This is a genomic window from Derxia lacustris (assembly GCF_002105195.1).
Classification (GTDB): domain Bacteria; phylum Pseudomonadota; class Gammaproteobacteria; order Burkholderiales; family Burkholderiaceae_E; genus Derxia; species Derxia lacustris.
In genome coordinates this window covers 337,090-426,194 of record NZ_MUHU01000001.1, presented here as the reverse complement: position 1 = coordinate 426,194, position 89,105 = coordinate 337,090, and the positions used below count along the sequence as shown (strand labels likewise).

The following is an 89,105-nucleotide window of genomic DNA, read 5'->3' as shown; positions in this document are numbered from 1 at the left end:
CCGCCGAGATGCCCAGCATGTATCCCGACGGCGAGTACGACCTGGCCGGCTTCGCGGTCGGCGCGGTCGAGAAGAGCAAGATCATCGACGGCAAGAGCATCGTGCCGGGCGACGTGGTGCTCGGCCTGCTGTCGAGCGGGCCGCATTCCAATGGCTATTCGCTGGTGCGCAAGATCATCGAGCGCGCCGCGCCCGACCTGGACGCCGATTTCCACGGCCAGCCGCTCGGCCACGCACTCATGGCGCCGACGCGCATCTATGTGAAGTCGGTGCTCGCCGCGCTCGCAGCCCACGGCGCGGCGATCAAGGGCCTGGCCCACATCACCGGCGGCGGCCTGACCGAGAACGTGCCGCGCGTGCTGCCCGACACCACGCGCGCCGCGCTCGACAAGGCATCGTGGTCGCGTCCGCCGGTGTTCGACTGGCTGCAAGCCAATGGCAACGTCGCCGACGACGAGATGCATCGCGTGTTCAATTGCGGCATCGGCATGGTCATCGTGGTGGCGCCGGCCGATGCGGCCGCCGTCAGTGCGACGCTCGCGGCCGGTGGCGAAACCGTGTTCACCATCGGACGGATCGAGCCTGCTGTGGCCGGCGTCGCGCCGACGACCGTAATCTGAGCGCCAGTTTTATCGCCCGTTCGGGTGAATTTGCCGGTCTGCGACCGGCAGCGCACCGGCGCAATGCCGGTGCTCGGCAAGCCTCCCGGCCTGCCCGAAGCCCGGATGAAGACAATTTTCTCCGGGTGTTCTGGATCAGTTAGTCATCCGTGGGATGCCGCTGCGCAGCATGAGTTCCGTGGCAGCGACCTGCGTCGCTGCCGATCCCAACGGAGCGGCGTGTGGACAAGCGGGCAACCTCGAAGCAGACGACGGAAGGCGCAAACGCGCAGCCGTCACTCGTTTCGCAGCTGATTCGCGACGGTCTCGCGCAGCTGCCGGCCCGCATCCGCCGCCAAGCTGTCGATGCGCAGCACATCCGGCATTCCGCGCAACCACGTGAGCTGGCGCTTGGCCAGCTGGCGGGTCGCCGCGATGCCGCGTGCGCGCAGTTCAGCCAGATCGAAGTCGCCATCGAGGTAGGCCCAGGCCTGCCGGTAGCCAACAGCGCGGATCGCGGGCAGGTCGGGATGCAGTTCGGGCCGGTCGCGCAGCGCGCGCACCTCGTCCACGAAGCCGGCCTCGAGCATGACGTCGAAGCGCTCGGCGATGCGCCGGTGCAGCACCGCGCGATCCGAGGGTTCGAGCGCAATGCGCAGCACCCGGCCCAGGCCGGCGTCGCGCTGCGTTTCGCGTTCGCGGCGCGCCTGCTCGAACCAGTCGGTAAGCGTGCGTCCGCTGATGCGATGCACTTCGAGCGCGCGCTGGATGCGCTGGGCGTCGTTGGGTTGCAGCCGGGCGGCCGTGGCCGGATCGATGCGGGCCAGTTCGCAGTGCAGTGCCGGCCAGCCGAGTGCCGAGGCCTTGGCGTCGAGCTCGGCGCGGATCTCGGCATCGGCTTCGGGCAGCGCATCGATGCCATCGAGCAGCGCCTTGAAGTACAGCATCGTCCCGCCCACCAGCAGCGGCAGCCTGCCGCGCGCGCGGATCGCCTCGATGGCGGCTCGCGCATCGGCCGCGAATCGCGCCGCCGAGTAGGGCTGGTCGGGTTCGCAGATATCGATCAGGTGGTGCGGCAGCCGCGCGAGCTCCTCGCGATCGGGCTTGGCCGTGCCGATGTCCATGCCCCGGTAAACGAGCGCGGAGTCGACCGAGACGATCTCGGCGCCCGTGACGCCGGCCACGCCACCCCCGGCCAGCCAGTCCGCCAGATCGAGTGCGGCGGCGGTCTTGCCCGACGCAGTCGGGCCCATGAGGGCGATGAGCGGTCGGTTTTGTGGGTTTGGGCGGTTCATCAGGTTTTCGGAAGGCGCGCGGATTGTATCGACCGCAAGGTCCGACGTGCCGAACCCCTGGCTCACCAGGGTCATCACTGACACATCAAGGGAGATGCACATGGAAACCGGCAACAACCCCACCACCGCCTTCGTCTCGCAAGCGCTCCGGATGCTGAGCGCGAGCACGGTTCCGTCCGCTTCGCTGCCCGGCGGCGAGCGCGGTCGCGGCATCAGTCTGGGCCGGGTGGTCGAGGGTGGCGTGCCGCGCACGCATTGCTCGATCGTCGCCGACGAGCGCTTCTCGGCCCAGGCTGCCGAGCTGGCGGCCCGCCTTGCCGGCGAGCTTTCGCTGCGCACCGAGCTGCACAGCGGCAGCTTCGGCTCGGCGCCGGGCCAGGTGGTGGTGCTGTTCGTCGATGCCGACGATATCGCCACGCTGGGTGCGCTCATCACCGGCCGCCGGCTGGCCAGCCCCAACACCAGCGTGCTGGCAGTGGCCGATGGCCTGACCCGCGCCCAGGTGGCCGAGCTGTTCTCGGCCGGCGTCGGCGATTTCATCTCGGCGCGTGCCAGCGCCGCCGAATACGTGGCCCGCATCGACATCGTGACCGGCCGCACCGAGCGCGCCATGAACGGCGCCGCGCCGAGCTTCGCCTCGCTGTTCGGCAATGCCAATGGCGGCGAAGGTCGCGGCGAATCGCTGCGGCAGATCAAGACGCGCATCGTCTCGGCCTTCGAGCGCGGCTATATCGAGAGCCTGCTGCTGCGCTGCAACGGCAACATCTCGGCCGCCGCCCGCATCGCGCGCAAGAACCGCCGCGCCTTCTTCGAGCTGATGCGCAAGCACCAGATCAAGCCGGATCAGTTCCGCGCCGAGGACGAGTGAAGCCCGGGCCATGACGCTGGCTGATGCCGGCGTCATCGGCCGCGCAGGAACAGCCGGTCGAGATCGGCGAGGCTGAGTTGCACCCAGGTCGGGCGGCCGTGATTGCATTCATCGGCACGCTCGGTGGCTTCCATGTCGCGCAGCAGCGCGTTCATTTCCTCGACGGTGAGCTTGCGGTTGGCGCGCACCGCGCCGTGGCAGGCCATCGTGGCCAGCAGCTCGTTCTGGCGCTCGGCCAGCAGGCGCGAGCCGCCGGTCTCGGCCAGCTCGCGCAGCACCGCGCGGGCCAGCGCGGCGGCATCGGCCTCGCGCAGCAGCGCCGGCACCGAACGCACCGCCAGCGTGGTCGGCGACACTTGATCGAGCTCGAAACCCAGCTGCTCCAGCAGCGCGCGCGCTTCGAGCGCGGTGCCGATTTCCACTTCGCTGGCAAAGAAGGTTGCAGGAATCAGCAGCCGCTGCACCGGCAGCGCGGCGTTGGCGAGCGACCGCTTGAGACGCTCGTAGACTGCGCGCTCATGGGCCGCATGCATGTCGACGAGCACCAGTCCGGCGGCGTTCTGTGCCAGCACATACACGCCATGCAACTGGGCCAGCGCCTGGCCGAGCGGCTGTGCCTCGGTCGCTGCGGCGGCGGTCACGCGATAGGGCGCGGGCGGCTCGGCAGCCTGCGCTTGCATGAGCGGCGCGGCGGCCGGGCCGGCATCGGTCGGCGCGCGACCGAAACCGACCGGATCGAGCTGGCCCGAGGGCGCGGCGCGCCACGGTCGGTTGCCGGCGGGCCAGCTGGCGGCAGCGTCGGTCTCGGCGCGGTCGAGCACCGACGGTCGCGCCGGCAGCCGGGCCGCGAGCGCTTGCAGGTCGAGCGGCGCCTGCACCGGCGGCGGCGCCGGGCGCGGACTGACGGCGGGCGGTGCGGGCGGTGCAGTCGCCGCCGCAGGCGCGCCGCTTACCGCTTCACCCAGCACCGTCCCCGACGCCAGCGCGCCGGCCGGTCGCGCCAGCGCGCGTTGCACCGCATGAAACACGAACTGATGCACCGCGCGCCCGTCGCGAAACCGCACCTCGGTCTTGGCCGGATGCACGTTCACATCCACCAGTCGCGGATCGAGCGTGAGCGCCAGCACATAGGCCGGCTGGCGGTCGCCGTGCAGCACGTCGGCATAGGCGGCGCGCACCGCATGCGCCAGCAGCCGGTCGCGCACGAAGCGCCCGTTCACATAGAAGTACTGCGTATCGGCCCGCGCCCGCGCGGCCACCGGCAGGCCGATGGCGCCCGCCAGCGCGATGTCGCCGGCCGTCTCTTCCAGATCTACCACGCTGCGCGCGAATTCCTCGCCCAGCACCGCCACCAGCCGCGCCTGCCGGCTCGCGCCCGCCAGATTGAGCGTGGTGCGGCTGCCATGCAACAGCGTGAATTCCACGTCCGGCCGGGCCAGCGCAATGCGCCGCAGCACCTCGGCGCAATGGCCGTACTCGGTCTGCTCGCTCTTCAAAAACTTGCGCCGCGCCGGGGTGGAGAAATAGAGGTCGGTCACATCCACCGTGGTGCCGGTCGCGCCCAGGCCGGCGCTCGCGGCCGGGCCGACTTCGAGCGGGCCGTGATGGTTGTGGACCTGCAAGGCATGCGGCGCGTCGGTGGCGCGGGTGGTGAGCGCCAGATTGGCGACCGACGCGATCGACGCCAGCGCCTCGCCGCGGAAACCCAGCGATGCGACCGATTCCAGCTCGCTCAGGCTGGCGATCTTGGACGTGGCATGGCGGGTCAGCGCCAGCGCGAGATCGTCGGGCGCAATGCCGCGACCGTCGTCGCTGACGCGCACCCGCCGCACGCCGCCTTCTTCCAGCCGCACCGCGACGCGGGTCGCGCCGGCGTCGAGCGCGTTCTCGACCAGCTCCTTCACCACCGATGCCGGCCGCTCGACCACCTCGCCGGCGGCGATCTGCGAGATGAGCGCATCGGGCAGCGGCAGGATGCGGCGCGCCGGCGCGGCACCGCCGGGCGTGGCCGCCCGCTCCGAACCCTCGGCAGCGGCGGAAAAAACGGGAAACGGCAGCTTCTTCATCGCCCGATTATAGAAATCGGCGGCTGGCCGGCCGACGTCATGGCCGCTCGGTAAACTCGCCGCTCCCTTCCTGACTCCTCCAAGACCGACGTGGACCTACTCCTGCAAGCCTTCGATTTCCTCGTCCATCTCGACAAGCACATCGCCGATTTCTGGGCGGTGTACGGCGTCTGGCTCTATGTGCTGGTGTTCCTGATCGTGTTCGCGGAAACCGGCCTGGTGGTCACGCCCTGGCTGCCGGGCGATTCCTTCCTGTTCGTGCTGGGCGCGCTGGCCGGCATCGGCGGCGGGCCGGACGTGATGCTGCTGCTGGTGCTGCTGTTCATCGCGGCGGTGCTGGGCAACACCAGCAACTACTGGATCGGCCGCTGGATCGGACCGAAGCTGTTCAACAGCGGCCGCTCGCGCATCCTGTCGAAAGAGACGCTGGCCAAGACCCATGCCTTCTATGACAAGTACGGCTCGTTCACGCTGATCGTGTCGCGCTTCGTGCCGCTGGTGCGCACCTTTGCGCCCTTCGTGGCCGGGCTGGGGGCGATGCCGCACGGCCGCTTCCAGCTCTACTCGGTGACGGGCGGCGCGCTGTGGGTCGGGCTGTTTGTGGGGGCGGGCTATCTGTTCGGCCAGATTCCGGTCATCAAGAACAACCTGCCGCTGGTGATGCTGGCGGTCATCGTGCTGTCGCTCGCGCCGCTGGCGCTGCAGATGCTGCGCAGCAAGCTGGCCGGCCCGCGCGGCTGAGCAGCCTGCGCCGCCGGCCCGGCTCAAGCGCCCGCGCGGCGCGGCCGATCACTGCGCCACTGCGCGCATCTTGCTGGCGACGATGTCGGCGCCGACGCGGCGGCCGATCACCAGTCCGTCCTCCACGCCGGCGCGGAAGTTGAAGCCGAGCAGCACCTGGGCATCGGCGGCTTCGCGCGCGGCGGCGGCAAAGTCGGCAAAGCTGCGCGTGCCGCTGGCCGAAGTGCTGGTCGCGGCAAAGCTGCGCGCGCCGGCCGCGAACACGCTGTCGAGCACGGCCTGGGCGGCGCCGGCGGCGGTCACGTCGGTGGCCGGATAGCCCGGCGAGGCCGGCGTGCGGTGGTCGCTGTCGGAGTAGCCGAGCGGCTGCCAGCTGGTGTCGGCCGTGCCGCCGGCCAGATTGGCGTAGCGCACGGCGGTTTCGGGCCGCCACAGGTTGAACTGGTATTGCGCGGCATAGGACACGATCAGGCTGTCGGCGATGGCCACGTTGACCAGCGCATGCAGCCGGATGCGCGCCGCGCCGTCGAGGCCGGCATTGGTGGCGGCGATGGCCGCGATGCGGTTCCACATCGTCGGCGAGTTCTCGAACCAGAACCGCGCCTTGGCATCGTCGCCACTGGCGCGCAGCGTGGCGCAGCCCGAGGGCGCGGCCAGCGTGCTGCCGATGCAGCGCACTTCGGCCAGGTCGGTGGCGTAGGCGGTGCCGCCGAAATCGCTGCCGAAGCTGCCGCCATAGGGCGCGCTGAGCTGGCTCACATAGCCGGCCGCCGAGGTGATGGCGAACGGCGCCACCTTGCCCCAGCCCGGCACGGCCAGCTGAGTGGCGCCGCTGGTGAGCGCATAGACGCCGGCGCCGGCGGGCACGCTGTCGGGCTGCACATAGCCGGCCGGCAGGGTGTTGTCGGCGCTGGCACCGTCGCTGCCGCGCGAGGCCAGCACCGCCTGCGCGACCGCCTCGCCCAGCGCGATGCCCTTGCTCTTGGCGCTGCCGTCGGCAATCGCGGCCAGCAGCGCGGTGAAGGCCGGTTCATAGATGCCGGACTGCTCGGGCAGCGTGGCGCGGAACACCGCGCGCATCGCGGCCGCCACGGCGGCATTCGGCTCGGCATCGGGCTGCGACAGGCCGCTGTACACCAGCGGCTCATAGCTGCGCTTGATGCCGTTGAGCGTGTCGTGCGCGGCCACATAGGCGATGGCGTAGTCGCGCGACAGGCAGGCCGAGCACACGTCGAAGGCCAGGCTGGCGGCATAGGCGCTGGCCACCTGCACCGCGATGTCGTCGATCTGGCGCGCGACCGAGGCCGAGAACGGCGTGCTGGTCGTGCCGCTGGAGCTGCTGCCGCCGCTGCCGCAGGCAATCAGTGCGGCGGGGAGGAGCGCGGCGAGCAGGCGGGTCGTGAGTTTGTTCGGTGTCATCGCGGAAGGCTGGAGCGGGTTGGCCGGAGCCTGTGCGGTCCGGCAAGCCCGGGCAGTCTTTCACGCGGCGCGCTGCGGGTTTGTGCCGAGCAGGGGCAAAAAAAACGGGCATTCCTTCGAATGCCCGCGATCTGCCTGCGACGCCGGAGCGCGCGGCGTCAGAGCTTGGTGAGGAAGGTCTTGTAGACCATGTCGCCGATGTTGTTGCCCTGGTTCAGGCCGTCGGTGACCGCCTGCGCGAAGTGGTAGCCGATGTAGATGCGCGACAGTCCGTTCTCGACCGCCGCACCGGTGAAGCTGGTGTAGCTGCGCGTCTTGCCCGGCAGCGTGGTGCTGGTGGCGGTGAAGCTCACCGTGTTGCTGCCGATCACGCCGACCAGCACCGCTGCCGCCGCCGCGCCGCAGGCGGTGTGCACCGAGGCGTAGTCGGGCCAGGGCGGCGTGGTGTGCAGCGGCGTCCACTTGCTGTCGGCGGCAGTGGCCGGATTGCCGTCGTCGGCGGCGGCGCGGATCGCGCTGATCGGGCGCCAGAACTGGTAGGTGTACTTCACGTAGAGCGAGGCGACGCTCGCATCCGACATCGCCATTTCCAGCAGCGCATACAGCCGCGCCTTGTCCCAGTCGGTCATGGTGCGGGCATTGGCCACGCCGATGGCCAGCCGCAGCCAGGTGGTGGACGAGTTCTCCCACCAGAAGTTGGCGAAGTCCTTCTCGTCGGAGCTGCGGCAGACCGTGGGGTGGCTGTCGTCGCCGCAATCCTTGGCCGCGCCTTTGGCCTTCACCTCGGCGAAGTCGGTGGCGTAGTCGGCGGTCAGCACGGCGCTGGCATTGTCGGCGGCGCCATAGGGCCTGGGCAGCGCATAGCTGGCCACGCTGCCCATGGCGAACGGCTTCACGTCGCCCCAGCCCACCGCGAAGGCGGTCTGGTTGCTGACGCCGCTTTCGGCGAAGTCGGGCGTGACCTGGTAGGTGCCGACGCTGGCCGGCGTGGCGTACTGCTTGCTCAGTGCCGCCGCCATGCCGTCGGTGGAGCGCAGGCCGAGGATGGCGGTCGCCGCCAGCTGGCCGACGCTGACTCCGAGCGCGCGCGCATTGCTGTCGGACACGCTCGCCAGTTCGCTGTCGTAGCGCGTCTTGAGCTGGGCGCGCTTGGCCGTGAGCGTCGCGGAGCCGGTCTTCCAGCCGCTGCCGTTGGTGCCGTAGGTGACCTGGAGCTGGTTGTCGAGCACCGCGTACATCGCCGCGGCCACGGCGGCATCGGGATTGGCGCTGGCCTGGTTGAGGCTGGTGGTGAGCGCATAGCGCGCATAGCGCGCCGAGATGGCGTTGAGCGCGTCATGCGCGGCGATGAAGGCCATCGCGAAGGCGCGCGCCTCGACCGGACCGGCGATCTCGAGCTCGGACATCAGATCGATGACGAAGGACGACCAGCGCGTGACGGCCTGGGTCTCGACCGTGGTCGAGCCGGAGGACGAGCTGTTGTTCGAAACCCCGCCGCCGCCGCCGCAGGCCTGGAGGGAGAGCGCTGCGGCAGCCGACGCGAGCATGCGGCGTCGCGAGATGAACCGGTTCATGTGGTCAAAGCCTGTGAGTTCTGTGGGAGAGCAGGACCGGCAGGCTTGAACGGGGTACGACGACGCGCCTGCGGATCGGTGACAAGTCTGAGCGAGGCGGGCGTTCGCGTCGCTTACGCGCTGTTACCCGCCGACAAGCGGCACTCGACCAGCCGGGCCCAGTAGGTGGCGCCGAGCGGGATGAGTTCGTCGTTGAAGTCGTAGCTCGGGTTGTGCAGCGTGCAGGGGCCCAGACCGTGGCCGCTGTCGCGGTGATCGCCCTCGCCGTTGCCGATGAACACATAGCAGCCGGGCTTTTCCATCAGGTAGTACGAGAAGTCTTCCGCGCCCATCGTCGGCTCGCGGTCGCGGATGACGCCGGCCGCGCCGACGATCTCGGTCATGACGCCGGCGCAGAACTCGGTCTCGGCCGGGTGATTGACCGTGGCCGGATAGTTGCGCAGGAACTTCATGCTCGCGCTTGCATTGAAGGCCGGCGGCAGGCCATCGACCAGCCGCTGCATCGCCGTCTCGATGCGGTCGAGCTCGGGCGTGCCGAAGGTGCGCACGGTGCCGCGCAGCATGGCTTCGTTGGGAATCACGTTGTAGGCGTCGCCGGCGTGGATCTGGGTGATCGACAGCACCGACGGCTCCAGCGGATTGCGCTCGCGCGCGATCACGCCCTGCAGCGCCTGCGCGAGATGGACCGCGACCATCACCGTGTCCACACCCAGATGCGGCATCGCCGCATGCGCGCCCTTGCCCTCGATGCGGATGGTGAATTCGTTGCTGCTGGCCATCATCGGCCCCGGCCGCAGCGCGAAGCTGCCGACCGGCACGCCGGGCCAGTTGTGCATGCCGAACACCGCCTCGCAGTCGAAGCGCTCGAACAGGCCGTCGTCGATCATGGCCTTGGCGCCGGCGCCGCCTTCCTCGGCCGGCTGGAAGATGAAATGCACGCGGCCGTCGAACTGTCTGCTTTCGCTCAGGTACCTGGCGGCGGCCAGCAGCATGGCGGTGTGGCCGTCGTGGCCGCAGGCGTGCATCTTTCCGTCGTGGGTCGAGCGGTGCGGGAAGTGGTTGTGCTCCTGCAGCGGCAGCGCGTCGAGGTCGGCGCGCAGCGCGATGGCGCGCTGCGACGTGCCGGCCGCGAGCGTGGCAACCACGCCGGTGCCGCCGATGCCGCGCGTGACGGCGAGACCCCAGCTTTCGAGCAGCTCGGCCACCAGCGTGGCGGTGCGATGCTCTTCGTAGGCCAGCTCGGGATGGGCGTGAATGTCGCGCCGCACCGCGCACAATTGCGGTGCGATCTCGACGATGCGCGGCAGGATTCGCAGGTCTTTGGCATGCATGACGCAGGTTCCGGGCAGCGGGCGGATTGCCGGCCGGGGCGCGAAGCTTGCTCTGGCCGTCGCGGCGGATCCGCACTCGATTGATGACCCTTGGGAGTATGCATGGCGCCTGCCAGCCGATGGACGATGAAACTCGCGCTGTTCATCTGCGCGTTCGCATTCGCGCTCTTGCCGGCGCGGGCCCAGGACTTTCGCGTGGCGATGAGTTCGCCCGCCAATTCGATGGACCCGCACTGGCACAACGTGTTCGGCAACATCAACGTCAGCGAGCACATCTTCGAGGCGCTGGTAAAGCTCGACGCCGACTCGCGCGTGGTGCCCGGGCTGGCCGAAAAATGGCGCCTCGTCGATGCCAATACCTGGGAGTTCACGCTGCGCGACGGCGTGCATTTCCACGACGGCGCGCCGCTCACGGTGGAGGACGTGTTCTTCTCGCTCGACCGGCCGGCCAGCATCGTCAACTCGCCGGGCAGCTTCGCCATCTACACGCGCCAGATCACCGGCAAGGACAAGGTCGATGCGCGCACCTTCCGGCTGCGCACTTCCAGTCCCTATCCGCTCATGCTCAACGATCTGACCAGCATCTACATCGTCGAGAAGAAGGCGGTGCAGGCCGCGTCGCCCGAGGAATTCGGTAGCGGGCTCAAGGCCGTGATCGGCACCGGGCCCTACCGCTTCGTGCGCTTCGCGCGCGACGACCGCGTGGAGCTGGGCCGCAATCCGCTCTACTGGGGCACGCGGCCGCCCTACCAGAACGTGACGCTGCGCTTCATCGCCAACGGCGCGGCGCGGCTGGCGGCGCTCATGTCCAACGACGTGCAGGCGATCGAGAACGTGCCGACGCCCGACCTCGACCGCGTGCGCAGCGATCCGAGCCTGAGCTTCTTCAGCAAGGTGTCGCACCGCGTCATCTACTTCAATCTCGACCAGCGCGAGACCACGCCCTTCGTCACCGCCAAGGACGGCAAGCCGCTGCCCGCCAATCCGCTGCGCGACCTGCGCGTGCGGCAGGCGCTCAACCTCGCGATCAACCGGCAGGCCATCGCCGACCGCGTGATGTCGGGCCTGGCGCTGCCCACGATGAATCTGGTGCCGGCGACGCTGTTCGGCCACAACCCCAAGCTCGCGGTGCCCAAGCCCGACGCTGAGCGCGCGAAGAAGCTGCTCGCCGAAGCCGGCTATCCCGACGGCTTTGCCATGACGCTGCACGGCCCCAACAACCGCTACATCAACGACGCCCAGATCGTGCAGGCGGTGGCCGGCATGTTCCAGCGCATCGGCATCGACACCAAGGTCGAGACCATGCCGCTCGCCACCTATTTCCCGCGCGGCAACAAGCTTGAATTCAGCATGCCGCTGGTGGGCTGGGGCGCGCAGACCGGCGAGGCTTCGTCGCCGCTGCGCGCCATCATCGCCAGCCGCGACGAGTCGCGCGGCATGGGCACGGTCAACTGGGGCTCGTACTCGAATGCGCAGTTCGACGCGGTACTGGCCGAAGCGCTGCGCACGGTCGACGACACCAAGCGCTCGGCACTGCTGCAACAGGCCACGCAGATCGCCATCGACGATCTCGCGCTGCTGCCGCTGCATCACCAGCTCACGACCTGGGCCGCGCGCAAGGGCATCGACTACCTGCCGCGCACCGATGAGCGTACCTACGCCTTCGGCTTCCGCCCGGCGCAATAAGCGATGACCGCCTTTCTGCTGCGGCGCGCGCTGCAAAGCGTGATCGTGCTGCTCGCGATGTCGATGCTGGTGTTTGCCGGCGTCTATCTCGTGGGCAATCCGGTCGACATCCTCATCAGCCCCGACGCGACCCAGGCCGAGCGCGCGCGCACCGTGGCCGCGCTCGGGCTCGACCAGCCGGTGTGGGTGCAGTACGTGCGCTTTCTGCTCGATGCGCTGCACGGCAATCTGGGCCGCAGCTTCGTGCATGCGCAGCCGGCGGTCGGGCTCATTCTTGAGCGGCTGCCGGCCACGCTTGAGCTTGCCGTGGCGGCGATGCTGATTGCCGTCGGCCTCGGCATTCCGCTCGGACTGTGGGCCGGGCTGCGGCCGCATTCGCTTGCCGGTCGCGCCATCGTCACCGGCTCGATCCTCGGCTTTTCGCTGCCCACGTTCTGGGTCGGGCTGATGATGATCATGCTGTTCTCGGTGCAGCTCGGCTGGCTGCCCAGCAACGGCCGCGGCGCCACCGTCGATGCATTCGGAATACCGCTTTCGATCTTCTCGCTCGACGGCTGGAAGCATCTGGCGCTGCCGGCCTTCAACCTTGCGCTGTTCAAGCTGGCGCTGGTGGTGCGGCTGACGCGCGCCGGCGCGCTGGAGGCGCTGTCGCAGGACTATGTGCGCTTTGCGCGCGCCAAGGGGTTGAGCCCGGCGCGCATCGTGGGCGTGCATGTGCTCAAGAACATTCTCGTGCCCATCGTCACCGTCATCGGGCTGGAGTTCGGCGGGCTGATCGCCTTCTCCATCGTGACCGAGACGGTGTTTGCCTGGCCCGGCATGGGCAAGCTCATCATCGATTCGATCAACCTGCTCGACCGGCCGGTGATCGTGGCCTATCTGCTCATCGTGGTGACCATGTTCGTGCTCATCAATCTGGCGGTCGATCTGCTGTATTCGTGGCTCGATCCGCGCGTGCGCCTCGGCGGAGACGGCGCATGAAGCTCTGGCGTGCCTTCGCGCAATCGAAGCTCGCGGTGCTGGCCGCGCTGCTGCTGCTGGCGCTGGCGCTCGGCGCGGTGTTCGCGCCCTGGCTCGCGGCGCAGAACCCGTATGCGCTCGACCAGCTCGACATCATGGATGCCCGCCTCGCGCCCGGCGAAGAAGCAGCGGACGGGCATCTGCGCTACCGCCTCGGCACCGACGAGCAGGGCCGCGACATGGCGTCGGCCATGCTCTACGGCCTGCGCATCTCGCTCGGCGTGGGGCTGGTGGCGACGGTCATTGCGCTGGCGCTCGGCGGCACGGTCGGCATGGTGGCGGGCTATGCCGGCGGGCGCATCGAGGCGCTGCTGATGCGGCTGGTGGACATCCAGCTTTCCTTCCCGGCGATCCTGATCGCGCTGGTGCTGATCGCCATCCTTCGCCCCGGCGTGTCGAACGTGGTGATCGCGCTGGTGGCGGTGCAATGGGCCTATTACGCACGCACCGCGCGCTCGGCGGCGCTGGTCGAGCGCGGCAAGGAATACGTGGAAGCGGCGCGGGTGCTGGGGCTGTCGCCGACGCGCATCCTGCTGCGCCATCTGCTGCCCAACTGTCTGCCGCCGGTCATCGTGGTCGCAGCCTTGCAGGTGGCGAGCGCCATCGCGCTTGAGGCGACGCTGTCCTTCCTCGGCCTCGGCGTGCCCATCACCGAGCCCTCGCTCGGCATGCTCATCGCCAACGGCCAGCAATACCTGCTGTCGGGCAAGTACTGGATTTCGGTCTATCCGGGCCTGCTGCTGCTGCTCACCATCGTGGCGATCAATCTCGTGGCCGACCGGCTGCGCGAGGTGCTCGATCCGCGCGGAGGGCTGGTCGAATGAGCGCGCCGACCTTGCGGGTCGAGAACCTGTCGACCCAGTTCATCACGCGCGCCGGCGTTGCAAACGCGGTCAACGAGGTCAGCTTCGAGATCGGTCGAGGCGAGGTGCTGGGGCTGGTCGGCGAGTCGGGCTCGGGCAAGTCGATGACCGGCTATTCGCTGCTCGGCATGGTCGATGCGCCCGGCAGGATCGCGGGCGGCCGCGTGCTGTTCACCGGCCGCGACGGCATCACGACCGACCTGCGCACGCTGCGCGAGCCCGAGCTGCGTCGGCTGCGCGGCGACCGCATCGCGATGATTTTCCAGGACCCGATGATGACGCTGAACCCGGTGCTCAGCATCGAGACCCAGATGGTCGAGACGCTGCGCGCGCATCGCCGCATCACCCGTGCCGACGCCCGCGCGCGCAGCCGCGACATGCTGGCGCGCGTCGGCATTCCGGCGCCGGATGAACGCCTCGCGGCCTATCCGCATCAGTTCTCGGGCGGCATGCGCCAGCGGGTGGCGATCGCCATTGCGCTGCTCAACCAGCCCGATCTGGTCATTGCCGACGAGCCGACCACCGCGCTCGACGTGACGCTGCAAGGCCAGATCCTGGCGCTGATGCAGGGCCTGTGCGCCGAGACCGGGCTGTCGCTGCTGTGGATCACGCACGACCTGTCGGTGGTGGCGGGGCTGGCCGACCGGGTGGCGGTGATGTATGCCGGTCGGCTGGTGGAGCAGGGGCCGGTGGCGGCGGTCATCGACGATCCGCGCCATCCGTACACGGCCGGGCTGATCGCGAGCGCGCCGTCGCGCAACCGGCGCGGCCAGCCGTTGGCGCAGATCGCGGGCGCGACGCCGGCGCTGCTGAAGCTGCCTTCCGGATGCAGCTTTCATCCGCGCTGCGCGCAGGCGCAGGACGATTGCCGCAATGCCGAACCCGGGCCGACCGTGGCCAGCGCCGCCGCCGGCCGGCGCGAATGGCGCTGCTTCCATCCGGTGGGGGAGGGCGCATGACGCCGCATGACGCCAACGCGCCCCTCTTCGAGCTGCGCGACGTCAGCAAGCGCTTCACACGCAAGCCCGACTTCGCCGCCCGTCTCGCGCAACGCCTGGGCGCGACCGGCCCGGCGCCGGTGGTGCATGCGGTCGACCATGTCTCGCTCGCCATCGCGCGCGGCGAGGTGCTCGGTCTGGTCGGCGAATCGGGCTGCGGCAAGAGCACGCTCGCGCGCATGGCGCTCGGCTTGCACACGCTCAGCGGCGGCCAGCGCTTCTGGCAGGGCGACGACCTCGCCACGCTCGCCGCCACCTTGCCGGCGGCCGACTTCCGCCGCCGCATGCTCGCCATGCAGATGATCTTCCAGGACCCCTATGCCAGCCTCAATCCGCGCCTGCGGGTGCGCGATCTGATCGGCGAGGCGCCGGTCGTGCATGGCCTGGTCGCGCGCGCCGATCGCGACGACTACGTCGCCGCGCTGCTGCGCCAGGTCGGCCTCGATCCGGCCGTGATGCGGCGCTTTCCGCATGAGTTCTCGGGCGGCCAGCGCGCCCGCCTGGGCATTGCGCGCGCGCTCGCGGTCAAGCCCGAATTCCTCGTCTGCGACGAAGCGGTCGCCGCGCTCGACGTGTCGATCCAGGCCCAGGTCATCAACCTGTTCATGGAGCTGCGCGCCACGCTCGGCCTGACCTATCTGTTCATCAGCCACGACCTCGGCGTGGTGCGTCATCTGAGCGACCGGGTTGCGGTGATGTACCTCGGCCGCGTGGTGGAGCTGGCACCGGCCGACGAGCTGTTTGCCGCGCCCAACCATCCCTACACGCAGGCGCTGCTGGCCAGTGCGCCCAGGCTCGACACCGGTCGGCGCCTGAATGTCGCGGTGCAGGGCGAGCTGCCGTCGCCGCTCGCGCCGCCGCCCGGCTGCCACTTTCATCCGCGCTGTCCGCAGGCGCTTGCACGCTGCGCGACCGAGGTGCCGGCGCTGCGGCAGATCGCGCCCGGACGCGAGTCGGCCTGCCATCTCAACCCGGGCTGAGTGCCGGGCGTTGCATGCGCGCCAAGCAGAAACGCTGGCGAATACCGCAACTCACTAGGATGGTGCCGGGAGCGGCAGGCCGCTCCCGACGCGGCCGGATCGGCGCCGCGTTCCAACCGGATTCCGGAGACATCATGCAAACCAATCAACTTCGCAGTCGCGGCTCGCTGGTCGCGCTGGCGCTGGTCGCGGGCGCCTTCCAGGCCGCGCCGGCCCATGCGGTCGAGTCCTCGCGCCCGGTCATCGGCATCTGGGACACGCGCCAGCCCAATGCCCAGGGCGTGCTCGGCGGCGCCCGCGTGACGCCGGCCGACCAGGTCAATACCGAACTCCAGGCGCCGGCCAACGGCTGCTCGCTCGGCACCGTCGATGGCGACGGCTATGTGACCGCCACGCGCAAGCGTCGCATCACCATCCGCAACGGCGACATGACGGTCGAAGGCACCTACGACATCGCCGTCGCCTCGCTGCCGTTTCCGGCCTACGGCACGGCGGCCGCCAGCGGCGTGACCTATTTCCGCGAGGACAACCAGAGCGTCACGCAGTCGGCGTCCTGCACCTCTTTCCCCTACGACCGGCGCCAGGGCGGCGGCATCGCCACGCTCGCCAACGGCAGCAAGGTGCGGGTGTTCGGCTTCGGGCCGGTCGGCTACTACCGCAAGAGCGGCGTCAGCTACAACGTCGGCCGCTTCTCGGTGTTCGTGTTCGACGTGGGCGGCAGCAAGCGCAGCGGCTTTCCCAAGACCTGGCCGGTGGTCAGCGATACCGGCCTGACCATCGATCCGACGCTGTCGGGCGTGGGCGATTTCATCGGCGGCGACGGCGGCACCGATGAACTGCGCGTGGCCTTCTACAAGGACTACGCCGCCAGCACCGCCCATCCCAACGGCTACCGCACCTGGAGCTACTACTTCTACAGCCTGACCGACGGCACGCTGATCGTGAAGCGCGACATCACGGTCAACAATCCCTGATGCCTGAAGCGCGGTGACGGTCACCGCGCTTCAGGGATGCTCCCGAGTTCGCCGCCGGGCGCGATCGTGCAAGTTGTCGCCGCATGACTCGACCCATCACCCCCGGCGAACTCCCCAAGTGGGTGCCCGGCCAGTTGCTCGCCACCAGCGAAGGCCTGGGCTGGAGCGGCGTCGGCCTGCGCGCCTACCGCTACGAGGCACTCGACGTCGCAGTGCCGGCGCTGGCCGATTTCATGATCGTTTCCTACAAGCGCGGCAGCACGCAGATGGCGCGGCGCTTCGAGGGCCGCTGGACCCGGGCGCGCTGCGATGTCGGCGACATCTCGCTGCTGACCCGGGTCCAGGATTCGCACTGGCACTGGACCGACGAGATCGACGTCGCGCACGCCTATCTCTCCGACGCGCTGGTGTCGCGGATCGCCACCGACGTGCTCGAGCGCTCGATCGCCGACGTGCGTCTGCACGATCTGCTGCAGGCGCGCGATGCCGTGGTTTCCGGCATCGTCGACGACATCGTCCGCGAGTCGGGCCGGCATGCCATCGGCGGCTCGCTCTATGTCGAGGCACTGAGCACGCAGCTCGTCGTCCACCTGCTGCGCAACTACGCGTCGGTGACGTTTCGCGAGCCGGCGCAGCAAGGCGGACTGCCCCAGGCGATGTGCGCGCGCCTGACCGAATACATCGAGACGCGGCTGCATGAGGCGCTCACGCTGGAGGAGCTGGCGGGCGTTGCCGCCATGGGCGCGTGGACCTTCGGCCGGCGCTTTCGGCAGTCCTTCGGCATGGCGCCGCACGCCTATGTCGTGGACCAGCGCGTCGAGCGGGCCCGGCGCCTGCTGACGCAGGGCAAGCTGCCCATCAAGGCCGTGGCGTCCGCCTGCGGCTTCTCCGATCAGGCGCACATGACGCGTGTTCTTGGCAGCCGGCTCGGCAGCACCCCGGCGGCGCTGCGTCGCAACCCCGCCAGCTGAATCCGGCGCGCTGCCGATTCACGCCCGCGTTCAAGGTTTTCACCGGTTCGTTCAAGACCGTTGCCGAGGGGCTTTCCTACCTTGGAGCACGGCGGTCGCCCTGTGGGATCGCCCGCCCGGAGCATGCGAATGCAGCCCGGGTCGTCAGCCATTCCATGGAGGAGACAACGTGACCTTGACCCATCAGAACGCCACCCCGGCGAACGCTTCCAACCCGGCCATCCGGCTCGACGCCCTGATCGTCGGCGCCGGCGTGGCGGGGCTTTATCAACTGCACCGGCTGCGCGAGATGGGCCTGAAGGTGCGCGCCTACGACACGGCCTCGGGCGTGGGCGGCACCTGGTACTGGAACCGCTATCCCGGCGCGCGCTTCGATTCCCAGGCCGAGATCTACCAGTACTGGTTCTCGGAAGCGCTCTACAAGGCGTGGAAGCCGAGCGAGCGCTTTCCGGCCCAGGCCGAGACCGAGCAGTGGCTCAACTTCGTGGCCGACCGGCTCGACCTGAAGAAGGACATCCAGTTCGACACGCGCATCGCGTCGGCCCACTTCAACGAGGACAGCCAGCGCTGGGACATCGCGACCGACGCCGGCGAGCGCATCGACGCGCAGTACTTCATCGCCTGCTGCGGCATGTTGTCGGCGCCGCTTGCCGATCGCTTCCCGGGCCAGTCGAGTTTCAAGGGGCAGATCTTCCACACCGCGCGCTGGCCGAAGGAAGCGGTCGATCTGAAGGGCAAGCGGGTGGCGGTGGTCGGCACCGGTGCGACCGGCATCCAGGTGATCCAGACGATTGCGCCGGAGGTCGGCGCGCTGAAGGTCTTTGCGCGCACGCCGCAATACGTGATCCCGATGAAGAACCCGAAGTACAGCCAGGCCGACTGGGACCGCTGGGGCGCGCGCTTCCACGAGACGAAGCAGCGCGTGCGCTCGACCTTCGCCGGCTTCGACTACGACTTCCAGGCCAAGCCCTGGGCCGAGTCCACGCCCGAGGAACGGCTCGCCGTGCTGGAGCGGAACTGGGACGACGGCTCGCTGGCGCTGTGGCTGGCGAGCTATCCGGAGATGTTCTTCGACGAGGCCGTCAGCCGCGAGGTGTCCGACTTCGTGCGCGCCAAGATGCGCGAGCGGCTGCGCCACGACCCGGCGCTGTGCGCGCTGCTGATCCCGACCGACTACGGCTTCGGCACCCATCGCGTCCCGCTCGAAAGCGGCTATCTGGAGGTGTATCTCCAGGACAATGTCGAGGCGGTCGATTGCCGCGCGACGCCGATCGAATGCGTCGTGCCCGAGGGCATCCGGACCGCCGACGGCAAGGTTCACGAGGTCGACGTGATCATCCTTGCGGTGGGCTTCGACGCGGGATCGGGCGCCTTCACGCGCATCGACATCCGGGGCCGCGGCGGCCGCTCGCTGAAGGCGCAATGGCAGGAGGAAATCCGCTCGGCGATGGGCTTGCAGGTGCATGGCTATCCCAACATGTTCACCACCGGCGCGCCGCTGGCGCCGTCGGCCGCGCTGTGCAACATGACCACCTGCCTGCAACAGCAGGTCGACTGGATCTCCGACTGCATCGCCTACTCGCGCAGCCAGGGCAGGCAGGTCGTCGAGGCGAGCAAGGCCTTCGAGGACAAGTGGGTCGCGCATCACGACGAGACCGCCGCCGCCACGCTCGTGGTCAAGACCGACTCCTGGTACATGGGCTCGAACGTCGAGGGCAAGCCGCGCCGGCTGCTGTCGTACATCGGCGGCGCCGGCAATTACCACCGCCAGTGCGACGAGCTGGCCGCCAGCGGCTATCCCGGTTTCGAGATGCGCTGAGGAGGCGGAACCATGACCGGCAACGCCTACTACGGCCCCGACCGCCACGGTCCCTACGAGCTGTTCAACATCGGCACGCTTGCCCTCGAAGACGGCGGCGAGCTGCGCGACTGCCGTCTCGCGGTCGCCACCCACGGCAAGCTCAACGCCGCGAAGGACAACGCGATTCTGGTGCCGACCTGGTACTCGGGCACGAGCAAGATCATCGAGCAGGTCTATGTCGGCGCCGGCCGCGCGCTCGACCCGGCCAAGTACTTCATCGTCGTCGTCAACCAGATCGGCGGCGGGCTCTCGACCTCGCCGCACAACGCTGCCGGCGCTGCGTCCGGCGCGCACTTCCCGAAGGTGCGCATCGGCGACGACGTGCGCGCCCAGCATCGGCTGCTGACCGAGACCTTCGGCATCGACCGGCTGGCGCTGGTGGTTGGCGGCTCGATGGGCGCGCAGCAGACCTATGAATGGGCGGTGCGCTATCCCGAGATGGTGCTGCGCGCCGCGCCGATCGCCGGCACCGCGAAGAACACCGAGCACGACTTCCTCTTCACCGAAACGCTGGTCGAGGCCATCACCACCGACCCGGGCTTCGACGGCGGCGACTACGCCACGCCCGACGCGGTGGCCGCCGGCCTGAAGCGCCACGCGAAGCTGTGGACGGTGATGGGCTGGAGCACGGAATTCTTCCGCGCCGGCCGCTACAAGGCCTTCGGCTTCGACTCGATGCAGGCCTTCGTCGATGGATTCATGACCGGCTATTTCGCGCCGATGGACCCGAACGATCTGCTCGCGATGGCCTGGAAATGGCAGCGCGGCGACGTGAGCCGGCATGCCGGCGGCGACCTCGCGGCGGCGCTCGGCCGCATCACGGCCAAGACCTTCGTCATGCCGATCAGCCACGACATGTTCTTCGCGCCCGAGGACTGCTTCGTCGAGCAGCGGCTCATCGCGGGCAGCGAGTACCGCCCGATCCACAGCATCGACGGCCACCTCGCGCTGTTCGGCACCGATGCCGACGCCCTCGCGCAGATCGACGCCCACCTTCAGGCGCTGCTGGCCACGCCGGTCTGAGCCCGCGCATCGCAACAGGCCCGGCGCAGACCGGGCCATTGCCCCCGAACACCGAGGAGACAGCAGTGATCCGCACCACCGTGGCCGCAGCGGCGGCCGCCGCCTTGCTTGCGCCCGCCTGCGCGATGGACGTCGACGCGGGCGACTACACGACCCTGCCGGTCGGCACCAATCTGTTCGCCGCCTACTACCAGAACGCATCGCGCGACGCGCTCTACAGCCGGGGCGAGCGCGTCCCGATCAATGCGCGGCTCGACTCGCAGGTCGGCATCCTGCGCGGCGTGCATGTGTTCGATCTCGGCGGCCACAGCGCCGACGTGCAGGTGCTGCTGCCATTCGGGCGGCTCAAGGGCAAGGACGACACCGCCTCGCTCGGCTCGGACAGCGGCAGCGGCGACCTGCTGCTGGCCGCCGCGCTCTGGTTCAGCCAGCCCGGCGACCGCGTGCATTCCGGCGTCACGAGCTTTCTGTCGCTGCCGACCGGCAGCTACGACCGCACGCGTCCGCTGAACCTCGGCGAGAACCGCTGGAAGCTGACGCTGAATGGCGGCGTCGTTGCGCCGCTCGGCGACTCGCTGCTGCTCGACCTGATCGGCGACGTGACCGTGTTCGGCAGGAACGACGACGCCAACGACGGCGCCGGCGGCAAGACCGCGCTGACGCAGAAGCCGCAGCTGCAATTGCAGGCCTGGCTGCGCCATGCGGTCGCGCCGGCGCTCGACCTGCGTGCGGGCTTTTCCGACAGCTTCGGCGGCGCGACGAAGCTCGGCGGCGTCGATCAGGAGAACCGGCAGGCGACGACCAAGTTCGCGGTCGGTGGCGGCTGGTTCTTCACGCCGACGACCCAGCTGCTCGCGACCTGGGGCCGCGACCTGCATGTGCGCGACGGCTTCCGGGAGAACAACCGCGTCAACCTGCGGCTGCTGCAACTGTTCTGAGACCGGCGCTCAGACCTTCATCGGCAGGATGACCATCTGCATCCCTTCCAGATGCAGCTTGCGCTGGATCGCCACGGCGGCCTGGTTGTGCAGCAGCCGGGTGATCCAGTTCTCCTCGCGGAAGATGAGCTTGGAGGTGAAGAAGATGGTGTTCGGGAAATCTTTCTGCACCTGCTCGCACAGGTGCGACACCTCGGTCACCACGTCGATGCCAAAGCCCAGATAGCTGCGCGCCGCCAGCCCGTGGCTGTGGCAGAAATTCTCGAAGTACTTCACCGACACGGTCGCGTCGGTCTTCATCAGCTCCAGCTCGGCCTCGCCGCCGTAGACCTGCGCATCCACCGTGCGCGCATTGATGAACACGAAGTTGCGGAACTGGCCCGGAAACATCCGCTGCACCCACAGCCAGGCATGCAGGCCGCCGCCGCGCGAACTGCCCACGATGAAGGCCGCCGTCGGCGCCTCGCGGTCGCAGGCCGGCGGCGCGGTGACCGAGCCGAACGGCTGGGCGGCAAAGATCGCATCCACCTCGCCGATGGCGCTGCGGGTCTCGCGGTAATGGTTGCGCACCCACAGGCAGGCCGCGATGACCAGCCCGGTGATCAGCACCGTGACCCAGCCGCCCTCGAAGAACTTGGCGATGGTGGTCACGCACAGGATGCTCACCGTGACCAGCAGGCCGGTGGCCGACAGCAGCAGCCGTGGCAGCCAGCGCGTGCCGTCGCGATGCCGCAGCCAGTACACGCACAGTCCGGCCAGCGACAGCGAGAAGGTGAGGAAGACGTTGATCGAGTACAGCACCACCAGCAGATCGACCCGCCCGCCCGAGGCATAGAGGATGACGAAGGCGGCAAAGCCCATCACCAGGATGCCGTTCTGCGTGACCAGCCGCTGCGACAGGTAGCGGAACTTGTGCGGCACCCAGCTATCGACCGCCATGTTGGCCAGCACCGCCGGCCCGCCCAGAAAGCCGGTGTTGGCGGCCACGAACAGCAGCCCGGCCTCGAACAGCAGCACCACCGTGAGCGCCACCACGTTGCCCGCGCCGCTGAAGCCCATGTGGCCGAGGATGTCGCGGAACACCACGGCATTGAGCGTCTGGCCCTCGACGTGATGCGCGTTCCACAGCAGGTAGAGCAGGATGATTCCGCCGGCGGTGAAGGCCAGCGACGCGGCCATGTAGAGCATGGTCAGCTTGCCGGTCTTGACGCGCGGCTCGGCCAGGCTTTGCACGTTGTTCGACACCGCCTCGATGCCGGTGTACGTGCCGCCGCCGAGCGAATAGGCCTTGAGGAACAGCGCCGCGACAAACATCCACGAGGTGTCGCCGGCCAGCTGGCGCGTGTCGGCGAGCGTGTCGGGCACGAGGCTGGGCAGGCCGTCGGCATGCGCGCCGATGCCGTAGACGATGAGCACGAAATGCGTCGCCACGAAGCCGAGGAAGATCGGCAGCAGCAGCATGATCGACTCGCGCGCGCCGCGCAGATTGATGACGATGAGCAGCGCCAGCAGCACCACTTCCACCTGCAACTTCCACGGCTGCATGCCGTGCGGCAGCAGGCTGAACATGGCGTCGACGCCCGACGCCACCGAGATGACGATGGTCAGCACGTAATCGACGATGAGCGCCGAGCCGGCGACCAGCCCCGCGTGCGGGCCGATCAGCGTGGTGGCCACGCGGTAGCCGCCGCCGCCGGTGGGGAAGAGCTCGATGATCTGGTTGTAGGCCAGCGAAATGATGAAGACGGTGACCGCCGTCGCCAGCGCCAGATAGAGCCCGAAATGCGTGTGCGCGCCGAGCGCGCGGAAGGCTTCCTCCGGCCCGTAGGCCGATGACGAAAGCCCGTCGGCGCCGAGCCCGACCCAGGCCAGGAAGGCCACCAGCGCCAGCGAATGGCGCGTGGCCTGATTGGTCGGATCGAGCGGTTTGCCCAGCACCACATCGCGCAGTCGGCGGGTGTTCATGTGTTTCTCCGGAGCGCCAGTTGCAGAGGCGGCGCGGCGTCGTTTGCCGACGCGGGCGGCGAATCTACGCCCGGACGCGGGCGCGCGGCTAGGTCAGGCAGCCGGACGGCGGCATGCGCGGCGACCAATCGCACGCCAAGCGTTGCGTGGCTGCTGCGACAATCGGCCGATGACCCGCACAGGCAAATCAGTGAGTACCTCCTTGCAGGCCCGGACGAAGGGCGACGCGGCGGCCGCCGGCACCGCACCGGCGCGCAAGCCCGCGCGCGAATCGGCCGGCGATGCGCTCGGCCGCCGGCTGGAGCGCATGGGTCTGGTCACCGCGCGCGACTACGTGCTGCATCTGCCGCTGCGCTACGAGGACGAGACCCGCGTGGTGCCCGTGGCCGAGCTGGAGCCGATGCTGGTGCAGCAGGTGGAAGTGAAGGTGCTGGCGGTGGAAGTGGCGGTGCGCGGCCGCAAGCAGCTGCTGGTGCGCGCCGAGGATGCGAGCGGCGAGATCCTGCTGCGCTTCCTCAACTTCTATCCGAACCAGGTCGCGGCCTTCAACGCGGCCGAGCGCGACGGCAAGCCGCTGCGGGTGCGCGGCGAGGCGCGCCACGGCTGGCTGCCCGGCGCGCCGCCGGAGATGGTCCATCCCAAGTTCCGCGCCGTGACCGAAGGCGCGCCGCTGCCGCAGGTGCTCACGCCGGTGTACCCGGCGGCGGCCGGCGTGCCGCAGGCGGTGCTGCGCAAGCGCATCGATGCGGCGCTCGCGGTGTTCCAGCTCGAAGAAGTGCTGCCGATGCGGCTTCTGGAGCGGCTCGGCTATCTGTCGCTGGCCGAGGCGGTGCGCACGCTGCATCACCCGCCGGTCGGCGCCAATGCGGCGCTGCTCGACAAGAGCCATCCGGCCTGGACGCGCATCAAGTTCGAGGAGCTGCTGGCGCAGCAACTGGCGATGGCGCGCGCACGGGCGCTGCGGCTGGCGCGCCGGGCGCGGCCGCTGCCGGCCGGCGGGCTCGGCGTGCAGGCGCTGCGCGCGGCGCTGCCGTTTGCGCTGACTGCCGCGCAGGAACGCGTGGTGGCCGAGATCGCCGCCGACCTCGCGCAGGCCCAGCCGATGACCCGGCTGCTGCAAGGCGACGTGGGCGCGGGCAAGACCATCGTCGCGGCCTTCGCGGCGATGCAGGCCATCGACGCCGGCTTGCAGGTGGCGCTGATGGCGCCGACCGAAATCCTGGCCGAGCAGCATCTGCGCAAGCTCGGGGAGCTGCTCGCGCCGCTCGGCGTGAAGACCGTGTGGCTGGCCGGCTCGCAGAAGGCCAGCGAGCGGCGCGCCGCGCTGGCGGCACTGGCGAGCGGCGCGGCGCAGTTTGCCGTCGGCACGCATGCGCTGATCGAGGACACGGCGCAGTTCCGCGCGCTTGGCCTGGCCATCGTCGACGAGCAGCACCGCTTTGGCGTGGGCCAGCGGCTGGCGCTGCTGCGCAAGGCGGCGCCCGGCGATGCCGACGCCGAAGATGCGCTCGAAGTGCATCAATTGATGATGAGCGCCACGCCGATCCCGCGCACCCTGGCCATGACCGCGCTCGCCGACCTCGACGTGAGCAGCATCGACCAGCTGCCGCCCGGCCGCACGCCGGTGCGCACGCGGCTGGTCGACAACCACCGGCGCGACGAGGTGATCGCCCGCGTGCGGCATGTGGTGGCCGGCGGCGCGCAGTGCTACTGGGTCTGCCCGCTCATCGAGGAATCGGAGGCGCTGCAATTGCAGACCGCCATCGACACGCATGCGCGCCTGGGCGAGGAGCTGGCCGGCCTGAATGTGGGACTGGTCCACGGCAAGCTCGGCGCGGCCGACAAGCAGGCGGTGATGCATGCGTTTGCGGCCGGCGAGGTGCAGGTGCTGGTCGCCACCACCGTCATCGAGGTGGGCGTGGACGTGCCCAATGCCTCGCTGATGGTGATCGAGCATGCGGAGCGCTTTGGCCTTGCGCAGTTGCACCAGCTGCGCGGGCGCGTCGGGCGCGGCGCGGCCGAATCGGTCTGCGTGCTGCTGTACGAAAAGCCGCTGTCGCCGGTCGCGGCCGAGCGGCTGCGCACCATGCACGAGACCACCGACGGCTTCGAGATCGCGCGGCGCGATCTGCGCATTCGCGGGCCGGGCGAGTTTCTGGGCGCGCGCCAGAGCGGCTCGGCGCTGCTGCGGTTTGCCGATGTGGAGCTGGATGCCGAGATTGTCGAGCGCGCGCAGGCGGCGGCGCGCTGGCTGGAGAAGCATGAGCCGGCGGCGGCCGCTGCGCATCTGGAGCGTTGGCTGGGGTCGCGTGAGGCTTTCCTGAAGGTGTAGTCGAAATCGTGCTTGTCTTGCGCCGCTGCCGCCTGTCCCGATCTGCTGCTGGAAAACTGCCATGAACACCACCACCGTCCGCGCCGCCTGCCCCCACGACTGCCCCGACACCTGCGCCCTGCTGGTCGAGGTGCGCGACGGCGTGGCGGTGCGCGTCAGCGGCGACCCGGCCCATCCGACCACGCGCGGCGCGCTCTGCACCAAGGTGTCGCGCTACGAGCAGCGCACCTATCACCGCGACCGCGTGCTGCATCCGCTGCGGCGCGTCGGCGCGAAGGGCGAGGGCCGCTTCGAGCGCGTGAGCTGGGACGCGGCGCTGACCGACATCGCCGCGCGCCTGGGCGCCATCGCGGCGCGCAACCCCGAGGCCATCGTCCCGTACAGCTATGCCGGCACGATGGGCCTGGTGCAGGGCGAGAGCATGGCCGGGCGCTTCTTCAACAAGCTGGGCGCGGCGCGGCTCGACCGCACCATCTGCTCGGCCGCCGGCACCGTGGGCCTGCAATACACGCTCGGCGACCGCGTCGGGCCCGACATGGAGGCGGCGGTCGATGCCGGCGTCATCGTGTTCTGGGGCACCAACGCCATCGCGTCGAACCTGCATTTCTGGACCTTCGCGCAGGAGGCGAAGCGGCGCGGCGCGCTGCTGGTGGCGGTCGACCCGTACCGCTCGCTCACGGCCGACAAGTGCGCGCTGCACATCGCGCCGCTGCCCGGCACCGATGCGGCGCTGGCGCTCGGCGTGATGCATGTGCTCGTCCGCGAGGACTGGCTCGATCACGACTACATCGCGCGCCACACGCTCGGCTTCGATGAACTCAAGGCGCGGGCGGCGGAGTTTCCGCCGGCGCGGGTGGCGCAGCTTTGCGGCATTGCGGCCCATGAGGTCGAGGCGCTGGCGGCGGTCATCGGCAGCACGGCGCGCGGCGGCGCAAGCCCGGCCGCCGCAGCGCTGCCGCCCGCCGTCGCCGCCGCGCGCGGCCCGGTCTATCTGCGCCTGAATTACGGCATGCAGCGCAGCGCCGGCGGCGGCATGGCGGTGCGCAACATCGCCTGCCTGCCGGCGCTCACCGGCGACTGGCGCCATGCTGCCGGCGGCCTGCTGCTCTCGGCCTCGGGCAGCTTTGCCGTCGACAACGCCGCGCTCGAACGGCCCGATCTGCTCGCCGGCCGCCGCCCGCGCCACATCAACATGAGCACCATCGGCGACGACCTGCTGCGCCCGGCCGGCGCCGGCTTCGTACCCATCGAGGCGCTGGTCGTCTACAACAGCAACCCGGTCGCGGTCGCGCCCGATTCATCGCGGGTGGCAGCCGGCTTTGCGCGCGACGACCTGTTCACCGTGGTGCTCGAACACTTCCTGACCGACACCGCCGACTACGCCGACTACGTGCTGCCCGCCACCACGCAGCTCGAGCACTACGACCTGCACAAGACCTACGGCCACGCCTACGCGCTGGTCAACAACCCGGCCATCGCGCCGCTCGGCGAGGCGCTGCCCAATACCGAAATCTTCCGGCGGCTGGCGGCGCGGATGGGCTTCACCGACGCCTGCTTTGCCGACAGCGATGAAGCCATCGCGCGCCAGGCCTTCGACGCGAGCCATGCGCGCGGCCAGATCGACTGGCCCACGCTCGAAGCGCAGGGCTGGCAGCGCGCGCCCTGGACCGGCGCCGCCGGCAGCTTTGCGCCCTTTGCCGATGGCGGCTTCGGCACGCCCTCGGGCAAGTGCGAATTCTTCAGCGCGCGCATGCAGGCGGCCGGCCTCGATCCGCTGCCGGCCTGGATCGCGCCGGCCGAGGTCGGCAATGCCGAGCTGGCCGCGCGCTTCCCGCTCGCCATCGTTTCGCCGCCGGCGCGCAACTTCCTCAACTCCACGTTCGTGAATGTGGAAAGCCTGCGCGCGACCGAGGGCGAGCCGAAGCTCGACATCCACCCGCGCGACGCCGCAGCGCGTGGCATCGCCGACGGCGACCGGCTGCGCGTGTTCAACGACCGCGGCAGCTTCGAGCTCGCCGCGCGCGTCACCGATCGCGCCCGGCCCGGCGTGGTCGTCGCGCTGTCGATCTGGTGGAAGAAGCTCGCCGCCGACGGCCGCAATGCCAACGAGGTCGTGAGCCAGCGCCTTACCGACATGGGCGGCGGGCCCACGTTCTACGACTGCGCGGTGCAGGTGGAAAAGTGCGGCTGAAGCGCGGCGCGGCGGCGCGGCCGGAGCGCGCTTCGCATGCGCGGCCGCGCCGCATTGCGCTCACGCTCGCCGCCACCGCGCTGCTGCTCGGCGCCGGTTCCGGCTGCTCCACGCTCGGCTACTACGCGCAAAGCGTCGCCGGCCAGGCCGAGCTGCTGCAACGCGCCCGGCCCATCGACGAGGTGATCGCCGACCCGGCCACCGACGCCAAACTGCGCGCCCGGCTCGAACAGGTGCAGGACATCCGCCGCTTCGCCGCGCGCGAACTCGCGCTGCCCGACAACCCGAGCTACACCCGCTACGCCGATCTGCGCCGGCCCTTCGTGGTGTGGAACGTGTTCGCCACCCAGCCGCTGTCGCTCGCGCTGGAGACCAGCTGCTTTCCGGTCGTGGGCTGCGTCGGCTACCGCGGCTACTTCGCCGAGGCCGACGCGCGTGCCTGGGCCGAGCCGCTGCGCGCCCGTGGCCTCGACGTGAACGTGGCCGGCATTCCGGCCTATTCCACGCTCGGCTGGTTCGCCGATCCGGTGCTGAGCACCTTCATCAACCTGCCCGAGCCCGAACTCGCGCGGATGATTTTTCATGAGCTGTCGCATCAGGTCGCCTATGCGGCCAACGACACCATGTTCAACGAGAGCTACGCCACGGCGGTCGAACGCGCCGGCGTGCAGCGCTGGCTGGCGCGGCGCGGCGATCCGGCGCTTGCCGCCAGCTACGCCGCCTACGACGGTCGGCGCCAGGACTTCCTCGCGCTGATCGAGCGCCAGCGCGAACGGCTCGCCGCCATCTACGCCAGCGATGCCGACGACGCCAGCCGGCTCGCCGCCAAGCGCGCCGCCTTTGCCCAGCTGCGCGCCGACTACGACGCGCTCAAGCGCGAGCGCTGGGGCGGCTTTGCCGGCTACGACCGGTTCTTTGCGCAAGACCTCAACAACGCCCACATCGCGGCGATTGCGGCCTATCACCAGCTGGTGCCGGCCTTCGAGCGCCTGCTCGACGAGCAGCACGGCGACTTCGCGCGCTTTCATGCCGAGGTGCGCCGGCTGGCCCGGCTCGGGCCGCTGGGGCGTGCGGCGGCGGTCGCGCGGCTCTGCCCCGACTGCCAGCCCGCCGCCGACACGGCCGCCGCGCCGCGCTGAGCGGCGGCCGCCGCCGTTACCGCGCATCCGCGCACCGCCGTCACCTTCCGCTGCCTTTGCATTTCGGCCCGCTGCCCGCGTGCGGCGGCAATTCCGTGGGCGCGCCTGCGACATTCCGCATTGTGGCAATTGTCGCCGACGTGACGGACTCCCTTTTTCAGCCAAGTCGATGGCGATGCAGCAGCGCTCGGGCGCGGTCCGCCCGGACAGGTGAGGCATGTCACCAGTTGGAAAGTGGGGCGGCCTGGACGCCGCGCGCGGCAGCGGCCGCAGACGGTCGACCCGGGCCGGGGCAGGGCGCTGTGCCGGCGGCACCGGGCCGGTCGGCTTGCCCGACGACTCGCGCGCCTAAGGGAAAGTTCTAGTGGGGCGCGAAGGTGCCCGGTTTGGCGAAGGCGCTTCGTGACGCTTCGCACATCGGTCCGGGCTTTCCCTCATTGGTGAATCTCGATGCCATCTGGCGGGTTTTCGATGCGACAAGTCCGCCGGGAAAGGCGGTTTGCACCGGCTATCCGGGGTCACGGGCCGGCGTTAGCATCGCCACGCCCCGGCGCCGGCCGGTGCCAAGACAGTCCGCGACGAGGCCACGGAGACCCGACGATGAATGCACCGAACGCCCTCATGCAGCACGGCCGCCCATGGGTCGAGCACTACCCGCCGGGCATGCCGACCGAAGTCGATGCCAGCCAGTACCCCTCGCTGGTCGAGCTGTTCGAGGAGGCGGTGCGGCGCTTCAATGCGCGGCCGGCCTACTGCTTCATGGACCGCCAGCTGTCGTTCCAGGCGGTGGACGCGGCGGCGCGGCACTTTGCGGCCTGGCTGCAATCGCTCGGGCTGGTGCGCGGCGCGCGGGTGGCGGTGATGCTGCCCAATCTGCCGCAGTACCCGGTGGTGCTGTTCGGCATCCTGCGCGCCGGCTACACGGTGGTGAACGTCAATCCGCTCTACACGCCGCGCGAGCTGGAATACCAGCTCAAGGATTCCGGCGCCGAGGCCATCGTCATCCTCGAGAACTTCGCCCACACGCTGGAGCAGGTGATCGGCGCGACCAAGCTGCGCCATGTGGCGGTGGCATCGGTCGGCGATCTGCTCGGGCTGGTGCAGCGCGCGGTCGTCAACACCGTGGTGCGGCATGTGAAGAAGGCGGTGCCGCGCTGGAAGCTGCCCGGCCATGTGCGCTTCAACCAGACGCTGGTGCAGGGCGCGCGGCTGCCGTTCAACCGGGTGCGGGTGACGCCCGACGACATCGCCTTTCTGCAATACACCGGCGGCACCACCGGCATCAGCAAGGGCGCGGTGCTGACGCACGCCAACATGATCGCCAACGTGCTCCAGGCCGAGGCCTGGTATGAGCCGGCGCTGCGTCGGGTGCCGGTGGGCGAGCAGGTGGTCAAGCTGGGAGCCTTGCCGCTCTATCACATCTTTGCGCTCAACACGGTCTGCCTGCTCGGGCTGCGGGTCGGTGCGCAGATCGTGCTCATCCCCAATGCGCGCGATTTCGGCAGCCTGCTCGGCACGCTCAGGCGCCATCCGGTGCATGTGTTTCCGGCGGTCAACACGCTGTTCAACGCGCTGATGGATCACCCCGAGTTCGGGCGCGTGGACTGGACGCGGCTCAAGCTGTCGGTGGGCGGTGGCATGGCGGTGCAATCGGCGGTGGCGGCGCGCTGGCTGGAGAAGACCGGCTGCGCCATCGTCGAGGGCTACGGGCTGTCGGAAACCTCGCCGGTGGTCTGCGCCAACCCGACCACCTCCACCGCCTGGAACGGCAGCATCGGCATGCCGATGCCGGGTACCGACATCAGCATCCGCAACGACGACGGCAATCCGGTGCCGGTGGGCACGCCGGGCGAGCTGTGCGTGAAGGGGCCGCAGGTGATGCGCGGCTACTGGAACCGGCCCGAGGAGACGCGCAAGGCCTTCACGCCCGACGGCTATCTGCTGACCGGCGACATCGCCACGCTCGACGAGCGCGGCTACGTGAAGATCGTCGACCGCAAGAAGGACATGATCCTGGTGTCGGGCTTCAACGTGTATCCCAACGAGGTCGAGGATGTGCTGGCCGGCTGCCCGGGCGTGAAGGAAGTGGCGGCGGTCGGCATCCCCGACGAGCATTCGGGCGAGGCGGTGCGCGTGTACGTGGTGGCGCGCGACGAGAACCTGGACGAGCACGCGCTGCGTGCCTGGGCCAAGGAAAACCTCACCGGCTACAAGCGGCCAAAGGAAATCGTGTTCCGCAGCGAGCTGCCCAAGACCTCGGTCGGCAAGATCCTGCGGCGCGCGCTGCGCGACGGCACGGCGGAGTAGGACTGCCGGGCGGCGGCCAGCAAAAAGGGCGTCGATCGACGCCCTTTTTGCTGTCGGAGCCGACCGGCTCCGGTTGCGATGCCGACGCTCAGAGCGCCTTCATGAAGGCGACCAGATCGCTCTTTTCCTGCTCGGTCAGCTTGATGTCGAAGCGCTTGTTGTAGACCTCGACCACCTTGCGCAGGTCGGGCGCCGAGCCGTCGCTGAAGAAGGGCGCGCGCGCCGCCAGACCGCGCAGCTGCGGCACCGTCTTGCGGCCGATGTCGGCGCACTTGCCGGTGATGAGCGCCACGCCCGGATCGTTGGTGCGCACGGTCGTGCCGCCGTACAGCGTGCTGAAGCCGGGCTTGCAGCTCAGCTCGAACACCGGCAGATCGCTGGCCAGCGCCGGGCCGCCAAACTGCGTGCCGTGGCCGCCGATGCCGATGTCGCGCTGGGCGAAGGGCAGGGCGTCGCTGCCCACGCCGACCTGGTTGTGGCAGGTCGAGCAGCTGCCCGTGACCGCATTGCTGCCGACCACGTTGTTGAAGCCGGCCACGTTCGACAGCACGAACTTGCGCGAATTGAAGATGACCTCGCCGCGCGCGATCGCCGCGCGCGCCGTGGCGATGCCGCCGACCGGATTGCTCACGTTCCAGCTGCCGTACTGCACGAAGGTGCTGCCGTCGGCCGGCAGCGCGGCGATGGGCTGCTGGCTGGCGAGCCACTTCGGGCCGCCGTTGACGGGCTTGGCCGGCGTGCCGGTGGTCAGGTCGAAGGCGTTGCGCGAAAAGATCTGCGCGCTCAGCACATTGCGTTCATAGGCCACGATCTCGGCGATCTGCGCCGGCGTGGGCGCCGTGGTGGCCTGGGCATGGCCCATGGTCGCGTCGAAGGCCTGGCTTTCGAGCGTCGGCTCGCGGCCGTCCCACATGATGTTGCCGCTCTGGAACTTGCCGGTGACCGGATCGACGGCGAGCGGGTCGCCGGTCATCAGGTCGATCGGCGGAAAGCCCGAGGTCGGCGAATCGGCCAGGGTGGACGTGGTGAAGGCCAGGTTGGCCGACATGCGCGGGCGCCGGTACACCGAGACGATCTGGCGCGTCGCGCCGCTGGCCGGATCGGTGGTCGTGGCATAGGCCGGATCGGTATTGCAGCCGTAGGGGTCGCTCACGACCTTCACGGTGAACTCGACCGGATGCGGATTGCTGCCGCTGGTGGTCAGCGGCACCGGCAGGAACACGCGGAACAGCCCCTTGTTGAGCAGCAGCGAATAGGCCGCCTCGCGCCCGCGCTGGTTGCCGCCGAGCAGGCCGCCGAGCAGCGAGCGCCGGGTGTCGGCGGCGGGCACATTGCTCGGGCAGTTGGCGCCGTCGACCGGCGCGAACAGCGGATCGCGCCCGGCGCTGAGCCAGAAGCGGGTGCGGATGTGGTCGGTGCCGACCGTCATCGCATTGGCCGGCTGGTGGCAGGTGGCGCAGGTGCGGCCGTTGCTGCCCAGCGACTGGAAGAAGGCATTGCCCTTGGTCACGACCGGCCCGTTGATCTGCCAGTGGCCGAGCGTGCCTTCGCTGTTGTTGAAGCTGTCGTACTGCGCCAGATAGGACGGCGTGGCGGCGAACAGCTGGCTGCCACCGAGCGGCAGCGGCGCGGTGAGCGCGGACTGCAACTGCGGCCCGAAATGGCGCGGCGCGCGCGGCGGGATCAGGCGCGACACATCGGCGTCGGCGGCAAACGCGGGCAGGGCAAGGGCGAGCGCGGCGGCCGCGGCGGCCAGACGAAGGGAGCTTGAGAGGGTCATCGTGACTCCGGGAAGTGAAATTTTTCTAGGAGAAATGCCTAGCTATTTCTGGGTGAGAAATAGTAGACATCGCGCGGAAATCCACGGTTACGAGTTAGGTGGCGGTCAGACGAACGGCAGCGCCGGCAACCCGGGCGACACTTTCCGTTGCGGTCTTGCCGCACCCCTCTCACAGGAGACAGATGCAATGAACCCGAGCGACCTCAGCCTTCCCGTCAGTACCGACCGCCGCGATTTCGTGCGCAGCGCCGTCGGCGCGGGCTTTGCCGCCGCCGTGCTGCCCGCGCTGGCCCAGACCGCCATCCACACTTCGCCTGACGGTCTGGTGGCCGGCGAACTCAGCGTCGCCAGCGGCGCCGACGCCATTCCCGCCTACCGCGCGCGACCGGCGGCGGGCAGCCACTGGCCGCTGGTGCTGGTGGTGAGCGAAATCTTCGGCGTGCATGAGCACATCGCCGATCTGTGCCGGCGGCTGGCCCGGGCCGGCTACTACGCGGTCGCGCCCGAGCTGTTCGTGCGCCAGGGCGATGCCAAGGCCGAGCAGGCGATTCCCGAACTCATCAGGAACGTGGTTGCGAAAAAGTCGGACGCCGAAACGCTGGCCGACCTGGACGCGACCGTGGCCGCCGCCATCAAGGACGGCGCCGACGGCACGCGGCTGGCCATCACCGGCTTCTGCTGGGGCGGGCGGGTGGTGTGGATGTATGCGGCGCACAGCCCGCAGCTGAAGGCCGGCGCGGCCTGGTACGGCAAGCTCGTCAACGGCTTCAACCCGGCGCTGCAACCCAGCAATCCGGTGGATGTGGCAGCGAAGCTGCATGCGCCGGTGCTGGGCCTGTACGGCGCCAAGGACGACAGCATTCCGCTCGACGGCATCGAGCGCATGAAGGGCGAGCTGGCCCGGGGCACGCCGGCCGCGCGCAAGAGCGAGTTCGTCGTCTATCCGAACTCGGGTCATGCCTTCAACGCCGACTACCGGCCGAGCTATGTGGCGGCCGATGCCAGGGACGGCTGGGCGCGGATGCTGGCCTGGTTCAAGGCCAACGGCGTGTGAGGCACGCGGCGCGGCCGGCCAGCCGCGCCCTCCGGCCGGCGCCGGCCACCGAATCGCCGCCGGCCCATCGATAGCCCGCGGCTACACTGCGCCGCGTGAATACCAGCCTCCTCCTCATCGTCGGCGCGATTGCGCTGTCGGCCGCGTTCAGCATCAGCGCGGCGGCCTTTCTCAGCTTCACCGTGCTGGCGCGCATGGTTCACCGAATGGTGGCGTTCTCGGTCGGCATCCTGCTGGGCGCGGCGCTGCTGCACATGCTTCCCGAGGCCTTCGAGCAGCACGGCGAGCCGCATGCGCTGTTCGGGCTGCTGCTCGGCGGCGTCATCACCTTCTTTGTGCTGGAGCGCTTCTCGGTACTGCGCCACGACCATCACCACGAGGGCGACGATCACGACCATCACCACGGCCACGACGCGGCCCAGGCCGGGCGCGGCGGCTGGCCGATCCTGATCGGCGATGCGGTGCACAAGGCGGCCGACGGCGTGGTGATCGCGGCGGCCTTCCTCAGCGACTGGAAGCTCGGCGCGATCGCCGCCGGCTCGATCATTGCGCACGAGATTCCGCAGCAGATCGGCGATTTCATGGTGCTGCTGAATGCCGGCTTCAGCCGCAAGCGCGCCTATTTCTTCAATCTGCTGACCGGGCTGGCCGGCGTCTGCGGCGGCGTGCTGGGCTGGGCGCTGTTTGGCCGGGTGACGGCGCTGATTCCCTACGCGCTGGTGATTGCCAGCAGCAGCTTCATCTACATCGCGCTCAGCGACCTGATGCCGCAGTTGCAGCGCGAGGGCCGGCGCGATGAGAGCTTTGTGCAGCTGGCGCTGATCGGGCTTGGCGTGGCGATCATCTATTCGGTGTTCGCGGTGCAGCACGGGCATTGAGCCCGCGCCGCAGCTTCATTCAGGTCGCGGCGAGCGCCTGATCGATGTCCGCGAGCAGATCGTCGATGTGCTCGATGCCGATCGACAGCCGCACCATGTCCTCGGTCACGCCGGCCTTGACCAGCTCCTCGGGCGCGAGCTGGCGGTGCGTGGTCGAGGCCGGATGCGTCGCCAGCGACTTGGCATCGCCGATGTTGACCAGCCGCGTGATGAGCTTGAGCCCGTCCTGGAAGCGCGCGCCGCCGTCGCGCCCGCCATGCACACCGAAGGTGAGCAGCCCCGACGCGCGGCCCGACAGGTATTTCTGCGCCAGCGCATGGGCCGGGTCGTCCTCCAGCCCGGCATAGCTCACCCAGTTGACCTTGGGATGGCCCTTGAGAAAGCGCGCCACCCGGGTCGCGTTGTCGCAGATGCGGTCCATGCGCAGCGCCAGCGTCTCGATGCCTTGCAGGATGAGGAAGGCGTTGAACGGCGAGATCGCCGCGCCGGTATTGCGCAGCGGTACCACGCGGGCCCGGCCGATGTAGGCCGCCGCGCCGAGCGCCTCGGTGTAGACCACGCCGTGGTAGCTCACGTCGGGCTCGTTGAGGCGGCGAAAGCGCGTCTTGTGCTCAGCCCACGGGAACTTGCCCGAGTCGACGATGGCGCCGCCCAGGCTGTTGCCGTGACCGCCCAGGTACTTGGTGAGCGAGTGCACGACGATGTCGGCGCCGTGCTCGAACGGGCGGCACAGATAGGGCGTGGGCACGGTGTTGTCGACGATCAGCGGCACGCCGTGCGCATGGGCCACTTCGGCGATGGCCTCGAAGTCGGTCACGTTGCCGAGCGGATTGCCGACCGACTCGACGAACACGGCCTTGGTGCGCTCGTCGATCAGCGCGCCGAACGACGCCGGATCGCGCGGATCGGCGAAGCGGGTGGCGATGCCGTACTGCGGCAGCGTGTGCGCGAACAGGTTGTAGGTGCCGCCGTACAGCGTGCTGGCCGAGACGATGTTGTCGCCCGTCTCGGCGATGGTGAGGATCGAGTAGGTGACCGCCGCCTGACCCGAGGCCAGCACCAGCGCCGCCAGCCCGCCTTCGAGCGCCGCGACGCGCTGCTCCAGCACGTCGGTGGTCGGATTCATGATCCGCGTGTAGATGTTGCCGGCCACCTTCAGGTCGAACAGGTCGGCGCCGTGCTGGGTGTCGTCGAAGGCATAGGCGACGGTCTGGTAGATCGGCACGGCCACGGCGCGCGTGGTCGGGTCGGGCTTGTAGCCGCCGTGCACGGCCAGGGTTTCGAGCTTCCAGTTCGGGGTGCTGTCGGTCATGGTTGTCTCCTGATGATCCGGGCGGCCAGGGCAGTTTCCGTGCCGCGCCCGGTGGCGGCATTGAAAGCGGTTTCGGCACCGATTGCAGCAGCCGCCGGCAACCGGCGCTGCATCGCGGACAGTGACTGCCTGCGCGCCGACAGTTCGGCGCATCTCGCATCGCGCGCGGTTTGCGGCGACACTCGCGGCCCCTAATAAAGGCGCGAGAAAACTTCATGACATCGGAACAAATTGCCCTCGTCCAGGCGTCGTGGCAGCGCGTGCTGCCCTTGCACGACGTGGTGGCCGGCATCTTCTACGCCAAGCTGTTCGAGATCGACCCGTCGCTGCGTGCGCTGTTCAAGGGCGACATCGGCATGCAGGGCCGCAAGCTGGTGGCGATGCTGGCGACCGTCATCGACAAGCTCGACAAGCTCGACACCGTGATGCGCGACATCCAGTCGCTCGGCCGGCTGCATGTGCATTACGGCGTGAAGGACGAGCACTACGAGACCGTCGGACTGGCGCTGCTGGCCACGCTCCAGACCGGGCTCGGCGACGAGCACTTCCCGGCCGAGACGCGCGCCGCCTGGGCCACCGCCTACACCGCGCTGGCCGATGCGATGAAGGCGGCCGCCGCCGCTGCCCGTCCGGCCGCCTGAGTCCGGGTCACGGCGGGGTCATCCCGGCTGCCTAGCCTCGCGGACTTTCACCGTCCACCGAGGAAGCACCATGCCGGCACCCGCCCGCACCCAGACTTTGCCGATCGCCATGCTGTGCACAGCGCTCCTGCTTGCCGCCTGCGGCAGCGACGACGGCCTCGCGGCCGATCCCGCCAGCGTCGATACCTATGTGAAGTCGGCCTGGGTCGAGCTGGGCCCGAACGGCGCCGCCATCGCGCGCGCCGTCAGCTCGCATGCCGACACCTGCCCGCGCGTCGAAATCGACGGCAACGCCAGCCGCATGACGCTGCGCGCCGGCGCCGGCACGCCGGCCCAGCGCAGCACCGCCAGCGCCGCCGAGGATTCGAAGGCCTCGGCCTTCCCGGTGCTGTCCTGCGAAATCGCCGTGCCCGCCACGGCCAAGACGCTGACGCTCGGCAGCCGCACGCTGCCGCTGCCCAAGGCCAGCCCGCAGCGCGTCGTCGTGCTGGCCGATACCGGCTGCCGCATGAAGAAGGCCGACAACGCCTGGCAGGCCTGCTCCGATGCCGGCGCCTGGCCGTTCGAGACCATCGCCACCGCGGCCGCCGTGCTCAAGCCCGATCTGGTGCTGCACATCGGCGACTACCACTACCGCGAAAACGCCTGCCCGAGCGACGTCGCCGGCTGCCAGGGCAGCCCCTGGGGCTATGGCTGGGATACCTGGGAAGCCGACCTGTTCAAGCCGGCCGCCCGACTGCTGGCCGCCGCGCCCTGGGTGATGGTGCGCGGCAATCATGAGGAATGCGCGCGCGCCGGCCAGGGCTGGGCCCGCTTCCTCGACACCTCGGCCTACAGCGCCGCGCGCAGCTGCGATGACCCGGCCAACGACAGCACCGGCAACTACACCGACCCGTTTGCGGTGCCGATCGGCGCCGATACCCAGGTGATCGTTTTCGACAGCGCCAAGACCGGCAAGGCCGCGCTCAAGAGCACCGACTTCCAGTTCACGACCTATCAGGCGCAGTTCAAGAAGGCGGCCGAGCTGGCGCAGAAGACCGGCGTGGCCAGCATCTGGGCCAATCACCATCCGATCCTGGCGTTTGCGCCGCTGGCCGGCGCCGCGCCGGCGGGCGGCAATGCCGCGCTGCTGTCGGTCGGCGATGCGACCTACCCGAGCGCCTACTACCCGAGCGGCATCAAGCTGGCCATCCACGGCCATGTGCACGACTTCCAGGCCATCAGCTTCAGCAGCAACCATCCGGCCACCATCGTGAGCGGCAACGGCGGCGACAACCTCGACGTGAACCTGCCCGACCCGCTGCCGGCCGGCAGCACGCCGGCGCCGGGCGCGGTCATCGACAGCATCGCCCACACCTCGACCTTCGGCTTTCTGGTGATGGACCGGGTCGGCGCCGGCTGGGTCTACAAGGCCATGACGCGCGACGGCAAGCTGCTGACTACCTGCACGCTGAGCGGCAGCAAGCTGGTCTGCGACAAGACGGGCTATCTGGCGCCGTGATGCACAGCGGGCGGGCGGTGCGGCGGCTGGCGGCTGCGCTGCTGCTGGCGTGGATGGCGCTGGCGGCGGCGCAGGCCGCGCTGCCGGTGACCGGCGACGCCGCTGCGGCGCGCCCTGGCGCGGTCGACGGCCGCGCGCAGTCCGCTCCCGCCCGCATCGGCAGCACGCCGGAGCGCGCCGCAATCGTGTCGCCGGTGCGCGAATTCCATCCCGATCCGGCGCTCGCCGCGCTGGGCCGGCGGCTGTTCTTCGACGCCAGCCTGTCGCGTCCGGCCGGCAGCAGCTGCGCCAGCTGCCACGATCCGGCGCATGCCTGGGGCGGCGGACGGCTGACGCCGGCCGGCGTGTCGGCCGGCAGCCGGCCCGGCCATGCCAGCCCGCGCGCCACGCCGTCGCTGCTGTATGTGCGCCAGGTGCCGCCGCTCTATTTCTATCGGGACGATGACGCGCTCGCGCCGTCGCCCTTTGGCGGGCTGATGGCCGACGGCCGCGCCGACACGCTGGCGCAGCAGGCCGCGCTGCCGCTGCTCAATCCCGACGAGATGAACAACCGCAACGGCCGCGATGTGGCGGCCCGGCTCGCGCGCGCCGACTATGCCGGCGAGATCGCCGCACGCTTCGGCCGGCGCGCGCTCAGCGACGGCAAGGCGGCGCTCGATGCCGCCGGCGCCGCGCTCGAAGCCTTTCTGCAAAGCGAGGAGATGGCGCCGTACAGCTCGCGCTTCGACGACTGGCTGCGCGGTCGCGGCCAGCTCGCGCCGCTGGAGCTGCGCGGCATGGCGCTGTTCCGCGATCCGGACAAGGGCAATTGCGCCTCGTGTCACCAGTTCAGCCCCACGTCGAGCAATCCGGCGCGCTCGCCGTTCACCGACTTTGGCTATGACGCGATTGCCGCGCCGCGCAACCGGGCGCTTGCGGCCAATCGCGCCGGCGGGCAGTTCGATCTGGGCCTGTGCCGCACCGCCCGTGCGCGCGGCTGGCCCGAGCCCGATGCCTGGTGCGGCTGGTTCCGCACGCCCACGCTGCGCAATGTGGCCGAGCGCGAGCGCTTCATGCACAACGGCGCGCTGCGCGACCTGCGCGAGGTGCTGCGCTTCTACGCCACCCGCGCGACCGCGCCCGACGACTGGTATCCGCCCGGCGCGCGCTTCGACGATCTGCCGCCGCAGCTGCGCGGCAATGTCAACGTGAATTCGGTGCCGTACAACCGCCGGCCGGGCGCCGCGCCTGCGTTCGACGAGGCGGACATCGATGCGCTGCTGGCGTTTCTGCGCACGCTCAGCGACCGGCCGGCGGGCGCTGCGGGCGTGCGCTGAACCACACGCGGCTGCGGCGCGGCGCGGCACGGCCGGCGCAGCGTCAGCCGCAATCCGGGCCATGCCGCCGCGCAATCACTGCGCGCCGGTCGCCACCGGCCGCGCGCGGTCCTCGATCCATTCGCTCCAGCTGCCGGCGTAGAGCACGCCGGTCTCGATGCCCGCATGCCGCGCCGCGAGCAGGTTGTGGCAGGCGGTCACGCCCGAGCCGCACTGATGCAGCAGCGGTTTGCCGCCGGCCAGCGCGTCGAAGCGTTCGCGCAGCGCGGCGGCCGGCTTGAAGTGGCCGTCGGCGTCCAGGTTGTCCTTGAAGAACGCATTCACCGCGCCCGGGATGTGGCCGGCGACCGGATCGGTCTTCTCGTTCTCGCCGCGAAACCGGTCGGGCGCGCGCGCATCGAGCAGGGTGAGCGCGGCGCTGTCGATGTTGGCGCGCACGGCGGCGGCGTCCGCCAGCTGTTCCAGCGCCGGGCGCAGCGTGAAGGCGGCCGGCGCGCGCCGCGTGACCGTGTGCTCGACCAGCGCGGCGGCATCGGCGTGCGCGGCGGCGTAGGCCTGCCAGCCCGCGAAACCGCCGTCGAGCACCGCCACCTTGGCGTGGCCGCACCAGCGCAGCATCCACCACAGCCGGCCCGCGAACATCGCGCCCTGGGTGTCGTAGACCACCACCTGCGTGGCATCGCCGATGCCCAGCTGCGCAAAGCGGCGCGCGGCTTCCTCGCGCGACGGCAGCGGATGGCGGCCGCCGTTGATGGCCGCGTCGCCCTTGGCCGACAGCTCGCGGTCGAGATGGGCGTAGACCGCGCCGCGCACATGGCCGGTGGCGGCGTAATCGGCCTCGCCCCAGGCCGGATTGGCCAGATCGAAGCGGGTGTCGATGACGAGCCAGTCGGCGTCGTCGAGATGGGCCGCGAGCGTGGCGGCGTCGATCAGCGTGGTGTGGGGCATCGCGGGGCTCCGGGCGGAAAGCCGCGATGATCGCTCAGCGCCGAGCGGCCGCTGCCGGATCGGCCGTGGCCTGCGCCGTCAGCAGCGTGGCCCATGCCCCGGCGCCGGCGATCAGCCCGATGCCGATCCACGCCTGCGCCGGCGTCACGTCGCCCCACACCAGCCAGCCCCAGCCGCTGCCAAACACGATGGTGCTGTAGCCGAGCGTCGCCGCCAGCAGCGGCTTGCCGCGTCCGTAGGCATGGGTGAGCGCCAGTTGCGCCACCAGCGCCAATCCGCCCACCGCCAGCAGATAGCCGAGATGGCGCGCATCGGGCCAGTGCGCGCCGAAGGCCAGCATGCCCGCAGCGCCGGCCGCCGCCCCGCTCAATGAAAAGTAGAACACCGTGCGCGTCGACGGCTCGCCGAGCTGGCCGAGCGTGCGCAGCGACAGCAGCGCGCCCGCGCCGAGCAATCCCGACGCCAGTCCGGCCGCGCCCCACAGCCATTGCTCGGGCGCGAGCGTGGGCCGCAGCACGCAGACGATGCCGGCAAAGCCGATCAGCAGCGCGGCCAGCATCCGCCGGCCCGGTCCACGCCGACCGGCACGCCAGGCGCCACCGACCAGCAGCGCAGCCAGAAACAGCGACGAGGTGTAGTTGAGCGTGAGCGCCGTCGCCAGCGGCAGATGGGCGGTGGTGGCAAACCACAGCAGCACCGCCGTCGTGCCCGACGCATTGCGCGCCAGATGGCCGCGCCAGTGCGGCGTGACCACCAGCGCGCGCAGGCCGCCCATGCGCCGCAGCGCCATCGGCAGCAGCACCGCCAGCCCCACGGCATTGCGCCAGAACAGGATTTCCCAGGCGCTGTGCGCATCGATGGCGAGCTTGACGAAGGCGGCGACCAGCGAGAACAACGCCGCCGCCGCCAGCATCCAGAGCGATTGCATGCGCCGCCCTCAGCTGCCCGCGCCGCGCCCGAAGGCGCGGGCGGGCGGCAGCGCAGCGCGCCCGCCCGCCGTCAAATCGACGGTCGGCCGAGTTCGCGCCGCAGGTACTCGTGGAAGTGGAGCATCCCGTCCTCGAACGGCGACTGGTAGGGCCCGACCTCGTTGATGCCGCGGTTGAGCAGTGCGCGCCGGCCACGATCCATGCGCTCGGCGATCTCGTCGTCCTCGATCGCGGTTTCCATGTAGGCCGCGCGCTGGGCATCGACGAACTCGCGCTCGAACCAGCAGATTTCCTCGGGGTAGTAGAACTCGACGATGTTCATCGTCCGGCCCATGCCCATCGGATGCAGCGTGGAAACCGTGAGCACGCCCGGATACCACTCCAGCATGATGTTCGGATAGACCGTCATCCACACCGCGCCGAACTCGGGCAGCGAATTGCCGTTGTCGAAGTACTTGCGGCACTGGTTGTGCCACTGCTCGTAGGTCCTGGAACCCGGCTTGCCGAGCGAATCGAGCAGGCCCACGGTCTGCACCGAGAAATGCTTGCCGAATTCCCAGGCCAGATTGCCGCAGTTCACGAACTTGCCCAGGCCGGGATGGAAGGGCACGACGTGGTAGTCCTCCAGGTAGACCTCGATGAAGGTCTTCCAGTTGTAGTTGCACTCGTGCATTTCCACATGGTCGAGCCGGTAGCCGGTGAAGTCGAAGTACTTGGCGAACTTCGAGGTTTCCAGCTCGGCCAGCACCTCGCGCGACAGCTGCGAGCCGCTGTCCTCGAACAGCAGGCCGTTCCATTCCAGCGTCGGCGAGCGCCTCAGGTTGAGGCAGGGGTTCTCGGCAAAATGCGGCGCGCCGATGAGTTCGCCCTTGAGATCGTAGGTCCAGCGGTGCAGCGGGCAAACGATGTTCTTGCCGCCGGTATTGCCACGGCCTTCGAGCATCACCGCCTGGCGGTGCCGGCAGACGTTGGAGATGAGCTCGATGCCGCGTTCGTTGTGCACCAGCGCGCGGCCGTGATCCTCTTGCGGCAGCGCGTAATAGTCGCCGTGCTCCGGCACCATGAGGCGCGTGCCCACATAGCGCGCGGACGGCGCGAACAGTTGATGGAGTTCCTGCTGGTAAAGCTTTTCGTCGAAATACCAGGTGACAGGAAGTTGGCTAGACGGACGCGCGAGCGCGACTTGATTGCCAATGTCTGACATGACCCCAACCCTTTAATGAATTGAAGACACCCAAACGACTCCGGTGCGTTGCGCGCCGGAGAGGGAGTCGAAAAACCGGACGGCCGGCGCAACAAGTGCGTCACCGTCCAACCTTCGCCCCCGTAACTGCATGATCCGAAAGGGAATTCCGCAATCGGAATCCGTGCAACCAAACAGGGCATTCGGACCAATGCGGAAATTTGCGATTCGTCCGAGGAACTGCGGAGTCTAGCAAAGTCCTTTCCGCCGGAATTGGCTTGGTTCAACAAACGTAAATGCGGCTGATGTACGGCGCCGATTGCGGCTGGGCGGCGCAGGGTCCGGGAGATGGCCCAGGCGCGCTTAAAATGCCGGGCCCCGCCTTCGAGGATTGCAATGTCCACCACTCCGGCAACCGCCGCCGAATCCGCCGATCCGCCCAGTTTCGAGACCGCGCTCGCCGAGCTCGAACGCCTCGTCGAAACCATGGAATCGCAGCAGCTGCCGCTCGATGCCTCGGTGACGGCCTATCAGCGCGGCGCGGAGCTGGTGCGCGTGTGCCAGGCCCAGCTGGCGGCGGCGCGGCAGCGGCTCGAAGTCGTCGATCCCGAGGATCCGCTCGGCGCCGCACAGCCGCTCGATCTGGGCCGGGAGGACGCATGACCGAGCAGGCCGGACTGACGGACGGCGGCGCGGACCTGTCCTTCGAGGACTGGATTGCCGCCATCGCCGCGCGCACCGAGCTGGCGCTCGACCGCGCGCTGCCGCCGGCCGACGAAGCGCCGGCGCAATTGCATGCTGCGATGCGGCATGGCGTGCTCGACGGCGGCAAGCGCGTGCGTCCGCTGCTCGCGCATGCCGCCGGCCTCGCGTTCGCGGCGCCGCTGGCCACGGTCGAGGCGGCCGCCGTCGCGGTCGAGCTGATCCACGCCTATTCGCTGGTGCATGACGACATGCCCGAGATGGACAACGACCTGCTGCGGCGCGGCAAGCCGACGGTGCATGCCGCCTTCGGTCAGGCCAATGCGCTGCTGGTCGGCGATGCGCTGCAAAGCCTCGCGTTCGAGGTGCTGGCCGGCGCCGACACGCCGCGCGCCGCCCAGCTGTGCGCGCTGCTGGCGCGGGCCGCCGGCTCGCGCGGCATGGCGGGCGGGCAGGCCATCGATCTGGCGAGCGTCGGCCTGAGGCTGTCGCGCGCCGAACTCGAAACCATGCACCGGCTCAAGACCGGCGCGCTGCTGCGCGCGAGCGTGCTGCTCGGCGCGCAAGCGGGCGCGGCCGATTCCCGCGCCATCGACGCGCTCGACGCCTACGCCGCCGCCGTCGGTCTCGCGTTCCAGGTCGTCGACGACATCCTCGACGCCGAAGCCGATACCGCCACGCTCGGCAAGACCGCCGGCAAGGACGCCGCCGCCGACAAGCCCACCTATGTCTCGCTGCTCGGCCTGTCCGATGCCAAGCTGCTGGCAGAGCGCTTGCGTGCCGACGCCCACGCCGCGCTCGCCCGCATCGACGGCGCCACGCTGCGGCTTGCGCAGATTGCCGATTACATCGTCCGCCGGTCGCACTGACCGCCGGCACCGGGGTTCCCAGCCATGTCCGACCCGTACCAGCTTCTCTCGACGATCGACTCGCCGGCCGACCTGCGTCGGCTGCCGCGCGAACGCCTGCCCCAGCTCGCCGACGAGCTGCGCGAGTTCGTGCTGCATTCGGTCTCGCGCACCGGCGGCCATCTGTCGTCCAACCTCGGCACGGTCGAGCTGACCATTGCGCTGCACTACGCCTTCAACACGCCGGACGACCGCATCGTCTGGGACGTGGGCCATCAGAGCTATCCGCACAAGATCCTCACCGGCCGGCGCGACGCGATGGACCGGCTGCGTCAGGCCGACGGCATCTCGGGTTTTCCGCGCCGCTGCGAGAGCGAGTACGACGTGTTCGGCACCGCGCACAGCAGCACCTCGATCAGCGCGGCGCTGGGCATGGCGGTCGCCTCGCGCAATCAGGGCCACGCCCGGCGCCAGCACATCGCGGTGATCGGCGACGGCTCGATGTCGGCCGGCATGGCCTTCGAGGCGCTGAACAACGCCGGCGTCATGCGCGACACCAATCTCATCGTCATCCTCAACGACAACGAGATGTCGATCTCGCCGCCGGTGGGCGCGCTACACCGCCATCTCACCAAGCTGATGAGCGGGCGCTTCTACGCCACCGCGCGCCGCGTGGGCCAGAAGATGCTCGACCCGGTGCCGCCGCTGCGCGAATTCGCGCGCAAGTTCGAGGAGCACGCCAAGGGCATGCTCGGGCCGGGCACCATCTTTGAAGAGTTCGGCTTCAACTATCTGGGGCCGATCGACGGCCACGACATCGACACGCTGGTGAGCACGCTGGCCAACCTGCGCGAGCGCAGCGGGCCGCAGTTCCTGCATGTGGTCACGCGCAAGGGCGCCGGCTACAAGCTCGCCGAGGCCGATCCGATCCTGTATCACGGCCCGGGCAAGTTCGACCCGGTGCGCGGCATCGTGAAGACCTCGCTGCCGAGCAAGCCGACCTACACGCAAGTGTTCGGCGACTGGATCTGCGACATGGCGGCCAAGGACGAGCGTCTGGTCGGCATCACGCCGGCGATGCGCGAAGGCTCCGGCCTGGTCAAGTTCGAGCAGCAGTTTCCGCAGCGCTATTTCGACGTGGGCATCGCCGAGCAGCATGCCGTCACGTTCGCGGCCGGCATCGCCTGCGAGGGCGCCAAGCCGGTCGTGGCGATCTACAGCACCTTTTTGCAACGCGCCTACGACCAGTTGATCCACGACGTGGCGTTGCAGAACCTCGACGTCACCTTCGCGATCGACCGCGCCGGCCTCGTCGGTGCCGACGGCGCGACCCACGCCGGCAATTACGACTACGCCTTCCTGCGCTGCATCCCCAACATGGTGGTGATGGCGCCGGCCGACGAAGCCGAATGCCGCCGCATGCTCACGACGGCCTACGACTACGCCGGTCCGGCGGCGGTGCGCTATCCGCGCGGCTCGGGCACGGGCGTGGCGGTCGACGCCGGGCTGGAGCCGATCGCGCTCGGGCGCGGCGAAGTGCGCCGGCAATCCACCGCGGCGGCCGGCGAGCGCATCGCGATCCTGGCCTTCGGCTCGATGGTTGCGCCGGCGCTCGGCGCCGCCGAACAGCTCGACGCGACGGTCGCCAACATGCGCTTCGTCAAGCCGCTCGACGTGGCGCTGGTGCGCGAGCTGGCCGAGTCGCACGACGCCATCGTGACGGTGGAGGAGGGCGCGATCATGGGTGGCGCGGGCAGCGCCATCACCGAGGCGCTCGCGGCGCTCGGCATCGTCCGGCCGGTATTGCAGCTGGGCCTGCCTGACCGCTTCATCGACCACGGTGAGCAGGCCGCGCTGCTGGCTGGCTGCGGCCTCGATGCGGCCGGCATCGCGCGTTCGGTGCGCGAACGCTTCGGTACCCGCGTGCGGTTGGCGCGCGTGGCCGGCTCGGTCTGAGGCGGACCGGGCGCGGCTACGCCTCGAAACACCGCCGCGCCGCTGCGCATACCCGTATGCGAACTGAGCCGTAAGGCATCGGTCAGACCCTGCGGGGCTTGACGGCATAATCGCCGTTTGGCCCGCCCCGGCGTTCCGGGCAGCAGGAGAAATTTCAATGAACACGCGCGACTCCTTCGCCGCGATTCCGCAGAGCATCGTGATCCCCGACGTCCAGGCCAGCCACGACGCGCGCCGCGTGCCGATCCAGAAGGTCGGCATCAAGGGTGTGCGCTATCCCATCCTCGTCGCCACTTCGGCCGGCGATCAGCCTTCGGTGGCCGAATTCGCCATGAACGTGGCGCTGCCGGCCGAGCAGAAGGGCACGCACATGTCGCGCTTCGTCGCGCTGCTCGAGGAGCAGAAGGCCGGCTGGTCGGCCGAGGCGCTGCCCGGCGTGCTCGCCACCATGCTCGCCAAGCTTGAAGCCGAGGCTGGCGAAATCGCGCTGACCTTTCCGTACTTCATCCGCAAGACGGCGCCGGTGTCGGGCGTGAGCAGCCTGCTCGACTATGTGGTGACGTTGCGCGCCGAGCGCAGCCCGGCCGGCGAATCGGTCTGGGTCAAGATGGTCGTGCCGGTCACGAGCCTGTGCCCCTGCTCCAAGGAAATCTCGGAATACGGCGCGCACAACCAGCGCTCGCACGTCACCATCGAGGTCGAGTTGGCCAAGCCGTTTGCGCTCGAAGCCATCGCGCGTGTGGCCGAGGATTCAGCCTCGGCCGAGCTTTACGGCCTGCTCAAGCGCATGGACGAAAAGCACGTCACCGAGAACGCCTACGACAACCCCAAGTTCGTCGAGGACCTGATCCGCGACGTGGTGAGCCGGCTGCAACAGGACGAGCGCGTCGGCGCCTTCACCGTGGAAGTGGAGAACTTCGAGTCGATCCACAACCACTCGGCCTACGCCCAGATCAGCGGGCGCGGCGCGGCCTGAGCGACGGCAGCGTGACCGTCGCGTCGAAGCGCGGCGGTCCGGCCGGCGGCAGTGCCGCCACCATGCCGAGCCGCAGCATCTTCAGGTGCAAGGCCTGAAGGAAGGCGATCTCCTCCATCTCCAGCTTGCCGAGCGGCTGCGCCGACTCGCTCGCGTAAGTCAGCAGCTCGAAGAAACGGCCCATCTCCGGATGGCCCCAGAGCAGCGCGATCTGCTCGACCAGGCGCGGCTGCATCAGCTCCAGCGCCGACAGCGGCGTCTTGCCCAGCAGGTCGCGCAGCACCACGGTGCGGGTGCCCTGCAGCGCACGGCGATAGGACGGCACCGCGGTGGCTCGATCAGTCGCGGAAGTTGTTGAACGCGAGCGGCTGCTCGGTGATGTCCTTCTTCAGCAGCGCGATGGCGGCCTGCAAGTCGTCGCGCTTGGCGCCCGTCACGCGCACCGCATCGCCCTGGATGCTGGCCTGCACCTTGAGCTTGCTGTCCTTGATGTGCTTGACGATCTTCTTGGCCAGATCGCTCTCGATGCCCTGCTTGATCTTGATGACCTGCTTGGCCTTGTCGCCCGAGATCTTCTCGACCTTGCCGATGTCGAGGAAGCGCACATCGACATTGCGCTTGGCGAGCTTGGCGGTGAGCACGGCGCGCACCTGTTCGAGCTGGAAGTCGCTGTCGGCCCAGGCCGTCAGCTCCTTGTCCTTCTGCTCGACATTGGCGCTCGAACCCTTGAAGTCGAAGCGGGTGCCGATTTCCTTGTTGGTCTGGTCGAGCGCATTGCGCAGTTCGACCATGTCGGCTTCGGAAACGATGTCGAACGAAGGCATGGATTGGGGCTTTTCTGTCTAAGGGAGCGGGCGATTCTATGCCAGCCCCTCGCCTACAATCGGCCGGATGCAAGTGCTCAAGAACGTCGATCTTCGACCTTTCAACACCCTTCAACTTTCCGCCCGCGCCAGCCGTTATGCCGAGGTCGCGACGCTCGCCGAATTGCGCGCTGCGCTCGCGCTGGCCGGCGCCGATCCGGTCTTCGTGCTCGGCGGCGGCAGCAATCTGGTGCTCGCCCGCGATGTCGATGCGCTGGTGCTGCGGCCGCTGCTGCCGGGCCGCGAACTGCTCGGCGACGACGGCGCACACCGCTTCGTGCGGCTCGGCGCCGGCGAAATCTGGGCCGATGCCGTGGCCTGGACGCTCGACCAGGGCTGGGGCGGACTCGAAAACCTCAGCCTGATTCCGGGCCGCTGCGGCGCGGCACCGATCCAGAACATCGGTGCCTACGGCGTCGAGCTGGAGGCGGTGTTCGAGCGACTCGAGGCGCTCGACCTGCGCAGCGGCGAGCGGCGCGAATTCAGCCGCGCCGACTGCCGCTTCGGCTACCGCGATTCGGTCTTCAAGCATGAGGCGGCCGGGCGTTACGTCATCACCGCCATCGTGCTGCGGCTGCCGCTGCGCTGGACCGCGCGGCTTGGCTACCGTGAACTGGCCGAGGAAATCGCGCGCGCCGGCGTTGCCGAGCCCACGCCGCGTGACGTGGCCGCTGCGGTGATCGGCCTGCGTGAGCGCAAGCTTCCCGACTGGCGCCGGCTGGGCAACGCAGGCAGCTTCTTCAAGAATCCGGTGGTCGATGCGGCGTTGTTCGGCGCATTGCGCGCGGCAAATCCGGGCATCGTCGGGCATGAGCAGGCCGATGGCCGGTTCAAGCTCGCGGCCGGCTGGCTGATCGAGCAGGCGGGTTGGAAGGGGCGCGATCTGGGGCGTGCCGGCATGTTCGAGCGCCAGGCGCTGGTGCTGGTCAATCGCGGCGATGCCACCGGTGCCGAGGTGCTGGCGCTGTGCGAGGCGGTGCGCGCAGCGGTGCGCGAGCGCTTCGGCGTCGAGCTCGAACCCGAGCCGCTGATCGTCTGAGCGCCCGCCGGGCCATCGACACAACAAGAAAACGGGGATGCAGGAATGGCCTGGTCGGACTTGAGCGCGCGCGAGAAGAAGCTGTGCGGAGCGCTGGCGGCAATGCTGGCGCTCATGTTCCTGAGCCATCAGCAGGAGCTGATCGGCGTGAACGGTGCGCTGATCTGCAGCTGGATCGCGCTCGGCGTGTTCCTGGTGGTGCTGGTGCTGTTTGCGCTGCCCGAAGGCAAGCCCAAGAAATGACGACGCCCGCCGGCCTCAAGGGCACGGCGGGTGTGTTGCCGGCGCCGCCTGCGCGGCGCTGCGGCTCAGGCGATCAGGCAGCGGCCTTCTTGGCGGCGGTCTTCTTCGCCTTCTTGGCAGCGGGCTTGGCCGCGACGGCTTCTGCCGGCACAGCGGCTTCCACCGCCGGCGCAGCCACTTCGGCGACCGGCTTGGCGGCTACCGGCGTTTCGGCCGTCGGCTTGACTGGCGCAGCCTTGGTCACCTTCTTGGCCGCAGCCTTGCGCGCCGGCTTGCTCGCCGCCGCCTTGTTCGCGGCAATCCGCAGGCGCAGCGCATTCAGCTTGATGAAGCCGCCGGCGTCGGCCTGGTTGTAGGCGCCGCCGTCGTCGTCGAAGGTGCTGATCCTGGCGTCGAACAGCGAATCCTTGGATTCGCGGCCCACGACCATGATCGTGCCCTTGTACAGCTTGAGCTTGACCACGCCGTTCACCTTGGCCTGCGAGGCGTCGATGAGGCCTTGCAGCAGTTCGCGCTCGGGGCTGAACCAGTAGCCGTTGTAGATCATGCGGGCGTAGCGCGGCATGAGGTCGTCCTTGAGCGCGACGACTTCGCGGTCGAGCGTGATCGACTCGATGGCGCGGTGACCCTTCAGCAGGATCGTGCCCCCGGGCGTTTCGTAGCAGCCGCGGCTCTTCATGCCGACATAGCGGTTCTCGACCAGATCGAGCCGGCCGATGCCGTGCTTGCCGCCGAGCTTGTTCAGCGTGTCGAGCACTTCATGCGCCTTGAGACGCACGCCGTCGATGGCGACGACGTCGCCCTTCTCGTACGTGAGCTCGATGATCTGCGGCTTGTTCGGCGCCTTCTCGGGCGACACGGTCAGGCGCCACATGCTGTCTTCGGGCGCGAAGTTCGGGTCCTCGAGAATGCCGCCCTCGTAGCTGATGTGCAGCAGGTTGGCATCCATCGAGTAGGGCGCGCCGCCGCCCTTGCGCTTCTTAAAGTCGACCGGAATCTTGTGCGCGTCGGCATAGGCCAGCAGCTTCTCGCGCGACAGCAGATCCCATTCACGCCACGGGGCGATGACCTTCACGCCCGGCATCAGCGCATAGGCGCCCAGCTCGAAGCGGACCTGGTCGTTGCCCTTGCCGGTGGCGCCGTGGCTGATGGTGTCGGCGCCGGTCTGCCTGGCGATCTCGATCAGCTGCTTGGCGATCAGCGGCCGCGCGATCGAGGTACCGAGCAGGTATTCGCCTTCGTACACGGTGTTCGCGCGGAACATCGGGAACACGAAGTCGCGCACGAATTCTTCGCGCAGGTCCTGGATGAAGATGTTCTCGGGCTTGATGCCGAGCGCGATGGCCTTCTTGCGCGCGGGTTCGACTTCCTCGCCCTGGCCGATGTCGGCCGTGAAGGTCACGACCTCGCATTGGTAGACGTCCTGCAGCCACTTGAGAATGACCGAGGTGTCGAGGCCGCCCGAATAGGCAAGCACGACCTTCTTCACTTTGTTGCTCATCAATGATCCCGTGTGAGGGTGAATGCCGGCGCGGGCCCGGCCCCGAGTCCGGGGGCGCCGTGCATGAATTCTGGTCCGGGGAGGTCACCGTTCACCGAGGGCGGCGGGGCAGGCGGGCTGCATCAGGCGTGCTGCGGGGTGGCGAACGGGATCAGGCGATTGCCGGCCGGTTTCCGGCGCGCGCGATTATGCCACCGGGGTGACAGCGCGCCGGACGCCGGCCGACGGTCGTCGGCGGGCGGCACGCCGGGAGGGTGCTGCAAGCGTTTTCATTCTGCTGCGCGGTCGAGCAGCGGCTTGATCGCGATGGCGCGCGTCGGGTCGGACAGCGCAGAACGCGTCGGCAGCCGGGTCTTGGCATGGGCGGCCACGGCGGCACGCGCACCGCCGGCGCGCAGGCCAGGCGCGGCATCGGCCAGCGCACGCATCAGGCGCGGCGTGAGCTTGTCGGACGTGGCCTGCACCTGGGCTTCGCTGCGCGTGAGCGTCATGGTCGGCGGCGCACCGGCCCGTTTCCATTGCGCGAACAGCTCGCCCTGCACGAAGCGGCTGGCTTCGCTCTGGGCGCGGAAGTAGTCGCGGAACAGCTCGGGATCGGCGTTGTAGCTGGCGGCGAGCCGGGCGGCGGCCTCGCCGCGCGCGGCATCGAGATCGGCACCGGCGGTCGCCGGCTTGCCCTGGCTCGCGTTCCAGCGAATGCGCGCGACATCGGGCGCCAGATTGAGCAGCTCGCGCGTGAGGCCGAGCAGATCGTCGAGCCGGATGAGCTGGGCGCCGTTGATCGGCGCTGGCGCTACCGGCCGGGGTGGGACGGCTGCCGGCGGCGCCGGACTGGCGACGGGCGCCGGCGCGGCGGACGGCGTCGGCGCCGACGGTGCAGCCGGCGCAGGCGCCGCACCGTGGCCCGGAATGCTCGGCGCCGCGCAGCCCGCCAGCGTCAGCGCGAACAGCCCGGTGAAGACGACGCGCGAACGCATGACCGCAGAGGGCAACGCCGGTCCGTGGCTCAATCGATGTGACCGAGCAGCAGATATTCCATCAGCGCCTTCTGGGCGTGGAGGCGGTTTTCCGCCTCGTCCCAGACCACGCTCTGCGGCCCGTCGATGACTTCGGCGCTCACTTCCTCGCCGCGATGCGCGGGCAGGCAGTGCATGAACAGCGCGTCGGCATGGGCCGCCGACATCAGCTTGCCGTTCACCTGCCAGTCGGCGAAGGCCTTCAGGCGCGCTTCGTTCTCGGCTTCCCAGCCCATCGAGGTCCACACGTCGGTGGTGACCAGATCGGCGCCGCGACAGGCGTCGACCGGATCGGCAAACACCTCGAAATGGCGACCGTCGGTCACGCCGGCCACCGCCGCGTCGACGCGGTAGCCGGGCGGCGTGCTCACGTTCACCTTGAAGTCGAGCACTTCGGCGGCCTGGAGCCAGGTGTTGCACATGTTGTTGGCATCGCCGATCCACGCCACCGTCTTGCCCTGGATGCTGCCGCGGTGCTCCACGTAGGTGAGGATGTCCGCGAGGATCTGGCAGGGATGGAACTCGTTGGTCAGCCCGTTGATGACCGGCACTCGCGACTGCGCCGCAAAGCGCTCGATGATCGACTGCTCGAAGGTGCGGATCATCACCAGGTCGCACATGCGGCTGATGACCTGGGCCGCGTCTTCCACCGGCTCGCCGCGCCCGAGCTGCGAGTCGCGCGTGTTCAGGTAGATGGCCGCGCCACCCAGCTGATGCATGCCGGCCTCGAAGCTCAGGCGGGTTCGCGTGCTCGCCTTCTCGAAAATCATCACCAGCGTGCGGTCGGCCAGCGGGTAATAGGTCTCGAACTGCTTGTACTTGCGCTTGATGATCTTCGCGCGCTCGAACACATGCTCGGTTTCGGCCCGGCTCAGATCCTTGAACTGGAGGTAGTGCTTGATCGCCATGGTCATTCGAGCAGGAAGTTCTTGATGATCGGTGCGAGTCCTGCGATCAGCAGGTCGGCTTCGGCGGTGGTCATGACGAGCGGCGGCAGCAGGCGCACGACTTGGTCGCGCGTCACATTCACCAGCAGGCCAGCCTCAAGCGCGCGCGTCACGATGGCGCCGCAGGGCCGGTCGAGCTCGATGCCGATCATCAGGCCCAGGCCGCGGATGTCGTTCACGCCCGCCACACCTGCAAGCGCTTGCGCAAAGCCGGCGCGGATGTGATCGCCAAGCGCCTTGGCATGCGCCATCAGGCCGTCTTCCTCGATGGTCTGGAGCGTGCAGACGCCGGCGCGCATCGCCAGCGGATTGCCGCCGAAGGTGGTGCCGAGATTGCCCGGGCCGAACAGCTTCGCCGCCGGACCGCGCACCGCCAGTGCGCCGATCGGCACGCCCGAGCCGAGGCCCTTGGCCAGCGTGATCGCGTCGGGCTCGATGCCGGCGTTCTGATAGCCGAACCACACGCCGGTGCGGCCGACGCCGCATTGCACTTCGTCGAGGATGAGCAGCCAGCCGCGTTCGTCGCAGAGCTTGCGCAGACCCTGCAGATACTCCGCGTCGGCGACGTTGATGCCGCCTTCGCCCTGGAGCACTTCGAGCAGCACGCTGTTGATCTCGGGATTCGTCTCGGCCACTTCGACGATGGCGGCGAGGTTGTTGTACGGCACGCGCACGAAGCACTCGTCCTGCATCGGCTCGAAGCCCTTGCGCGCCTTCTCGCTGCCGGTCGCGGCCAGCGTGGCGATGGTGCGGCCGTGCCACGACTGCTCCATCACCACGGTCTTGATGAAGTTGCGGCCGTGCTTGTAGCCATGAAACCGCGCGAGCTTGATCGCGTTCTCGTTGGCCTCGGCGCCCGAGTTGCAGAAGAAGACCTCTTCCATGCCGGAGCGCGCGCAAATCATGTCGGCCAGATCTTCCTGGCCGCGCACGCCGTACACATTGGAGGTGTGGATTAGGGTCGCGATCTGCTCGGTCAGCGCCTTCACCAGCTTGGGATGGGCATGGCCAAGGCCGTTGACCGCGATGCCGGCCAGGCCATCGAGATATTTGCGGCCTTGTTCGTCCCAGAGCCAGACGCCTTCGCCACGCGCAAACGTGACCGGCAGGCGTCCGTAGGTGTTCATGACGTGCGAAGTCTTGATTGGCTCGGGTGCGTTCATGTCGGTTCCAGACAAATAAAAACGGGCGGTTTCCCGCCCGGGGGAATCATAAGCGAAGGGATGCAGCGGTCAGTGGCGCGCCGCCAAGCCGCCATCGGCTGGCAGTGCGTGGGGTGGTGCGATGGGCAAACGTCGTCGTCGCGGCGCAGCGTCATGCCGCAATGCGGAATTCAGTTTCCGAAACGCGAAATGCCCGTGATGGCAGTGGCGGGTTGACGGCCGCCCCGCGATTACAATTCGAATCCCCTGTCCGGGTCCAAAGCCATGGCCGATCCCATTCCGAATTCCATCAGACAGGTCGTCATCCTCGGCAAGACACAGGATGGCAAGACTTTCCGGCCGAGCGACTGGGCCGAACGACTTTGCGGCGTGATGTCGCCGTTCCGACCCAAGGGTGGTCGCGGCATTCAGTCCCATATCGGCTACTCGCCCTATGTTCGCCCCAGTTTTCAGGACGGCGTCAAGTGCGTGATCGTCGATACGCGCCTGCGCGACATCGAGCCGATGGCGCTTCAGTTCGTCCTCAGTTTCGCCGCCGACAACAATCTCCAGACCATCAGCAGCGCCCAGCCGCCGGCACCTGCCGAACCGGTCTGACGGCGCGCCGTCCGGGCCGTGCGCTCGAACGATCAAGGCGCCCATCTTCCTCGCGACGCGGGCGTGGCTGACATTGCTCGGTGCGGCAGAAATTTCCATTCCAGTTGTCGGCAAATAGATGGAGCGAAGGTGGCGAGGCCTGTCGCGCCAAGTGAGAGCGGCAGGCAGTCTCGCGTGACTGGATGACAGCCTTCACCGGGCCGCCGCAAAACAAAAAAGCCGCCGGGCGGTTGCCGGGCGGCTTCATCAAGGCTTGCTTCGCCGGTCGGCGAGCGACCTCAGGCGGCGATGGCCTTCAATGCGGCAGCCAGGCGGCTCTTGTGGCGAGCCGCCTTGTTTCGGTGAACGATGCGCTTGGCAGCGATCGAATCGAGCACGCTGGTCGCGGCGCGGAAGCTGGCGGTGGCCGCTTCCTTGTCGCCGGCGGCGATGGCCTTGCGCACGCCCTTGACGGCGGTGCGATAACGCGAACGCAGCGCCGAATTGGCGGCATTGAGTTTGACGGCTTGGCGAGCGCGCTTGCGCGCTTGAGCGGAATTGGCCATGTTTGCTTGCTTTGCTTTCCGGGGTTCTGCGGTTTCGCGCAGACTCGGTGCGCGATGAAACTGGGCTGATGAACACGCAAGTATAAAAGTCGCGAGTCATCTTGGCAAATGACATTGTTGTTTCCGGCGTTCCCGCCCGGTGCGCTTCAGTGATCGGCCGAGCCGCGCAGCTTTCGGTCGGTTTCCTCGATCACGGGTTGCGGACCGGTATCCACCTTGCCGCTTTCGGCATCCTCGAAACCCTTGCGCAGGCGGTTGCGATCTTCGGTCTGGGCGCGCTGCTGGCTGCCGGCCTTCTGGTCCTGCTCGTGCGGCAGGGCGGGTTCGACCTTGCTGTCCTCCGGGCGACGCATTACGCGCGGTTCTTTTTTCATGCTCGTGCTCCTTCGGGGTGAGGCGATCGAGCAAATCACGGCGGCGGTGGGCGCGTGGGTGCCGCGTGTAACCGGCTGGCGCCAGTGACCGGACGCCGGCACACCGTCTCCATTGGCTACACTGCGCGCCGCTTCCGCTCCTCCCTCCCGATGAACCTACTGAAAACGCTCGCGACCGTCAGCGGCCTCACCTTGCTGTCGCGCATCTCCGGGCTGATCCGCGATTTGCTGGTGGCGCGGCTGTTCGGTGCCTCGCTGATGACGGATGCCTTCTTCCTCGCCTTCAGCCTGCCCAATCTGTTGCGTCGCCTGTTTGCCGAAGGTGCGTTTTCCCAGGCCTTCGTGCCGATCCTCGGCGAGTACAAGGGCCGGCGCAGCGAGAGCGAAACCCGCAGCCTCATCGACGACGTGGCGACGATCCTCGCGTGGATCCTGGTGGCGGTGACGGCGCTCGGCGTGCTGGCCGCGCCGCTGCTGATCTGGGTGGTGGCGCCGGGCTTTTCGGCCGATCCGCCCAAGTACGCGACCGCAGTCGGGCTGCTGCGGATCATGTTTCCCTACATCGGCTTCATCTCGCTGGTGGCGCTGGCGGGCGGGATTCTCAATACCTGGGCGCGGTTCTCGGTGCCGGCCTTCACGCCGGTGCTGCTCAATCTGAGTTTCATCGGCTCGATGCTGCTGTTCGCGCGCGGCAGCAATCCGTCGATCGAGGTGCTGGCCTGGGCGGTGCTCGGCGGCGGCGTGCTTCAGCTGGCGTTCCAGATTCCGGCGCTGCGCCGCGTGGGCATGCTGCCGCGCATCCGGCTCGATCTGCGCGCGGCCTGGTCCGATGCCGGCGTGCGCCGCGTGCTGCGCCAGATGGGGCCGGCGGTGCTTGGCGTGTCGGTGGCGCAGATATCGCTGGTCATCAACCGGGTGTTCCAGTCGTTTCTGGGCACCGGTTCGATCTCGTGGCTGTTCTATGCCGACCGGCTGATGGAGTTCCCGACCGGCATGCTCGGCGTGGGGCTGGGCACGATCCTGCTGCCCTATCTGAGTCGCGCCCACGCCGCCGAGCGGCATGACGACTACAACGCGCTGCTCGACTGGGGCCTGCGCCTGGCCTGCCTGCTGGCGCTGCCGGCGGCGGTCGCGCTGATGGTGCTGGCGCTGCCGCTGATCGCCACCATGTTCCACCACGGCCGCTTCTCGGCCGAGGACGCGGTGATGAGCGCCGACGCGCTGCGCGCCTATGCCGTCGGCCTGCCCGGGCTCATCCTGGTCAAGGTGCTGGCGCCGGGCTTTTATGCGCGGCAAGACCTGCGCACGCCGGTGCGCATCGCGCTGCTGGTGCTGCTGGCCACGCAGGCGATGAATGTGGCCTTCATCGGGCCGCTCAAGCATGCGGGCCTGGCGCTGGCGATCGGGTTGGGCGCCTGCATCAATGCGGGCTTTCTGTTCACCGGGCTGCGCAAGCGCGGCATCTACCGGCCGTTGCCGGGCTGGGGCAGCTTCTGGTGGAAGGTGACGCTGGCGCTGCTGGCGCTCGGCGCGAGCCTGCATTGGGCCTCGGCGCAGTTCGACTGGCTGCGCGATGGTCAGGCCTTCCAGCGCGTCGGCGCGCTTGCGCTGGTCGTGAGCGGCGGTGGCGCGATCTATCTGCTGACGCTGCTCGTGCTAGGTTTCCGGCCAAAGGACTTCAAGCGCCGGGTATGACGACCGGCCACGCGCGGCCATGACAGTCACACCCATTACGCCGCTCGACTACTGGACCACGCTGGTCGGCGACGACGCCAGCCTGCCGCTGTTCGAGGCCGCCGCCTCCGTGGCGCAGGACGCCTATCCGGGCCTCGACCTCGATGCGCTGCTGATCGACGTGGACGGCTTTGCGGCGCGGCTGCGCGGCCGCCTCGCCACCGACGCCACGCCGCTGCACAAGCTGCGCATGCTCAACCACCTGTTCTTCGGCGAGCTGCACTTTCGCGGCAATGCCAACGACTACTACGACCCCGAGAACAGCTACATCAACCGGGTGATCGAGCGTCGCTGCGGCATTCCGATCACGCTGGCGCTGGTCTACATCGAGATCGGCCGGCAGGCCGGCATTCCGCTGCAGGGCGTGTCCTTCCCGGGGCACTACCTGGTCAAGACGCGGGTCAATGGCGGCGAGGTGTTCATCGACGTGTTCGACCAGGGCCGCTCGCTGTCGCGCGGCGAGCTGGAGGCGCGACTCATCAGCCATCTGCCGGACGAGGACGATCCGACGCTGGCGCTCGGCGTGCATCTGCAATCGACCCGCCCGCGCGAGACGCTGGCGCGGCTGCTGCGCAATCTCAAGATGATTCATCTGCGCGACGACGACTGGGCGCGGCTGCTGCCGGTGCAGCAACGGCTGGTGGCGCTGCTGCCCGGCGAGCCGACCGAGCTGCGCGACCGCGGCTTCGTGTATTCGCAGCTCGAATGCCCGCGTGCCGCCATCGACGACCTCGAGGCCTATCTCGACGCCGTGCCGCGCGCTGCCGATGCGCCGGCGGTGCGCGCCCGCATCGACGAGCTGCGGCCCGAGGCCGACCGGCTCAACTGAGCGGCGCCGCCGTCAATCGCCCAGCACTGCACCGTCGCGGCGCCGGTCGCTGCCGCCCACCAGCCGCCGGCTGCCGTCGGCGCCGCGCTCGATGACGATGGCTTGCACGCCGCTGGTCATGTCCACTTCGGCCACGTCATGGCCGCGTGTGCGCAGCGCCTCGGCCAGTCCGGGCGCGACCGCGCCGCGCTCCAGTTCGGTCGGGCCGTTGCGGCTGCCGAAGTTGGGCAGGTCGATCGCCGATTGCAGATCGAGGCCCCAGTCGGTGATGCCGATCAGCGTCTTGGCTACGTACTCGATGATCTGCGCGCCGCCCGGCGAGCCCAGCACCGCCACCGGCGCGCCGCTCGCACGGTCGAACACCAGCGTCGGCGTCATCGACGAGCGCGGCCGCTTGCCCGGCTCGACGCGATTGGCCACGGGCCGGCCGGCTTCCTCGGGCACGAAGGAGAAATCGGTGAGCTGGTTGTTGAGCAGAAAGCCCCGCACCATCAGCCGCGAGCCGAACAGCCATTCGACCGAGGTGGTCAGCGACAGCGCCATGCCCTGGGCATCGACGATGCTGATCTGCGAGGTGCCGGCCTCGGCCGTCGAGCGGTCGGGCGCAAACGCCTGCGGCTGGCCGGCGGGTGTGCCGGCCGGCGCCACGCCCAGGCTGCGGTCGCCGATGAGCCGGGCGCGCTGCGCGAGATAGTCGGGCGCCAGCAGGCCGGCCAGATTCACCGGCACGAAGTCCGGATCGGCGATCCACAGCGCGCGGTCGGCATAGGCCAGCCGCTCGACCTCGCTGAGCAGATGCACGGCATCGGCCTGCGGCATGAGTGCCGGGCCGTGCGGGCCGGCTTCCGGCTGCGGCGGCACCACGGCGATGTTGCGGCGCGCCAGCATGCCGAGCATCTGCGCCACCGCCACGCCGCCCGAGGACGGCGGCGGCATGCCGCAGACGCGCCAGCGCTTGTAGTCGCTGCACACGGCGGCGCGCTGCTTCGCCTCGTAGCGCTCGAAATCCTCGGTATCGAGCCGGCCCGGATTGGCGCTGGCGCGCACCTTGCCGACGATTTCCTGCGCCGTCGGCCCGCGATAGAAGGCATCGGCGCCGCCCTCGGCAATCGCACGGTAGGTGGCGGCGAGCGCCGGATTGCGCAGCAGGCTGCCCTCGGCGCGCGGGCTGCCGTCGGCGTTGAAGAAGTAGGCGCGGGTCTCGGCGTCGCTGCCGAGCGCGGCATCGGCGGCGATCTGCCGCGCCAGCCGCGCCGGAATGGGAAAGCCGTTCTCGGCCAGCCGGATCGCCGGCGCGAACAGCGTGATCCAGGGCAGCCTGCCGTGCTGGCGATGCATCGCTTCGAGCATGCGCAGGATGCCGGGCGTGCCGACCGCACGGCCGCCGACGATGGCCTGCTGCAAGCCCATCGGCCGGCCGTCGGCATTGAGGAACAGGCGCGGATCGGCTTGCAGCGGCGCGGTTTCGCGGCCGTCCCAGGCCTGCACCTCGCGGCCATCCCACAGCAAAGCGAAGCCGCCGCCGCCGATGCCCGAGCTTTGCGGCTCGACCAGGCCGAGCACCGCCTGCACCGCCACCGCCGCATCGACCGCCGAGCCGCCGGCGCGCAGCACCTCGCGGCCGATCTCGGCCGCCAGCGGATGGCCGGCCGCGACCATCTGGCGCGTGGCGATGACGGCAGGCCGGGGCTCGGCGCGCAGGCCGGTGGCGGTCTCGGGCGGTGGCGCGAGGTCGGGATGCGGCCGGGCGGACGGCATTGCCGCAGCCGGTCGGGCATCGGCCGCGCCGGCCGAGGGCGGCGGCGCATGCGGCACGCCGGCACAGGCGGCCAGCAGCAGCGCCGCGCAGCCGGCCAGACTGCGCGGCGCCAGGCAATTCCAGAACGACGACATCGAATCTCTCTTCAGGGCACTTGGCGCGTGGCGGCGAGCGCGACCGGCGGTGCAGAAGCAGGTCGCAAGCCAGTCGTGCGCCGCCGGGAGGGGCGGTCGAGCGACCACCGCGATTCTGCCGGCCAATGAAAAAGCCGCCCGAAGGCGGCTTTTTCTGCGTGCCGAGCAAGCGGCGCGAAGCCGCCCGGGCGTCAGCTCGCGAGTGCCTCGAAGGCGCGCGCGGTGACGGCTTCGACCGCACCCTGACCTTCGATCTTGCGGTACTTCGGCGCGCCCGGCTGGCCGCCTTCGGCCCAGTCGCCGTAGTACTTGACCAGCGCCTCGGTCTGCTCGTGATAGACCTTGAGCCGCTTGAGCACGGTTTCTTCCTTGTCGTCGTCGCGCTGGATCAGCGCTTCGCCGGTCACGTCGTCGATGCCTTCCGCCTTGGGCGGATTGAACTTGACGTGATAGGTGCGGCCCGAGGCCACATGCACGCGGCGACCGCTCATGCGCTCGACGATGGGCTCGTCGGGCACGTCGATCTCCAGCACGTAGTCGATCGCGACACCGGCTTCCTTCATGGCCTCGGCCTGGGGAATGGTGCGCGGGAAGCCGTCGAACAGATAACCGGCCTTGCAGTCGTCCTGGAGCAGGCGCTCCTTGACGAGGTTGATGATGATGTCGTCGCGCACCAGGCCGCCGGCATCCATGATCTTTTTGGCTTCCACGCCGAGCGGCGTGCCCGCCTTCACCGCCGCGCGAAGCATGTCGCCGGTGGAGATTTGCGGGATGTTGAACTTCTCCTTGATGAAGTTGGCTTGCGTGCCCTTGCCGGCACCGGGCGGCCCAAGAAGGATGAGTCGCATCGGGATTTCCCCAGAGAGTTGTGAAACTTTTGCAGTGCTTTCGCCCTGCGGAAGCCGTTGATTCTACGGGCGGTTTTCCCGTGAAGACGGCCCATTCGCTTACGTGTGGCTTGCGCCTGCACGCTTACGTGAAGAGTGCCCGGACACGCTCAAGATCGCTCTGGGTATCGACCCCGGCTGGCGGTGCATCGGCAATTCGGAGTACCGCGATGCGGAATCCGTGGTGCAGGATGCGCAATTGTTCGAGCGCCTCGAAACGCTCTTCCGGCGGCATCGGCAGCGCCGGAAATGCCCGCAGCGTGGCGGCGCGATAGGCATAGATGCCCACATGGCGCAGCGCCGGCAGACCGGCGCCGAGCGCCTGTTCGGCACCGGTCGCGCGGTCGGCGGCGGCGAGGAAGGCATCGCGCGCGAAGGGGATCGGCGCGCGGCTGAAATAGAGCGCGCGGTCGGCCGCGTCGAGGACGACTTTCACGACGTTGGGATTGAGGTAGTCGGCGGCGTCGTGCAGTGCGTGGGCGGCGGTGGCCACGGCGCATTCGGGTCGGCGGTCGAGCAGGGCGGCGCAGTCGCGCACGAGTGCCGGCGGGATCAGCGGCTCGTCGCCCTGCACGTTGACGACGATGGCGTCGTCGGCGAGCGCGAGCCGGGTGGCGACTTCGGCCAGGCGGTCGGTGCCCGAGGGATGGTCGGCGGCGGTGAGCAGCGCCTCGATGCCGTGGGCGGCGCAGGCGGCGATCACCTCGGGCGCGTCGGTGGCGACCAGCACGCGGCTGGCGCCAGCTTCGGCCGCGCGCCGGGCCACGCGCACCACCATCGGCAGGCCGGCGATGTCGGCGAGCGGCTTGTCGGGCAGGCGGGTCGATGCCAGCCGTGCCGGCACGACGGCGATGAATTCGGGCGCGGCCATCAGGCGGCGTCGGTGCTGCGGGCTTCGGATTCGAGCATCACCGGGATGCCGTCGCGGATCGGGAAGGCGAGCTTGTCGCGCGGGCAGATCAGCTCCTGCTCGGCGCGGCGGTGTTCGAGCGGACCCTTGCAGATCGGGCAGACGAGGATTTCAAGCAGCTTGGTGTCCATGGGCTTTCTCGGTGAGCGCGGCGGCGATGAGATCGAGCAGGGCGGCCGGCGGGATGGCGTCGATCGGGACGACCCAGAGCCGCGCATCGGCTGCCAGCGCGGGCAGGGCGCGGCATTTTATGGCGTCCTTTTCGGTGATGAGGATGTCGTCCGGGCCGAGCGCGGCGAAGCTGCTGGCGTCGAAGCGCGCATGGTCGGGCAGGGCGAGCATGCGCGGATCGAGGCCGTGGGCGCGCAGCATCGCGAAGAATTTTTCCGGCGCGCCAATGCCGGCGGCGGCTTGCAGCGGCTGGCCGATCCAGTCGGCGAGCGGCCGGCGGCGCTCGGGCGCGCAGAGCTGCCAGGCCGCGCCGGGGCGAATGTCGAGCGTGAAGGCGGGCGCGTTGACGCTGAGCGTGGCATCGACCGGGCAGCCGACGAAGAGCGTGGCGTCGCGCGGGCGGTCGGCCGGTTCGCGCAGCGGGCCGGCGGGCAGACAGGCGCGGTTGCCGGCGCCGCGCGCGTCGAACAGCACGAGTTCGATGTCGCGCGCGAGGGCGTGATGCTGAAGGCCGTCGTCGGACAGCAGCAGGTCGATCCCGGGATGGGCCGCGAGCAGGGCGCGCGCGGCGGCGACGCGGTCGGCGCCGACCGCCATCGGCACGCCGGTGCGCGCGACGATCAGCGCCGGCTCGTCGCCGACCAGATCGGGCGCGGTGTCGGGCGCGACCAGCTGGATGGCGTCGCCGCGTCGGCCGTGGCCGCGCGAGATGACGCCGGGTGCAAAACCGCGCGCCCGCAGCGCCTCGACCAGCGCGATGACGGTCGGCGTCTTGCCGGTGCCGCCAACGGTCACGTTGCCGACGACGATCACCGGCACGCCGACGCGCGTGCCTTGCGCCGCAGCGCGCTTGCGCCGCCACAGCGCAATCCAGCGCCACAGCAGCGACATGTCGAGAAAGGCCCAGTACACGAGGCCGCGTCGCTGCCAGCCGCGCACCAGCCCGGCTTCGAGCCGGGCGCGCCAGCCGGCGGCCGGCGGCGTCTGGTCGCGCGGCGCGCTCATGCGTGGCGAGCGGAAGCCGGCAAGCTCAGCGCCGTGCCGGCGTGGTGGTTTGCGTGGCGAAGGTCAGCCGCGAGAAGCCGGCGATGCGCGCCGCCTCCAGCACATTGATGACCGCCTGATGCGTTGCTGCCGCGTCGGCGTCGACCACGATGACCGGATCGGCATCGTTGCCGGCCGCACGCTTGATCTCGGCCGCGAGCGCGTCCGGGTCCTGCACGCGCACGGCGGTGCGGTCGATGGCGTAGTGGCCGTCGGGCGTCACGCCCACATGAATCTGGCGCGGCCGCTCGACGGCCTTTTCGGCGTCGGCGGTCGGCAGGCTGATCTGCAACTCGGCAAAGCGCGAGTAGGTGGTCGTGACCATCAGGAAGATGAGGATCACCAGCAGCACGTCGATGAACGGGATCAGATTGATCTCCGGCTCCTCGGTGCCGCCGCGCCGGCGGCGGAAGTTCATGGCGGCCATCTGCCTGCCTCAGCCTTGCCGCTGGCCGTGGACCACGTCGACCAGCCGCACCGCCTGGATCTGCATGTCGGTCACGTAGTTGTCGATCAGGCGCCGGAAGTGGCGATAGAAGATCAGCGTGGGAATCGCGATCGCCAACCCGAAGCCGGTGTTGTAGAGCGCGATGGAAATGCCGCTCGCCAGCTGGGCCGGATTGGCGCTGCCGGTCGGGCCCTGCGCGCCGAAGATCTCGATCATCCCGACCACGGTGCCGAACAGCCCCATGAGCGGCGCCGCCGAGGCGATGGTGCCGATGGTGGTGAGATACTTTTCGAGGTCGTGGGCGACGGCGCCGCCGGTCTCCTCGATGGCTTCCTTCATCACGTCGCGCGGCGAATTCATGTTGCGCACCGCGGCGGCCAGCACCCGGCCGAGCGGCGAATTGGCTTCCAGCTTGTTGGCCACATCGGCCGCGACCGGCCCCTTGCGGACCAGCGTGAGTACTTCGGGCAGCAGGGTCGGCGGGACGATGGCCCCGCGACGCAGGCTGCGAATCCGTTCGATGATCAGCGCAAGCGCGACGATCGACGCAATCAGCAGGGGCCAGATCGGCCAGCCCGCCGCAAGCAGGATGGAAAGCAAACGGAACTCCAGAGCGTGGGAATTGGGGGACAGGCGGGCGCCGATTCTAACGTCGCGCCTGCTTTCGATCGGGTGACGCAATCGCGCCCCGGCTGTGGATAACTTTGTGGAAAGTCGTTGCCCGATGATGGCCGTTGCACCGTGGCGCGGAACGCGCACCGGTGCGGGTGTCCGGCGCAAGCGGGTTTATCCATAGAAATCAGTGGATTGGCGATTGGTTGCCGGTTGCGTGGCGGTGCTGCCGCGGGCGCGTCGGCGCCGGTTTTCTGTGGACAGTTTTCCGGGTTTTTCGAGCGTCTCGACGCTTGTCAATAGGGTTGCGATGACTGGTGACGATTTTTCTCCGGGCCGGACCGGCCGCGAGGCCCTGTCGGTCAGCGAGCTGAACAGCGCGGTCGCGCGCTGCCTGGAGCGCAGTTTTCCGCTGCTGAGCGTGAGTGGCGAGATTTCCAACCTCACGCGGGCGGCGTCGGGCCATTGGTATTTCACGCTCAAGGACGCGGCCGCGCAGGTGCGTTGCGCGATGTTTCGCGGCCGGGCGCAGTTCGTCGATTTCAGCCCGCGCAATGGCGATGCGGTCGAGCTGAGCGCCCAGGTGCGGCTGTACGAGGCGCGCGGCGACTATCAGCTGGTGGTCGATGCGATGCGGCGCGCCGGCAGCGGCGGTCTGCTCGAAGCCTTCATGCAGTTGCGCGACCGGCTCGCGCGCGAGGGCCTGTTCGCGCCCGAGCGCAAGCGGCCCTGGCCGGCATTCGTGCGGCGGATCGGCGTCGTCACCTCGCCCGATGCGGCGGCGCTGCGCGATGTGGCGGTCACGCTCGGCCGGCGCGCGCCGCATGTGACGCTGCTGCTCTATCCCACGCCGGTGCAGGGTGCGCCGGCGGCGGCGCAGATCGCGGCGGCCATTGCGCTGGCCAACCGGCGCCGCGAGCTCGACCGGCTCGACGGGCTGATCCTGTGTCGCGGCGGCGGCAGCATCGAGGATTTGTGGTCGTTCAACGACGAGCGGGTGGCGCGCGCGATTGCCGCGAGTGCGTTGCCGGTCATCGCCGGTGTCGGCCATGAGACCGACTTCACGATCGCCGATTTCGTCGCCGACATCCGCGCCGCCACGCCGACCGCGGCTGCCGAAACCGCCACCCAGCCGACCGAGGTCTGGCTGCGCCGCATCGCCCAGGCGCAGGCGGCGCTGGCGCGGCGGCTGGAGCGGCGCATCGAGCAGGGCGAATACCGCGTCGATGCGCTGGCGGCGCGGCTGGTGTCGCCGGCGCGCCGGCTCGATCTGGCGGCGGAGCGGCTGGCGGCGCTCGACCGGCGCCGGCGTGCGGCGATGGCGCGGCTGGCGCTCGCCGCCGACCGGCGCCTGCGCGAGGCGGCCTGGCGCTGGCAGACGCAGCGGCCCGAAATCGATGCATTCGCGCATCGCGTCGAGCGGGCGCAGACCCGGCTGCATGCGGCCGCGCAGGCCCGGCTCGCCGGCGCCGAGGCCCGCATCGGGCGGCTGGCGGCGGTGCTGGAGGCGGTCGGTCCGCGCGCCACGCTGTCACGCGGCTACGCCATCGTGACCGGGCCGAACGGGCGCATCGTCGCCGAGGCCGCGCAGCTGAACTCCGGCGACGCCTTGCGGATCGAATTCGCCGATGGGCAGGTCGATGCCCAGGTCAAGCGGGTTTCAGGCATGTCCACCTGACTTTGCGACATTGACCTGCATCAAACCCGCGTCAGTCGCGGGGATACAATCGATCACGCTGGCCGGCCCGGAGCGCGCTGCAACATCGTGCGCCCGACCGCGACCGACACCATCGGACGTATACGCAAACTCAGTTCAAGGAAGACTTCCATGGCACACACCCTCCCGCCGCTGCCGTACGCGATCGACGCCCTGGCGCCGACCATCTCGCAAGAAACGCTGGAGTTCCACTACGGCAAGCATCACCAGGCCTATGTGACCAACCTGAACAACCTGGTCCCGGGCACCGAATACGAAGCCCTCGACCTCGAAGCCATCATCAAGAAGGCTCCGGCTGGTGGCGTGTTCAACAACGCGGCCCAGATCTGGAACCACACCTTCTTCTGGAACAGCCTGTCGCCCGTCGCGACCGCGCCGACCGGCGCCCTGGCTGCCGCCATCGACGCCAAGTGGGGCTCGCTGGATGCGTTCAAGGAAGCCTTCGGCAAGAGCGCCGTCGGCAACTTCGGTTCGGGCTGGACCTGGCTGGTCAAGAAGGCCGACGGCACGCTCGACATCGTCAACACCAGCAATGCCGCCACGCCGATCACCGGCGCCGACATCCCGCTGCTGACGATCGACGTCTGGGAACACGCCTACTACATCGACTACCGCAACAAGCGCCCCGACTTCGTCGCCGCGTTCTGGAAGCTCGCCAACTGGGACTTCGCCGCCAAGAACTTCGGCTGATCGTCCCGCCGGCAACGCGGCAGCGGCTCGATGCCCGCCGCGCTGCCGGCCAGCGAACCGGCGCCATCGCGCCGCCGGTTCGCACTCAGCGCGGTTTTGCAATCCCGCTGATGGTGGTTCCGGCCCGCATGCCGCGCCGCGCAAACCAGCCACCGTTCATCTCCAGCGCATAACGCACCGGCCGCGCAGAACAATGTGTGTCGTCGGTCTTCGGCGCCATCTCCTCGACGTTCACGATCTTTCCGTCGTCATCGATGAAGGCGACCGCCAGCGCGATCAGCGTGTTGCGCATCCACATGCATTGCTGCGCCGGCTCGTCGAACACGAACAGCATTCCGGCACTCGGCCCCAGCACCTCGCGGAACATCAATCCACGCTGGCGGTCGGCTGGCGTCGCCGCCAGTTCGGCATGGATGAGATGCACGCCGCTCGACAGTTCCACCGTCGGTGCCGGCGCCTGGGCCAGCAGCGCTGGTGCGGTCGCCAGCATCAGTGCCGCGACCATGCCGCGTGCAAATTGAACGAATCCCGACTTTTTCCGGCCCGACTGGCGCTGATGCATGCGCTGCTCCGCTGTGATGAACGCCGGCGATTCTAGTGACGGCGACCACTCCGGCCGCTTGCGCCGCGTGTCGGCAGCAATTGCGCCGGATCGATGACGCAATGCTCGCCCGGCGCGAGCGCCAGTTCGGTCAGTCTGAGTGCGCCGATTGCGACACGCACCAGCCGCAATGTCGGAAAACCGACGGCCGCCGTCATGCGTCGCACCTGCCGGTTCTTGCCTTCCGAGATCGTCAGCTCGATCCAGCTGGTGGGAATGTGCTTGCGAAAGCGCACCGGCGGGGTGCGTTCCCACAGATCGGGCGGATCGAGCGCCCGCACCGCGCAGGGGCGGGTGGTGAAATCGGAAAGCCGCACCCCGTCGCGCAGATGCTGGAGCGCCACAAAGTCGGGAATCCCCTCGACCTGCGCCCAGTAAGTCTTTGGCAACTTGTGGCGCGGATCGGCGATGCGTGCCTGCAGGGTGCCATCGTCGGTCAGCAGCAACAGACCTTCGGAATCCGTGTCAAGACGGCCCGCCGGATACACGCCGGGCGTCGCGATGCAGGTCGACAGGCCTGGGTGCACATCGTGAGAACTGAACTGGCAGACGACCCCGAAAGGCTTGTTCAAGGCAAGAGTGGGCATGCGGTATCAGGCATAATCCGCCGGACTTGGCGGGCGCTTCATGATGTGCACTCGCACATTCACATTGTGAAACGAGGGTTCAGGAGTTCCCCGTTTCTTAACCGTGCGGCCATAGGCTGCAAAGACGAAATGACCGGAGGCAAAGCGATGTACCAACATATCAAGGTTCCGCAAGAGGGCACGAAAATCACGGTGAATCCGGATTTCTCGCTGAATGTGCCCGACCAACCCATCATTCCCTACATCGAGGGTGATGGCACCGGTTTCGACATCACTCCCGTGATGATCAAGGTCGTCGATGCGGCTGTCGCCAAGGCTTATGGCGGTCAAAAGAAGATTCACTGGATGGAAATCTACGCCGGCGAAAAGTCGACGAAGATTTATGGCCCCGATGTGTGGCTGCCCGAAGAAACGATGCATGCGCTGCGCGATTACGTCGTCTCGATCAAGGGCCCGCTGACCACGCCGGTCGGCGGTGGCATCCGTTCGCTGAATGTCGCGCTGCGCCAGGAACTCGATCTTTACGTCTGTCTGCGCCCGGTGCGCTATTTCAAGGGCGTTCCCTCGCCCGTGCGTGAGCCCGAAAAGACCGACATGGTCATCTTCCGCGAGAACTCGGAAGACATCTATGCCGGCATCGAATGGGCCGCCGAGTCGGAACAGGCCAAGAAGCTCATCGAATTCCTGACCAAGGAATTGGGCGTCAAGAAGATCCGCTTCCCGGCAACGTCGGGCATCGGCATCAAGCCGGTTTCGCGCGAAGGCACCGAACGTCTCGTGCGCAAGGCCATCCAGTACGCGATCGACAACGACAAGCCGTCGGTGACGATCGTGCACAAGGGCAACATCATGAAGTACACCGAAGGTGGCTTCCGTGACTGGGGCTATGGTCTGGCGCAGCGCGAGTTCGGGGCCGAACTCATCGACGGTGGCCCGTGGATGAAGTTCACCAATCCGAAGTCGGGCAAGGAAATCATCGTCAAGGATGCGATCGCTGACGCATTCCTCCAGCAGATCCTGCTCCGTCCGGCTGAATACAGTGTCATTGCGACCCTCAATCTGAATGGCGATTACGTCTCCGACGCCCTCGCTGCACAGGTCGGCGGGATCGGCATTGCCCCAGGCGCAAACCTTTCTGATTCGATCGCGATGTTCGAGGCGACTCATGGCACCGCGCCCAAGTACGCCGGCAAGGATTACGTCAATCCGGGCTCAGAGATTCTTTCTGCCGAAATGATGCTGCGCCACCTTGGCTGGCTCGAAGCCGCCGATGTGATTATCGCGTCAATGGAAAAGTCGATTTTGAGCAAGAAGGTGACTTACGATTTCGCGCGACTGCTGGAAGGCGCGACGCAGGTCAGCTGTTCCGGTTTCGGTCAGGTGCTGATCGACAATATGTAATTGGAATCGGTATGCTGGAATTCAGTTCATCGAGTTCCAGCGACCCATGATTACCACCCAAACAAAAAGGCCCGCAACTGCGGGCCTTTTTGTTTGGGTGGTAATTCGCAGCGTAATTGCGTATCACGTACCGTATTGAATATTCGACGCTTGCTTACCCTTCGGGCCTTGCACGACATCGAAGCTGACCTTTTGACCTTCTTTAAGAGTCTTGAACCCATTCATCTGAATTGCCGAGAAATGAGCAAACAGGTCTTCGCCGCCGTCATCCGGTGTGATGAAGCCGTAGCCTTTAGAATCGTTGAACCATTTGACAGTGCCGGTTGCCATGTCCAGAAGCGTCCTTGATGAATAACAAACAGAGGGGGCAACCCGACGGCCCTGAAAGATTGTCAAAGTCGTTACGGTTGTCTGGTTCCCTCCAACCGTGATTTTTCATCAAGGCCGCACAACACTTGCTGCTCGCGAGACGAGGCCTTAGGCGCACGACACACTGGCAAACCGTTCGCTGGACAACTTGAATCCAAACACATCGATGATTCTTTGGCCCTTCTCGATGGATGTCAAGTAAATGGTTTCCGGAAGATGCAGACAGACACATTTGACTTTGGGCTGGCAGGAACCGTGCTGTGATTTCCCCGTCCATCCTGCAAGGAGCCAAGTGCGGCGTGCTTCTTGCTCAAGAAAGAACGTGTGTCGGGTTTGTGGCGAATGTTTGAGGGCCTCTTGTTGCGGCGCCGTATTTCAAGATTGCGTTCACTTCCCGGCACTTGTGTAAATTACGCCTCAGACCCATATACGCAGAATAGGGCTCATGAGTACGAAGCACGACGAAGGCACCGTGTTGGAGCGGCAGGAGCAAAAACTCAAGCCGCCCCCGCTGTATCAAGTGCTATTGCTGAACGACGACTACACGCCAATGGAGTTTGTCGTTGCAGTGTTGCAAACATTTTTCGGCATGGGGCGCGAGAAGGCCACGCTAGTCATGCTGAACGTTCATCGCGAAGGGCGCGGAGTTTGTGGCGTGTACCCCCGGGATGTGGCAGCAACCAAGGTCGAGCAGGTACTTGAGTTTGCACGGCAGCACCAACACCCGCTGCAGTGCGTGATGGAGGAAGCATGATTGCGCAGGAACTCGAAGTCAGTCTCCACATGGCATTTGTGGAAGCACGGCAGGCCCGGCACGAGTTCATCACGGTCGAACACCTGTTGATGGCCTTGCTGGATAACCCTTCTGCGGCAGAAGTTCTTCGCGCCTGTGCGGCGAATATCGAAGATCTTCGAAAATCGCTGAAGAATTTCATCGAGGACAACACTCCGAAAGTCCCGGGTACCGAGGAAATCGATACTCAGCCGACGCTTGGTTTTCAGCGCGTGATCCAGCGCGCAATCATGCACGTGCAAAGCACGAGTAACGGCAAGAAGGAAGTGACCGGCGCAAACGTGCTTGTTGCGATCTTCGGCGAGAAGGATTCGCATGCCGTCTACTACCTGCATCAGCAGGGCATCACCCGTCTGGATGTCGTCAACTACATCTCTCACGGGATTGCGAAGACCTCCGGCTCCGAGCCGGCCAAGAAGGAGCCCGTCGAGCAGGATGGCGAGCCCGAAGGGTCCAGCAAGGAGACGCCGCTCGACCAGTTCACGCAGAACCTGAACAAGGCTGCGGCTGACGGCAAGATCGATCCGCTGATCGGCCGCGAGCACGAAGTCGAGCGCGTGATCCAGATTCTCTGCCGTCGGCGCAAGAACAATCCGCTGCTGGTGGGTGAGGCTGGCGTCGGCAAGACTGCGATCGCCGAAGGGCTCGCTTGGCGCATCGTCAAGGGCGATGTGCCCGAGATCCTCAACAACGCCATCGTCTACTCGCTGGACATGGGCGCCTTGTTGGCAGGCACCAAGTATCGCGGTGACTTCGAGCAACGCTTGAAGGCTGTCCTCAAGCAGCTGAAGGAAAACGCCGGTGCAGTACTGTTCATCGACGAGATCCACACGCTGATCGGTGCGGGTTCGGCTTCGGGCGGCACGCTCGATGCGTCCAATCTGCTCAAGCCGGCGCTTTCGTCAGGCCAGCTCAAGTGCATCGGTGCGACGACCTACAACGAGTACCGCGGCATCTTCGAAAAAGATCACGCGCTGTCACGCCGCTTCCAGAAGGTGGACGTGAACGAGCCGTCGATCGAGCAGACGGTGGAAATCCTGCGAGGCCTCAAGTCGCGCTTCGAGGAACACCACGGCGTGAAGTACTCGTCGCAGGCCATCACTTCTGCGGTGGAACTGTCGGCAAAGTACATCAACGACCGTCATCTGCCCGACAAGGCTATCGATGTGATCGATGAAGCGGGTGCGGCTCAACGCATCCTGCCGAAGAGCAAGCAGAAGAAGACGATCGGCAAGGCCGAGATCGAGGAAATCATTTCCAAGATCGCGCGCATCCCGCCGCAATCGGTGTCGACCGACGACCGCAACAAGCTGCAGACGCTTGATCGCGACTTGAAGGCGACGGTGTTCGGCCAGGATCCGGCGATCGATGCGCTGGCTGCCGCCATCAAGATGGCGCGGTCCGGACTTGGCAAGCCCGACAAGCCGATCGGCTCCTTCCTGTTCAGCGGCCCGACTGGCGTGGGCAAGACCGAAGTCGCCAAGCAGCTATCGTTCATCCTTGGCATCGATCTGGTCCGCTTCGACATGTCGGAGTACATGGAGCGTCATGCGGTGTCGCGCCTGATCGGTGCGCCTCCGGGCTATGTGGGCTTCGACCAGGGTGGTCTGCTGACCGAGGCAGTGAACAAGAAGCCGCATTGCGTGCTGCTGCTCGACGAGATCGAGAAGGCGCATCCGGACATCTTCAACATCCTGCTGCAGGTGATGGACCACGGCACGCTGACCGACAACAACGGTCGCAAGGCCGACTTCCGCAACGTGATCATCATCATGACCACGAATGCAGGGGCCGAAGCCTTGCAGAAGCGCAGCATCGGCTTCCTCGAAACCCGTCAGCTCGGCGACGAGATGGGCGACATCAAGCGGATGTTCACGCCGGAGTTCCGCAACCGGCTGGATTCGATCATCAGCTTCCGGTCGCTCGACGAGGAAATCATCCTGCGCGTGGTCGACAAGTTCCTCATGCAACTCGAAGAGCAGCTGCACGAGAAGAAGGTGGAAGTCGCCTTCACCGACGCGCTCAAGAAGCATCTGGCCGAGAAGGGTTTCGACCCGCTCATGGGCGCGCGGCCGATGGCCCGCCTCATCCAGGACACGATCCGCAAGGCGCTGGCCGACGAACTGCTGTTCGGCAAGCTGGTGTCGGGCGGCAAGGTGACGGTCGACTACGCCAAGGTCGGCAACGAACCGGAGCGTGTCGTGCTCGACTTCTCCGAAGGCGTGGCTCCGTCGCCGCAAGCGCCGGAACCTGAGGAAACGGTGATCTGATGCCGTCGGCCGGGCGCTTGCCCGGCCAGCCGATCGGAGATGAAAAGGCCGGTAGCGCGCGAGCACTACCGGCCTTTTCATTGCCTGCGGACGAAGTGCTAGCTGCGCAATCGGGTCGCGGCCGACAGCCGCGCGGGAAGACGCAGCACCGCCAAGCAGATCCGCCGTGCTGCCGGCGTGTGGCGTTCGGTCAGCCACCAGCCGCCGGCGCAGATGACGAGCGAAGCGCCGACCAGCCCGAGGCAGGCGAGCAGCCCGTGTCCGTCGAAGGGCAGGAAGTGCCCGGCCCAGCCGGCAGTCGCGATCATCAGCAGCATCACTGGCATGTGAAAGCAGTAGACCGAGTAGCTGAAGGCGCCGAGCACAAACGCTGGCACGCGCACGAAAGCGGGCAGACGCCAGTGCAACCGGCTTGCGACCAACAGCCAGGCCATGGTCAGCAGACCGACCGAGTAATCGCCGCGCCGAAAGCCCTGGGTGACGAACTGCACCGCGATGAAAGCCACGGCCATCGCCGCGAGCAGCCCGAAGATGATCCGGCGCACCTCGGCACGGTCGAGCGAGCGCAGCTTGAGCGTGACGAGATAGATCGCCGCACCGCCCATCCAGACCACGAAGCGGTGCAGGAAGCCGATGTGCTGCCGGCTCTTGTACATGAGCAGCAGCATCAGCACGGCCGGGATCAGCCAGCGCCAGCGCCGCTGCACCAGCGCCAGCAGCAGGCAGGGGAAGCAGAGGTAGTACCACCACTCGTTGGCCAGGGTCCAAAGCGAGGTGTTGGTCGGCAGCAGCTCGGTGAGCAGCGAATGGGTGAGCGTGAGCGCGGCCAGGATGCGACCCGGCTCGAAGCTCTGGTCGAGCGTCATGCCCCAGAAGAAATCGCTGCGCGCCGCGACCGGATCGGGCACGTCCATGCCGCCGATGATTGCCGCGACACCCAGCGACAGCGCGACCGCAGCCCAGGCCACCGGCAGGATGCGGCTGGCGCGCGAGGCCAGATAGTCGGTCCAGCGGAACTGGCCGCGCGCCACGAACACTGCCGTCGGCCCGCCGACGAGATAGCCGCTCAGCACGAAGAACAGCATCACGCCGCCCTGGCCGGCGATGGCGGTAAGCCAGATCAGCTTCTGATACCAGCGCGTCAGATCGGCGGCCGAGCCCAGATCGAGCGGGCCGAACAGCATCAGCCCGGCGTGATGCACCACGACGACCAGCGCCGCCAGCGCCCGCAATAGCGCGAGCTGCTGCGACAGCGGCTCGGTGATGACCAGCGCGCTCGGATGGACCGGTTTGCCGGGATCGCGGATTGACGCCGGGCGGTCGGGAACGGGCAGGGCGCCCAGTCCGGGCGCGAGCGCCGACTGGGCCAGCGGCACCGACAGCGGCGCGGCGCCGGCGGGATGATCGAGCCGGGCGCTCATGCCGGCGCTCCCGAAGGCGCGCCGGCATCAGCCGTTACTGTCGGCCGGTGCTCCCGAAGCCGCCACTGCCCCGATCCGACTCGGCGAACTCGTCCACCACCTCCAGCGCCACCTGCATCACCGGCACGACGACCAGCTGCGCGAGCCGCTCCATCGGCGCGATGGAGAACGCGGTCTGGCCGCGATTCCAGGTGCTGATCATCAGCTGGCCCTGGTAGTCGCTGTCGATCAGCCCGACCAGATTGCCCAGCACGATGCCGTGCTTGTGACCGAGCCCGGAGCGCGGAAGGATCAGCGCCGCATAGCCCGGATCGGCCACATGGATCGCCAGCCCGGTCGGGATCAGCGTGGTCTCGCCCGGCGCCAGCTGCACCGGCGCATCGATGCAGGCGCGCAGGTCGAGCCCGGCCGAACCGGCGGTGGCATAGGACGGCAGTTGCGAGCGCATGCGCTCGTCGACGATCTTGATTTGCAGGGTCTTCATGGCAGCCGTTGGGCAATCGCGGCGACGAGGTGTCGCGCGAGCGTGAGCTTGTCGGCGCGCGGCAACCGGGTGATGCCCCGGTCGTCGTAGAGCGCGAGTTCGTTGTCGTCTTGTCCAAAGGTCTGCGGTCCGAGGTTGCCCGCCAGCAGCGGAACCCCCTTTCGCAGGCGTTTGGCTTCGGCATGGGCATCGAGGTTGTCGCTCTCGGCGGCGAAGCCCACGCAGTAGGGCTTGTGGCCCGCAGCCTGCGCACGCTCCGCGACGGTGGCGAGGATGTCCGGGTTGGACTCCAAGTCGAGTTTCGGCAGACCGTGCTCTTTCTTTAGCTTGCCTTTCACCGCCGAGGCGACGCGCCAGTCGGCGACCGCCGCCACGCCGATGAACACATCGGTGTCGTCGAGCCGCGCCATGACCGCATCGAGCATTTGCGCGGCACTGCGCACATCGATGCGCGCGACGCCCGAGGGTGCGGCCAGCGCGGTCGGGCCGGAGACCAGCGTGACGTCGGCGCCGGCCTCGCGCGCGGCGCGGGCGATGGCATAGCCCATCTTTCCCGACGACAGATTGGTGATGCCGCGCACCGCATCGATCGGCTCGTAGGTGGGGCCGGCAGTGATGAGCAGGCGGCGGCCGGCGAGCAGCTGCGGCTGGAAGCTGGCGACGACCGCGTCGACGATCTCGGCCGGCTCCAGCATGCGACCGGCGCCGACTTCGCCGCAGGCCTGCTCGCCCTCGGCCGGACCGAGCACCGCGATGCCGTCGGCGCGCAGCTGGGCCACGTTGCGCTGCACCGGCGCCTGCTGCCACATCTCGACATTCATGGCCGGCGCGACCAGCAGCCGCACCTGCGCCGGCCGGCCGATGCACAGCGTGGCGAGCAGATCGTCGGCCAGACCGTGGGCCAGCTTGGCGATGAAATCGGCCGAGCAGGGCGCGATGACGATGGCGTCGGCGCCGCGCGTGAGGTTGATGTGCGGCATCGCATTGGGCTCGCCGCTGGCCCATTGCGACAGCGCGACCGGCCGGCCCGACAGCGCCTGCAGGGTCAGCGGCGTGATGAAGCGGGTGGCCGATTCGGTCATCGCCACCTGCACCGTGGCGCCTTCCTTGCCGAGCGCGCGACACAGCTCGGCGGCCTTGTAGCAGGCGATGCCGCCGGTCAGGCCCAGGACGATGTGCTTGCCTTGGAGTTGCATGGCTGGACGCGGGAAGAGTTGGGGACGGGGCGCCAGGCGCCGGCGGGCCGCGAGTTTAGCCGGCGCGGGCGGGCCGGGCGCGCCGCCCGCAGCGCGCCCGGCCCGCCGCCGCTCAGCGTGCGCCGCCCGCCGTCGCCGCGACCTCGCCGCTGCGCGCGGCCAAGCTTGCCTCGGCCGACCAGCCGCCGCCGAGCGACTTCATCAGATCGACCGAATAGGCCAGCCGCGCCGCGCGCGCCTGCACCAGCGCATTGGCGGCGCTGTTGTAGGTGCGCTGGGCGTCGAGCAGCTCGAAATAGCCCGAGTAGCCGGCGTCGTAACGGCGCCGGGCCACGTCGAGCGCGCGTCGGGCCGAGTCGGACTGGCGTCGCACCTCGTCCTCGCTGTTGGCGGCGGCGTCGGCATTGCCGAGCGCATCGGCCACCTCGCGGAAGGCGGTCTCGACCGTGCCGCGATAGGCGGCGGCCTGGGCCCGCGCATTGGCCTCGGCTTCGGTCACCTGGGCTTCATAGCGGCCGGCGGCAAACAGCGGAAAGCTCACGCCGAGCGCGGCCGACCACAGTCGCGCCGGCGCATCGAGCAGCTGGCCCAGATCGAGGCTCTGGCCGCCGTACTGGCCGGTCAGGCTGAAGGTGGGGAACAGCCCGGCCTTGGCGACGCCGATGCGCGCGGTGCTGGCGGCCAGCGACTGCTCGGCGGCGCGCACATCGGGCCGGCGTTCGAGCAGGGTGGACGGCAGACCGGGCGGCGGCAGCTGGGGCAGCGGCAGGGCGTCGAGGCTGCCGGGCTCGATCCTGAGCCCGGGCTGGCCGGCGAGTTCGCCGAGCTGGTGTTCGAGCGTGGCGCGCTGGCGGCCCAGCTCGACCAGGCTGGCGGCGAACTGGGCACGCTGGCTTTCGGCCTGCGCCAGATCCAGGTCGGAGGTGTAGCCGGCCGCGACCCGGGCCCGCACGATGCGCAGCGTGGCGTCGGCGGCTTGCAGCGAGTCGCGCGTGACGCCGGTCTGGGCATCGATCGAGCGCAGCGTGAAATAGCTGCTGGCGGTCGCGCCGGCCAGGCTCAGCGCGGTCACGTCGCGCGCATAGCGCGTGCCCAGCAGCTGGGCGCGGGCCGATTCGGAGGCACGCCGCAAGCGGCCCCAGAGGTCGAGCTCGAACGAGGTGGTGAGCGAGCTGGCGTACTGGTTGTAGACCGGCGAGCGGTTGCTGAACTGGCCGCCCTGCAAGCCGCGCTGGCTGCTGCGCGCACGGGTGGCGCTGCCGCCCAGACCGATCTCGGGGAAGAAGGCGGCATTGGCCTGACGCAGCAGCGCATCGGCCGCGTCGACCTGGGCGATGGCCTGGGCCAGGCTGGCATTGCTGGCCAGCGTCGCGTCGACCAGCGCGGTCAGCTGGGCATCGTTGAACAGCGTCCACCAGCGCGCGGGCAGCTCGGCGGCGCTGTCGGTGGCGGCGGTGCTGCCGTAGTCGGCCGGCAGCGCGATGGCCGGGCGCCGGTAGTCGGGGCCGAGCGCGCAGCCGGCCAGTGCCAGCGCCGCGCCCAGTACGCAGAGCCGGCGCAACTGGCCGGCGGGCGTGGCGGCAGCGGAGCGGAGTGTCGGATCAAACATGGCTGTCTCCCGCATGGCCGGCCGGCAGTGGGTCGAGATGCTTGGGGCGCTTCTTGCCGGCCAGCAGCACGAAGAACAGCGGAATGAAGATCGGCGCGACAAAGGTGGCGACGATCATGCCGCCGAACACGCCGGTGCCCATCGACTGGCGCGCCGCCGCGCCGGCGCCGGTGGCGATCACCAGCGGCAGCACGCCCAGCACAAAGGCCAGCGAGGTCATCACGATCGGCCGGAAGCGCAGCCGCGCCGCATGCAGCGCCGCGTCCACGGCAGAGCGGCCCTCGTCGAGGCCTTGCAGCGCGAACTCGACGATCAGGATGGCGTTCTTGGCCGCCAGCCCGATCAGCACGATCAGCCCGATCTGGAAGTAGATGTCGTTCTGCATCGCCCGGATCAGCACGAAGCCGAGCGCACCCATCAGCGCGAACGGCACCGCCAGCAGCACCGCCACCGGCATGCCCCAGCGCTCGTAGAGCGCGGCGAGGATGAGATAGACCATCACCAGCGCCAGACCGAAGGCATAGGCCGAGGAATTGCCGGTGCGCAGCTGCTGGTAGGCCTGACCGGTCCATTGAATCTGGTAGTCGGCCGGCAGCGCGCGGGCGGCGGTTTCCTGCACCGCGGCGATGGCCTGGCTGGAGCTCACGCCCGGCTTGCCGTCGCCCATGATCTTGGCCGCGACAAAGCCGTTGAAGCGCTCCAGCTGCTCGGCGCCGATCACGCTGCGCACCGTGACCAGCGCCTTCACCGGAATCATGTCGCCGCCGGCGCTGCGCACATACACCTCGCCGAGGTCGTCGGGCTGGGCGCGATAGGGCGCGTCGGCCTGGATCTGCACGCGGAAGGTGCGGCCGTTGCGGTTGAAGTCGTTGACGTAGAGCGCGCCCATCGTGGCCTGGAGCGCGCTGAACACATCGGCCACCGGCACGCCGAGCGTGATGGCCTTGGCCCGGTCCACATCCACGCGCAGCTGCGGCGTGGTCGGGCGGAAGAAGGTCTTCACATTGGTCAGACGCGGGTCTTTCGACAGCTCGGCGATGAAGCCGTTGACCGCGGCCGACAGCTGGGCCGGCGAGCCGCCGCTGCGGCTTTGCACATAGACCTCGAAGCCGCCGGCAGTGCCGATGCCGCGAATGGCCGGCGGATTGAAGCTGAAGCCGATCCCGTCGGGCAGCCGGAAGCCGCCCGGCATGAGGTCGGCGACCAGTCCGGCGGCATCGCGCTTGCGGTCGTCCCAGGGCGCGAGCGTGCTGAACATGGTGGCGGCATTGGTCTTGTTGCTGCCGCTCAGCAGATCGAAGCCGGCGATGAAGATGCGGTGCGCCACCGCATCGTTCTCGGCAAAGCCCTGCTGGAACTGCTCGCCGGCGCGCAGGGTGCGCGGCAGCGTGGCGGCATCGGGCAGCTGCACGCTGGAGATGAGATAGCCCTGATCCTCGGCCGGCACGAAGCCGCCCGGCACCCGCGTGAACATGAAGCCCGCACCCGCGATCACGCCGGCAAAGATCGCCAGCGCCAGCCAGCGATGGCGCAGCGCCGCGCCGACCAGCGCCACATAGCCGTCGGTGAGCTTTTCAAAGCCGCGATTGAACGGCCGGAACAGCTTCGACTCGCCGTGCTTGCCCGGCTTGAGCAGGATGGCGCAGAGCGCCGGCGTGAGCGTGAGCGCCACCAGCCCCGAGATGACGACCGAGATCGTCACCGTCATGGCGAACTGGCGGTACAGCTGGCCGGCAATGCCGCCGAGGAAGGCCACCGGGATGAACACCGCCGCCAGCACCAGCACGATGCCGACCACCGCGCCCTGCACCTCGCGCATGGCTTCGAGCGAGGCCTGCATCGGCGACATGTTCTGCTCGTTCATCAGCCGCTCGACGTTCTCGAGCACCACGATGGCGTCGTCGACCACGATGCCGATGACCAGCACCATCGCGAACAGCGTCAGCGTGTTGATGCTGAAGCCGAAGGCCAGCAGCCCGGCAAAGGCGCCGATCAGCGACACCGGCACCGCAATCGCCGGGATCAGCGTGGCGCGCCAGCTCTGCAGAAAGATGAACACCACCGCCACCACCAGCACGGCGGCCTCGACGACGGTGTGCACCACCTCGCCGATGGACGCGTTGATGAAGGACGTGGTGTCGAACGGCACCATCCAGCGCACGCCCGGCGGAAAGCGCGGCTGGAATTCGGCCATCTTGGCGCGCACGTCCTTGGACACTTGCAGCGCATTGGCGCCGGCCTGCAGGAACACGCCCATCGCGATCGAGGGCTGACCATCGGTGGTGCTCTGCGTGTCGAAGCTCTGCGCGTCGAGCTCGACGCGGGCCACGTCCTTCAGGCGCAGCACGCCGGTCGGGCCGTTGGCGCGCAGCACGATGTCGGCGAAGTCGTCGACCTCGGCGAGCCGGCCGCGCGTGGTCACGGTGAACACCAGCTGCTGGCCGGCCGGGGCCGGTTCGGCGCCGATCTTGCCGGCCGCGTACTGGGCGTTCTGGGCGGTGACGGCGGCCTGCACATCGGCCGGCGTGATGCCCAGGCGCGCCATCTTCGGCACGTCGAGCCAGATGCGCATCGAGTAGTCGCGCGCGCCGAAGATGGTCACGTCGCCGACGCCCTGGATGCGCTTGAGCTCGTCCGACAGATTGACCAGCGCCCAGTTGGAGAGCGTCAGCGTGTCGGTCTGCTTTCCGTCGGTGAGCATCGACACCACCATCAGGATGTCGTTCGACTTCTTCAGCACCGTCACGCCGGTGCGCTGCACTTCCTGCGGCAGGCGCGGCGTGGCGATGCGCACGCGGTTGTTCACGTCGATGGTGGCCTGATCGCCGTCGGAGCCCACGTCGAAGGTGACGGTGATGCTCATCGTCCCGTTCGAGGATGAGGAGCTGTTGTAGTAGGCCAGATGCTCGATGCCCGACAGCTGCTCCTCGATCGGCGCGGCCACGGTGCTGGCCAGCGTCTCGGCGCTCGCGCCCGGGTAGGTGGCGGTGATGGTGACCGTCGGCGGCGCGATCTCGGGGTATTGCGCGATCGGCAGCACGAAGGCGGCGACCAGCCCGGCCAGCGTGATGACGATGGAAATCACGGCCGCGAAGATCGGCCGGAGGATGAAGAATCTCGACATGGCGGCTCCCGCTTACTGCTTGGCGGGCGCGGCGGCGCCATTGGCCGGCTGGCCTTCGGGCGGCGGGCCCGACATCGGCTGCACCGGCGCATCGGGCCGCAGCTTGATGAGGTTGTTGACGATCACCTTGTCGCCGTCGTTCAGGCCCTTGCTCACGGCCCAGTCGCCGCCGCTCCATTGCGCGGTCTCGACCGGGCGGATGGCGGCCTTGCCGCCTTCGCCCACGATCCACACGAAGCGGCCCTTGTCGCCCTGCATCACGGCGGCTTGCGGTACCAGGAAGGCGGTCTGGCTGCCGGCCTGCACCCGCGCGGTCACGAACTGGCCCGGCAGCACCTTCAGCTCGGGATTGGCGAAGGCGGCGCGCAGCTGCACGGTGCCGAGCTGGCTGTCGACCGACGAGGCGGTGAAGTTGAGCTTGCCGCCCTCGGTCAGCGGCTTGCCGTCGGCGCCGATCAGGCTCACCTGGCCGCCGCGCATGTCGCGGCGCAGCCGCGCGAACTCGTTTTCGGCGAACGAGAAGCGCACCCAGATCGGATCGGTCTGGACGATGGTGGTGAGCAGCGCGCTGTCGCTGCCGGCCGCTACCAGGCTGCCTTCGGATTGCAGCGCCCGGCCCGAGATGCCGCCGATGGGCGCGGTGACCGTGGTGTACGACAGATTGAGCCGGGCGCTGCGCACGGCGGCTTCGGCGCCGAGCACGGCGGCCGCGCTGGTCTTGCGCGTGGCTTCGGCATTGTCGACATCGCGCCGGGCGATGGCGTTGTCGGCCACCAGCACCTTGAGCCGGTCGGCTTCGCGCGCGGCCTGCTCGGCGCTGGCGCGCAGCTGGGCCAGATTGGCCTCGGCCTGGGCCAGCGCGATCTCATAGGGCTCGCGCTCGATGGTGAACAGCGTGCTGCCCGCCTTCACGCGGTCGCCTTCGCTGTAGCGCCAGTGTTCGAGGATGCCGCCGACCCGCGCACGCACCTGCACTTCCTTCGAGCCTTCGGCGCGGCCGACGGCCGTCAGCTCGACCGGAATCGTCTGCGCATGCACTTCGACCACCGCCACCGGCATGGCCTGGGGCGCGCCGCCCTGGGCCGGCGCCTGGGCTTCGCCGCGCGAGCAGGCCGCGATGGCCAGCGGCAGCAGTGCCAGCAGCAGACCGCGCAGGGCGGAGCGGGTCGGGGCGGCAGCCCCATCGACGGACGAGGCGATGCCTCGCGCGTTCGCGTAGTGAGTCATGTCAATTGCTCTCGACTGACGCGAAACCCGGCGGAGGCTGCGTCGATGGTTGGAATTGAAAAACGCCGGTCCGGCGCCGCTACGTTGGCGGCTTTGCCTTATCTGGACCGGCGCACGCGAATCAGCTCATCAAGAATCAGAAGTGCGGCACCGCAGACGATGGCGCTGTCGGCAAGGTTGAATGCCGGCCAGAACCAGCTGCGCCAATACACGAGCAGGAAGTCGACCACATGGCCGTAGGCGAGTCGATCAATCAGATTGCCGATTGCGCCGCCGAGGATCATGGCGAGCGCAAATGAAAACAACCGTTGCTGGTTGTGTCGCGACAGCAGCCAGACGATGAAGGCTGCGGCACCCGCTGCCAGCGCGATGAAGAAGTACTTCTGCCAGCCGTTGGCATTGGCCAGAAACGAGAACGCCGCGCCCGGGTTGTGCAGCAGCGTCAGATCGAAGAAGCCGTCGAGCACCGGCAGCCGCTGGCCGTAGGCGAACACGCGGGTGATGGCGATCTTGCTGGCCTGGTCGAGCAGCACGACCACCACGGCCAGGCCGAGCCAGGGAAGCATGCCCGCGCCGCCGGACGACTTGCCGACGGACAGGGTCTTGGACTTGGACGGAGTTCGGGCCACGCAGGAGCTTTCAGAAAGAGGTTGGGCCAGCGTCGACCGGCGCGGCCGACGCTAGCGCAGACATGCGTCAGGCGATGGCGCGCGTCTCGCCGCTGCCGAACAGGTTGGTCGCGCAACGGCCGCACAGGCCCGGATGCTCGGCGTCGCTGCCGACGTCGTCGCGGTAGTGCCAGCAGCGCTCGCACTTGACGGCGGCGCTCGGCGCCACCTGCACCGCGAATTCGGCGCCCTCGGCGAGCGTGGCGCGGCTGGTGATGGTGACGAAGCGCAGCTCGGCGCCGAGCGAGGCGAGCGCCGCATGGTCCTCGCCGCTCGCTTGCAGATCGATTTCGGCTTGCAGCGAGGAGCCGACCTTGCCCTCGGCGCGCGCCGCCTCGATGGCCTTGAGCACCTCGGCGCGCAGGCCACGCACCCGCTCCCACTTGGCCAGCAGCGCCTCGTCGCCGTCGACCGCCGGCAGCGCATGCCAGGTCTGGGTGAACACGGTGTTCTTGGCGTCCGCAAGCGCTTGCGGCTTGGCGAAGACCTTGAACGCTTCCTCGGCGGTAAAGCTGAGGAAGGGCGCGATCAGCCGCACCAGACTGGCCGTGATGTGCCACAGCGCGGTCTGCGCCGAGCGGCGCGCGGCCGAGCCGGGCGCCGTCGTGTAGAGGCGGTCCTTCAGGATGTCGAGATAGAAGGCGCCGAGGTCTTCGGAGCAGAAGGTTTGCAGCTTGGCCACGACCGGATGGAACTCGTAGCGCTCGTAGCTGGCCAGCACCTCGGCCTGGAAGCGGGCGGTCAGCGCGAGCGCATAGCGGTCGATTTCCAGCAGCTCGCCGGTCGGCACGGCTTGCGTGTCGATGTCGAAATCGCTCGTGTTGGCGAGCAGAAAGCGCAGCGTGTTGCGCACCCGGCGATAGCTCTCGACCACGCGCTTGAGGATTTCCTCGCCGATGCTCAGCTCGCCCGAATAGTCGGTCGCCGCGACCCACAGTCGGATGATTTCCGCGCCGAGCTTGTCGGTCACTTCCTGCGGCTTGACCACGTTGCCGAGGCTCTTGCTCATCTTGCGGCCCTGGCCGTCCACGGTGAAACCGTGGGTCAGCAGCGCCTTGTAGGGCGCGCGGCCGTCGATGGCCGAGCCGGTGAGCAGCGAGGAATGGAACCAGCCGCGATGCTGGTCGCTGCCTTCGAGGTACAGGTCGGCCGGGTAGGCGAGGTCGTCGCCATGCGAGCCGCGCATGACCGTGCGATGGGTGCTGCCGCTGTCGAACCACACGTCGAGGATGTCGGTGACCTTGTCGTACTGCGCGGCTTCGTCGGCCGGCAGCACGTCGGCGGCGGTGGTGCGGCTCCAGGCTTCGATGCCGCCGGCCTCCACCTTCTGCGCCGCCAGCTCCAGGATTTCAAGCGTGCGCGGATGCAGCTCGCCGGTCGCCTTGTGCAGGAAGAACGGCAGCGGCACGCCCCAGTTGCGCTGGCGGCTGATGCACCAGTCGGGCCGGTTGGCGATCATCGCGTGCAGCCGCGCCTGGCCCCAGTGCGGGAAGAAGGCGGTCTGCTCGATCGCATGCAGCGCCGACTGGCGCAGGGTCTCGCCGACGGTCTCGGTCTGCATCACGCCCTTGGAGTCGGCGGTCGGGCCGTCCATGCGCACGAACCATTGCGCCGTCGCGCGATAGATCAGCGGCGTCTTGTGGCGCCAGCAATGCATGTAGCTGTGTTCCATCTTGCCGGCGTGCAGCAGGTTGCCGGCTTCGCGCAGCGCATCGATGACCTTGGGATTGGCGTCCCAGACCTTGAGGCCGCCGAACAGCGGCAGGCTGGCGGCGTAATGGCCGTCGCCCTGCACCGGGTTGAGGATTTCGTCGTTGGTCAGGCCGTAGTGCTTGCAGGACGCAAAGTCGTCCACGCCATAGGCCGGCGCGCTGTGGACGATGCCGGTGCCGGCGGTCGATTCGACATAGGTCGCCAGATAGGCCGGGCTGACGCGGTCGTAGAAGGCATCGGCAGCGGCGAGCGGATGCTTGAACTTGAGCAGCTCCAGCTTCTGGCCGACCGATTCCGCGATCACGCGGCCTTCGAGGCCGAAACGCTTGAGCGCGCTTTCGACCAGCTCGGTCGCCAGCAGCAGCAGCCGGTCGGCGGTGTCGACCAGCGCATAGCCCAATTCGGGATGCAGGTTGAGCGCCTGATTGGCCGGCAGCGTCCACGGCGTGGTGGTCCAGATCACGGTGGCGACCGGCTTGGTCAGCGCCGCCGCGCTCAGGCCGAAGGCGGCGGCGAGCTTGTCCTCTTCGCCGCCCGCGAGCGGAAAGGCCACGTCGACGACCGGCGACCACTTGTCCTGATATTCGACCTCGGCCTCGGCCAGCGCCGAGCCGCAGTCGAAGCACCAGTTCACCGGCTTGAGCCCGCGATAGACAAAGCCGCGCTCGACCATCCGGCCCAGCGTGCGGATCTCGGCCGCCTCGGTCGCGAAGTCCATCGTGCGGTAGGGCCGCTTCCAGTCGCCGAGCACGCCCAGGCGCTTGAAGTCGCCCATCTGCTTGGCGATCTGCTCGGTGGCGTAGGCGCGCGCCTTGGTCTGCACTTCCTCGCGCGCCAGACCCTTGCCGAACTGCTTCTCGATCTGGATCTCGATCGGCATGCCGTGGCAATCCCAGCCCGGCACGTACACGCCGTCGAAGCCGCCGAGCGTCTTCGACTTCACGATCATGTCTTTCAGGATCTTGTTGACCGCGTGACCGATGTGGATCTCGCCGTTCGCGTAGGGCGGGCCGTCGTGCAGGATGAACTTGGGCTTGCCGGCGCGCGACGCGCGGATCGCTTCGTACAGGTGGGTTTCCTGCCATTCGTCGACCCAGGCCGGCTCGCGCTTGGCGAGGTCGCCGCGCATCGGGAAGGGTGTGTCGGGCAGGTTGAGCGGGTACTTCGACTTGGGCGCTTCAGGCTTGGCGGGCTTGTTGGGCTTGCCCGGCTTCTGCGGCTTGTTCGGAGTCGTGTTGTCGGCGTCGGCCATCGTGCGTTTCCTCGGCCCCCTCGGGCTCTTCGAGTCGAACGCGTGCCACTTTCATCGGGAGATGGGCGCGGGCACGCAAGGCGCGTGCTGCGTCAAATGCCGATGTCGTCGCCGGTGCTGGCGCTGCCGGCCGGTGGGGCGGCGTGTGCTGCGGCTACCGCTTCGGCGGCGAAGAAGGCGCGCGCCTGCTGCGCATCGTTGTCGATGGCGGCGGTGAGCGCGGGCAGCGAGTCGTACTTGGCTTCGTTGCGCAGCTTCTTGAGGAATTCGATCCGGACCAGCTTGCCGTAGGCGTCGCCGGCCCAGTCGAACACATGCGCTTCGAGCAGCACGCGTCCGTTGTCCTCGACCGTGGGCCGCACGCCGAGCGAGGCCACGCCCCGATGCGGCCCGCCATCGAGCCCATGCACGCGCACCACGAAGATGCCGGTAGTGCAGGGCCGCCGATGGCTGATGCGCACATTGAGCGTGGGAAAGCCGATGGTGCGGCCGAGCTTGCGGCCGTGGATGACCTTGCCGCTGATCGTGTACGGATGGCCGAGCAGCTCGGCGCAGCGCGCGAAATCGCCGTGCTCGATGGCATCGCGCACGGCGCTGGAGCTGACGCGGCCGCCGTCGGCATCGGCCACGGTCGGCATGCTTTCCACTGTGAAGCCGTGTTCGCGGCCGGCGGCGAGCAGGGTAGCGAAGTCGCCCTTGCGCCCGGCGCCAAAGCAGAAGTCGTCGCCGACGATCACATGCTTGACGTGGCAGGCGCCGACCAGCACTTCCTCGACGAACTGGGCGGCGGTGAGCGCCGCGAAATGGCTGCCGAAGTGCTCGACGATCACGCGGTCGACGCCGCATTGCCGCAGCCCTTCGAGCTTGTCGCGCAGATTGGCGATGCGTGCCGGCGCGCGGGTGATGTCGCCGGCCAGCTGCGCGAAGTATTCGCGCGGATGCGGCTCGAAAGTCATCACCGCGGCGGGCAGGCCGTGGGCATGGGCACCGGCCACGGCGCGCGCAAGCAGCGCCCGATGACCGCGATGCACGCCATCGAAGTTGCCGATGGTCAGCACGCAGGGCGATCGGGATTCGGGCGTGGGCAGCCCGCGGAAGACGCGCATGATGTTTATCGTCGGGGCCGGCGATCCGTGCCCGCAGCCTGATTGAGAAGACTTCGCATTATATGGGCGACAGGTAGAATTGCCGGTTTTGCGCCGCTGACGGCCCCGATTCCCATGCCCCGGAAGAACATCGTCATTCTGATCTCCGGACGCGGATCGAACATGGAAGCCATCGTTCGAGCCGCGCGCGAGCAGGATTGGGACAGCGCCTGCAATGCCCGCATCGCGGCGGTGATTTCCAACCGCCCGGGCGCCGCCGGTCTCGCCATTGCCGCCCAGCACGGCATTGCGACTGCCGAACTCGACCATCGTTCCTTCGCCGACCGCGCGGCTTTCGACGCGGCGCTCGCGCAGCTCATCGATGGCTACGAGCCGACGCTGGTGGTGCTGGCCGGCTTCATGCGCGTGCTGACGCCCGGTTTCGTCATGCATTACGAGGGGCGGATGGTCAACATTCATCCGTCGCTGCTGCCGGCCTTCACCGGGCTGCACACGCATGAACGGGCGCTTGAAGCGGGCGTGAAACTTCACGGCGCCACCGTGCACTACGTGACGGCCGAGCTCGATCACGGCCCGATCGTGGCGCAGGCGGCGGTGCCGGTGCTGCCCGGCGACACGCCCGACGACCTCGCGGCGCGGGTGCTGGCGCAGGAACACCGCATGTATCCGGCGGCCGTGCGCCGCATTGTCGACGGCAGGGTTGTGCTCGACGACGGCGTGGCCGTCCATCGCGACGGCGCGCCGTCCGTCTTTCTTGGCGACTTCGCGTCGCATTGATTTCTTCCGGCGCGGCCAGTTTCGCGCCCAGGTGTTGCGTCATGGTCCAGAACCGTCGTCCTTCCTCCCCGTCATCGCGTCCGTCCTCCGGCGAGGACAAGCCCGCGCGCGGGCCGCGTGCCCTGCGTGAACAGGCCGCGCGCCGCAGCCGCGAGGAAGTGGCGCGCGGTCCGCGCGACGATCTGCCGCTGCCGCCGCGCGATGGCGAAGCCGCGCCCGACGCCGCCCGCCCGCCGCGCGACGAGGCCGCCATCGCCGCGCGCGCCAAGCGCAATCCCGGCCAGGCGCGCCGCGCCGAGATGCGCAACGAGCTGCTCAAGCCCGCGCGCGAACGCGCCGCCGACGACAAGTCGCCGTTCCTGAGCCCGGGCCTCGCGCTCGACGCCGAACGCCTGCTCGAAGAAGTGCTGCGCTTCGACGGCGCCGCCGACGTGACCGTGTCGCATTTCTTCCGCGAGCGGCCGACCTACGGCCACCGCGTGCGCGGCCTGATCGCCGAGGCCGTCTACACCGCGCTGCGCCGGCGCGCCGAGTTCTCGCATTACGCCGTCTCGGGCGTGAACCGCTTCGAGCGCCGGCTGCTGCTGCTGGCGCTGCGCGCCAACGGCGTGTCGCTCGACGGTCTCCAGACCGAAGGCGAGATCGCCTGGTTCGAGCATCTGAAAAAGCTCACGCCCGACACGCTGCCGCCGGCGGTGCGCGCCAACCTGCCCGAGTGGCTGTGGGAGCGCCTGAGCGCCCGGCTCGGCGCCGACGAAACCCTGGCGCTGGCCGCCGCGCTCGACGCGCCCGCCGCGCTCGACCTGCGCGTCAACCGGCTCGAATCCGACCGCGACACCGTCATCGCCCAGCTCGCTAAGGCCGGCCCGCAGTACGCGCCCAAGCCCACGCCCTTCGCGCCCGACGGCATCCGCCTCGCCGGCAAGCCCGACCTCGCGCGGCTGCCGCTGTTCGAGCACGGCGTGATCGAGGTGCAGGACGAAGGCTCGCAGCTGCTGGCGCAACTGCTGGCGCCCAAGCGCGGCGAGATGGTGGTCGACTTCTGCGCCGGCGCCGGCGGCAAGACGCTGGCGCTCGGCGCGCTGATGCGCGGCACCGGCCGGCTCTACGCCTTCGACATCAATGAAAAGCGCCTCGCCAAGGCCAAGGCGCGCATCGCCAAGAGCAAGTTGCAGAACGTGCAGGTGGTGACGCTGGCCAACGAGAGCGACCTGCGCGTCAAGCGGCTGGCCGGCAAGATCGACCGCGTGCTGGTCGATGCGCCGTGCTCGGGCCTGGGCACGCTGCGCCGCAATCCCGACCTCAAGTGGCGCCAGACGCCCGAGTCGGTGGCGGAAATGAACGTCAAGCAGCGCGCCATCCTCGCGTCGGCGTCGCGGCTGGTGAAGCCGGGCGGCCGGCTCGTCTATGCGACGTGCAGCTTGCTGACCGAAGAGAACGAGACCATCGCCGACGAGTTCCTCGCCGCCCATCCCGAATTCGTGCGGCTCGACGCGCCGGCGCTGCTGCGCGCCCAGCACATCGCGCTGCCCGAGGACGGTTCGCCCTTCCTGCGCCTGTGGCCGCATGTGCACGGCACCGACGGCTTCTTCGCCGCCGCCTTCGAGCGCAAGCCGGCCGAGAAGCGCGCCGATCCGCCGGCCGCCGCCGAACCCGCCGCCGACGAATGAGCTGACGCGTCGCCATGAATCCGCTCGGCAAACGCTTCAACGAGATCGCCGCCGATCTGGCCCAGCCCGATGCGCTGTGGCAGTTGCTGGTCATCGCGCTGGCCGTGGTCGTGGGCTGGTGGGCGTCGTCGCTGCTCGACCGGCGGCTGCGCGCGCGCGCCGAGGCGCTGCGGGCCTCGGGCCATGCGGGGGCCTATCAGCTCGGCGCGGCGGCGTTCTCGCGCGTGGTGTTTCCGCTCGCGACGCTGGCGGTGCTGTTCGTCGGTCATGCGCTGGTCGGGCGTTATCTGCCGTCGCGGCTGCTGGGGGTGATGGTCGAGCTGCTGTCGTCGCTGGCGCTGGTGCGGCTGGCGATCTATCTGCTGCGCAAGGCCTTCCGCGCGACCGCCGCGCTGGCGGCCTTCGAGCGCTGGTTCGCGGCGCTGGTGTGGATCGGCTTCGCGCTCGAC

Annotated in this window: 77 protein-coding genes (1 of these 77 running past the window's edge); 39 read left to right on the top strand and 38 right to left on the bottom strand. The window is 68.7% G+C overall.

Annotated elements, in window-relative coordinates; genetic code table 11:
- Window positions 1-620, top strand: a 620-nt coding sequence (locus tag B9P64_RS01845; RefSeq protein WP_235839865.1) for a phosphoribosylformylglycinamidine cyclo-ligase, incomplete at its 5' end; no start/stop codon positions are given.
- Window positions 621-895: 275 nt separating this feature from the next.
- Here B9P64_RS01845 and miaA read toward each other — a convergent pair.
- Complete coding sequence (gene miaA / locus B9P64_RS01840) at window positions 896-1,894, bottom strand: tRNA (adenosine(37)-N6)-dimethylallyltransferase MiaA (RefSeq protein WP_085314586.1); 999 nt, start codon at window positions 1,892-1,894, stop codon at window positions 896-898.
- 100 nt (window positions 1,895-1,994) lie between these two features.
- Here miaA and B9P64_RS01835 point away from each other — a divergent pair, with 100 nt between their 5' ends.
- Window positions 1,995-2,762, top strand: coding sequence for a response regulator (locus B9P64_RS01835; protein ID WP_085314555.1), 768 nt, complete (start codon window positions 1,995-1,997; stop codon window positions 2,760-2,762).
- Window positions 2,763-2,794: 32 nt separating this feature from the next.
- Here the strand turns inward: B9P64_RS01835 and mutL are convergent, their stop codons facing one another.
- A complete protein-coding gene (gene mutL / locus B9P64_RS01830; protein ID WP_085314554.1) occupies window positions 2,795-4,828 on the bottom strand; it encodes a DNA mismatch repair endonuclease MutL in 2,034 nt (677 codons plus the stop codon).
- 90 nt (window positions 4,829-4,918) lie between these two features.
- Between mutL and B9P64_RS01825 the strand changes: the two genes are divergently transcribed.
- The gene (locus tag B9P64_RS01825; RefSeq protein ID WP_085314553.1) at window positions 4,919-5,569 is read left to right on the top strand and encodes a DedA family protein; all 651 of its coding nucleotides are present in this window, start codon (window positions 4,919-4,921) and stop codon (window positions 5,567-5,569) included.
- Between the two features lie 48 nt (window positions 5,570-5,617).
- Here B9P64_RS01825 and B9P64_RS01820 read toward each other — a convergent pair whose 3' ends face one another.
- The 3 genes from B9P64_RS01820 to B9P64_RS01810 form a co-directional block, all read right to left on the bottom strand.
- Window positions 5,618-6,988 (bottom strand): phosphatase PAP2 family protein, encoded by a 1,371-nt coding sequence (locus B9P64_RS01820; RefSeq protein ID WP_085314552.1) that lies wholly within the window; start codon window positions 6,986-6,988, stop codon window positions 5,618-5,620.
- 158 nt (window positions 6,989-7,146) lie between these two features.
- Complete coding sequence (locus tag B9P64_RS01815; protein ID WP_085314551.1) at window positions 7,147-8,562, bottom strand: vanadium-dependent haloperoxidase; 1,416 nt, start codon at window positions 8,560-8,562, stop codon at window positions 7,147-7,149.
- A 113-nt stretch (window positions 8,563-8,675) separates the two neighbouring features.
- Window positions 8,676-9,878 (bottom strand): M20 aminoacylase family protein, encoded by a 1,203-nt coding sequence (locus B9P64_RS01810; protein WP_085314585.1) that lies wholly within the window; start codon window positions 9,876-9,878, stop codon window positions 8,676-8,678.
- 141 nt (window positions 9,879-10,019) lie between these two features.
- On the opposite strand from B9P64_RS01810, the gene B9P64_RS01805 reads away from it, so the two are divergent.
- From B9P64_RS01805 to B9P64_RS01760, 10 genes are all read left to right on the top strand, one after another.
- Window positions 10,020-11,579: an ABC transporter substrate-binding protein gene (locus B9P64_RS01805; RefSeq protein ID WP_235839864.1), complete on the top strand. Its 1,560-nt coding sequence runs from the start codon at window positions 10,020-10,022 to the stop codon at window positions 11,577-11,579.
- 3 nt (window positions 11,580-11,582) lie between these two features.
- The gene (locus B9P64_RS01800; protein WP_085314549.1) at window positions 11,583-12,560 is read left to right on the top strand and encodes an ABC transporter permease; all 978 of its coding nucleotides are present in this window, start codon (window positions 11,583-11,585) and stop codon (window positions 12,558-12,560) included.
- A complete protein-coding gene (locus tag B9P64_RS01795) occupies window positions 12,557-13,423 on the top strand; it encodes an ABC transporter permease (protein WP_085314548.1) in 867 nt (288 codons plus the stop codon). The genes B9P64_RS01800 and B9P64_RS01795 overlap by 4 nt, the downstream gene beginning before the upstream one ends.
- Entirely contained in the window at window positions 13,420-14,421 is a 1,002-nt protein-coding gene (locus tag B9P64_RS01790) for an ABC transporter ATP-binding protein (RefSeq protein ID WP_085314547.1), read from the top strand. The genes B9P64_RS01795 and B9P64_RS01790 overlap by 4 nt, the downstream gene beginning before the upstream one ends.
- Window positions 14,418-15,440: an ABC transporter ATP-binding protein gene (locus tag B9P64_RS01785; protein ID WP_235839863.1), complete on the top strand. Its 1,023-nt coding sequence runs from the start codon at window positions 14,418-14,420 to the stop codon at window positions 15,438-15,440. Before B9P64_RS01790 ends, B9P64_RS01785 begins: the two co-directional genes overlap by 4 nt.
- Window positions 15,441-15,574: 134 nt before the next feature.
- The gene (locus tag B9P64_RS01780) at window positions 15,575-16,414 is read left to right on the top strand and encodes a hypothetical protein (RefSeq protein ID WP_085314545.1); all 840 of its coding nucleotides are present in this window, start codon (window positions 15,575-15,577) and stop codon (window positions 16,412-16,414) included.
- An 83-nt stretch (window positions 16,415-16,497) separates the two neighbouring features.
- A complete protein-coding gene (locus B9P64_RS01775; protein ID WP_085314544.1) occupies window positions 16,498-17,385 on the top strand; it encodes a helix-turn-helix domain-containing protein in 888 nt (295 codons plus the stop codon).
- Between the two features lie 169 nt (window positions 17,386-17,554).
- Window positions 17,555-19,204, top strand: a complete 1,650-nt coding sequence (locus tag B9P64_RS01770; RefSeq protein ID WP_085314543.1) for a flavin-containing monooxygenase — start codon at window positions 17,555-17,557, stop codon at window positions 19,202-19,204.
- 12 nt (window positions 19,205-19,216) lie between these two features.
- A complete protein-coding gene (locus B9P64_RS01765; protein WP_085314542.1) occupies window positions 19,217-20,269 on the top strand; it encodes an alpha/beta fold hydrolase in 1,053 nt (350 codons plus the stop codon).
- 65 nt (window positions 20,270-20,334) lie between these two features.
- On the top strand, window positions 20,335-21,207 hold the full coding sequence (locus B9P64_RS01760) for a transporter (RefSeq protein ID WP_235839862.1): 873 nt from the start codon (window positions 20,335-20,337) through the stop codon (window positions 21,205-21,207).
- A 9-nt stretch (window positions 21,208-21,216) separates the two neighbouring features.
- Here the strand turns inward: B9P64_RS01760 and B9P64_RS01755 are convergent, their stop codons facing one another.
- Window positions 21,217-23,172, bottom strand: coding sequence for an APC family permease (locus B9P64_RS01755; protein ID WP_085314541.1), 1,956 nt, complete (start codon window positions 23,170-23,172; stop codon window positions 21,217-21,219).
- On the opposite strand from B9P64_RS01755, the gene recG reads away from it, so the two are divergent.
- The 4 genes from recG to B9P64_RS01735 all read left to right on the top strand — a co-directional run bounded on the left by recG (window position 23,171) and on the right by B9P64_RS01735 (window position 31,141).
- Window positions 23,171-25,504 (top strand): ATP-dependent DNA helicase RecG, encoded by a 2,334-nt coding sequence (gene recG, locus B9P64_RS01750; RefSeq protein ID WP_085314540.1) that lies wholly within the window; start codon window positions 23,171-23,173, stop codon window positions 25,502-25,504. The genes B9P64_RS01755 and recG overlap by 2 nt on opposite strands.
- Window positions 25,505-25,565: 61 nt before the next feature.
- The gene (locus B9P64_RS01745; protein WP_085314539.1) at window positions 25,566-27,695 is read left to right on the top strand and encodes a molybdopterin-containing oxidoreductase family protein; all 2,130 of its coding nucleotides are present in this window, start codon (window positions 25,566-25,568) and stop codon (window positions 27,693-27,695) included.
- Complete coding sequence (locus B9P64_RS01740) at window positions 27,686-28,834, top strand: aminopeptidase (protein WP_235839860.1); 1,149 nt, start codon at window positions 27,686-27,688, stop codon at window positions 28,832-28,834. The genes B9P64_RS01745 and B9P64_RS01740 overlap by 10 nt, the downstream gene beginning before the upstream one ends.
- A gap of 600 nt (window positions 28,835-29,434) precedes the next feature.
- Window positions 29,435-31,141, top strand: coding sequence for a long-chain-fatty-acid--CoA ligase (locus B9P64_RS01735; RefSeq protein ID WP_235839859.1), 1,707 nt, complete (start codon window positions 29,435-29,437; stop codon window positions 31,139-31,141).
- A gap of 88 nt (window positions 31,142-31,229) precedes the next feature.
- Here B9P64_RS01735 and B9P64_RS01730 read toward each other — a convergent pair whose 3' ends face one another.
- Window positions 31,230-32,921: a hypothetical protein gene (locus B9P64_RS01730; RefSeq protein ID WP_085314538.1), complete on the bottom strand. Its 1,692-nt coding sequence runs from the start codon at window positions 32,919-32,921 to the stop codon at window positions 31,230-31,232.
- A 187-nt stretch (window positions 32,922-33,108) separates the two neighbouring features.
- Here B9P64_RS01730 and B9P64_RS01725 point away from each other — a divergent pair, with 187 nt between their 5' ends.
- Both B9P64_RS01725 and B9P64_RS01720 read left to right on the top strand, forming a co-directional pair.
- A complete protein-coding gene (locus B9P64_RS01725; RefSeq protein ID WP_085314537.1) occupies window positions 33,109-33,975 on the top strand; it encodes a dienelactone hydrolase family protein in 867 nt (288 codons plus the stop codon).
- 95 nt (window positions 33,976-34,070) lie between these two features.
- Complete coding sequence (locus tag B9P64_RS01720) at window positions 34,071-34,853, top strand: ZIP family metal transporter (protein WP_235839858.1); 783 nt, start codon at window positions 34,071-34,073, stop codon at window positions 34,851-34,853.
- Window positions 34,854-34,872: 19 nt separating this feature from the next.
- Here B9P64_RS01720 and B9P64_RS01715 read toward each other — a convergent pair whose 3' ends face one another.
- The gene (locus B9P64_RS01715) at window positions 34,873-36,165 is read right to left on the bottom strand and encodes an O-acetylhomoserine aminocarboxypropyltransferase/cysteine synthase family protein (RefSeq protein WP_085314535.1); all 1,293 of its coding nucleotides are present in this window, start codon (window positions 36,163-36,165) and stop codon (window positions 34,873-34,875) included.
- Between the two features lie 215 nt (window positions 36,166-36,380).
- On the opposite strand from B9P64_RS01715, the gene B9P64_RS01710 reads away from it, so the two are divergent.
- From B9P64_RS01710 to B9P64_RS01700, 3 genes are all read left to right on the top strand, one after another.
- A complete protein-coding gene (locus tag B9P64_RS01710) occupies window positions 36,381-36,806 on the top strand; it encodes a globin domain-containing protein (protein ID WP_085314534.1) in 426 nt (141 codons plus the stop codon).
- A gap of 70 nt (window positions 36,807-36,876) precedes the next feature.
- Window positions 36,877-38,307 (top strand): metallophosphoesterase, encoded by a 1,431-nt coding sequence (locus B9P64_RS01705; protein WP_085314533.1) that lies wholly within the window; start codon window positions 36,877-36,879, stop codon window positions 38,305-38,307.
- Window positions 38,307-39,623: a cytochrome-c peroxidase gene (locus tag B9P64_RS01700; protein WP_085314532.1), complete on the top strand. Its 1,317-nt coding sequence runs from the start codon at window positions 38,307-38,309 to the stop codon at window positions 39,621-39,623. Before B9P64_RS01705 ends, B9P64_RS01700 begins: the two co-directional genes overlap by 1 nt.
- 75 nt (window positions 39,624-39,698) lie before the next feature.
- On the opposite strand, the gene B9P64_RS01695 is transcribed toward B9P64_RS01700, so the two are convergent.
- From B9P64_RS01695 to B9P64_RS01685, 3 genes are all read right to left on the bottom strand, one after another.
- On the bottom strand, window positions 39,699-40,571 hold the full coding sequence (locus tag B9P64_RS01695) for a sulfurtransferase (protein ID WP_085314531.1): 873 nt from the start codon (window positions 40,569-40,571) through the stop codon (window positions 39,699-39,701).
- 34 nt (window positions 40,572-40,605) lie between these two features.
- Window positions 40,606-41,499 (bottom strand): DMT family transporter, encoded by an 894-nt coding sequence (locus B9P64_RS01690; RefSeq protein ID WP_085314530.1) that lies wholly within the window; start codon window positions 41,497-41,499, stop codon window positions 40,606-40,608.
- 71 nt (window positions 41,500-41,570) lie between these two features.
- Window positions 41,571-42,704 (bottom strand): aromatic ring-hydroxylating oxygenase subunit alpha, encoded by a 1,134-nt coding sequence (locus tag B9P64_RS01685; RefSeq protein ID WP_085314529.1) that lies wholly within the window; start codon window positions 42,702-42,704, stop codon window positions 41,571-41,573.
- A gap of 375 nt (window positions 42,705-43,079) precedes the next feature.
- Here B9P64_RS01685 and xseB point away from each other — a divergent pair, with 375 nt between their 5' ends.
- From xseB to folE2, 4 genes are all read left to right on the top strand, one after another.
- The gene (gene xseB, locus B9P64_RS01680; protein WP_085314528.1) at window positions 43,080-43,346 is read left to right on the top strand and encodes an exodeoxyribonuclease VII small subunit; all 267 of its coding nucleotides are present in this window, start codon (window positions 43,080-43,082) and stop codon (window positions 43,344-43,346) included.
- Window positions 43,343-44,254: a polyprenyl synthetase family protein gene (locus B9P64_RS01675; protein WP_085314527.1), complete on the top strand. Its 912-nt coding sequence runs from the start codon at window positions 43,343-43,345 to the stop codon at window positions 44,252-44,254. Before xseB ends, B9P64_RS01675 begins: the two co-directional genes overlap by 4 nt.
- A 24-nt stretch (window positions 44,255-44,278) precedes the next feature.
- Complete coding sequence (dxs, locus tag B9P64_RS01670) at window positions 44,279-46,189, top strand: 1-deoxy-D-xylulose-5-phosphate synthase (RefSeq protein WP_085314526.1); 1,911 nt, start codon at window positions 44,279-44,281, stop codon at window positions 46,187-46,189.
- A gap of 157 nt (window positions 46,190-46,346) precedes the next feature.
- A complete protein-coding gene (gene folE2, locus B9P64_RS01665) occupies window positions 46,347-47,165 on the top strand; it encodes a GTP cyclohydrolase FolE2 (protein WP_085314525.1) in 819 nt (272 codons plus the stop codon).
- On the opposite strand, the gene B9P64_RS01660 is transcribed toward folE2, so the two are convergent.
- Together B9P64_RS01660 and B9P64_RS01655 are read right to left on the bottom strand one after the other, a co-directional pair.
- The gene (locus B9P64_RS01660; protein WP_085314524.1) at window positions 47,143-47,490 is read right to left on the bottom strand and encodes a hypothetical protein; all 348 of its coding nucleotides are present in this window, start codon (window positions 47,488-47,490) and stop codon (window positions 47,143-47,145) included. The genes folE2 and B9P64_RS01660 overlap by 23 nt on opposite strands.
- A gap of 13 nt (window positions 47,491-47,503) precedes the next feature.
- Window positions 47,504-47,989, bottom strand: coding sequence for a YajQ family cyclic di-GMP-binding protein (locus B9P64_RS01655; protein WP_085314523.1), 486 nt, complete (start codon window positions 47,987-47,989; stop codon window positions 47,504-47,506).
- Window positions 47,990-48,056: 67 nt separating this feature from the next.
- Here B9P64_RS01655 and murB point away from each other — a divergent pair, with 67 nt between their 5' ends.
- Window positions 48,057-49,067 (top strand): UDP-N-acetylmuramate dehydrogenase, encoded by a 1,011-nt coding sequence (gene murB / locus B9P64_RS01650; protein WP_085314522.1) that lies wholly within the window; start codon window positions 48,057-48,059, stop codon window positions 49,065-49,067.
- 45 nt (window positions 49,068-49,112) lie between these two features.
- Window positions 49,113-49,310 (top strand): hypothetical protein, encoded by a 198-nt coding sequence (locus B9P64_RS01645; protein WP_085314521.1) that lies wholly within the window; start codon window positions 49,113-49,115, stop codon window positions 49,308-49,310.
- A 73-nt stretch (window positions 49,311-49,383) separates the two neighbouring features.
- Here B9P64_RS01645 and B9P64_RS01640 read toward each other — a convergent pair whose 3' ends face one another.
- The 4 genes from B9P64_RS01640 to B9P64_RS01625 form a co-directional block, all read right to left on the bottom strand.
- Window positions 49,384-50,811, bottom strand: a complete 1,428-nt coding sequence (locus tag B9P64_RS01640) for an argininosuccinate synthase (protein ID WP_085314520.1) — start codon at window positions 50,809-50,811, stop codon at window positions 49,384-49,386.
- A 269-nt stretch (window positions 50,812-51,080) separates the two neighbouring features.
- Entirely contained in the window at window positions 51,081-51,788 is a 708-nt protein-coding gene (locus B9P64_RS24880; RefSeq protein ID WP_085314519.1) for a chorismate mutase family protein, read from the bottom strand.
- 29 nt (window positions 51,789-51,817) lie between these two features.
- Complete coding sequence (gene argF / locus B9P64_RS01630; protein WP_217808632.1) at window positions 51,818-52,735, bottom strand: ornithine carbamoyltransferase; 918 nt, start codon at window positions 52,733-52,735, stop codon at window positions 51,818-51,820.
- A 2-nt stretch (window positions 52,736-52,737) separates the two neighbouring features.
- A complete protein-coding gene (locus B9P64_RS01625) occupies window positions 52,738-53,937 on the bottom strand; it encodes an aspartate aminotransferase family protein (RefSeq protein ID WP_085314517.1) in 1,200 nt (399 codons plus the stop codon).
- A 264-nt stretch (window positions 53,938-54,201) separates the two neighbouring features.
- On the opposite strand from B9P64_RS01625, the gene B9P64_RS01620 reads away from it, so the two are divergent.
- Window positions 54,202-54,534 (top strand): DUF3579 domain-containing protein, encoded by a 333-nt coding sequence (locus tag B9P64_RS01620; protein ID WP_085314516.1) that lies wholly within the window; start codon window positions 54,202-54,204, stop codon window positions 54,532-54,534.
- Window positions 54,535-54,812: 278 nt separating this feature from the next.
- Here the strand turns inward: B9P64_RS01620 and rpsT are convergent, their stop codons facing one another.
- The gene (rpsT, locus tag B9P64_RS01615) at window positions 54,813-55,079 is read right to left on the bottom strand and encodes a 30S ribosomal protein S20 (RefSeq protein WP_085314515.1); all 267 of its coding nucleotides are present in this window, start codon (window positions 55,077-55,079) and stop codon (window positions 54,813-54,815) included.
- Between the two features lie 146 nt (window positions 55,080-55,225).
- On the bottom strand, window positions 55,226-55,453 hold the full coding sequence (locus B9P64_RS01610) for a hypothetical protein (protein WP_139826081.1): 228 nt from the start codon (window positions 55,451-55,453) through the stop codon (window positions 55,226-55,228).
- 150 nt (window positions 55,454-55,603) lie between these two features.
- Here B9P64_RS01610 and murJ point away from each other — a divergent pair, with 150 nt between their 5' ends.
- The gene (murJ, locus tag B9P64_RS01605) at window positions 55,604-57,148 is read left to right on the top strand and encodes a murein biosynthesis integral membrane protein MurJ (protein ID WP_085314513.1); all 1,545 of its coding nucleotides are present in this window, start codon (window positions 55,604-55,606) and stop codon (window positions 57,146-57,148) included.
- A 19-nt stretch (window positions 57,149-57,167) separates the two neighbouring features.
- Window positions 57,168-58,016, top strand: coding sequence for a SirB1 family protein (locus B9P64_RS01600; protein ID WP_085314512.1), 849 nt, complete (start codon window positions 57,168-57,170; stop codon window positions 58,014-58,016).
- A 12-nt stretch (window positions 58,017-58,028) separates the two neighbouring features.
- Here B9P64_RS01600 and ggt read toward each other — a convergent pair whose 3' ends face one another.
- The 7 genes from ggt to B9P64_RS01565 form a co-directional block, all read right to left on the bottom strand.
- Window positions 58,029-59,909 (bottom strand): gamma-glutamyltransferase, encoded by a 1,881-nt coding sequence (gene ggt, locus B9P64_RS01595; RefSeq protein WP_085314511.1) that lies wholly within the window; start codon window positions 59,907-59,909, stop codon window positions 58,029-58,031.
- Window positions 59,910-60,100: 191 nt separating this feature from the next.
- The gene (gene adk / locus B9P64_RS01590) at window positions 60,101-60,757 is read right to left on the bottom strand and encodes an adenylate kinase (RefSeq protein WP_085314510.1); all 657 of its coding nucleotides are present in this window, start codon (window positions 60,755-60,757) and stop codon (window positions 60,101-60,103) included.
- Between the two features lie 124 nt (window positions 60,758-60,881).
- Window positions 60,882-61,667: a 3-deoxy-manno-octulosonate cytidylyltransferase gene (gene kdsB / locus B9P64_RS01585; RefSeq protein WP_085314509.1), complete on the bottom strand. Its 786-nt coding sequence runs from the start codon at window positions 61,665-61,667 to the stop codon at window positions 60,882-60,884.
- Window positions 61,667-61,837 (bottom strand): Trm112 family protein, encoded by a 171-nt coding sequence (locus B9P64_RS01580; RefSeq protein ID WP_085314508.1) that lies wholly within the window; start codon window positions 61,835-61,837, stop codon window positions 61,667-61,669. The genes kdsB and B9P64_RS01580 overlap by 1 nt, the downstream gene beginning before the upstream one ends.
- Complete coding sequence (gene lpxK / locus B9P64_RS01575; protein WP_085314507.1) at window positions 61,818-62,882, bottom strand: tetraacyldisaccharide 4'-kinase; 1,065 nt, start codon at window positions 62,880-62,882, stop codon at window positions 61,818-61,820. The genes B9P64_RS01580 and lpxK overlap by 20 nt, the downstream gene beginning before the upstream one ends.
- A gap of 25 nt (window positions 62,883-62,907) precedes the next feature.
- The gene (locus B9P64_RS01570) at window positions 62,908-63,339 is read right to left on the bottom strand and encodes an ExbD/TolR family protein (protein ID WP_085314581.1); all 432 of its coding nucleotides are present in this window, start codon (window positions 63,337-63,339) and stop codon (window positions 62,908-62,910) included.
- Window positions 63,340-63,357: 18 nt separating this feature from the next.
- The gene (locus B9P64_RS01565) at window positions 63,358-63,969 is read right to left on the bottom strand and encodes a MotA/TolQ/ExbB proton channel family protein (RefSeq protein ID WP_085314506.1); all 612 of its coding nucleotides are present in this window, start codon (window positions 63,967-63,969) and stop codon (window positions 63,358-63,360) included.
- A 322-nt stretch (window positions 63,970-64,291) separates the two neighbouring features.
- Between B9P64_RS01565 and xseA the strand changes: the two genes are divergently transcribed.
- The gene (gene xseA, locus B9P64_RS01560) at window positions 64,292-65,659 is read left to right on the top strand and encodes an exodeoxyribonuclease VII large subunit (protein ID WP_085314505.1); all 1,368 of its coding nucleotides are present in this window, start codon (window positions 64,292-64,294) and stop codon (window positions 65,657-65,659) included.
- 150 nt (window positions 65,660-65,809) lie between these two features.
- Window positions 65,810-66,388 carry a superoxide dismutase gene (locus B9P64_RS01555; protein ID WP_085314504.1) on the top strand — a complete coding sequence of 193 codons (579 nt, stop codon included), beginning with the start codon at window positions 65,810-65,812 and terminating at the stop codon, window positions 66,386-66,388.
- An 85-nt stretch (window positions 66,389-66,473) separates the two neighbouring features.
- On the opposite strand, the gene B9P64_RS01550 is transcribed toward B9P64_RS01555, so the two are convergent.
- Window positions 66,474-66,950, bottom strand: coding sequence for a DUF192 domain-containing protein (locus B9P64_RS01550; RefSeq protein WP_085314503.1), 477 nt, complete (start codon window positions 66,948-66,950; stop codon window positions 66,474-66,476).
- Window positions 66,951-66,982: 32 nt separating this feature from the next.
- The gene (locus B9P64_RS01545; RefSeq protein ID WP_085314502.1) at window positions 66,983-67,576 is read right to left on the bottom strand and encodes a pseudouridine synthase; all 594 of its coding nucleotides are present in this window, start codon (window positions 67,574-67,576) and stop codon (window positions 66,983-66,985) included.
- A gap of 147 nt (window positions 67,577-67,723) precedes the next feature.
- Between B9P64_RS01545 and icd the strand changes: the two genes are divergently transcribed.
- Complete coding sequence (gene icd, locus B9P64_RS01540) at window positions 67,724-68,977, top strand: NADP-dependent isocitrate dehydrogenase (protein ID WP_085314501.1); 1,254 nt, start codon at window positions 67,724-67,726, stop codon at window positions 68,975-68,977.
- A gap of 123 nt (window positions 68,978-69,100) precedes the next feature.
- On the opposite strand, the gene B9P64_RS01535 is transcribed toward icd, so the two are convergent.
- Complete coding sequence (locus B9P64_RS01535) at window positions 69,101-69,307, bottom strand: cold-shock protein (protein WP_085314500.1); 207 nt, start codon at window positions 69,305-69,307, stop codon at window positions 69,101-69,103.
- 484 nt (window positions 69,308-69,791) lie between these two features.
- On the opposite strand from B9P64_RS01535, the gene clpS reads away from it, so the two are divergent.
- The gene (gene clpS / locus B9P64_RS01530) at window positions 69,792-70,100 is read left to right on the top strand and encodes an ATP-dependent Clp protease adapter ClpS (RefSeq protein WP_085314499.1); all 309 of its coding nucleotides are present in this window, start codon (window positions 69,792-69,794) and stop codon (window positions 70,098-70,100) included.
- Entirely contained in the window at window positions 70,097-72,409 is a 2,313-nt protein-coding gene (gene clpA, locus B9P64_RS01525) for an ATP-dependent Clp protease ATP-binding subunit ClpA (RefSeq protein ID WP_085314498.1), read from the top strand. The genes clpS and clpA overlap by 4 nt, the downstream gene beginning before the upstream one ends.
- Window positions 72,410-72,507: 98 nt before the next feature.
- Here clpA and B9P64_RS01520 read toward each other — a convergent pair whose 3' ends face one another.
- The 9 genes from B9P64_RS01520 to B9P64_RS01480 all read right to left on the bottom strand — a co-directional run bounded on the left by B9P64_RS01520 (window position 72,508) and on the right by B9P64_RS01480 (window position 86,209).
- On the bottom strand, window positions 72,508-73,830 hold the full coding sequence (locus B9P64_RS01520) for an acyltransferase family protein (RefSeq protein ID WP_085314497.1): 1,323 nt from the start codon (window positions 73,828-73,830) through the stop codon (window positions 72,508-72,510).
- A 34-nt stretch (window positions 73,831-73,864) separates the two neighbouring features.
- The gene (dut, locus tag B9P64_RS01515; RefSeq protein WP_085314496.1) at window positions 73,865-74,314 is read right to left on the bottom strand and encodes a dUTP diphosphatase; all 450 of its coding nucleotides are present in this window, start codon (window positions 74,312-74,314) and stop codon (window positions 73,865-73,867) included.
- Window positions 74,311-75,510, bottom strand: a complete 1,200-nt coding sequence (gene coaBC / locus B9P64_RS01510; protein WP_085314495.1) for a bifunctional phosphopantothenoylcysteine decarboxylase/phosphopantothenate--cysteine ligase CoaBC — start codon at window positions 75,508-75,510, stop codon at window positions 74,311-74,313. The genes dut and coaBC overlap by 4 nt, the downstream gene beginning before the upstream one ends.
- Window positions 75,511-75,622: 112 nt before the next feature.
- Complete coding sequence (locus B9P64_RS01505; RefSeq protein ID WP_176256682.1) at window positions 75,623-77,119, bottom strand: efflux transporter outer membrane subunit; 1,497 nt, start codon at window positions 77,117-77,119, stop codon at window positions 75,623-75,625.
- Window positions 77,112-80,243: an efflux RND transporter permease subunit gene (locus B9P64_RS01500; RefSeq protein WP_085314493.1), complete on the bottom strand. Its 3,132-nt coding sequence runs from the start codon at window positions 80,241-80,243 to the stop codon at window positions 77,112-77,114. The genes B9P64_RS01505 and B9P64_RS01500 overlap by 8 nt, the downstream gene beginning before the upstream one ends.
- Before the next feature lie 12 nt (window positions 80,244-80,255).
- The gene (locus B9P64_RS01495) at window positions 80,256-81,470 is read right to left on the bottom strand and encodes an efflux RND transporter periplasmic adaptor subunit (protein ID WP_085314492.1); all 1,215 of its coding nucleotides are present in this window, start codon (window positions 81,468-81,470) and stop codon (window positions 80,256-80,258) included.
- A gap of 98 nt (window positions 81,471-81,568) precedes the next feature.
- Window positions 81,569-82,036 carry a signal peptidase II gene (gene lspA / locus B9P64_RS01490; protein WP_085314491.1) on the bottom strand — a complete coding sequence of 156 codons (468 nt, stop codon included), beginning with the start codon at window positions 82,034-82,036 and terminating at the stop codon, window positions 81,569-81,571.
- A gap of 130 nt (window positions 82,037-82,166) precedes the next feature.
- Window positions 82,167-84,980, bottom strand: coding sequence for an isoleucine--tRNA ligase (ileS, locus tag B9P64_RS01485; protein ID WP_235839870.1), 2,814 nt, complete (start codon window positions 84,978-84,980; stop codon window positions 82,167-82,169).
- A 215-nt stretch (window positions 84,981-85,195) separates the two neighbouring features.
- Entirely contained in the window at window positions 85,196-86,209 is a 1,014-nt protein-coding gene (locus B9P64_RS01480) for a bifunctional riboflavin kinase/FAD synthetase (RefSeq protein ID WP_085314489.1), read from the bottom strand.
- Window positions 86,210-86,323: 114 nt separating this feature from the next.
- Here B9P64_RS01480 and purN point away from each other — a divergent pair, with 114 nt between their 5' ends.
- The 3 genes from purN to B9P64_RS01465 form a co-directional block, all read left to right on the top strand.
- Window positions 86,324-86,986, top strand: a complete 663-nt coding sequence (purN, locus tag B9P64_RS01475) for a phosphoribosylglycinamide formyltransferase (protein WP_085314488.1) — start codon at window positions 86,324-86,326, stop codon at window positions 86,984-86,986.
- Window positions 86,987-87,285: 299 nt separating this feature from the next.
- Window positions 87,286-88,656: an RsmB/NOP family class I SAM-dependent RNA methyltransferase gene (locus B9P64_RS01470; protein ID WP_085314580.1), complete on the top strand. Its 1,371-nt coding sequence runs from the start codon at window positions 87,286-87,288 to the stop codon at window positions 88,654-88,656.
- 14 nt (window positions 88,657-88,670) lie between these two features.
- Window positions 88,671-89,105, top strand: partial view of a mechanosensitive ion channel family protein gene (locus tag B9P64_RS01465; RefSeq protein WP_085314487.1) — the 5' portion only. It continues 903 nt past the right edge of the window; only the first 435 of its 1,338 coding nucleotides appear in the window; its start codon is at window positions 88,671-88,673; its stop codon lies off the right edge, out of view.

Coding starts and splice junctions, on each gene's coding strand:
- lpxK (WP_085314507.1), bottom strand. CDS start 62,882: ATGAGCGCGCCGCGCGACCAGACGCCGCCGGCCGCCGGCTGGCGCGCC.
- B9P64_RS01535 (WP_085314500.1), bottom strand. CDS start 69,307: ATGGCAACCGGCACTGTCAAATGGTTCAACGATTCTAAAGGCTACGGC.
- B9P64_RS01835 (WP_085314555.1), top strand. CDS start 1,995: ATGGAAACCGGCAACAACCCCACCACCGCCTTCGTCTCGCAAGCGCTC.
- B9P64_RS01800 (WP_085314549.1), top strand. CDS start 11,583: ATGACCGCCTTTCTGCTGCGGCGCGCGCTGCAAAGCGTGATCGTGCTG.
- xseB (WP_085314528.1), top strand. CDS start 43,080: ATGTCCACCACTCCGGCAACCGCCGCCGAATCCGCCGATCCGCCCAGT.
- clpA (WP_085314498.1), top strand. CDS start 70,097: ATGATTGCGCAGGAACTCGAAGTCAGTCTCCACATGGCATTTGTGGAA.
- B9P64_RS01725 (WP_085314537.1), top strand. CDS start 33,109: ATGAACCCGAGCGACCTCAGCCTTCCCGTCAGTACCGACCGCCGCGAT.
- recG (WP_085314540.1), top strand. CDS start 23,171: ATGTGTTTCTCCGGAGCGCCAGTTGCAGAGGCGGCGCGGCGTCGTTTG.
- adk (WP_085314510.1), bottom strand. CDS start 60,757: ATGCGACTCATCCTTCTTGGGCCGCCCGGTGCCGGCAAGGGCACGCAA.
- B9P64_RS01600 (WP_085314512.1), top strand. CDS start 57,168: ATGACAGTCACACCCATTACGCCGCTCGACTACTGGACCACGCTGGTC.
- murB (WP_085314522.1), top strand. CDS start 48,057: ATGCAAGTGCTCAAGAACGTCGATCTTCGACCTTTCAACACCCTTCAA.
- B9P64_RS01785 (WP_235839863.1), top strand. CDS start 14,418: ATGACGCCGCATGACGCCAACGCGCCCCTCTTCGAGCTGCGCGACGTC.
- dxs (WP_085314526.1), top strand. CDS start 44,279: ATGTCCGACCCGTACCAGCTTCTCTCGACGATCGACTCGCCGGCCGAC.
- B9P64_RS01780 (WP_085314545.1), top strand. CDS start 15,575: ATGCAAACCAATCAACTTCGCAGTCGCGGCTCGCTGGTCGCGCTGGCG.
- icd (WP_085314501.1), top strand. CDS start 67,724: ATGTACCAACATATCAAGGTTCCGCAAGAGGGCACGAAAATCACGGTG.
- purN (WP_085314488.1), top strand. CDS start 86,324: ATGCCCCGGAAGAACATCGTCATTCTGATCTCCGGACGCGGATCGAAC.
- B9P64_RS01555 (WP_085314504.1), top strand. CDS start 65,810: ATGGCACACACCCTCCCGCCGCTGCCGTACGCGATCGACGCCCTGGCG.
- B9P64_RS01505 (WP_176256682.1), bottom strand. CDS start 77,119: ATGTTTGATCCGACACTCCGCTCCGCTGCCGCCACGCCCGCCGGCCAG.
- clpS (WP_085314499.1), top strand. CDS start 69,792: ATGAGTACGAAGCACGACGAAGGCACCGTGTTGGAGCGGCAGGAGCAA.
- B9P64_RS01775 (WP_085314544.1), top strand. CDS start 16,498: ATGACTCGACCCATCACCCCCGGCGAACTCCCCAAGTGGGTGCCCGGC.
- rpsT (WP_085314515.1), bottom strand. CDS start 55,079: ATGGCCAATTCCGCTCAAGCGCGCAAGCGCGCTCGCCAAGCCGTCAAA.
- B9P64_RS01695 (WP_085314531.1), bottom strand. CDS start 40,571: ATGCCCCACACCACGCTGATCGACGCCGCCACGCTCGCGGCCCATCTC.
- ileS (WP_235839870.1), bottom strand. CDS start 84,980: ATGCGCGGCGACCTCGCCAAGCGCGAGCCGGCCTGGGTCGACGAATGG.
- B9P64_RS01805 (WP_235839864.1), top strand. CDS start 10,020: ATGAAACTCGCGCTGTTCATCTGCGCGTTCGCATTCGCGCTCTTGCCG.
- B9P64_RS01755 (WP_085314541.1), bottom strand. CDS start 23,172: ATGAACACCCGCCGACTGCGCGATGTGGTGCTGGGCAAACCGCTCGAT.
- B9P64_RS01820 (WP_085314552.1), bottom strand. CDS start 6,988: ATGACACCGAACAAACTCACGACCCGCCTGCTCGCCGCGCTCCTCCCC.
- coaBC (WP_085314495.1), bottom strand. CDS start 75,510: ATGCAACTCCAAGGCAAGCACATCGTCCTGGGCCTGACCGGCGGCATC.
- ggt (WP_085314511.1), bottom strand. CDS start 59,909: ATGTCGTCGTTCTGGAATTGCCTGGCGCCGCGCAGTCTGGCCGGCTGC.
- B9P64_RS01715 (WP_085314535.1), bottom strand. CDS start 36,165: ATGACCGACAGCACCCCGAACTGGAAGCTCGAAACCCTGGCCGTGCAC.
- B9P64_RS01795 (WP_085314548.1), top strand. CDS start 12,557: ATGAAGCTCTGGCGTGCCTTCGCGCAATCGAAGCTCGCGGTGCTGGCC.
- B9P64_RS01640 (WP_085314520.1), bottom strand. CDS start 50,811: ATGAGCAACAAAGTGAAGAAGGTCGTGCTTGCCTATTCGGGCGGCCTC.
- B9P64_RS01705 (WP_085314533.1), top strand. CDS start 36,877: ATGCCGGCACCCGCCCGCACCCAGACTTTGCCGATCGCCATGCTGTGC.
- B9P64_RS01790 (WP_085314547.1), top strand. CDS start 13,420: ATGAGCGCGCCGACCTTGCGGGTCGAGAACCTGTCGACCCAGTTCATC.
- kdsB (WP_085314509.1), bottom strand. CDS start 61,667: ATGGCCGCGCCCGAATTCATCGCCGTCGTGCCGGCACGGCTGGCATCG.
- B9P64_RS01610 (WP_139826081.1), bottom strand. CDS start 55,453: ATGAAAAAAGAACCGCGCGTAATGCGTCGCCCGGAGGACAGCAAGGTC.
- B9P64_RS01655 (WP_085314523.1), bottom strand. CDS start 47,989: ATGCCTTCGTTCGACATCGTTTCCGAAGCCGACATGGTCGAACTGCGC.
- B9P64_RS01580 (WP_085314508.1), bottom strand. CDS start 61,837: ATGGACACCAAGCTGCTTGAAATCCTCGTCTGCCCGATCTGCAAGGGT.
- lspA (WP_085314491.1), bottom strand. CDS start 82,036: ATGCTTCCCTGGCTCGGCCTGGCCGTGGTGGTCGTGCTGCTCGACCAG.
- B9P64_RS01470 (WP_085314580.1), top strand. CDS start 87,286: ATGCGCAACGAGCTGCTCAAGCCCGCGCGCGAACGCGCCGCCGACGAC.
- B9P64_RS01730 (WP_085314538.1), bottom strand. CDS start 32,921: ATGACCCTCTCAAGCTCCCTTCGTCTGGCCGCCGCGGCCGCCGCGCTC.
- dut (WP_085314496.1), bottom strand. CDS start 74,314: ATGAAGACCCTGCAAATCAAGATCGTCGACGAGCGCATGCGCTCGCAA.
- B9P64_RS01735 (WP_235839859.1), top strand. CDS start 29,435: ATGAATGCACCGAACGCCCTCATGCAGCACGGCCGCCCATGGGTCGAG.
- xseA (WP_085314505.1), top strand. CDS start 64,292: ATGACTGGTGACGATTTTTCTCCGGGCCGGACCGGCCGCGAGGCCCTG.
- B9P64_RS01675 (WP_085314527.1), top strand. CDS start 43,343: ATGACCGAGCAGGCCGGACTGACGGACGGCGGCGCGGACCTGTCCTTC.
- B9P64_RS24880 (WP_085314519.1), bottom strand. CDS start 51,788: ATGCGTTCGCGCGTCGTCTTCACCGGGCTGTTCGCGCTGACGCTGGCG.
- B9P64_RS01520 (WP_085314497.1), bottom strand. CDS start 73,830: ATGAGCGCCCGGCTCGATCATCCCGCCGGCGCCGCGCCGCTGTCGGTG.
- folE2 (WP_085314525.1), top strand. CDS start 46,347: ATGAACACGCGCGACTCCTTCGCCGCGATTCCGCAGAGCATCGTGATC.
- argF (WP_217808632.1), bottom strand. CDS start 52,735: ATGGCGATCAAGCACTACCTCCAGTTCAAGGATCTGAGCCGGGCCGAA.
- B9P64_RS01620 (WP_085314516.1), top strand. CDS start 54,202: ATGGCCGATCCCATTCCGAATTCCATCAGACAGGTCGTCATCCTCGGC.
- B9P64_RS01685 (WP_085314529.1), bottom strand. CDS start 42,704: ATGTCAGACATTGGCAATCAAGTCGCGCTCGCGCGTCCGTCTAGCCAA.
- mutL (WP_085314554.1), bottom strand. CDS start 4,828: ATGAAGAAGCTGCCGTTTCCCGTTTTTTCCGCCGCTGCCGAGGGTTCG.
- B9P64_RS01700 (WP_085314532.1), top strand. CDS start 38,307: ATGCACAGCGGGCGGGCGGTGCGGCGGCTGGCGGCTGCGCTGCTGCTG.
- B9P64_RS01710 (WP_085314534.1), top strand. CDS start 36,381: ATGACATCGGAACAAATTGCCCTCGTCCAGGCGTCGTGGCAGCGCGTG.
- B9P64_RS01690 (WP_085314530.1), bottom strand. CDS start 41,499: ATGCAATCGCTCTGGATGCTGGCGGCGGCGGCGTTGTTCTCGCTGGTC.
- B9P64_RS01745 (WP_085314539.1), top strand. CDS start 25,566: ATGAACACCACCACCGTCCGCGCCGCCTGCCCCCACGACTGCCCCGAC.
- B9P64_RS01570 (WP_085314581.1), bottom strand. CDS start 63,339: ATGAACTTCCGCCGCCGGCGCGGCGGCACCGAGGAGCCGGAGATCAAT.
- B9P64_RS01545 (WP_085314502.1), bottom strand. CDS start 67,576: ATGCCCACTCTTGCCTTGAACAAGCCTTTCGGGGTCGTCTGCCAGTTC.
- B9P64_RS01500 (WP_085314493.1), bottom strand. CDS start 80,243: ATGTCGAGATTCTTCATCCTCCGGCCGATCTTCGCGGCCGTGATTTCC.
- B9P64_RS01625 (WP_085314517.1), bottom strand. CDS start 53,937: ATGAACGCACCCGAGCCAATCAAGACTTCGCACGTCATGAACACCTAC.
- B9P64_RS01645 (WP_085314521.1), top strand. CDS start 49,113: ATGGCCTGGTCGGACTTGAGCGCGCGCGAGAAGAAGCTGTGCGGAGCG.
- B9P64_RS01815 (WP_085314551.1), bottom strand. CDS start 8,562: ATGAACCGGTTCATCTCGCGACGCCGCATGCTCGCGTCGGCTGCCGCA.
- miaA (WP_085314586.1), bottom strand. CDS start 1,894: ATGAACCGCCCAAACCCACAAAACCGACCGCTCATCGCCCTCATGGGC.
- murJ (WP_085314513.1), top strand. CDS start 55,604: ATGAACCTACTGAAAACGCTCGCGACCGTCAGCGGCCTCACCTTGCTG.
- B9P64_RS01550 (WP_085314503.1), bottom strand. CDS start 66,950: ATGCATCAGCGCCAGTCGGGCCGGAAAAAGTCGGGATTCGTTCAATTT.
- B9P64_RS01480 (WP_085314489.1), bottom strand. CDS start 86,209: ATGCGCGTCTTCCGCGGGCTGCCCACGCCCGAATCCCGATCGCCCTGC.
- B9P64_RS01495 (WP_085314492.1), bottom strand. CDS start 81,470: ATGACTCACTACGCGAACGCGCGAGGCATCGCCTCGTCCGTCGATGGG.
- B9P64_RS01765 (WP_085314542.1), top strand. CDS start 19,217: ATGACCGGCAACGCCTACTACGGCCCCGACCGCCACGGTCCCTACGAG.